The sequence below is a fragment of the Veillonella parvula genome (genome assembly GCF_001553335.1).
GTDB lineage: Bacteria > Bacillota > Negativicutes > Veillonellales > Veillonellaceae > Veillonella > Veillonella parvula_S.
Genome location: NZ_KQ960810.1, coordinates 1 through 90,868 on the forward strand (window position 1 = coordinate 1; position 90,868 = coordinate 90,868).

Annotated in this window: 81 protein-coding genes; 78 read left to right on the top strand and 3 right to left on the bottom strand. The window is 38.9% G+C overall.

The annotated features are described in order from the left end of the window. Window positions 1-263: 263 nt before the first annotated feature. The 7 genes from HMPREF1865_RS08550 (at window position 264) to HMPREF1865_RS08580 (ending at window position 9,991) form a co-directional block, all read left to right on the top strand. Window positions 264-1,124: a polysaccharide deacetylase family protein gene (locus HMPREF1865_RS08550; protein ID WP_060919835.1), complete on the top strand. Its 861-nt coding sequence runs from the start codon at window positions 264-266 to the stop codon at window positions 1,122-1,124. A gap of 8 nt (window positions 1,125-1,132) precedes the next feature. Beyond that, window positions 1,133-1,627, top strand: coding sequence for a MogA/MoaB family molybdenum cofactor biosynthesis protein (locus HMPREF1865_RS08555; RefSeq protein WP_060919836.1), 495 nt, complete (start codon window positions 1,133-1,135; stop codon window positions 1,625-1,627). Between the two features lie 219 nt (window positions 1,628-1,846). Further along, window positions 1,847-2,278, top strand: coding sequence for an RrF2 family transcriptional regulator (locus HMPREF1865_RS08560; RefSeq protein ID WP_004695360.1), 432 nt, complete (start codon window positions 1,847-1,849; stop codon window positions 2,276-2,278). 84 nt (window positions 2,279-2,362) lie between these two features. Beyond that, window positions 2,363-3,751: a cytochrome ubiquinol oxidase subunit I gene (locus HMPREF1865_RS08565; RefSeq protein ID WP_060919837.1), complete on the top strand. Its 1,389-nt coding sequence runs from the start codon at window positions 2,363-2,365 to the stop codon at window positions 3,749-3,751. Continuing rightward, on the top strand, window positions 3,742-4,761 hold the full coding sequence (gene cydB, locus HMPREF1865_RS08570) for a cytochrome d ubiquinol oxidase subunit II (RefSeq protein ID WP_004695365.1): 1,020 nt from the start codon (window positions 3,742-3,744) through the stop codon (window positions 4,759-4,761). The genes HMPREF1865_RS08565 and cydB overlap by 10 nt, the downstream gene beginning before the upstream one ends. Before the next feature lie 200 nt (window positions 4,762-4,961). Beyond that, on the top strand, window positions 4,962-8,549 hold the full coding sequence (gene cydD, locus HMPREF1865_RS08575; RefSeq protein WP_060919838.1) for a thiol reductant ABC exporter subunit CydD: 3,588 nt from the start codon (window positions 4,962-4,964) through the stop codon (window positions 8,547-8,549). A gap of 272 nt (window positions 8,550-8,821) precedes the next feature. After that, window positions 8,822-9,991, top strand: a complete 1,170-nt coding sequence (locus HMPREF1865_RS08580) for a hypothetical protein (protein ID WP_004695368.1) — start codon at window positions 8,822-8,824, stop codon at window positions 9,989-9,991. Window positions 9,992-10,120: 129 nt separating this feature from the next. Here the strand turns inward: HMPREF1865_RS08580 and HMPREF1865_RS08585 are convergent, their stop codons facing one another. Beyond that, on the bottom strand, window positions 10,121-10,705 hold the full coding sequence (locus tag HMPREF1865_RS08585) for a DUF805 domain-containing protein (protein WP_004695370.1): 585 nt from the start codon (window positions 10,703-10,705) through the stop codon (window positions 10,121-10,123). Window positions 10,706-10,726: 21 nt separating this feature from the next. Further along, window positions 10,727-11,560: a pyridoxamine kinase gene (locus HMPREF1865_RS08590; protein WP_060919839.1), complete on the bottom strand. Its 834-nt coding sequence runs from the start codon at window positions 11,558-11,560 to the stop codon at window positions 10,727-10,729. 135 nt (window positions 11,561-11,695) lie between these two features. On the opposite strand from HMPREF1865_RS08590, the gene HMPREF1865_RS08595 reads away from it, so the two are divergent. The 21 genes from HMPREF1865_RS08595 to ftsH all read left to right on the top strand — a co-directional run bounded on the left by HMPREF1865_RS08595 (window position 11,696) and on the right by ftsH (window position 31,590). Beyond that, window positions 11,696-12,628, top strand: a complete 933-nt coding sequence (locus tag HMPREF1865_RS08595) for an ABC transporter permease (protein WP_004695374.1) — start codon at window positions 11,696-11,698, stop codon at window positions 12,626-12,628. Next, window positions 12,621-13,520, top strand: a complete 900-nt coding sequence (locus tag HMPREF1865_RS08600; protein WP_060919840.1) for an ABC transporter permease — start codon at window positions 12,621-12,623, stop codon at window positions 13,518-13,520. The genes HMPREF1865_RS08595 and HMPREF1865_RS08600 overlap by 8 nt, the downstream gene beginning before the upstream one ends. After that, window positions 13,520-14,500, top strand: coding sequence for an ABC transporter ATP-binding protein (locus HMPREF1865_RS08605; protein WP_060919841.1), 981 nt, complete (start codon window positions 13,520-13,522; stop codon window positions 14,498-14,500). Before HMPREF1865_RS08600 ends, HMPREF1865_RS08605 begins: the two co-directional genes overlap by 1 nt. Next, window positions 14,500-15,447, top strand: coding sequence for an ABC transporter ATP-binding protein (locus tag HMPREF1865_RS08610; protein WP_004695381.1), 948 nt, complete (start codon window positions 14,500-14,502; stop codon window positions 15,445-15,447). Before HMPREF1865_RS08605 ends, HMPREF1865_RS08610 begins: the two co-directional genes overlap by 1 nt. A 12-nt stretch (window positions 15,448-15,459) precedes the next feature. Continuing rightward, entirely contained in the window at window positions 15,460-16,278 is an 819-nt protein-coding gene (locus tag HMPREF1865_RS08615; protein WP_004695383.1) for a serine hydrolase, read from the top strand. After that, a complete protein-coding gene (locus tag HMPREF1865_RS08620) occupies window positions 16,275-17,876 on the top strand; it encodes a peptide ABC transporter substrate-binding protein (RefSeq protein WP_004695386.1) in 1,602 nt (533 codons plus the stop codon). Before HMPREF1865_RS08615 ends, HMPREF1865_RS08620 begins: the two co-directional genes overlap by 4 nt. Before the next feature lie 121 nt (window positions 17,877-17,997). Continuing rightward, the gene (locus HMPREF1865_RS08625) at window positions 17,998-18,936 is read left to right on the top strand and encodes a S66 peptidase family protein (RefSeq protein ID WP_060919842.1); all 939 of its coding nucleotides are present in this window, start codon (window positions 17,998-18,000) and stop codon (window positions 18,934-18,936) included. Between the two features lie 126 nt (window positions 18,937-19,062). After that, on the top strand, window positions 19,063-20,202 hold the full coding sequence (locus HMPREF1865_RS08630) for an amidohydrolase (protein ID WP_060919843.1): 1,140 nt from the start codon (window positions 19,063-19,065) through the stop codon (window positions 20,200-20,202). Window positions 20,203-20,312: 110 nt separating this feature from the next. Further along, a complete protein-coding gene (locus tag HMPREF1865_RS08635) occupies window positions 20,313-21,869 on the top strand; it encodes an ABC-F family ATP-binding cassette domain-containing protein (RefSeq protein ID WP_060919844.1) in 1,557 nt (518 codons plus the stop codon). An 8-nt stretch (window positions 21,870-21,877) separates the two neighbouring features. Beyond that, the gene (folE, locus tag HMPREF1865_RS08640) at window positions 21,878-22,447 is read left to right on the top strand and encodes a GTP cyclohydrolase I (protein WP_060919845.1); all 570 of its coding nucleotides are present in this window, start codon (window positions 21,878-21,880) and stop codon (window positions 22,445-22,447) included. Next, the gene (gene folP, locus HMPREF1865_RS08645) at window positions 22,440-23,273 is read left to right on the top strand and encodes a dihydropteroate synthase (protein ID WP_060919846.1); all 834 of its coding nucleotides are present in this window, start codon (window positions 22,440-22,442) and stop codon (window positions 23,271-23,273) included. Before folE ends, folP begins: the two co-directional genes overlap by 8 nt. Next, window positions 23,273-23,635, top strand: coding sequence for a dihydroneopterin aldolase (gene folB / locus HMPREF1865_RS08650; protein WP_004695400.1), 363 nt, complete (start codon window positions 23,273-23,275; stop codon window positions 23,633-23,635). The genes folP and folB overlap by 1 nt, the downstream gene beginning before the upstream one ends. Beyond that, on the top strand, window positions 23,635-24,105 hold the full coding sequence (folK, locus tag HMPREF1865_RS08655) for a 2-amino-4-hydroxy-6-hydroxymethyldihydropteridine diphosphokinase (RefSeq protein WP_060919847.1): 471 nt from the start codon (window positions 23,635-23,637) through the stop codon (window positions 24,103-24,105). Before folB ends, folK begins: the two co-directional genes overlap by 1 nt. 101 nt (window positions 24,106-24,206) lie before the next feature. Then, on the top strand, window positions 24,207-25,022 hold the full coding sequence (locus tag HMPREF1865_RS08660; RefSeq protein WP_060919848.1) for a hypothetical protein: 816 nt from the start codon (window positions 24,207-24,209) through the stop codon (window positions 25,020-25,022). 94 nt (window positions 25,023-25,116) lie between these two features. Next, window positions 25,117-26,064 carry an L-lactate dehydrogenase gene (locus HMPREF1865_RS08665; protein WP_060919849.1) on the top strand — a complete coding sequence of 316 codons (948 nt, stop codon included), beginning with the start codon at window positions 25,117-25,119 and terminating at the stop codon, window positions 26,062-26,064. A 177-nt stretch (window positions 26,065-26,241) separates the two neighbouring features. Next, entirely contained in the window at window positions 26,242-26,574 is a 333-nt protein-coding gene (locus tag HMPREF1865_RS08670) for an FtsB family cell division protein (protein WP_004698500.1), read from the top strand. Between the two features lie 67 nt (window positions 26,575-26,641). Continuing rightward, on the top strand, window positions 26,642-27,043 hold the full coding sequence (locus HMPREF1865_RS08675; RefSeq protein WP_004695410.1) for a S1 RNA-binding domain-containing protein: 402 nt from the start codon (window positions 26,642-26,644) through the stop codon (window positions 27,041-27,043). A gap of 97 nt (window positions 27,044-27,140) precedes the next feature. Beyond that, window positions 27,141-28,037: a Ppx/GppA phosphatase family protein gene (locus tag HMPREF1865_RS08680; protein WP_060919850.1), complete on the top strand. Its 897-nt coding sequence runs from the start codon at window positions 27,141-27,143 to the stop codon at window positions 28,035-28,037. Further along, window positions 28,006-29,004, top strand: coding sequence for a tRNA lysidine(34) synthetase TilS (tilS, locus tag HMPREF1865_RS08685; protein WP_004695413.1), 999 nt, complete (start codon window positions 28,006-28,008; stop codon window positions 29,002-29,004). Before HMPREF1865_RS08680 ends, tilS begins: the two co-directional genes overlap by 32 nt. A 23-nt stretch (window positions 29,005-29,027) precedes the next feature. Further along, window positions 29,028-29,573 (top strand): hypoxanthine phosphoribosyltransferase, encoded by a 546-nt coding sequence (gene hpt, locus HMPREF1865_RS08690; protein WP_004695416.1) that lies wholly within the window; start codon window positions 29,028-29,030, stop codon window positions 29,571-29,573. An 88-nt stretch (window positions 29,574-29,661) separates the two neighbouring features. Beyond that, window positions 29,662-31,590, top strand: coding sequence for an ATP-dependent zinc metalloprotease FtsH (gene ftsH, locus HMPREF1865_RS08695; RefSeq protein ID WP_021147861.1), 1,929 nt, complete (start codon window positions 29,662-29,664; stop codon window positions 31,588-31,590). Window positions 31,591-31,643: 53 nt separating this feature from the next. Here ftsH and HMPREF1865_RS08700 read toward each other — a convergent pair whose 3' ends face one another. Then, window positions 31,644-32,987: a threonine/serine exporter family protein gene (locus tag HMPREF1865_RS08700; protein WP_004695419.1), complete on the bottom strand. Its 1,344-nt coding sequence runs from the start codon at window positions 32,985-32,987 to the stop codon at window positions 31,644-31,646. Between the two features lie 171 nt (window positions 32,988-33,158). On the opposite strand from HMPREF1865_RS08700, the gene HMPREF1865_RS08705 reads away from it, so the two are divergent. The 50 genes from HMPREF1865_RS08705 (at window position 33,159) to HMPREF1865_RS08950 (ending at window position 90,759) form a co-directional block, all read left to right on the top strand. After that, a complete protein-coding gene (locus HMPREF1865_RS08705; protein ID WP_060919851.1) occupies window positions 33,159-34,133 on the top strand; it encodes a biotin--[acetyl-CoA-carboxylase] ligase in 975 nt (324 codons plus the stop codon). 9 nt (window positions 34,134-34,142) lie between these two features. Continuing rightward, window positions 34,143-34,910 carry a type III pantothenate kinase gene (locus HMPREF1865_RS08710; RefSeq protein WP_060919852.1) on the top strand — a complete coding sequence of 256 codons (768 nt, stop codon included), beginning with the start codon at window positions 34,143-34,145 and terminating at the stop codon, window positions 34,908-34,910. A 94-nt stretch (window positions 34,911-35,004) separates the two neighbouring features. After that, window positions 35,005-35,991, top strand: a complete 987-nt coding sequence (gene dusB / locus HMPREF1865_RS08715; protein WP_060919853.1) for a tRNA dihydrouridine synthase DusB — start codon at window positions 35,005-35,007, stop codon at window positions 35,989-35,991. 123 nt (window positions 35,992-36,114) lie between these two features. Further along, window positions 36,115-36,588 (top strand): transcription elongation factor GreA, encoded by a 474-nt coding sequence (gene greA, locus HMPREF1865_RS08720; protein WP_004695428.1) that lies wholly within the window; start codon window positions 36,115-36,117, stop codon window positions 36,586-36,588. A gap of 29 nt (window positions 36,589-36,617) precedes the next feature. Further along, on the top strand, window positions 36,618-38,135 hold the full coding sequence (gene lysS / locus HMPREF1865_RS08725; protein ID WP_008715811.1) for a lysine--tRNA ligase: 1,518 nt from the start codon (window positions 36,618-36,620) through the stop codon (window positions 38,133-38,135). A gap of 590 nt (window positions 38,136-38,725) precedes the next feature. After that, window positions 38,726-40,069: an NCS2 family permease gene (locus HMPREF1865_RS08730; RefSeq protein ID WP_060919854.1), complete on the top strand. Its 1,344-nt coding sequence runs from the start codon at window positions 38,726-38,728 to the stop codon at window positions 40,067-40,069. 101 nt (window positions 40,070-40,170) lie between these two features. Beyond that, entirely contained in the window at window positions 40,171-41,451 is a 1,281-nt protein-coding gene (guaD, locus tag HMPREF1865_RS08735; RefSeq protein WP_060919855.1) for a guanine deaminase, read from the top strand. A gap of 242 nt (window positions 41,452-41,693) precedes the next feature. Then, a complete protein-coding gene (locus HMPREF1865_RS08740) occupies window positions 41,694-42,647 on the top strand; it encodes a cation diffusion facilitator family transporter (protein ID WP_060919856.1) in 954 nt (317 codons plus the stop codon). Between the two features lie 125 nt (window positions 42,648-42,772). Beyond that, window positions 42,773-44,053, top strand: a complete 1,281-nt coding sequence (gene serS / locus HMPREF1865_RS08745; protein WP_060919857.1) for a serine--tRNA ligase — start codon at window positions 42,773-42,775, stop codon at window positions 44,051-44,053. Window positions 44,054-44,066: 13 nt separating this feature from the next. Next, entirely contained in the window at window positions 44,067-44,711 is a 645-nt protein-coding gene (gene fsa / locus HMPREF1865_RS08750) for a fructose-6-phosphate aldolase (RefSeq protein ID WP_060919858.1), read from the top strand. 59 nt (window positions 44,712-44,770) lie between these two features. Then, the gene (gene glpX / locus HMPREF1865_RS08755; RefSeq protein WP_004695442.1) at window positions 44,771-45,733 is read left to right on the top strand and encodes a class II fructose-bisphosphatase; all 963 of its coding nucleotides are present in this window, start codon (window positions 44,771-44,773) and stop codon (window positions 45,731-45,733) included. 201 nt (window positions 45,734-45,934) lie between these two features. Then, window positions 45,935-47,200, top strand: coding sequence for a UDP-N-acetylglucosamine 1-carboxyvinyltransferase (gene murA / locus HMPREF1865_RS08760; RefSeq protein ID WP_060919859.1), 1,266 nt, complete (start codon window positions 45,935-45,937; stop codon window positions 47,198-47,200). Further along, window positions 47,181-48,566 carry a rod shape-determining protein gene (mreB, locus tag HMPREF1865_RS08765; RefSeq protein ID WP_060919860.1) on the top strand — a complete coding sequence of 462 codons (1,386 nt, stop codon included), beginning with the start codon at window positions 47,181-47,183 and terminating at the stop codon, window positions 48,564-48,566. Before murA ends, mreB begins: the two co-directional genes overlap by 20 nt. Window positions 48,567-48,807: 241 nt before the next feature. Continuing rightward, window positions 48,808-50,148, top strand: a complete 1,341-nt coding sequence (locus tag HMPREF1865_RS08770; protein WP_060919861.1) for a phosphodiester glycosidase family protein — start codon at window positions 48,808-48,810, stop codon at window positions 50,146-50,148. Between the two features lie 88 nt (window positions 50,149-50,236). Further along, window positions 50,237-50,521 carry a biotin/lipoyl-containing protein gene (locus HMPREF1865_RS08775; RefSeq protein ID WP_004695449.1) on the top strand — a complete coding sequence of 95 codons (285 nt, stop codon included), beginning with the start codon at window positions 50,237-50,239 and terminating at the stop codon, window positions 50,519-50,521. Between the two features lie 12 nt (window positions 50,522-50,533). Further along, a complete protein-coding gene (locus tag HMPREF1865_RS08780) occupies window positions 50,534-52,516 on the top strand; it encodes a SpoIVB peptidase S55 domain-containing protein (protein WP_004695451.1) in 1,983 nt (660 codons plus the stop codon). Window positions 52,517-52,546: 30 nt separating this feature from the next. Then, a complete protein-coding gene (locus HMPREF1865_RS08785) occupies window positions 52,547-53,308 on the top strand; it encodes an MlaE family ABC transporter permease (RefSeq protein WP_004695453.1) in 762 nt (253 codons plus the stop codon). Between the two features lie 21 nt (window positions 53,309-53,329). Next, window positions 53,330-54,088, top strand: a complete 759-nt coding sequence (locus HMPREF1865_RS08790) for an ABC transporter ATP-binding protein (RefSeq protein ID WP_004695454.1) — start codon at window positions 53,330-53,332, stop codon at window positions 54,086-54,088. Then, window positions 54,088-55,347 carry an MlaD family protein gene (locus tag HMPREF1865_RS08795; protein WP_024061015.1) on the top strand — a complete coding sequence of 420 codons (1,260 nt, stop codon included), beginning with the start codon at window positions 54,088-54,090 and terminating at the stop codon, window positions 55,345-55,347. The genes HMPREF1865_RS08790 and HMPREF1865_RS08795 overlap by 1 nt, the downstream gene beginning before the upstream one ends. A 42-nt stretch (window positions 55,348-55,389) precedes the next feature. Further along, the gene (locus HMPREF1865_RS08800) at window positions 55,390-56,850 is read left to right on the top strand and encodes a TolC family protein (protein ID WP_060919862.1); all 1,461 of its coding nucleotides are present in this window, start codon (window positions 55,390-55,392) and stop codon (window positions 56,848-56,850) included. Window positions 56,851-57,029: 179 nt separating this feature from the next. After that, the gene (locus HMPREF1865_RS08805) at window positions 57,030-61,319 is read left to right on the top strand and encodes a translocation/assembly module TamB domain-containing protein (RefSeq protein ID WP_060919863.1); all 4,290 of its coding nucleotides are present in this window, start codon (window positions 57,030-57,032) and stop codon (window positions 61,317-61,319) included. A 176-nt stretch (window positions 61,320-61,495) separates the two neighbouring features. Continuing rightward, a complete protein-coding gene (locus tag HMPREF1865_RS08810; RefSeq protein WP_060919864.1) occupies window positions 61,496-63,664 on the top strand; it encodes a BamA/OMP85 family outer membrane protein in 2,169 nt (722 codons plus the stop codon). 106 nt (window positions 63,665-63,770) lie between these two features. Continuing rightward, window positions 63,771-64,259: an OmpH/Skp family outer membrane protein gene (locus HMPREF1865_RS08815; protein WP_004695463.1), complete on the top strand. Its 489-nt coding sequence runs from the start codon at window positions 63,771-63,773 to the stop codon at window positions 64,257-64,259. A gap of 29 nt (window positions 64,260-64,288) precedes the next feature. Next, entirely contained in the window at window positions 64,289-65,260 is a 972-nt protein-coding gene (locus tag HMPREF1865_RS08820) for a coiled-coil domain-containing protein (RefSeq protein WP_021147878.1), read from the top strand. A gap of 11 nt (window positions 65,261-65,271) precedes the next feature. Beyond that, window positions 65,272-65,799, top strand: coding sequence for an OmpH/Skp family outer membrane protein (locus HMPREF1865_RS08825; protein WP_004695467.1), 528 nt, complete (start codon window positions 65,272-65,274; stop codon window positions 65,797-65,799). Between the two features lie 31 nt (window positions 65,800-65,830). Further along, a complete protein-coding gene (lpxD, locus tag HMPREF1865_RS08830; RefSeq protein ID WP_060919865.1) occupies window positions 65,831-66,862 on the top strand; it encodes a UDP-3-O-(3-hydroxymyristoyl)glucosamine N-acyltransferase in 1,032 nt (343 codons plus the stop codon). A gap of 6 nt (window positions 66,863-66,868) precedes the next feature. Beyond that, entirely contained in the window at window positions 66,869-67,771 is a 903-nt protein-coding gene (locus tag HMPREF1865_RS08835; RefSeq protein WP_060919866.1) for a lysophospholipid acyltransferase family protein, read from the top strand. A gap of 263 nt (window positions 67,772-68,034) precedes the next feature. Beyond that, the gene (lpxC, locus tag HMPREF1865_RS08840) at window positions 68,035-68,874 is read left to right on the top strand and encodes a UDP-3-O-acyl-N-acetylglucosamine deacetylase (RefSeq protein WP_060919867.1); all 840 of its coding nucleotides are present in this window, start codon (window positions 68,035-68,037) and stop codon (window positions 68,872-68,874) included. Continuing rightward, entirely contained in the window at window positions 68,871-69,296 is a 426-nt protein-coding gene (fabZ, locus tag HMPREF1865_RS08845) for a 3-hydroxyacyl-ACP dehydratase FabZ (protein WP_004695477.1), read from the top strand. The genes lpxC and fabZ overlap by 4 nt, the downstream gene beginning before the upstream one ends. A 20-nt stretch (window positions 69,297-69,316) precedes the next feature. Further along, window positions 69,317-70,129 carry an acyl-ACP--UDP-N-acetylglucosamine O-acyltransferase gene (gene lpxA / locus HMPREF1865_RS08850; protein ID WP_081094615.1) on the top strand — a complete coding sequence of 271 codons (813 nt, stop codon included), beginning with the start codon at window positions 69,317-69,319 and terminating at the stop codon, window positions 70,127-70,129. A 321-nt stretch (window positions 70,130-70,450) separates the two neighbouring features. Beyond that, entirely contained in the window at window positions 70,451-71,287 is an 837-nt protein-coding gene (locus HMPREF1865_RS08855) for an LpxI family protein (RefSeq protein ID WP_060919868.1), read from the top strand. Next, window positions 71,287-72,429: a lipid-A-disaccharide synthase gene (gene lpxB / locus HMPREF1865_RS08860; RefSeq protein ID WP_060919869.1), complete on the top strand. Its 1,143-nt coding sequence runs from the start codon at window positions 71,287-71,289 to the stop codon at window positions 72,427-72,429. Before HMPREF1865_RS08855 ends, lpxB begins: the two co-directional genes overlap by 1 nt. After that, complete coding sequence (locus HMPREF1865_RS08865; protein ID WP_060919870.1) at window positions 72,422-74,152, top strand: ABC transporter ATP-binding protein; 1,731 nt, start codon at window positions 72,422-72,424, stop codon at window positions 74,150-74,152. Before lpxB ends, HMPREF1865_RS08865 begins: the two co-directional genes overlap by 8 nt. Before the next feature lie 2 nt (window positions 74,153-74,154). Beyond that, the gene (locus tag HMPREF1865_RS08870) at window positions 74,155-75,459 is read left to right on the top strand and encodes a 3-deoxy-D-manno-octulosonic acid transferase (protein WP_060919871.1); all 1,305 of its coding nucleotides are present in this window, start codon (window positions 74,155-74,157) and stop codon (window positions 75,457-75,459) included. 54 nt (window positions 75,460-75,513) lie between these two features. Beyond that, complete coding sequence (gene lpxK / locus HMPREF1865_RS08875) at window positions 75,514-76,626, top strand: tetraacyldisaccharide 4'-kinase (protein WP_060919872.1); 1,113 nt, start codon at window positions 75,514-75,516, stop codon at window positions 76,624-76,626. Between the two features lie 44 nt (window positions 76,627-76,670). Further along, complete coding sequence (gene kdsB, locus HMPREF1865_RS08880; protein ID WP_060919873.1) at window positions 76,671-77,402, top strand: 3-deoxy-manno-octulosonate cytidylyltransferase; 732 nt, start codon at window positions 76,671-76,673, stop codon at window positions 77,400-77,402. Then, entirely contained in the window at window positions 77,403-78,221 is an 819-nt protein-coding gene (gene kdsA, locus HMPREF1865_RS08885; RefSeq protein ID WP_004695496.1) for a 3-deoxy-8-phosphooctulonate synthase, read from the top strand. A gap of 11 nt (window positions 78,222-78,232) precedes the next feature. Further along, on the top strand, window positions 78,233-79,204 hold the full coding sequence (locus HMPREF1865_RS08890) for a KpsF/GutQ family sugar-phosphate isomerase (protein ID WP_004695498.1): 972 nt from the start codon (window positions 78,233-78,235) through the stop codon (window positions 79,202-79,204). Beyond that, the gene (locus tag HMPREF1865_RS08895; RefSeq protein WP_060919874.1) at window positions 79,204-79,725 is read left to right on the top strand and encodes a KdsC family phosphatase; all 522 of its coding nucleotides are present in this window, start codon (window positions 79,204-79,206) and stop codon (window positions 79,723-79,725) included. The genes HMPREF1865_RS08890 and HMPREF1865_RS08895 overlap by 1 nt, the downstream gene beginning before the upstream one ends. 14 nt (window positions 79,726-79,739) lie before the next feature. After that, window positions 79,740-80,672, top strand: coding sequence for a lysophospholipid acyltransferase family protein (locus tag HMPREF1865_RS08900; RefSeq protein WP_004695502.1), 933 nt, complete (start codon window positions 79,740-79,742; stop codon window positions 80,670-80,672). Beyond that, entirely contained in the window at window positions 80,659-81,195 is a 537-nt protein-coding gene (gene lptC / locus HMPREF1865_RS08905) for an LPS export ABC transporter periplasmic protein LptC (protein ID WP_021147890.1), read from the top strand. The genes HMPREF1865_RS08900 and lptC overlap by 14 nt, the downstream gene beginning before the upstream one ends. Before the next feature lie 12 nt (window positions 81,196-81,207). Continuing rightward, the gene (locus HMPREF1865_RS08910) at window positions 81,208-81,930 is read left to right on the top strand and encodes an LptA/OstA family protein (RefSeq protein ID WP_004695505.1); all 723 of its coding nucleotides are present in this window, start codon (window positions 81,208-81,210) and stop codon (window positions 81,928-81,930) included. Between the two features lie 9 nt (window positions 81,931-81,939). Continuing rightward, window positions 81,940-82,659, top strand: a complete 720-nt coding sequence (lptB, locus tag HMPREF1865_RS08915) for an LPS export ABC transporter ATP-binding protein (protein ID WP_004695507.1) — start codon at window positions 81,940-81,942, stop codon at window positions 82,657-82,659. Between the two features lie 8 nt (window positions 82,660-82,667). Continuing rightward, complete coding sequence (locus HMPREF1865_RS08920) at window positions 82,668-83,759, top strand: LptF/LptG family permease (RefSeq protein WP_060919875.1); 1,092 nt, start codon at window positions 82,668-82,670, stop codon at window positions 83,757-83,759. A gap of 33 nt (window positions 83,760-83,792) precedes the next feature. Continuing rightward, window positions 83,793-85,007 (top strand): DUF3084 domain-containing protein, encoded by a 1,215-nt coding sequence (locus tag HMPREF1865_RS08925; RefSeq protein ID WP_060919876.1) that lies wholly within the window; start codon window positions 83,793-83,795, stop codon window positions 85,005-85,007. Window positions 85,008-85,124: 117 nt separating this feature from the next. Then, window positions 85,125-85,652 (top strand): RuvC family protein, encoded by a 528-nt coding sequence (locus HMPREF1865_RS08930; RefSeq protein WP_060919877.1) that lies wholly within the window; start codon window positions 85,125-85,127, stop codon window positions 85,650-85,652. Then, window positions 85,642-86,511 (top strand): YitT family protein, encoded by an 870-nt coding sequence (locus tag HMPREF1865_RS08935; RefSeq protein ID WP_060919878.1) that lies wholly within the window; start codon window positions 85,642-85,644, stop codon window positions 86,509-86,511. Before HMPREF1865_RS08930 ends, HMPREF1865_RS08935 begins: the two co-directional genes overlap by 11 nt. Window positions 86,512-86,520: 9 nt before the next feature. Further along, window positions 86,521-87,105, top strand: coding sequence for a signal peptidase I (gene lepB, locus HMPREF1865_RS08940; protein WP_004695516.1), 585 nt, complete (start codon window positions 86,521-86,523; stop codon window positions 87,103-87,105). Window positions 87,106-87,683: 578 nt separating this feature from the next. Continuing rightward, window positions 87,684-88,946, top strand: coding sequence for an S-layer homology domain-containing protein (locus HMPREF1865_RS08945; RefSeq protein ID WP_004695518.1), 1,263 nt, complete (start codon window positions 87,684-87,686; stop codon window positions 88,944-88,946). 607 nt (window positions 88,947-89,553) lie between these two features. Further along, the gene (locus tag HMPREF1865_RS08950; RefSeq protein WP_060919879.1) at window positions 89,554-90,759 is read left to right on the top strand and encodes a putative porin; all 1,206 of its coding nucleotides are present in this window, start codon (window positions 89,554-89,556) and stop codon (window positions 90,757-90,759) included. Window positions 90,760-90,868: the final 109 nt, after the last annotated feature.

Here is a 90,868-nt window from a genome sequence, read left to right on the forward strand (position 1 = left end):
ACTTGGCTGGAGACGGCCTGGGAGGATAGGAAGCTGCTGATTAAGCAAAGGCACACCTAAGGGTGTGTCTTTTTTTGTATAGCTTCCTATCCTCCCAGGGTACCTGGTGAGCAGGGCAAGTTAAAGGTAATAAGAATAAAGCGACGACAGATTCACTGCATCAATTGTTTTTATATTGATCTTATGAGGGATTTTCTTGATAATAGCCACTTATATGTGGTATTCTCATTATGTATGTAAGTCGATGGGAGTGATTATTTTATATGTATAAATATGGCAAGAGCTGTATTAAAAAGTTGTTATATTGTATTGCAATATGTATTGCAATTTTAGCGGTTTCTATTGGGGCTATGTGGGGTCTGTCTTCAAATTATAAGTTATATGGTGTACCGGTACTTAATTATCATCAAATAAATGATGAGAAACACTCTGCTTTAACATTGCATGTGGATCAGTTTAAGGAGCAGATGGAATACCTCCATAATCATGGATATCATACAATAACATTGGATCAATTGTATGAGTATTTGCAAAATGGTACGGAGTTACCAGAGAAGCCTATAGTAATAACATTTGACGATGGTTATGTAGATAATTATGAACATGCATTGCCTATATTAAAAGCATATAATATGAAAGCTACTTTGTTCATGATTAGTGACGCAGCCAATACGCCTGGTTTTGTAAATACAGCACAAATGCGTCAAATGGAGACGGCAGGATTTGATATTCAAGGGCATACAAATCATCATAAGATACTAACTCATATGGATCCTACAGAATTGCCTGATGCCATTCTCGGTGGTAAAACATCTATGGAAAATATTTTAGGAGAACCTATCAATTATTTGGCGTATCCTGGTGGTTTTAATGATATGCTCGTTCAATATGTTACTAAACAGTCTGGGTATAAAATGGCTTTCACAGTTCAACCAGGAACAGTAAAGCCAGGGGATAATTTATATGCTCTAAATCGACTAGCTGTATTCCAAGGAGATACACCGTATTTATCTTTCTGGTTGCGCCTACATTGTGCACCGCTTATTAAGTATACATGGGCATTGCGTGATACATTACGCGATAATGGATGGCCGATATTGGCGTCTATTGTGCCTTTATTTTAGGAGGAACTATGTCTTACGAAGTTGTAGCAAGACCATTACGTGTTGCAGTATTAACTGTATCTGATACTCGTACATTAGAAACTGATAAAGGAGGCAACAAGGTTCAAGAATTTTTGGAAGCAGCAAATCATATTGTAGCAGATCGAAAAATTGTAATTGATGATTGTGAGGCTATAATAAATGCTATGACTCCATGGTGTAATGATGAGTCTATTGATGTCATTATATCTACTGGGGGAACTGGTATTGCTATGAGAGATGTTACCATCGAGGCGGTAAATAGCTTATATGAAAAGCATATTCCAGGTTTTGGTGAAATCTTTAGATATTTATCCTATACGGAGGATATTGGAACAAAAGCAATGGCATCTCGTGCAGAAGCTGGTGTTAAGAATAACACTTTGATGTTTTCTATTCCTGGCTCTGTTGGGGCCGTCACCTTAGCGATGAGCAAACTCATCATTCCTGAAATGGGCCATTTGGTGCGAGAAATTACAAAATAATATATATGGAGACTGTTCTTTTGAGAGCAGTCTTTTTATATATGATGACAATCAATATTTGATGGATATAAAAGTAGGTAATTGATCCATAAAATATGAGCATGAGAAGTAAGTGAATTAATTTATTCTGTTTAAAACAATACCATTGCAGTATTGTTTTATTTCATTTATACTAGATTTAGTAATACGTTTGTCCGAGTGCATGAGAAAGGAGACTTTATGAAGTTAAATCAGGCCACGGATTATGCATTTCGCATGGTCTTGCATATGGCGCTACTACCTTCGGGCTCGAAGATAACTGGTGCTGTATTGGCTGAGCAAGAGTTGATTCCAGAACGCTTTTTGCTCAAGATTATGCGTAGTCTCATTGCAGCAGGAATTATGAAATCTTTCCGAGGTGTAGATGGCGGGTTTGCCCTGAATCGAAGCCCTCAAGAGATTTCGTTGCTTGATGTAATTAGAGCAGTAGAAGGGGATGCGTATTTACAACGTTGTTTATATGATGTAGGTTCTTGCTCTAAGTCTTGTAAGGGACATTGCGCTATAAATGAAGCAATGGGCGTGATTCAGCATCAATTGATTAATCAGTTGGAAGCGGTTAATTTTAAGACCCTTGCCCAAAGAGAACAGTTGATTGGTGCTGAGGCTTGAGCTTTTTTACAGTCGCAATGATGCAAGGTTTTTTGTAAAAGCTCGTCAAGTGATGTTAGTATTTTATTCTAAGGAGGAAAACACATGTTTGAAGCTGTAGATTTAGCCCGATTGCAATTCGCGCTAACATCTATCTATCACTGGTTATTTGTGCCGTTCACACTAGGCATGACAGTGATTGTTGCTGCTTTAGAGTGGACCTATGTGTCAACTGGTAAAGAAGTATACAAAAAAATGGCTAAGTTCTGGGGCAAATTGTTCCTAATTAACTTTGCCATGGGTGTGGTGACTGGTATTGTTCAGGAATTCCATTTCGGTATGAACTGGGCAGAATATTCTCGTTTTATGGGTGACATTTTTGGTGCCCCATTGGCCCTTGAAGCATTAATGGCATTTTTCTTGGAATCTACATTCATGGGCGTTTGGATTTTCGGTTGGGACCGCTTACACAAATGTGTTCACGCCCTTGTAGCTACATTTGTAGCGTTAGGTACTAACTTATCTGCGTTCTGGATTCTCGTAGCAAACTCCTTTATGCAACATCCTGTAGGCTTTGTATTACGCAATGGCCGTGCAGAGATGGAAAATTTCCTGACCATCGTTCAAAATGGCTATGTACCTGGACAATTTTTCCATATCGTATTGAATGGTTTATTAACAGCTGGTGTAATTATTATGGCAATCAGTGCATGGCACTTATTGCGTAATAATGCGACAGAGTTCTACCGCCGCTCCGCTAAATGGGGCATGGTTATCGCCCTTGTATTTGGTACTTTAGGTGCATTAGCTGGTCATCATCAAGGTCAATACATCACAAAAGTACAACCTATGAAAATGGCTGCTATGGAAGCGTTGTGGGAAACACAAGATCCAGCGCCATTCTCTTTGGTAGCTAATATTGATACTAAAGCACAAAAGAATACAGGTGCTCTTGAAATTCCTGGTGGTTTATCCTTCTTGACTCAAAACTCCTTTACGTCTGGTAAGGTAGAAGGTATCAAAGACCTTCAAGCAAAATCGGAGGCTCAATATGGCCCTGGCAACTATATTCCAGATGTTCCAGCAATCTTCTGGACATTCCGTGTCATGATAGCATCCGGTTCTCTTATGTTACTTGTTGCCTTTGTAGGTCTTATCCTAAATGCAAAAGACAAGCTTGTTGAAAATCGTACATTCTTAAAAATTATGTTCTGGATGTTGCCATTGCCATTCATCGCTCACTCCACTGGTTGGTTTGTAGCGGAAGCAGGTCGTCAACCATGGCTTGTATATGGTTTGCAATTGACTGCAGATGGTGCGTCTAAATCCGTAACGGCTCCAGAAATTATGACTACAATCATCGGCTTTACACTTGTGTATATCGTGGCTGCTATCGCGGCTATCTACCTTGCTGTAGAACACATTAAAAAAGGTCCAGATGGAAATCCATCTCATGATGTAGTTGAAAAAGAGGAGGCAAGATTATGGAATTAATTTTTAATAACCTTGAAGTGGTATGGTTTATCTTAATTACTGTACTATTCGCTGGCTTCTTCTTATTAGAAGGTTTTGACTATGGTACTGGTATTTTGTTACCATTCATTGGTAAAACTGACGTTGAACGTCGACAAATGATCAATGCCTTAGGTCCTGTGTGGGATGGTAATGAAGTTTGGATGATTACTGCCGGAGGGGCATTATTCGCATCCTTCCCTCACGTGTATGCTACATTATTTAGTGGATTCTACTTGGCTCTATTCTTGATGCTTGCAGCTCTTATTATTCGTGGTGTATCCTTTGAATTCCGTTCTAAGAGCCCTAATTTGTTATGGCGTAAAACATTCGACTACTGCATCTTCTTTGGTTCCTTGATTCCTGCACTATTGTGGGGTGTTACAGTAGGTAACTTGATTCAAGGTACTCCAATTGATGCAAGTATGACATATGTTGGTACTTTTTCTGATTTATTAAGTCCATACACCATACTTTGTGGTATTGCGTTCATTTTGGTATTTACATACCATGGTGGTTTATTTACTTCTATTAAAACAGCTGGTGCTGTTTCTGAGCGCGCTCGTGCGGCATCCTTGGTAGTAGGTGTTCCTACAGCTATCGGTGCATTGGCATTGGTAGGTGCAACTTACGTGTATACAGATTTGTTTAATTCTGTATTAGCTATAGTTTGCTTTGCATTAGCTATCGTGTCCTTCCTCATTTCTTGGGGTGCAGCACGCACTCGAAATACAAAATGGGGTTTCTTATTCAGTTGTTTATCTGTTATTTCTGTAACAGCTGCATACTTTGCGGGTTTGTTCCCTCGCATCATGGTTTCTTCTTTGAATCCTGAGTGGAGCTTGACTATTACTAATGCAGCTAACTCTACTTATACGTTGACTTTGATGACTTGTGTAGCCTTCGTATTTGTGCCAATTATTTTGGTTTACCAATCTTGGGTATATTGGACATTCCGTCATCGTGTAACAGAAAAAGATTTACACTATTAATAGCATAGCTTTACAACTTATGTAAGTTGTAAAAATTAGGTCTTAATGTGAGGCGTGCCGTAGCGGCACGTCTCTTTTTTATGGTAAGATGAATATAATATTGATAAATTTAGATTCACTTGGACTCTTGTGGGCTTAGTAATAGGGATTTAAATTTGTTTGAGTTTATATATTTAAATAGATTTACCGTAGAGGATAGTATGATACAGCGTACCGCATTTAAAGCGCTGCTAGAACATAAAGGACAGCTTGTGCTACTCGGCTTAACCTGTTTAGTAGAAAGTCTGTCCATTGTTGGGCAAGCCTGGTTCTTTGGAACCTTAATAAATAATCTTATATTTTTGGAGCATACACTAGCTGACGAAACGAACACCATTATTTATTTGTTTATTGCTATTATTGTGAGATTGGTGGCTCATTACGTTCAAGAGGCGGTAGCAAATCATTTGGGAAGTGCTGTAAAAGCATCCTTTAGAGAACGCTCTTTGGCGCATATGTTTAAGCTCGGTGTACAGCATAAGGAACGTCATGGCGATGTCATCCATATGCTTACCGATGGTTTAGAACAAGTAGATGCTTACATAGCACGTTACATTCCGCAGATTTTATATGCTATTATGATTCCTCTTATTATGGGGATTGCCATTGTAAATACATTGCCAATAATTGGTATTATTTTGATTGTTACGGTGCCTTTAATTCCATTTTTTATGATCTTGATTGGGAAGCAAGCTGATCGATTAAATAAGGAACAATGGGAACGTATGAGCTTCCTATCGGGGCATTTTTTAGATGTACTACAAGGGATTACTACGCTAAAGCTCTTTGGCCGTGCAAAGGATCAAATTAAGGTTATTGATCGATTATCTCAAGAGTTTAAAGATTCCACTTTACGCGTGTTGCGCGTAGCCTTTTTATCTGCATTAGTACTTGAATTAGTGAGTACAATTAGTACTGCTCTGATTGCGGTATATTTAGGTCTAACCTTATTAGATGGTGAAGTCACATTCTTTTCAGCCTTCTTTATTTTGTTGTTAGCGCCGGAGTTCTATACTCCATTTAGACAATTGGGGGCAGCTTTCCACACAGGGATGGCAGGGAAAACATCTATTCTGAAGTATGAAGAATTCATGCAGCGTCCACCTTCTTTACCAGTAGGTGGTGAGTCTAAACTTGATAAGCCTATACAGGAAATTGCAATTAAAGATTTAACTTTCACCTATAAAAATAGTGAGAATGGGGTACACCACATTACGCTGCAGGCTGAACGTAATGCACCTATTATGCTCGTTGGTGAAAGCGGAGCTGGTAAATCTACTATGGCCCATATTGTTGGAGGGTTTTTACAGGCTCCGAAAGGAACAGTTACTATCGATGGCATTGATATATGTGATTTAGATATCAACTGGTGGCGTCAGCAAATTATCTATGTATCTCAACATCCACATATTATGAAAGGGTCCTTGCGAGAGGTCTTATCCTTTGGTATGGATGTAAGTGATGCAGAGATTCTTGATGCGTGCAAAGAAGTTCAGCTATTAGATGTTATTAATCGAGAACAAGATGGGCTTGATGCGGTTATTGGTGAAGGTGGGTTAGGTCTTAGTGGCGGCGAGCGGCAACGTATTGCTTTAGCTCGTGCATTCCTCCGGAAGGGTCAGGTATTGATTCTTGATGAAGTGACAGCACATCTAGATGTAAAAACAGAAGCCATTATAAGTACGGCTATTCAGCGTTTGATGGAAAATAAGATTGTCATCATTATTGGGCATCGATTACAAACTATGCATTGGGCATCTAAACTATATGTCTTGAAAAATGGATCAATTATTCAAGAAGGTTCTTATCATGACCTACTTCAAGAAGCGGGTTATTTTAAAGACCTTGTTACATCTGGCTTAGGGCAATTATCAGCAACTCTTGAAGAACCATTGTATATTGGAAAACAATTTGATTCAGAGAATACATTGGTCGTAGATAAACCTATCAATGGCACAGAGCATTTTGTTAAATCTGTTAAATATACTGAGACTTTTAAAGATAATGCAAAAGGTTCTAATATGAGCTTACAAGGTTGGAAGTTGTTGTTTTCTGTATTGAGTCCCGCTAAGTGGTCATTAGTATTGGCCTTGCTATTTACATTCTTAACAGTGTTTATGAATGTGGGGCTTTTGACAGTATCCTCTTGGCTATTGGCATCTGCCGCACTGCAACCAGGACTTACTTATTTAAGTCTTGCAATCGTAGGAGTTCGATTCTTCGGTGTTAGTCGTGCTGTATGTCGTTATTTTGAGCGCTATACATCTCATCGCATGGCATTCCAAGGACTCTATGGCTTGCGCTTGTGGTTTTATGCTCATTTGGAACCATTGGCACCTGCTATACTCAAACGGTTTGGGGCAGGTGATATGTTGGGACGCATCATGGGGGATATAGAGGTATTACAATTCTTCTACTTGCGCACTTTGATTCCACCCGTAGCAGCCGTTGCCTTGACTATATTGATTGCATATGGAGTTTCTACAATTGACAATAGTTTGATTATACCTATTCTTTTGTCGGCCTTCGTATTAGGTGTAATAGTACCTTTGGTTGTTTATTTGTATAATAAAGAATCTTTACGTAGGATTGGGCCTCAACAAGGCGATTATAAAGCGCTTTTAAGTGATACTATGGATAGTCTGGAAGATGTGATTAGTTATGGCAACGAAGACATGGTATATAAGCGTATTCAGCATATGATGCGCAATGTAGATGCTCAAAAAGGTACTATTGAGCGGGGCATGAATATGGGTAATACACTATTCATAGGCGGCGTTCAGTTAACTGTAGTTATTGTAGCTATTATGACCTCTAATGCGTTAACAGGTGCTTGGGCTAGTGTTATGGTAGCGGTGGCTGCCATTGGTACACAGGCTTGGTTTGAAGCGTTACAACCTATGATTGCTGCTGTTCATCATGGTGCAGAAAGTAAAGTTGCCACAAGTCGTCTCATGGCTCTCAGTAATGAACCGATATCTATTGTAGAACCTATATCACCAAAATCATTTAACCCTAATGATGATATTATTTTTACAGATGTATCCTTTGGGTATGATGAATATCGCCATATTTATGAGAATCTCAGACTACATATTCAGCAAGGGAAATCCATTGCTATCGTTGGTGCTAGTGGGTCTGGCAAGACGACATTATTTAATATGCTTGAGAGGTTATATGATTATGGTGGATCCATTCGTATAGGCTCGGTGGAGTTGAAAGATATTTCAATTGATACTTGGCGTAATGCATTGGGGACTATAACTCAAGATACGTATATTTTTAATGCTTCCTTTAAGGATAATATACGCCTTGCAAGACCTGAAGCTTCTATGGCGGATTTAGATCAAGCCATTAACCGTGCATCATTGCGATCGGTAGTTGAAAAATTACCAGAAGGTATGAATACGATTGTAGGGAGTGGAGGGCAAGGTTTGAGTGGTGGTGAACGTCAAAGAGTTGCATTAGCTAGATTGTTCTTGCGCAATCCTAAAATCGTTTTATTAGATGAACCTTTAGAAGGCTTGGATCAAGTAACAAGAAAAGCTTTACATCGTGACTTGATGCATTATGTAGAGGGTAGGACATGTCTATATATTACGCATCAATTGGAAGGTTTAGAACAAATGGACCGGATTTTATTTATGGATAAAGGGCAAATTGTTGAAGATGGAACGTATGAAGAGCTAATGGCGCTTAAAGGTCGTTTCTATGAATACTGTTATTTATCCATGGCAAGTATTCAATAAAACTAAATATCATTTAAAGTATCTATTATTAATGCTTAATTATAGATTTGGACAATGTTTAATATTACGTTGCAATTTAAGATCTATTATGAATATTAAATTATAATATGACTAATGTTTAACTACATTAATAAGGCCCCTTTTACTATGCAAAAAGGGGCTTTAATTATATTTATATTTAATAGTATATGTAGTATACTTTTATCGATAAATCATGCAATATATGGTATAATTTTTGTGTTAAGAGCTATTATTTCACCCTTGGAGGGGTTATGACTAAAATCTTCACCAAATTACGAGCTTTGGTGGATGAAGCATTATCTGATCGAGATGCGGTGGTGGATAAGGCGCCCGTATTAGAAAAAGCACCTTTAGAACAAGATTTGTTTGACCATCGCTTATTATATATAGAAGAAGATATGGTTAATCGCATGTTGCGTGCCGCTCTTCGTAATCATTGGTTCTTTTATGCTGTAACATTTGAATTTGAACCAAACAATCAAATATTCCTATCCATTATTACAAAATGGGGGAATGTGATTAATGTGGAATTCACCTTAGAGGATTTATGGTTCGATGATTATTCATCATCCTTTGCCATTCGTTTAGATACAAATAATATAGATACAGGTGGGTTTATTTTGAACTCTATTTTACACTTGTTGGGTAACTGGTGTCTAAGTCTCTTCGGTATTTTCTTTAACCCTATTGCATTAGGTGAAAAAGGATCTACTGTACGCTTTGAGAAGAAGGGTATAATTCAGTTTGACTTATTACCTAATACACAAGTGAAGAAATTCATACCCATGCCTGAGCGCCATATTGGTAGTAATGGACCCGTTCTCTTGGGTAACCCGCGTACCAGTCAATCTGTGTTACAGTTGGATTACTATGCATTCCATGATCCTGTAGATACTTTTACAGTACCTGATGTGCCAACTCGTACTAGCTGGCTTCGTTCTATCGATATTGCAGCAGTCCTTTTATTGCCAATAGGTGTATGGATTACATTTATTATCTTGCATCACTACTTACCAACAGAAACATTGGAATTTTCATTCTCTACATACTTTTTAATTTCCTTAGGGATTTTTATCATTTCCTTCTTAGTTATGAATATTCCTCGGTATTTGTACATGTATTTTGATTCTCGCAAACAGTGGCAAAGTGCATTTGTACATAACAATATTAAAATTCAAATGCGTAAACTACACCGACGCATCTTCATGCAACAAGCTACATTGACAGCTGATTGTGATGAGTATACTGCTAATGAAAGCCAAGAGCGAATTAAACACCTTTTGTTGCAAATTCGAGATAAACGATTCCTTGCAAATCGACTTAAAATTGCAGATGATGATAGAGCGCGTAAACAAAAGGTTAAGTTTATTATTGCATATATAGGTTGTACTTTGATTGAGTTGATGTTGTTAATGAACTAATGTTGTAAAAACAGAAGACATAATAAAAACGTATCTCTTTGATATGTACTCTCTTTACTGGTTGTCCAGTAAAGAAGGTATATATTACTTATAGAGATACGTTTTTTATTGTAGGGTGTTAATTTTTAATTATCGCTTTTTGCGTCGCTTACGAACTGTTTTTCGACCTTCTTGTTTTTTGTTAGATATAGGAGTCTGTATTGGTTCATAAACTGTCCGATTTACAGTCATAAATGGAGGGTTGCCATATTGATTAGGCTCAGGTTGTCCTGGCAATACCCAGAATAGGAAGCCGATGAGCCATATAAAAAGCTCTAGCATGTAATTGAATGGAGATACGGCAGAGTAGGTATTGATGAAAATCATGATTACCGACCAGAGGATTCCTGCCCATGCATTGAAGCCGATGTCGTGAATACGACGGCCAAATAAGACACAAGATAAAGGAAAGAGGGTTGCCAATAAGAGCCAAATAATGACCCTAGTCAACCAATATGCTGGTAGTGATACAACAAAATCTAAGAATATGTTATCGATGTAGTGGACAATATGAAATAAAATCATTAAAGCGATGAAGCATATGATAAATTGTAGTCGATTTAACCGTCCCGTTAAGTTAAAAATCGATAAACCCATGCGACGTCCTTGGAATGCAATGAGCAAACCGATGGTACATATGAGCAGTGTTCGTAATACAACATAAAGTAAATCCATAAGTTCCCCTTTATTTATAGCTTATAGTTGAGTTAATTCTGGCAAAACTAACTCAAATGCGACTCCATGTTTTAGTGATTGTACTGTATCTAATGTTGCTTGAATCGCTTTGGTAGTAAAATTCATTGCCAGTTCTGCCGCATCATAAGGAGAATATCCCCTCATTACCGCACCAGATAATACAGCAGTAAAAATATCTCCTGTACCTGTAGCTTTTACAGGAACCAGAGGTATAGAGTATGTTTTTAAAAAGTCTGTAGGTCCATCATAGACCGCAATAACAGCATGTGTTTTCGATGGGACGCTGGTCATGATAACCATTTCAGGGCCCATGTGATGTAATTGTTTACATCGCTCACGTAATTCATCTTCGCTAATAGGATTTGTTGAGAATGGAATATCTAATAAGAAGCATGCCTCAGTATAGTTTGGCTTTACGATGTGGGCCTTAGATACAAGTTGGCGCATAGCTACAACCATATCAGGAGTATAAATGGAATAGAGGCGACCATCATCGGCCATTGCGGGATCGACGATAACCATCTGACCATTAGAGGCAAATCGATCGATTGCTTCTTCAACGAGGTGAATTTGTTCTGGTGATGCCAAGAATCCACTTACGATAGCGTGAAAGTCAATTTCGTTTTTATCCCAGCAGTCCATAAAATCTCTCATATGAGCAGATAAATCAACGAATTCATAGTGTGGATACTCTAAGTGATTGCTTAGTACCGCTGTCGCCAAAGGAACCGCCTGACAGCGCATGGCACTGATGATAGGAATCATAACAGTAAGGGCACAGCGTCCGATAGAGCTCATGTCTTGAATTGTTAAAACTCTAGGTACTGCTACCATAGACACCTCCAAATAATCATATATTTTATTGTACGTTATGTGAGCCTTTCTGTAAATGTAATGATGTTAATCATGAAATTAACTTCATAATGTAGTATAATAAAACGAATAAACTTTTTATGGAGGAAAGTGACAATGACGAGGTATGTATTTCGACGCCTAGGTGGCGCAATCATAATCTTATGGGTCATCATTACCGTAACATTTGCATTAATGCATGCGATACCTGGTGGGCCTTTTACAACAGAAAAGAAATTACCGCCTCAGGTGAAAGCAAGTATCGAGGCTAAATATCATCTCGATGATCCTGTATGGAAACAGTATGGAGATTATTTAGGTGGCGTCATTACAGGTGACTTGGGCCCATCATTTAAATATGAAGGCCGTAGTGTAAACGATATAATTGGTGATGCATTCCCAATTTCCGCACAGCTTGGCTTATTATCTTTAATGGTAGCTATAGTTGGTGGTATTACAGCTGGTGCGATTAGTGCCATGAGACCTAATAGCATTGTAGATTATGCGGTAACTGTATTATCTACAATAGGGATTTCGGTACCAACATTTATTATCGGTGCTGTTCTTGTGTACATAGTAGGCTTTGAATTGGGATGGTTCCCGGTAGCCTTATGGCGTGGCCCATCTTACATGGTGTTACCTGTGTTGACATTAGCAGCGCAACCGATGGCATTTATTGCTCGCTTAACGCGCAGTGGTTTACTTGACGTGTATCAACAAGAATACATTCGTACAGCTCGCGCAAAAGGTCTAGGTTCTTGGACCATTTTGACACGTCATGCCCTTGGCAATGCAATTTTGCCAGTTATTACGTACTTAGGTCCATTGGCAGCTAGTTTGTTAACAGGCAGCTTTATCGTAGAAACAATTTTTGCGATTCCTGGTCTAGGTCAGTATTTTGTAACATCTATTTATAACCGAGACTATACGGTTATTCTTGGTATTACGATTTTCTATAGTGCGCTTGTAGTATTTCTTAATATTTTGGTGGACATGATTTATCCATTAATCGATCCACGAGTTACAACGGAGGAGGGGACAGATGAATAAGGAAGACTTTTTACCTATTGAACGAGCCCCTCAAGAAGAGATTACTAGCTTTATAAAACGTCCTAGTAAATGGGAACGATTTAAGGTAAATCGTTTAGCTGTAGTTGGTGCAACCATCATTATTGTGATGATGGTGCTTGCTATTCTAGGTCCACTTATTTCACCTTATACCTATGCGGACCAATCCTTAATTGATGCGAACCAAAGTCCAAGCTTTAGCCATTGGTTTGGTACGGATACATTGGGCCGTGATATCTATACGCGTGTTATGTATGGCGCTCGTATTTCTTTAACCATTGGTTTTGTAGCAGCTTTTATTAATCTTGTGATTGGCGTTGCCTATGGCGGCATTGCGGGTTATATAGGTGGCAAGGTAGACCGTATCATGATGGGGATCGTAGATGTTTTGTATGGTATTCCACTTTTACTATACGTAATCTTATTGATGGTTGTACTTGGACCTGGGCTAACCTCTATATTTGTAGCGTTGGGGATTGCGTATTGGCTTAATATGGCCCGTATCGTACGCAGTCAAATTTTGAAAGTTAAAAACGAAGAATACATCATTGCAGCAGAAGCTATGGGTATTCCTAAGCATCGAATTTTATTGCGTCATATTTTACCAAACTGTGTAGGACCGATCATTATTACTTTAACATTGGCCATTCCTGAGGCTATTTTTACAGAGGCATTTCTTAGTTTTATCGGCTTAGGTGTAAATGCACCTATGGCGAGCTGGGGCGTACTAGCTTCTGAAGGTATTAGTAGCATGCGCTCTTATCCGTTCCAATTGATTTTCCCAGCTGTTGCTATTAGTATTACCATGCTTGGTTTCGCATTTTTTGGCGACGGTTTACGTAATGTATTAGATCCTAAGGAAGGAGATAGATAATGAATAATGCTATTGTTGATGTACGTAATGTATCTATTACCATCAATACCTTCCAAGGTCCGTTGCGAGTTATTCGCAATCAAGATATTTCTTTATACCCTGGTGAGATTTTAGGTATAGTCGGGGAATCTGGGTGTGGTAAATCCGTTTTAGTTAACTCTTTAATGGGCTTATTGCCATATGGTAAAACTAAAATTAAAGCGGATACATTCATGATTGATGGGCATGATTGTTTAGAATTTACTGAAGATGATTGGAATGAACTTCGTGGTACGACGGTTGCCATGGTGTTCCAAGATCCTATGACCTCCTTGAATCCTATCATGACCATTGGAGAGCAAATGTATGAGGTTATCCATCGTACAAATGCGTATGGTGAAGATTACGATGAAAGGGCCATTGCCATCGATTTATTGAAGAAGATGGGGCTGTCTACACCAGAACGACGGTTATCTCAATATCCTCATGAGTTGAGTGGCGGTATGCGCCAACGCGTATGTATTGCTATGGCAGTGGCCGGTCGTCCTAAGATTTTGATTTGTGATGAGCCTACAACAGCTCTTGATATTACTACTGAGGCACAAATTTTGCGCCTTATGCAAACATTAGCCGTGGAGGCTGGCATAGGGATTATCTTTATCTCTCATAACCTACGTGTTATTGCTCAAATTTGTGATCGGGTTATGGTTATGTACGCAGGTAAATGTGTTGAGTCTGCTACAGTAGATGGTATTTTTAGCGAGCCTCGTCACCCATATACTTTGGGGCTGTTACTTGCATTGCCTCAAGGTAAATGGCACGGCGAATTGAAGGCCGTTGAAGGTCAACCACCTGATCTATTTGATTTACCTCGTGGATGCGCATTTAATCCTCGTTGTAAATGGGCTATGCGAATCTGCGGTAGTCGGGTTCCGATGGTTACAAATGTTGGTGAAAGTCACCAGTTTACATGTTGGTTAGCTAAGTTGGAGGGACTTTAATGAGTTACGTATGGGAGACTGACAATCTCGTTAAAGAGTTCACCCTGTCAGGCGGCTTATTTAAGCCAAAACAAACGGTACACGCCGTACAAGGCGTGAGTCTATATCAATCACCAGGGGAAACCCTAGGTATCGTAGGTGAATCTGGATGTGGTAAATCTACATTTGGTTACACTTTGATGGGTTTATATCAAGCTACATCTGGTTCTATTTATATGAATGGTCGACATATCAACCCTTATGTGGATAGAGAGTCTGTTCACCCGGTGATGCAAATGGTATTTCAAAATCCTTATGCATCCCTTAATCCGCGGCTTACGGTTAATGCGATTTTAGAGGAGCCTTTAGAACTGGATCCAAAGTATACACCTCGAGATCGCGTGATTCGTGTAAAAGAGGTGCTTGACCAAGTTGGCTTAAATATGTCATTTGGTGAGCGTTATGCTCATGAACTATCTGGTGGGCAACGTCAACGTATCGGCATTGCACGGGCTCTTATTATGGAGCCTCAATGTATCATCTGTGATGAGCCGATTTCTGCGTTAGATGTATCTATCCAAGTGCAAATTATGACATTACTAGAACGGTTACAAGAACAACATGGTATTTCGTACCTCTTTATTTCTCATGATTTAAATATGGTGCGCTACATTAGTCATCGCATGGTTGTTATGTATTTAGGTGCCGTCATGGAAGAAGGTCCTGCATTGGACTTATATGAATTCCCTCAGCATCCGTATACCCGTGCATTGACGGCCTTAAATGGTCCAGTTATGCCACATGCACCAATTGGGGCACCGCTTAAAGGGGATCCACCAAATCCATTAGACCCACCAAAAGGGTGTCTGTTTAGTGGTCGATGTCCAGAAGCGGAAGGTCGTTGTTTTACAGAACGTCCGCCACTTCGAGATTGGGCAGATCGCCGCATCGCATGCTGGCACATATAATGGGAGAATAGTATGGAAAAACTAATTGTTGGCAAGTCCTTGGAACATCAACTAGATACAGTCATTAAAGAATTGGCACCAGCAGGGAATATATCTTATGCGGTGCTACAATTCGATGATGAAGAGGAACCAACACTCATCGCAGCTAGAGGTGAAAATACTGTACATTCTAGTGCGAGTTTAATTAAGGTACTTATCATGGAATATGTCTTTCATTTAGCTCGTACGGAGCAATTGGACATTAATGATACAGTTCCTTTATCTAGAACTCCACGCGTTGAAGGTGGCGGCGCACTACAAGAGTTAGTTGGTAAACATAGTTTTACATATCTTGAGTTATGCCGTCTTATGATGGTTCTTAGTGATAATATCGCAACAAATCTACTCATCACAGTGCTCGGCATGGAAAATATCAATGCTCGTGCAGAAAAGCTTGGTGTGGATGAGATGGAGCTTAATCGCATGATGATGGACTTTAACGCCCTAGCTGAAGGTCGTGATAATCACATTACAGCTATGTCGTTAGCTCGTTTGTATAAACACATTTTTGAATGTCGTGATAGAGATGCTTATGGCAGAGAAATGTGGAATATCTTAGGTCGCCAACAATTCCGTGATATCTTACCATTTTACTGGGGAGAAGGCATACGCTTTCACCATAAAACAGGATCCCTTGATCGTGTAGAACATGATGGGGGTGTAATAGAAACATTTAGGGGTCATTTTTGTTTTATCCTTTTAATGAGCGATATCGATAATGACCGAGGTAAAGAGTTAGGCGCTCAAGTTGGGCGCATCATGAAAGAATTTGTAGAGGAAGCATTGCCATGATGGATAAACGAAACTTGTTAAAACTCATGGTCCTCGCTCTAGGGGTGAGCGTACTCTTATTCGTATTTGGGTACCCTCGTGGTGTTCAACCAATCGATGAACACACAATCCGCTATGTTATTGAGCAGGAACCATCCACATTGGATCCCGCAAAGTCTACTACCTCTCCGGAGGCTACGGTTCAACTTCAATTATTCGATGGTCTAGTTCGTTTGAATGATGAAAGTGAACCTGAAGCAGCACTTGCTAAAAATTGGGACATCTCCGATGATGGTCGTGAGTATACCTTCCATTTACGACCTAATTTAAAATGGTCCAATGGAGAGCCTTTGACGGCTTATGACTTTGAATACGCTTGGAAGCGCGTATTAGACCCTGAAGTCCATGCGGATAATGCATATATGTTATATGTATTGGAAAATGGTGAAGCTTTTAATACGGGTAAAGCTGCAGCTGAAGATGTTGGGGTTAAAGCTATTGATGAGGATACATTGGTAGTTACCTTAGAAAATCCAACGGCTTATTTCTTGAAATTATTAGCGTCTCATAGCTATTATCCAGTGAGTAAAAAAGCAGTAGAAGCTCACGAAAACTGGGCGGCTAATGCGGAAACAATAGTATCTAATGGTCCATATCGTTTACTTTCTTGGAAGCATAATGGGGAAATGGATTTCATTAAGAATCCAAACTATTGGGATGCAGAATCTGTGAAGACAGAGAAAATGAATTGGCCTATTAGTGAGTCTCAAAGTACACGCCTTACCTTAGTTGAAGGTGGCGAAGCTGATATGACGGTTGAGCCTCCTGTAGCGGATCAAAAACGTCTAGAAGAAGCCGGCCTATTACATATTGGACCTATGCTTGGTAACTATTATTACGTATTCAATGTTAAAGCAGAACCTTTCACAGATCCAGATGTGCGTAAAGCCTTTTCTATGGTTATCAACCGTGCTAATATTGTTAATAATATTGTTAGAGGCGGTAAAGAACCAGCTTATGCATTCGTACCATATGGTATGCTTGAAAGTAATGGTCGTGAAGACTTCCGTGAAGCTGGTAGCTATCTCGTATACGAAGATGTAGAGCAAGCCAAGGAAATCCTGAAAAAGGCTGGCTATGGTAAGAATCGTCCATTGCCGCAAATTACGATTTTGTATAATACAAGTGAATTACATAAAGCTATTGCAGAAGCGATTCAAGATGCATGGATAAATGCATTTGGCGCAGATGTACGCTTACAAAATCAAGAGACAAAGGTATTCTTGGCAGACCGTGAAGCTGGCAAGTACCAAGTAGCTCGCGCTTCTTGGGTTGCCGATTATAGCGATCCACAAAACTTTTTAGAGGTATTCTCTGCTGAAGATAACGATGGTCAGTATCATAGTGATGAGTATAATGAGTTGATTGCACGTATTCGTACAACTCCAAATGGGGCGGCTCGTGATGCGTTGATGCATGAAGCAGAAAAGATGATTTTTGATGAATCTCTTGTTATGCCGTTGTACTTTACAACACAACCATATGTGACAAATGGAACAATTCAAAATTATTTCTGGACCACATTGGGACTTGTTGACTTTAAAAAAGCATACAAATAAGATACACTTAAGACGTACACCTTGTGTACGTCTTTTGTTGTATGGGAATATTAATATATTAGTCTTTTGTTGCATGGGATTATTAATATATTATAAGTTAACAGGTATTTTCTGAGGATATATGGACTGGATTGAACCAAAACGTTTGGCACCGGGGATGACCATAGGTATTATGGCACCTGCTAGTGCTAGCGATGAAGATTTACATAGAATAGAACAAATTTGTAAGGCTAAAGGCTATAAGGTGCTTGTAGGAGAAAGTGCAAGGAGAAAGGGGCTATATGGAGGCACACCTGAGGAGCAAGCCGTAGAATTTCAATACATGATGACTGCGGCTCCTTGTGATACGGTTCTTGCCTTGCGCGGTGGTTATGGCACGATGCGCTATTTAGATTTATTAGATTATAAAGCGATTCGTAAGTATCGGAAGGCTTTTGTTGGATATAGTGATTGTACAGCACTTCATATGGCTATTAATCGATATAGCCGCCTCATTACTTATCATGGACCTATGGGGGTAGATTTTAAATTAGACCGTAAGTCAGATATTGATACGCTATTTAATGCTTTAGAAGGCAAATTAAAAGTTATAGAACCCTTGCCAGAGCCTCCCCGAGGTGCGATTGGCACAGAACTCGGTGAGGGTATTTTACGAGGTGGTAATATGACGATGTTATCCATGTTATCGGGAACGCCTTATTTTTTAGAGAATGAATCATGGGAAGATACCTTACTATTTATTGAAGATGTCGGGGAGGCTCCTTATAAGCTGGATCGCATGTTACAACAATTTCGACTCAGCGGTTTGTTGAGCGGTATTAAAGGCTTAGTCATTGGTACCTTTACAGATTGTGAAGGAGATGAAGATGAGCGTGATTACGATTTAGGTTATGAAGCATTGCGCTATATGGAGGAAAATAGAAATCCAAAATTACCAGATCCTTTTGTATGCTATGTGCCAACGGGACATGGGTCGCCACATCAAACATTACCGCTAGGAGCGACGATTAGCTTTAGATATATTTCTAATACCATCATCGTTCATCCTTATACGAAATAGTTAAGAGCTTTTGGATGAACGATTTTACTTAATAGACAAATAGATATTAGATAAAAATAGTAGTTACCGTGATATTAGGTAATAAAATAATAGGTAATAAGATATTAGATAATAACAAGGGGAGTTATGACACTACAAGAACGAGAGGCTTGCGCCTGTGCCATCATAGATAGTATGGCACGGGAATTGCGTGCAGTTTCCATATATTTACATGATAATCCTGAATTGGGCTTGAATGAGCATAAAGCAGTACAGGTAATTCACCAATTCTTAGAAACACATAATTTTATATCTCATGTAAGTCTAACTAATCGGCCAGAGTTACAAACAGCGTTACGGGGCGACTATAACGGTACTGCACGGCATAAAATAGCCTTCTTAGGTGAATATGATGCGCTACCGGAACTAGGCCACGGCTGTGGTCATAACCTTATTGCTATGATGAGTTTAGGTGCTGCTGTTGCTTTTAGTCAAAGTGCACCACAGGATTGGGGTACAACATTCTTTGGGTGCCCTGCAGAGGAAACTATCGGTGGTAAGGTATATATGGCAGAAGCCGGTCTTTTTAAAGGCTATGAGGCAGCACTTATCATTCATCCAGGTGGAGAAAATGAGGTAGGAGGTACATCCTTGGCGACACATCCTCTAGAGGTTACGTTCCATGGACGTTCTTGTCATATTGCATCTTTAACAGATTCAGGAATCAATGCCCTAGATTGTGCGGTAGACTTATATCAAAGGGTAAAAGATTTAAAAAAGACCTTTCCTAAAGGTGCTATTGTAGGTGCCATCTTTACAGAGGCAGGTACGGCACCAAATGTGGTTACACCAAAGGCTACGATTCGTATGACTGTTCGTGGTAGTACAGTGGATGATTTAGAAGGTATTATTTTGCCGGCTATTAAAGAGGCAGCCCAAGCAATCGGTTCATCCTATGGAGCTCAAGTTGAGATGCATCACTATGAGCCACTCTTTAAGGATATGCGTCAAGATAAACAGTTATTAAATCTCTTTAAAGATGTGATGACTGAATTTGGTGAAAGCCCACGTATATTGCCTGATGATGAGGCGGATGGTAGCACTGATGTAGGTAATGTGTCTTACGAAGTACCAACAGCACAGCCTACCTTGCAGATTGGATTAGGTTTAGAAGCGCATACGCCAGAATTTACTTGTGCTGCTGGATCTGACTATGGGTTAGACCAAGCGATTAAGGGTGCTAAGATTATGGCTGTTGTAGCCTTGCGTTATGCGATGTGTAAGTAAGTTCAATTTTTGACATATAGAGGTCAAAAAGGTACAATAGATATAATATTTAAGTAAGTATGAAATAAGCCGTCTTCAACAAGACGGCTTTTATTCCGGTGGAGATAGATATGAGTGTTTTAACCGTTTCAAATGTAACTCATGGTTTTGGAGCGCGACAAATTTTAGATGATGCATCATTCCGTTTGCTAAAAGGTGAACATGTAGGCCTCATTGGTGCAAATGGTGAAGGTAAATCTACGTTTCTTAATATCATTACAGGTAAATTGCCACCTGATGAGGGGAAAATTGAATGGTCCAATCAGGTAACTGTCGGGTATTTGGATCAACATGCTGTTCTTGAAAAAGGTATGACCATCCGTGATGTATTACAACGTGCTTTTGATGATTTGTTCGTCATGGAGCAAAACATTAACGATGCGTATAATCGTATGGGTGATGTATCCGAAGATGAAATGAATAAGCTACTTGAACAGGTAGGGGAATGGCAAGAAATTCTTGAGCAACGTGGGTTCTATGAAATTGATGCGGTTATTGAGCGTACCGCTGCCGGATTGGGACTTATGGATATCGGCTTAGATAGAGATGTAACAGAGCTCAGCGGTGGTCAACGTACCAAGGTTTTGCTCACAAAACTATTACTAGAGAAACCGACTATTTTGCTCTTAGACGAACCGACAAACTATCTTGATGTGGAGCATATTCAGTGGTTGCAAAACTATTTGCAAAATTATGAAAATGCCTTTATCTTGATTTCTCATGATATGGAGTTTTTAAACTCCGTAGTCAATGTTATTTACCATATTGAACAAGCGGTGCTTACGCGTTATACTGGTGATTATCATCAGTTCCAAGCTGCTTACGAGGTGAAAAAAGCGCAAGCAGCTAAGGCGTATGAACGTCAACAGCAAGAGATTGAGCGTATGGAAGACTTTATTCAGCGCAATAAAGCGCGCGTTGCAACACGTGGTATGGCAAATTCTCGAGCAAAGCGCTTAGAAAAGATGGAAATTCTAGAAAAGCCAAAAGAGTATATCAAGCCCACTTTTGGCTTTAAAGAAGGACGTACGCCAAGTCGCTTTATCGTAGAGGCTTTCGGACTGCAATTAGGTTATGATGAACCATTAACAAGACCAGTAGACTTTCAAATTGAAAGAAACAAAAAAATTGCTATTCGCGGTGTCAATGGTTTAGGTAAAACAACGTTGTTGAAGACTATTTTAGGTCTATTAAAGCCTGTTAGTGGTGAGTTGGTAAAAGGTGAATTCTTACAAGTTGGCTATTTTGCCCAAGAGGATACGCCATCTAATTCCGAAACAGCGTTAGATTATATTTGGAATGAATATCCGGCGATGACAAATGCAGAGGTGCGTGCAGCATTAGCTCGTTGTGGCCTTACAAATGAACATATTACGTCTCAAATGCGCGTACTTTCAGGTGGTGAGAATGCGAAGGTTCGCCTATGTAAGCTCATGCAGAATAAGTACAATGTGTTGGTCCTAGACGAACCGACCAACCATTTAGACATATATGCAAAAGAAGAGTTGAGCCGTGCACTACGTGATTTTAAAGGTACAATTGTATTGGTAAGTCATGAGCCTGAATTCTATCAAGATTGGGTTACGGATATTTGGAATATTGAAGATTGGACGACAAAGATTGTTTAGGAGGACCGATGAATCAACGTGCAAATGACGGGATAAAGCAATTCTTAGAGGCTTTATCTGTTGATACAGAGGCACCAGAGTTAGAAAAGACACCAAGTCGTGTAACAGAATTATATAGTGAATTATTTAGTGGCGTAGGAGTCGAAACAAAATCGGTATGGGGTGAAACGTTTAGTACCGATTACAAAGGTCTTATAGCGGTTACAGGGATTCCCTTTTACTCTATGTGTGAGCATCACTTATTGCCATTCTTTGGGACTGTAGATATTGTGTATCAACCTAAGGATGGCTGTGTGGCCGGGCTCAGTAAGTTTCAAGATGTTGTTAATATACTCAGTCGCAGACCGCAATTACAAGAGCGGTTAGCATCTGAATTAGCAGATGCGATAATGAATGATTTATCTGCTCATGGCGTTTTTGTACGCATTACATCGACTCAGTTGTGTATGCTTATTAAAGGAACTATGCAGCAAGATTCAAAGGTAATTACATTAGAAAGCCGAGGCGTATTAGCTGAAACAGGTACAGTAAGGGATGAAGCGTTGGCAATGTTAGGCGGAGGACAGGTAAATGTTTAAACGTAGAAATTATACATGGAATGATGGCAAAAGCTTATCTTTGTGTGATCGTACCCTTATCATGGGTATATTGAATGGTACACCTGACTCCTTCTCTGATGGGGGGCAATTTAATACACCAGAAACAGCTACTGCTCATGTGAAACAAATGATTGAAGATGGTGCAGATATTATCGATTTAGGCGTTGAGTCTACACGACCAGGTTCTACACCTTTGACTACGGACGAAGAAATAGAACGTCTTTCTTTATTGATAGAACCTGTGTTAAAGGTCTCTACCGTTCCTGTATCTATCGATACATATCATGCAAAAACCGCAGAATATGCTTTCTCAAAAGGGGCTCATATTCTAAATGATGTATGGGGCTTACATTATGACCCTGACATGGCTGCGGTGGTGGCTAAATATAAGGTACCTGTTATCATCATGCATAATAGTAATGATACAAATTATGGTGATATCATTGAAGATATGAAAGCTTTCTTCTTCTGTGCTATTGATAAAGCGTTGAAAGAGGGTGTAACGCCACAACAAATCTGGCTTGACCCAGGTATTGGCTTTGGTAAAACTGAAGAACAAAATATTGAAGTTATGCAACGCTTGGGTGAGTTAACCGCTTATGAATACCCTGTTTTGCTTGCTCCAAGCCGCAAGCGTTTCATCGGATCTATGTTAGGCGGATTGCCTCCAGAAGATCGCGATGAAGGTACGGTAGCTGCTTGTATTACAGGCGTATTCCAAGGCGTCGATATGGTGCGTGTTCACAATGTAAAGATGCATAAACGCGCCTTAGCTGTAGCAGACGGCTTGTTACGAGGTGAATAATGGATAGAATCGTTTTAAAAAATATGGCATTCTACGGATATCACGGAAATTTGGCATCTGAGCAAGAACAAGGACAACGATTTTTTGTAGATGTAGAAATAATAACTGATCTTACAAAGGCGGGTCAAAGTGATCAATTAGAGGATTCCATCAATTATGTAGAGGTATATGAAACTGTAGAATCAATTATGACTGGTGAAAAGCATAATCTGTTAGAACGATTAGGGGCGCTTATCGCCGATTCCTTGTACCAATATTATCAAGGCATCGTAGGTCTATCTGTAACGGTGCGTAAACCATCTGTACCGATTTCAGGTATTTTAGATTATGTTGAGGTTATCACCACAAGAGGACAAATTTGATGTATACCTATTACATTAGTGTAGGCTCGAATATGGGGGATAAGAGAGGCTACATCAGTTCTGCTTTTCAAGCCTTACTACATCATGAGGCAATTTCCAGGCTAGTCACTTCTCCTCTGATTGAAACTGAGCCGTGGGGATATACGGAACAAGATACCTTTGTCAATGGCGTATGGTCTTGTGAAAGCACTCTAGATCCACATCAAATGCTCAGCCTTATTCAGCAATTAGAGAAGAAGGCTGGACGAAAACGATTGATTCATTGGGGCCCTCGCACATTAGATTTGGATATTATTTTAGTGTACGATATAGAGGGGAAGATGATTTCTTTGTGTGATGAGAGTCTTGTGATCCCGCATCCTCATTTTTGGAATCGTAATTTTGTACTAGAACCGCTATCTCAGCTATTACCAACATTCACATATAAAGGGACTAAGATTGTTGACCGATTAGCTCAATTGGGTGCATAAGCTAGAATCGTATATAATCTAATGTTAGATACACTGTAAACACGATACATATTGTACGCATGCTTTTACGTTTTATGATTGGAAAGTCATGGAGAGCGTAGATGAATATAAAACGTATTGGATTATTTGTACTGGCACTTATTATAATGGGGATATCTTACTGGCTTGCTGTAGGAGCAAATTATGATAGTAAAACAGTACGTATTGATCCAGAAGCGCATACACTGGTTAATTCTAGTGATGCCATTATTTCAAAACGAATATTAGCTATGAAGACTAGTGGATCACAAGTGTATTTCTTAGGTTATGAAGGACTAGGAATTTATAATTTATCTGATAATGCACTTCGTTTAATGCCAATAACCTTTAGGGGGCAACATATAGAGCCAACTAAATCGGATGATTACCAACGAGGTTTACGGAATATAACAAAGCTAAAATCTTTATCCGATTTCAGTGCTGAAGAGCAAAAAGAATTTAAAGGCTTGTTGGAGTCTACTGATGGAGGAGCCCATTATTATGGTGACTTTTACCATTCTGGTTATGAGTCGTCCCTCATTGATTTGAAGGACCAGTATTTTATTACGAATACAGTACGTGCATTAAAACGTGTTAATCATACATTATATGTGTATGATGGATCAGGTTTTATTATTATAGATTTAGATAATCGTCGTATTCAAGGGTTCTTTAATAACCGTATTAGTGGTGAAGGCTCTAAGGGTGTACCTGATAGCTTACGTGGACACTATGGTTCTGACTTTACTATGATATATGCATTATCTAAATTGGATCCTTCAGATTTGGATATTTTATGGTCCATGCGTAAGCAATATTTAGAAAAATCTCCTCAAGCGATAGAAGGAAAAGATTTGTTCCCACTCAATTTGGATGAGATGAATTTAAATGAGTTATGATTCTATTAAGATAAATCATATACAGATATACGTGATTTAAATAATTGGCATTTGAGGATATGCTATCGTTTTATGCTAAGATATGGAGGCTCTTATGAAGTTACGTAAGGTAGGTATTATTGGCACTGGCCATGTTGGCTCTCATGTGGCATTTTCTTTAGCCTTGCAAGGTGAGGTTGATGAATTATATTTGATGGATATTGACGAGAAAAAAGCTCAGGCGCAAGCTATGGATATTAATGATGCCGTTAGCTATATTCCACATCAAGTAACTGCTACATCAGGTCCTATTGAAGAATGTGGAGATTGTGATATCCTCGTTTTTAGTGCGGGGCCTTTGCCGAATTTGTATCAGGATCGCCTTGAGAGTCTTGGTGAAACAGTGGCTGTACTAAAAGACGTTATTCCACGTATTAAGAAGTCTTCTTTTCAAGGTTTCATCATTTCAATTTCTAATCCTGCTGATGTGGTAGCTACCTATTTATGTAAACATCTTGAGTGGAATCCTAAGCGTATCATTTCAACGGGAACAGCGCTAGACTCAGCTAGATTACAAAAAGAATTAGCTCATATCTTTACTATTAGTAATCGCTCTATTATGGCCTACTGTTTAGGTGAACATGGAGGTAGTGCCATGGTGCCGTGGTCCCATGTCTGTGTACAAGGTAAACCACTTTTAGAATTATATCGAGAGCTACCTCATAGGTTTCCTAAACTTGACCATACAAAAGTACTAGATGATGTTAAAATTGGTGGCTATCATGTACTAGCTGGTAAAGGCTCTACGGAGTTTGGTATTGCGAGTGCTACCACAGAATTGATTCGCGCCGTATTCCATGATGAAAAGAAGGTATTGCCTTGCTCCTGTTATTTAAATGGACAATATGGAGAAGAAGGAATATTTGCATCTACTCCTGCTGTTATTGGTAAAGATGGCATCGAAGATGTTTTTGAACTGCAACTAACTAATGAAGAGCTAGCCTTATTTAAAGCTTCTTGTGCTGTTATTCGTGAACATGTTGCAAAGGCTGAGGCTATGTAAGTGGATGTTTACTTTTGTATATAGAAAGTTTACATTGCATATGGAATTTTAAATTTATACGGATTTATGTTACCGTTCTTAATGAGAAATATCTGTAATTTTCTTTAGTCCCAAGCTCTGTTATGTGGTATAATCTAAAAATGACAGTATACAGATGATGAATATTTGGGGGATATTATGACTCAGGACACTATGGATGTACAACGCCCAAAAAGGCCACGCAAACGGGTTCGTCCTAATCGCAAAGCACAGGATCAGCGTATTATCCTCATGTGGATCAAGCGAATTGGCATAGGGATTATGGTGCTGTTACTGTTAGGGCAGGCTTATCGCTTGGTGGCTGTATATCAAGAAAAACAACATATAGAGCAACAATTGCAAGAGTTACAGCAGCGAAATGAAGAGTTAGAACAGGAAAAGGCTAGGTTACAAGATCCAAAGACCATAGAAGGGGTTGCTCGTGAGGAGTTAGGATTGGTAAAACCTGGTGAAGTACCATATGTAAAATAGATTTTATTCTTTTATTTTTTTCGCATTAGTTTGTAGTTTAAGGTTTCCGCATTAATTAGGAGGTTGCATGGCAATCGAAGTTGGTAACATTATTGATGGTACCGTATCAGGTATTACAAAATTCGGCGTATTTGTTGATTTAGGAGAAAAGCAAACAGGGTTAGTTCATATTTCTGAAGTAGCTCATGGATATATTGAAGATATTAATACCCTTTTAAAGGTTGAGGATCCAGTAAAGGTTAAGGTTTTATCTATTGATGGTAATAAAATAGGTCTTTCCATTCGTCAAACACAACCTAAAGAGGGGATGGACGAAGAAAAACGTCCTCATCGTGTTCAATCGAAACAAAGCATAGAGTCTTTCGAAGCGAAGATGAAATCATTCTTGCGCGATAGCAATGAACGATTACACGATTTAAAACGCAATACCGAAGGAAAACGCGGAGGCCGAGGTGGTCGTCGAGATTAATAGTGAGAGATGGCATCTAGCCATCTCTTTACTTATGTATAGAGTATTAACGCTATAATAGTATTAGAAAAATGCTATTTATATGTAAGGAGCAATTATGAAGTTAGCAATTATAGATATTGGCTCTAATTCGGTGCGTTTATTATTGGCTACCTATGAGAATAACGAGTGGCGTTATGAGCCTAAGCAGTTGTGGACTACCCGTTTAGGTCAACGAAATACAGATGGTACCTTGCGAGATGAATCCATGGAAGCATCCTATCAAGCCTTTACGGATATACAAAAAATAGGAAATGAATACGGTGCTGACTATTGCTTTGGTTTTGCGACGAGTGCTGTTCGTGAAGCAGCCAATGGACTTGCATTTATGGAACGTATTAATGAATACTGTCCTATGGAGTGGCGAATTTTATCTGGTGCTGAGGAGGCTATTTATGGTTTTAATGGTGCGTTAGGAGATCAATTAAAGGATGGACGTCATTATACGACCATCGATATTGGTGGAGGTAGTACAGAACTTGCATTAGGTAACAAGGACGGAGTGTACTGGAGTCGTTCTTATCCTGTGGGAGCGGTACGCCTTCAATCTATATCTGACGAAGGGCCTCAACGAGTGTGGGAGGAAACTCGTTTTCTTTGGGACCCGATGAGGATTGAAGGTGAATTTGGTGAATTTATCGGTATTGGAGGAACCCTAACAACCTTGGCTGCTATTGATTTAGGTTTAGACCATTATGATGGCACAAAGGTACAAGGTCATAAATTGAGCCGTGAAACAGTGGAAGGCATTATTATGAAATTGCGGTATATGAGTCGTGATGAGAGACTACAAGTAAAAGGTTTACCCGCTGGGCGTGCCGACATTATTGTTGCTGGGGCAGAGATTTTAACGTCCTTTATGGATTCCTATGAGGTCCCTCATGTATTTGTGAGCGACCAAGATGGTATGGAGGCGATGGCCCGTGAATGTGAAAGCACTCATTCGAACCGTTAATCACACTTTAAAATTACATGATATATTTCCTGAGAATTGTCGTATCTTGGTAGCTTGTTCTGGTGGTCCTGATTCGATGGCTTTATTGCATTTATTGCAAGATATTGCTACACATCGCCATACAGTATATGAGCTTGGAGTTGCTATCGTAGATCATTGTATTCGTCTTGAAAGTAAGGATGAGGTCCTATGGTTACGAAATCAAGCGGACGTGCTAGGACTGCCATTTTATACGGCTGTCTTTGACGTGCCTAAATTGAGTCAAGCTCAAAAGCTATCAGAGGAAACTATAGGCCGCCAAGTTCGGTATCAATGGCTAACCGGTATAGCACAGTCTGAGGGGTATGACTATATTGCAGTAGCTCATCATAAAGATGACCAAGCAGAATCAATTTTAGCACATCTTATTAGAGGGACTGGACTTAATGGTTTGACAGGCATGGCCGTTGTTAGTAATGATTATATTGTTCCAGTAGTAAGACCTCTGTTAGATGTCACAAAAGAAGAATTACTTCTATATTTAAAAGAGAAAGATATTTCTTACTGTATAGATAGTACAAATGAGGATGTGCGATATCAAAGAAATAGAATTCGTCATCGCATTATACCTGAGTTAAAAGCCATTAATCCTATCGTTATCGATGCTATAGTAAGGCTAGGGGCTTCTGTACGCGAAGACATTTCTCTTATTTCTAATTTAACGGATATGGCGTTTGATGAGTTAGTAACTATCTCTGATGAGGGCGCGTTTATATCTCGTAGGGGGTTACGTAAGAAGCCGTTGGCTATCCAACGTCGATTGTGGCAAAGACTGGTGAGCATCTTTGATCCTGAAATCAAGCTTACCACTGCTCATCAAGAGCAATTACTCGACATTGTTAACACTGGGGAAAAGAAAACTTTCAATATAAAAAGTATAAAAGTAAGTGCTCAATGTGATACAATAAAAGTATATTGCAAACATTAATATGAATTGCGGAGGTCATATAGATGCATCAAGATGCAAAAGATATTTTATATACAGAGGAACAATTAAAGGCACGTGTGGCTGAATTAGGTCATCAAATCAGTGCTGACTATAAAGGGGAATCCGTAGTTCTCGTAGGTGTATTGAAAGGTGCTATCGTTTTCTTTACAGATTTAGCTCGTTCTATCGATGAGAATGTGGATGTAAGCTTCGATTTTATTTCTTGTTCTAGCTATGGCAGTGGTACAACTAGTACAGGGGTAGTACGAATTTTAAAAGATTTGGATCGCTCTGTAGAAGGAAAGCATGTACTCGTTGTAGAAGATATTGTAGATACGGGTACAACATTACATTACTTGTTAGAAAATTTACATGCTCGTGGAGCTAAAAGCGTACGTCTTGCAGCGTTATTGAATAAGCCTGAACGCCGTAAAATGGATGTAGAAGTAGACTATGTAGGCTTTGTCATTCCTGACTACTTTGTTATCGGCTATGGTTTAGACTATGCAGAAAAATATCGGCACTTACCTTATATAGGTATTTTAAAGGAAGAAATGTATCAAGATTAAAAATATGATATAATATATGAGTGCATCTCTCAACGAGATGTACTCAATTCGTTTATACCACTAAACTATTATTGAAAGGGGTAATATTTTGGGTCGATTTACTAAAAATATCGTCCTTTATTTACTTATCATTGCCGCTTTCGTTATCGCCATTGACGCTTTCTCTGGTCAAAGTGCGAATAAATCTGAACTCAGTTATACAGGATTTATTCAACAAGTACAACAGAAAAAGGTTGAGTCCGTAACGATTACCAATGATCATGGTATTAAAGGTAAACTAAAAAATGGAACAGAATTCAATTCTTATGCGCCAACTGATGAAACATTAATCAAAACTTTACAAGATAATGGTGTAGAAATTACTGCAGCTCCACCTGAGCAACCTGCTTGGTGGATGAGCTTGTTAGGTTCTGCTATTCCGATTATCATCTTGGTAGTATTATTCTTCTTCATCATGCAACAAACGCAAGGTGGCGGTGGCCGAGTGATGAACTTTGGTAAAAGCCGTGCTAAATTGATGGGTGAAGGCAATGTAAAGGTTAGCTTCAAAGATGTAGCTGGCGCTGAAGAAGCAAAACAAGAATTAGAAGAAGTAGTAGAGTTCTTAAAGGATCCAGGCAAATTTACAACTATCGGTGCTAAAATTCCGAAAGGTGTATTATTGGCAGGACCTCCAGGTACAGGCAAAACATTACTTGCTAAAGCTGTTGCTGGTGAAGCAGGGGTACCATTCTTTACGATTTCTGGTTCTGACTTTGTAGAGATGTTCGTTGGTGTTGGTGCTTCTCGTGTGCGTGATCTTTTCACACAAGCGAAAAAGAACGCCCCATGTATCATCTTTATAGACGAAATTGATGCGGTTGGTCGCCAACGTGGTGCCGGCCTTGGTGGTGGTCACGATGAACGTGAACAAACATTAAACCAATTGCTCGTTGAAATGGATGGCTTTGGTGCCAACGAAGGTATTATTACTATCGCTGCAACAAACCGCCCAGATATTCTAGATCCTGCACTTTTACGTCCAGGTCGTTTTGACCGTCAAGTTATTGTAGGTCGTCCAGACCTACGCGGTCGTGAAGCAATCTTGAAAGTTCATGCTCGTAATAAGCCTTTAGCTGATGACGTAGATTTGAAAACGATTGCTAAGAAAACTCCAGGCTTTACTGGTGCTGACTTGAATAACTTGTTAAACGAAGCAGCTCTTTTAGCAGCTCGTTTGAACAAAAAAGTAATTACTATGGCTGAAGTTGAAGAAGCCAGTGAAAAAGTTAGTATGGGACCTGAACGTCGCAGTCATATTGTGAGCGATAAGGACCGTAAATTGACAGCATACCATGAATCTGGTCATGCTATCGTAGCACATCTATTGCCTCATGCAGATCCTGTTCATAAGGTAACAATCATTCCTCGTGGTGCAGCTGGTGGTTACACAATGATGCTTCCTACTGAGGAACAAAACTACAAAACAAAATCTCAGTTGTTAGCAGATATTCGAGTCGCTCTTGGGGGTCGAATTGCAGAAGCCTTGATTTTAGATGAAATCAGTACAGGTGCTTCAGGTGATTTGCAAAGCGTAACTAATACTGCTCGCGCTATGGTAACGCGTTGGGGGATGAGCGATGAGCTTGGTCCTATTGTGTTTGGTGAACAACAAGAACAAATATTCTTGGGGAAAAACCTAGGCCATGAGCGCAACTATAGTGAAGAAATTGCTGCGAAAATCGACTCTGAAATTCATCGTATCGTAGAAGAAGCTTATAAAGATGTAACAAAACTTCTTAGCGATAATGAAAAATTCTTACATGACATGGCTAATGCTTTGTTAGAAGAAGAAACAATCGATGCGAAAGCGGTAGATAATCTTTACAAATATGGTACAACAAAAGAACCTGAAGCTGAGGAGCCTAAAGTAGCTTCTGAAGTAGAAGGTAGCGTAGTACCAGAGAGTGTTGATGCTAAAGAAATAACTAGTACTGTAGCAGATCCTAGTGAAGCATCATCTAATGAAATTAAATAATGGATTTTGTCCAAATGAAAAAGAGCTAGCCTTTTTAGAAGGCTAGCTCTTTTTTACTGTCCATCGTTTATATGACGTGTGGCAAGAAGTTCTGTCATGCGTTGTTCTTTTAGTTTTTGCAAATATTTTTGTGCCAAAACATTTGGTATAGCTACACCGATTGCTATAGCTATAGTTGTAAATGTGCCAGTTACACCATTTTGTATCATAAGGATTAGACTAGCATCATTTAATGCATTGATGTGTAACATGTCGAAGAGAAATCGGTAGTACAGTATACCGGGCATTAATGCGATGGCAGACGGCACGATAATGATAGTGCTAGATGTTTTTAACCAAGTAGAAACTTTTACAAAAATAATACTCATAATGGCAGCACCAATAAAGGTAGCACCTGGTGTAGAAAATCCTAATTCTACGGATAGTATATTGCGAATACATACACATAGTACGCCACCAATACCAATGGATACTAATAGTCTGACAGGAGCATTAAAAAGTACCGCAAAAGCAGCTGCAGCTGTAAAAGAACCGATAACTTGCTCAATGGAAATAACATGAGGTTTAATATCAACAAAATTAAATGCTGGTGCAGGACTAAAGTAGAGTGCCATGGCCATACCTAAAGTCATGCTACCCACGATGAGTAGTGTTCTAATAGCGCGTGTCATACCCGATAAAATATGATTATTAATGATATCGATGACACAATTGATCAATGGTACCCCAGGAATCATGAACAAGGTACAGCAAACGAGTACATATAGTAAGGATTCATTATTTACATGACTATAAAAAGCGTAAGCCGATATCATGGCACCAAATCCGCCTAATGCGATTCCTACATATTCATTAAGCCCTAATCTGCCTGATAGGGTGCGCGTAAAATAACCAATACTAGAACATATGATAGTAACGATGAATGCGATGATATCGCCACTGTAAAGGTATGCAAGACCTGCCGAACCTAGTGCACAAGCTAGTCCTTTTATCCAGTTTGGATACGTCGGTATAGTTGTATCCAGTTTGGCAATTAGTCGTTCATAGGTCGTTAGTGAGTAATGTCGCTCAAAGGCGCGCCATGTGAGCTTTGATACGGCATTGATCATAGCCATATTCGGAATGTGAACTGGTGTTTTTCTAAATACAGTTATGGATCGTTCTTTGTGTAATAGATTAACCATAATAGTGGTATATGAAATATGGATATTTAAGTAATCATGAGGAATTCCCATAAATGTTGCGGCTTTTAGCATTTCCTCAATGATTCGATTTGTATTTGCCCCACATTCCATTAGTAACTTCCCTATGTTGAGGAGTACATCCAGTTTTCGATGGATATGGATAAAAGGGTTTTCTAATACTTGATTTTTTTCTTCTAATGTAAACTGTTTCATATATCTCTCCGGAGGATAATAGATAGCATTATTGTTATCTATTCTTTTATGTATACCTTTATACTATATATATTATACCATTAATTATTTTAAATAATCCTTGCATTTTACAAGGTACACTTGTACAATCGAATTGTAAACCTAGGTTGACAAAGAAAGGGGCTCTAAACTATGCGTGATGAAGTGCTAGAATTCTTGCGACAAAACCAAGGTAGTTTCGTATCGGGACAAGATATGTCCGAAGCATGCCATGTTTCGCGCACCGCTATTTGGAAACATATCAAGGCGTTACGTCAAAAAGGCTACAAAATTGAATCTTATACCAAGAGAGGGTATCGATTATTGGAAGAACCTGATTTGTTGAGCCCCTTGGCAATGAAACAAATCTTAAAAACAGATGTATTTGGTAAACGATATGTCTATATGGATACCACAGAGTCTACAAATCTAGAAGCTCGTCGTTTAGCTCAACAAGGTGCTGAAGAAGGTACGGTTGTGGTTACTGAGGAACAAGCTGCTGGCCGTGGGCGTTTATCTCGTGGTTGGTATTCTCCATTTGGAAAGGGCTTGTGGTTTAGTTTGATTTTACGTCCTGATTTTCCACCTGCAGAGGCTCCAAAGTGTACTTTGATGGCTGCAGTAGCTTTAACAAAGGCCTTTCATAAGATGGGGCTCACTGATGCGGGGATTAAATGGCCTAATGATATTCTTGTGAATGGTCGTAAGCTGGTGGGTATTTTGACAGAAATGTCTGGCTCTATGGAAGAAATTTCTCATATTGTAATGGGCATTGGGGTCAACGTAAAAACAAAACAAGAAGAATTACCAGAAGAGTTAAAATTAATTGCTACATCCCTTGCGATGGAAGATATTGATATTGAGCGCACAGAAGCATTTAGACTTATATTGGAAGAATTAGAACATCAATATTATGAAGTGCTCGATAGCGGCTTTGACGAAACCCTTAATGAATGGCGTCAATTATCTGTTACTCTTGGTGAAGAAATTGAAGTGCGTGCTCCTGGTAATACCTATGAAGGGGTAGCTACAGATATTGATGAAGATGGTAATTTATTAGTAAGAATCCCAGATGGGACAATTAAACGTATTGTGGCAGGGGACGTATCAATTCGTCCACGTAAATAGGAGGCATTAATGTTATTAGTAATTGATGTGGGGAACACCAATATTGTTCTCGGTGTATACGACAAGACAGAACTTGTGGGTCACTGGCGTATTTCCACAGATCGGGTCCGTACCACCGATGAATATGGCATGCTGATGATGAACCTATTCTTCCACGATCGTAAGGTTGATGTAAAAGATATTAATGCTATTATTATTTCCTCGGTTGTACCACCATTAATGCCTACATTAGAGCGCGTGTGTTTGCGCTACTTTAATGTAAACCCTATTATTGTAGGGCCAGGCACTAAAACTGGCATTGCTATTAAGTATGATAACCCTCGTGAAGTAGGGGCTGACCGTATTGTAAATGCCGTAGCAGCACATGAACTTTATAAGGGCGATCTAATTATTATCGATTTTGGTACGGCTACTACTTATTGTGCGGTACAAGGTAATGGCGATTATATGGGCGGGGTTATTACTCCAGGGGTAACAATTTCTGCAGAAGCTCTATTCCAACGGGCGGCTAAATTACCTCGTATCGATGTGAGAGATCCGGGGCAAGTCATTTGCCGAAATACGGTGTCTTCTATGCAATCTGGTATGTTCTATGGTTATGTAGGTCAAGTAGAGGGCCTCGTATCTCGTATGAAAGCGGAAATGGGAGATCACGTAACTGTAGTGGCTACAGGTGGTTTAGCACAACTTATTAGCAGTGCTACAGACTGTATTGACCATGTAGAACCTATGCTTACATTAGAAGGTTTACGCCTTATTTACGAAAGAAATAAATAGTGCTACTATAATATAGTTACGTATATGTAACAAAGTAGTGTACATTCGGGTACAGCTTATGCTGTACCTTTTTTATTAGAGGATATAGAATTATATGAATAATAAACAGTGGCAAATAGGGACTGTTAAAATTGACGGACAAGCCATATTAGCGCCTATGGCAGGGGTTAGCGATATTGCCTACCGACTGCTGGCCAAGGAACATGGTGCTGCCTTGGTGTGTACCGAAATGGTCAGTGCTATGGGCATTAAATATAAGAATGAGCGCACTCATGAATTATTGCGCATTGAAGAGGCAGAACGTCCTGTATCCATGCAAATTTTTGGCTCTAATCCAGAAGCAATCGCTTTGGGGGCTAAGGTTGTGGCCGATGCGGGTGCCGATATTGTAGATATAAACATGGGCTGTCCTGTAAAAAAGGTAGTTACCTCTGGCGATGGTTCGGCACTTATGAAAAATCCTGATCTAGCGGCGCGTGTTGCAGAAGCTGCTGTTGAGGCTGTTGATGTACCTGTTACTGTAAAAATGCGTATCGGTTGGGATAGTGACTCTATTAATGTCGTGGATTTTGCAAAACGCATTGAGTCTACAGGTGTGGCTGCTATTGCCGTACATGGGCGTACAAAGGAGCAAATGTATAGTGGACATGCGGACTGGTCTTATATTAAGGCTGTGAAAGAAGCGGTATCTGTACCTGTACTTGGCAATGGTGATATTGTGGAGCCTGAAGATGCTAAGCAAATGCTTGATGAAACAGGCTGTGACGCTGTAATGATAGGTCGTGGGGCACAAGGGAACCCTTGGATCTTTGATCACATTCACCACTATCTAGCTACTGGTGAAGTGTTATCTGCACCGACCGATATAGAGCGTCTAGATATGTTATTAAAGCATTTTGACCTGTTATGCCAATACAAGGGTGAAGGTATGGCTGTTAAGGAGATACGAACTCATGCGGGTTGGTATATGAAGGGATTACCAGAATCTGCATATTGGCGCAATCGAGTGAATACAATTCATACTGTAACGAGCTTTCACAATGAGCTAGAAACGTATCGCAAAATATTATCCGAAGGTTAGTCAGATTGACAAATGAATAGTATTTTTATATAATGGTTGAGATAATTTAGAAACAAAGGATAAGGTGTCATCTTACTATGACACTTTTTCTTATTATTTATATGTAGAAAGAGTGGGGTACCCATGGCAGACGTAAAAGAAACATTACTCACCGCCGAAGGTTTAAAGAAGTTAGAAGAAGAATTAGCGTACTATAAATCTGTACGTCGTATTGAAGTATCTGAACGTATTAAAACTGCTATTGAATATGGCGATATCAGTGAAAACTCTGAATATGATGATGCAAAAAATGAACAAGCTTTTATTGAAGGTCATATTGTAGAGTTAGAGAATAAGATTAACACTGCGAAAATCATCGATGAATCTGTAAAAGGTGACGTTGTATCTGTAGGTAGTAAAGTTACTGTACTTGACACTATGTACAACGATGAATTGGAATATGTTATCGTTGGTTCCTCTGAAGCGGATCCATTTAACAATCGTATCTCTAATGAATCTCCTGTAGGTAAAGCTATTTTGGGTAAACGTAAGGGCGATGAAGTAGAGGTTTCCACACCAGATGGTCCTGTAACATTCAAAGTGTTAGCAATCCAATAATTTACAATTACCGACAAAGAGGCGATAACATGAGTGAAGAAATTAAAAATATACAAGAAGAGCTGAATGAGCAAATGCAAATTCGCCGCGATAAATTAGCCGAATATGAAGCTGATGGTATTTACCCATTTGGCCAACGTTTTGTCGTAAAAGATTACGCAAAAGATATTAAAGAAGACTTCTTCTTGAAATATGATGGCCAGCCTGTAGTTATTGCAGGTCGTTTGATGACAATCCGTTCCCATGGTAAAACGGCATTTGCGAATATTCGTGATAAATCTGGTGATATTCAAGTATACTTCCGTAAAGATGTATTGGGCGAAGATGCTTATAAATACGTTAAAATGCTTGATATCGGTGATATCATCGGCGTAGAAGGTCACGTATTTAAAACGCATACCGGTGAAGTTACCATTAAAGTTAACAAATTAACATTGTTATCTAAGTCTTTACGTCCATTACCAGAAAAATGGCATGGATTAAAGGATACAGAACTTCGTTACCGTCAACGCTATGTTGATTTGATTGTAAATCCTGAAGTGCGTGATACATTTGTAAAACGCTCTCAAATCGTTGCTAAGATTCGCGAATACATGATGCGTGATGGCTTCATGGAAGTGGAAACACCGATGATGCATGCTATCCCTGGTGGAGCTGCTGCACGTCCATTTATCACTCACCATAATGCGCTTGATATCGATATTTACATGCGTATTGCACCAGAATTGTATCTCAAACGTTTAATCGTTGGTGGTATGGACCGCGTGTTCGAAATGAACCGTTGCTTCCGTAACGAAGGTATCGATAATCGTCATAATCCAGAATTTACTACTATCGAATCGTACCAAGCCTATGGAGATGTAGAGGATGCGATTCGCTTAACAGAAAATCTTGTGTCCTACTGTGCTCAAGAAGTACTTGGTACACAAGAAATTACATACCAAGGTACAGAAATTAATTTGACTCCTCCTTGGAATCGTATCACAATGGCTGAAGGTGTAAAAAAATACACTGGTGAGGATTTTGATGCAGTCACAACTATAGAAGAAGCTCGTGCTATTGCTGATCGCTTAAATGTAGAATACACAGAAAATGATGGTATTGGTAAAATCTTAAATCTTTGCTTTGAAGATTATGTAGAAGAAAACTTGATTCAGCCAACTATCGTATATGGTCATCCTAAAGAGATTTCTCCACTTGCTAAAGCAAGTCGTGAAAATCCATTGGCTACAGAACGTTTTGAAGCTTTTATCTATGGTCGTGAATTGGCAAATGGCTTCTCCGAGTTAAATGATCCAATCGACCAAAAACAACGTTTCTTGGATCAATTGAAAGAACGTGAAGCGGGTGACGATGAAGCTCATCGTATGGATGAGGATTTCGTTACTGCTCTTGAGTACGGCTTGCCTCCAACAGCTGGTCTTGGTGTTGGTATCGACCGTCTTGTTATGTTCTTAACAGACTCTGCATCTATTCGAGATGTATTATTGTTCCCATTGATGAAACCAGAAGCTCCTAAGCATTTTGAAGCTGAAGAAGCAGAATAATAATCGACACTATTAAGGCTCCCTATTCTTTGAGTAGGGAGCTTTTTATATATTTATGAAATAGTTAGTATCATATAAATATCATTTTAAACCTGTTACTACGATACTGCCTTTAAATATGTATTGAAACATGAATGCTATATGTAATTTTATACGATAGATTAATGGAGTGGTTAATATATTGAGCTCCTGTACCAGTTTATAAGTATATAACAAAATTAACGATATAAGGTCTATAGAAAATAATTTCTAGGATAATAAAATAGTTTATGATTATTCATCAATTGTTATTAACAGTGTATAAAAATAATTTTATACTAAGTGTGAGATGTGGTATTTACATAATATATATGATATAAATTCATGCATATAAAGTTTTTCTTATTTATCTTTGCTTTATCGAATCTGAATGTGATGATATAGATTAACTGTATAGAACTACTACATACCTTGTATAACCTTGACGGGATGGGTCAAGTCTCTCTAGCGTGAACCGAGATTTACGGCTACAAGAGCTTATTTATGATGCTCTTGTAGCCGTTTTTTATTTAACTAAATTTATATTTCTAAAAGTTTAGGAGGTAAGTGCGATGAGTTCAATGGATTATGAAAGAGGTAATCAAGCCAATGGTTGTCTTGATCGGTTTTTCAAGTTAACCAAACATGGAACATCAGTAAAGACTGAGATTTTTGCGGGTATTACAATGTTTATTGCATCAGTATACATTCTGGCAGTAATACCCAATCTATTATCTGTATCAGGAATGCCTCATGGTAGTGCTGTAGCGGCTGTAATTTTAACAACTGCCTTTGCGACAATGCTAATAGGTTTTGTCGCTAATGTTCCGGTTATCGTAGCACCTGGACTTGGCCTAAGTGCATTTTTCTCGTATACCATTTGTGGTGCTATGGGCCTTAGTTGGCAAACTGCATTAGGTGCCGTTTTTATTTCCGGTACAGTTTTTGTTATTTTAACAGTTACTAAAGTTCTTAATAAAATAGTAGATGGTATTCCACAAGTGCTGAAAACCTCTATTGGCGTAGGTATTGGTTTATTCGTTGCCTTTATTGGCTTTAAAAATGCTCATATAATTATTTCTGATAATGCTACATTTGTAACCCTTGGGAACATGAAAGATCCTGCAGTACTATTAACATTGTTAGGCTTGTTTATTACAAGTATTTTATTAGCTAAGCAGATTAAGGGTGGATTGTTAATTGGTATGGCCTTCACTACGATTTTGGCTATGGTGTTAGGTTTGACTAAGGTTCCTATATCTAGTTCGGATATCTTTAACTTGGTACCACCATTTCCAGTAGACACATTTGGTCAACTTGATGTAATGAGTGCTATTGGGTATGGCTTTTTCTCCATTATCTTCTCCATTACTATTGTGGATATGTTCGATAATATCGGTACATTGATTGGTGTAACGAGAAAAGCAAACTTAGTAAATGAAGAAGGGAAATTTGAAGGTTTGAATCGTGCCTTGCTATGTACGTCTATTGGTGCCGCAGCAGGTGCCGTTGTAGGTACCTCTACAGTTACTTCTTATATTGAAAGTGCGGCAGCCGTTGCTGATGGTGGTCGCACAGGTCTTACGGCAGTAGTAACTGGCCTTTTATACTTGGTATCTTTATTCTTTGCACCATTGTTCTTATTGGTACCGGTACAAGCGACTGCACCTGTACTGATTACTATTGGCGTATTTATGATGAGTGAGGTAACGCATATTGATTTTACTGATTTCACGGAAGCATTGCCTGCGTTCTTAACAATTCTTCTTATGCCATTAACATTTAGTATTGCTCAAGGTTTATCCTTTGGTTTTATTTCTTATACATTAATTAAATTGGCCACAGGTCGTCATCATGAAATTCATCCTATTATGTACATCATGACCGTGGCGTTCATCATTCACTTTGCTATTTAAATAGCATATACTATGAATCATATAGCATAGTCTATTAAACGAAAATCTAGCGTAGTATATGGGCGCAGTACTTTAGGGCTCTAATCACGCGAGGAGGTTATATGAATTCAACGATTATTTTAAAAGGAAATATATTATATACACCGAATCCATCAGCACTTGTATCTATTCAACAGGGTTATGTTATTGCTGTAGATGGGGTGATTGTTCATTGTGGTGAAAGTATTCCTACAGTTTATACAGAGTATGATGTTGTTGATTACGGTGATAATCTCATTATTCCTGGTTTTGTGGATACTCATGCGCATGCACCACAATATTGTAATCGTGGACTTGGTATGGATAAGGAACTGTTACCATGGCTTGAAACTTATACATTTCCTGAAGAGGCAAAATTTATTGATCCTGACTATGCTCGTCTAGTATATGGTGCTTTTGTTCACGATTTATGGCGCAATGGTACGACGAGAAGTATTTTGTTTGGCACAATCCATAAAGACAGTACATTGGTGTTGATGGAGCTTTTACAAAAAGCAGGATTGTCAGCTTATGTGGGCAAGGTAAACATGGACCGTAATAGTCCGGAATTTTTGATTGAAGAAACGAATCAATCATTAGCTGATACTAAAGTATGGTTAGATGCATCAGCTCAATTTGGACCTTTAGTTAAACCTATTATTACACCGCGCTTTGTACCATCTTGTACGAGTGAACTCATGACAGGACTTGCTAAATTAGCGAAAGAATACGATGTTCCTGTTCAATCTCATTTGTCGGAAAATCACGGCGAAATTGATTGGGTCGCATCATTACATCCTGAGTCGTCAAACTATACAGATGTGTACTATGAACATCATTTGATGGGTACCGTGCCAACTGTAATGGCCCATTGCATTCATTTGAGTGACGTAGAAATGGATCGCATGGCTGAAACGCAGACCATGGTATCTCATTGTCCATATTCGAATGTAAATCTTTCTAGCGGAATTGCACCGATTCGTAAGCTGATTGAGCGGAATATACCAATTGGTTTAGGCTCCGATATTTCTGGTGGACATATTGTATCGATGGCAAAGGTCCTTACTGAAGCTATTGGTTTATCGAAAATGAAATGGGCTGAAGTAGACCCAAACTATGCACCGCTCACCCTAAGTGAAGCCTTCTATATGGCTACCAAGGGTGGTGGACAATTTTTTGGCCACGTTGGAAGCTTTGAAAAAGGCTATGAATTAGATGCCCTTATTATCGATGATACGTCCCTATTCGACCCAAATGAACGTTCTTTGGAAGAGCGTTTAGAGCGCTGGCTATATGTAGGGGATGATCGCCATATTATTGAACGCTATGTGGCTGGTCGCGTAGTTCCGAGTCCAAAAGGGTAAAGTTTATATCTTACAGAAAAAAATACTGATATATTTAAAGCAGCTAGTTTGTATACCCTTTAAACTAGCTGCTTTTTGGTGCCTCTTTCAGAAACTGACCGAGGTGTTAGATAAACTTTTGATTATGGTTTATGGTAGGTTTTATAGGCTTCCTGTTTATATTATTGAACAGGGCGATTTTGCTCATCAATTCACTTGGTGTATAATAAAAAAATGTACAAATTAAGAAAGTGGGGGTCTTAATGGATATATTAGGAGCAAGACGCTCTATTGAACAAAAGCTACTAATGCAATCTGTTGCTTTGATGGCGCTAGTTGCGGTGAGCGGTACTGTAATGGGGATTGTGACAGGATCTAGTGCAGTGTTGTTAGATGGGGTATTTTCTTTCGTTGATGTTGTTATTAAGATTATGATGCTTATGACAGCTAAGTTAGTTGCTAGAGAAACGAGTAAGCGATTCCAATTCGGTTTTTGGCAATTTGAACCTCTGGTGCTCGCCGTGGAGGGCTTTTTTATTCTTCTCATAGTAATTTATGCCTTATCTAGTGGGATTACAGATCTTTTATCTGGTGGACGTCACGTAGACTTCGGACCAGCTATTTTCTATGCTATATTCTTTACTGTTGCAGATACTGCTTACTATCTTTATGTAGGTCGTATTAATAAAAGTTTACAGTCTAACTTGATTAAATTTGATAATGTAAGCTGGTATGTCGATGCTTTGTTAGAAGCGGCTATCTTGATTAGTTTCGTTGTAGCTACTATGCTAGAAGGTACTGAATATGCTAGATGGGCTACTTATATTGACCCTATTGTATTAATTATTTTAGCGGTACAGATGATACCCTCTGCATTTCGTATCATTGTGCCATCCATGAAACAAATATTGGGATGGGCACCGACTTCATTGCATAATGAAGTGCAAGAAATTATGGATCGCTTTATGGAAAAGTATAATTTTAAAGATTATGTGACGAGCGTGCAAGTATACGGCAATACTCGAATCATTGAAATTGATATTTTAGTTCCTAAAAGTTTTCCATATCAAACCATTGCTGAAATTGATGCTATTCGCAATGAAATTGACCAAGAAATCGGCGGTAACCCAACGGAAAAATGGGTGACCATTTCTTTTACAGGCACGCGTAAATGGATGGCAAAAGATTATTTGCTAGATGAAGAAGAGGATGAATAATATAAAATATTGATGAGAAGTCTAGTATATAGCACATAATTTAATGATAAATACACCAATATATGGTATACTTAAACGTATTGAATATATTGTGCGTAACATAGTTGGAAAATGAGGTTTATAGTATGTTAGATTTAAAATTTGTCCGTGAAAATATTGATTTAGTGCAACAAAATTTAGATAATCGTCATACAAAAGGCGATCTGAAAACCTTTGTATCCGCTTATGATGAACGTCGTCAATTGATCGGCCAAGTAGAAGAATTAAAAGCGCTTCGCAATTCTGTAACAGAAGAAATTAGCAAATTAAAACGCAACAAAGAAAATGCTGATGAAAAAATCAAAGAAATGAAAAAAGTAGGCGATGAGATTACTGAGCTTGATAACCGTATTCGCGAAGTGGAAACAAAATTGCGCGATGCGGCATTGATGTTGCCAAATATGTGTGATGCATCTGTTCCTGTAGGTGCCGATGAAGATGAAAATGTGGAGCAACGCAAATGGGGCGAACCACGTCAATTTAATTTTGATGTACAGGCTCATTGGGATTTAGGTGAAAGCCTCGATATCCTTGATTTCAACCGTGCAGGCAAAATGAGTGGAGCTCGATTTACTGTGTATAAGGGGTTAGGGGCTCGTTTGGAACGTGCTCTTATCAACTTCATGGTGGATCTTCATGTAGATAAACATGGCTATACTGAAATGATGACTCCATATATGGTAACGCGTGAAACTTTAACGGGCACTGGGCAATTGCCTAAATTTGCTGAAGATATGTACCATGTAGAGGGAACGGAATATTTCTTGATTCCAACTGCTGAGGTTACATTGACTAATTATCACGGTGGCGAAATTTTGAGCGAAGAGGAATTGCCTAAATACTATACTGCATTCACCGCATGTTTCCGTGCTGAAGCGGGTTCCGCGGGGCGTGATACTCGTGGCCTTATTCGACAACATCAATTTAACAAAGTTGAAATGGTTAAATTAGCTAAACCAGAAGATTCTTTCAAAGAATTAGAAACATTAACAGATAATGCAGAAGAAGTATTGCGCTTATTAGAATTACCGTTCCGTGTTATCACTCTGTGCACAGGTGATATGGGCTTTGGTTCTGCTAAAACCTATGATGTAGAGGTGTGGATGCCTGCACAAGGCAAGTATAGAGAAATTTCCTCTTGCTCCAATATGACTGATTTCCAAGCTCGTCGTGCTAATATTAAATTCCGTCGTGGACCTAAGGGTAAACCGGAATTCGTTCATACATTAAATGGATCTGGCCTTGCAGTAGGGCGTACAGTAGCTGCTATCTTGGAAAACTATCAACAAGCCGATGGGTCCGTTATAATTCCAAAAGTTCTCGTGCCATACATGGGTAGCGTTGAAGTGATTTCACCTGCTAAATAAGAGGGGGCATTTTATGAGATTCTTTATTGATACAGCAGAATTTGATGAGATTAAAGAGGCCTATGACTTTGGTTTTATTGATGGCGTAACTACAAACCCATCGCTTATCGTGAAAGCTAAACGCGATTTGAAACAAGTTATTTCTGAAATTGCAAACCTTGTTGATGGACCTGTTAGCGCAGAGGTTATTTCCTCTGATGCTGAAGGCATGGTGGCGGAAGCACATGACCTTGTGAAATTAGGCTCTAATGTGGTTATTAAAGTTCCTATGACTCCAGAAGGCCTTAAAGCCGTTGCTGTTTTGAGCAAAGAAGGCATTAAAACGAATGTGACTTTGATTTTTTCTGCAAACCAAGCGTTATTAGCTGCTCGTGCAGGTGCAAGTTATGTGAGTCCATTTGTGGGTCGTATTGATGATATCAGCATGGATGGTCTTACATTGATTCAAGATATTGCAGATATTTTCGCTATTCATGAAATTGAAACTGAAATTATTGCTGCAAGTGTGAGAACTCCGCTGCATATTATTCAATGTGCTAAAGCAGGTGCTCATATTGCAACTGTTCCATTTAAAGTACTCATGCAAGCTATGAAACATCCGTTGACTGATGCAGGACTTGCAAAATTTATGGAAGATTGGAAACAAGCTAATCAATAAGTTAGAGACTCTAGGTAAGAGTCATATCAATACATAGAGGACTTATAAGGAGGCCCATTATGGATCGTACATTATCTTTGGAATTTGCTCGTGTCGTTGAAGCCGCAGCTTTGCGTAGCGGTCGTTTGCTTGGCCGTGGGCAAAAGGATGCAGCCGATGGTCTTGCTGTAGATGCTATGCGTCAAGCGTTTGATTCTGTTCGCATTTCTGGTACTGTGGTTATCGGAGAAGGCGAAATTGATGAAGCTCCTATGCTTTATATCGGAGAACACGTAGGTGCTGGCGGACCAGAAGTAGATATCGCTGTTGATCCTATTGAAGGGACAAACTTGATTGCTAAAGGTCAAAATGGTGCTATTGCAGTTATGGCGATTGCAGAAAAAGGTGGCTTGTTACATGCACCGGATATGTACATGGAGAAACTTTGTGTTGGTCCTCGAGGTGCAGGTGCTATCGATATTACGAAATCTTTGACCGAAAATATCAAAAATGTAGCGGCTAAAATGGAACGTAATGTAGATGAAATCACGTTGGTTATGCTTGATCGTGAGCGTCATCAAGGCTTGATGAAAGAGGCTCGTGAAGTAGGGGCTCGTATTATGCTCATTTCTGATGGTGATGTTAATCCAGCTATGGAATGTTGTATCGAAGGTTCTGGGGTGCACATGGTTGTAGGTACTGGTGGTGCACCTGAAGGTGTATTAGCGGCTGCAGCCTTAAAATGTGTAGGCGGCGATATGCAAGCTCGCTTAAAACCAGAAACGGAAGAAGAAATTCGTCGTTGCCATGAAATGGGCATTGCCGATGTAAACCAAGTGCTCACATTAAATGATTTAGTTCGTACTGATGATGTTATCTTTGCGGCTACTGCCATTACACGTGGTAACTTATTAAATCCAATTCAATATTTCCCAGGTGGTGCGCGTACACATACTATTGTGATGCGGTCTAAAACTGGTACGGTTCGTTTCCTTGATACAGTGCATATGGATCATAAACTTAAAACATTAAAAGCTAAATAAGAATAAAGCCCTGAAATATACTCAAAAATTGGACATAAATTTTTGAGATATATTCAGGGCTTTTTTTTCTTTGTATTTTCTCTCATTCTCTTGATGAGATATATCGAAAAATAGTATAATAACATTTAGTATATGACGTTATAAATACAAGGTCTTGTAGCTTATACAAGATGAACGATATAAAGTGTAGGAGGAATTCTGTTGGAAAAGTTAATCATTCAAGGTGGCAATCGATTGGAAGGATGTGTACGTGTTAGTAGTGCTAAAAATGCAGTACTCCCTATTATTGCCGGTACTTTGCTAGCATCAACGCCTAGTAAATTGCTTGAAATTCCAAATTTAGAAGATGTAGGCACGATTTGCCAAGTTATCGAGTCTTTGGGGGTTAAAATCACTCGTAATAATGCAGATGGTGAAATTGTTTTCGATGCTTCTACATTGACTGCTACGGAAGCTCCTTATGAACTTGTGCGTAAAATGCGTGCATCCTTCCTTGTCATGGGTCCACTTTTGGCTCGTAAAGGGGAGGCTAAAATCTCAATGCCTGGTGGATGTGCTATCGGTGCACGTCCCATTGATCTTCATTTAAAAGCATTTGAAGCATTAGGTGCAAAAATTGAAATTACTGAAGATTATGTATATGCTCATGCTCCGGAAGGACTTAAAGGGACTCAAATTTATTTGGATTTCCCAAGTGTGGGGGCTACAGAGAATGTAATTATGGCTGCTTCTATGGCGGAAGGTAAAACCGTTATCGAAAATGCTGCAGAAGAGCCTGAAATTGTTGATTTAGCTACATTCTTAAATGCTATGGGTGCTAATATTCGCGGAGCTGGTACAAATGTGATTCGTATTGAAGGTGTACCTCAATTACACGGTGCTATTCATACAGTTATTCCTGATCGCATTGAAGCTGGTACATATTTAATCGCTGCTGCTATGGCAGGTGGTGATGTATTCGTAGAAAATGCATTGCCAGAACATCTAAAACCAGTAGTGGCTAAATTAAAGGAAGCTGGTGTAACAGTAGAGGAAGAAATCGACGGCATTCGCGTTATCAGTAGTGGTAAAGGCATTAAAGCTGTCGATATTAAAACCTTGCCATACCCTGGATTCCCAACAGATATGCAAGCTCAATTCATGGCTCTTACCACGATTGCGGAAGGCACTAGTACAGTAACAGAAACTGTATTTGAAAATCGTTTTATGCATGTTGCTGAACTTCGTAAAATGGGGGCGCATATTGACATCGATAATCGTCAAGCTATTGTCGAAGGTATGCCAAGCTTACACGGGGCTATAGTGAATGCTACTGACCTGCGTGCTGGAGCGGCGCTGGTATGCGCTGCATTGACTGCGGAAGGTAGAACAGAAGTCGGTCGTTTACATCATATTGACCGAGGTTATGATGATTTTGTAGGTAAATTGCAAAGGTTAGGTGCTGATATTGTTCGGGTTGACGAATAAGAGTACACAGCCAAAACAAAATAAAAAGAAAAGAAGCCGGCGCTCTAAAGGGCCGGCTTTATACAACGAGCAACAGAACTTAGGTGCTACAAAGGTTGAGAATTCGAAAGCGAGTACTACACGTAAACCATTGAGAAGGACAAAACGTAAGTCTACTAAGCTTTCAAATGGCGTGGCAAAGCAAGCTAATCATTTGGCCTCCAATATGCGCGAGACCATGATTAAAGTTACAAAAATGCGCCGTGCTGAACGACGTAGTCGTGAGACTGTAGCGATTGCTAAAACAACGCCAGCCATGACATTAAAACGTTTAGTTCGACCTGAGCAAGTTGGAGATTTTATGAGTCGTTTGAATCGATCCTTAAACTTCGATTTGGGAATTGATTTAGGGACTGCAAATATCCTCATTTTTGCGAAGGGTAAAGGCTTGGTATTAGATGAACCTGCGTATATTGCACGGGATGATAAAACCGGTGATATTCTTGCTTTAGGTGAGGCTGCACGTTCTATGGTAGGCCGTACTCCAAAAGGGATTTCCGTCATCCGTCCAGTTCAAGCGGGCGTTATTGCAGATTATGATATGACAGAATTCATGTTGAAGTACTTTATTCGCTCCGTTGTACCTGCTTCTAGATTGATGAAGACGCGTATTATCGTATGCGTGCCATCAGGCATTACACCTGTAGAGAAACGCGCCATTTTAGAGGCCTTACTCAGAACCGGTGCAAAAAAGACAGTCCTTATTGAAGAGCCATTGGCTGCTGCTATGGGGACTGGTCTCAATGATGCTAAGCACGTAGGGGCGATGGTTGTCGATGTTGGCGGTGGCACTACGGATATTGCCGTTCTTTGTGATACGGGTGTGGTTGTAAGTGAATCACTTCGTATCGGTGGAGATTCTTTTAACGAATCTATTATCCGTTATATCCGCCGTAAGAAGCGCCTCGTTATTGGTCCGCTAACGGCAGAGAAAATTAAAATTTCTGTAGGGACTGTGGATCGTCGTGCAAAGGAGCGTACGATTGAGGTACGAGGACGAGATGCAAGTTCTGGATTACCAAAGATGGTTGCGGTGAATTCTTTAGAGATTCAACGTGCTCTAGAAGCACAAGTGATGAATGTTTTGGAAGGCGTTAAGTCCATTCTAGAGAAAACTCCACCAGAACTTGTGGCCGCTATCAATGATCATGGTATCATTCTTACTGGTGGTGGCGCGCTCATCGATGGATTAGACCGTGTTATTACACGTTCTATTGGAATCGCGGCATACCTTGTAGAATCTCCAAGATATGCAGTAATTAAAGGTGTTGCAAAGGCTTTAGATGAAATGTCACAGCTTCGTGATACATTAGATGAGTTACAATAATATAGTTACAATAATATAGTTACAATAATATACCATGATGATGTAAGCTTAAATTGACGAGGTTATGGTCTACAGTTATTCTATTTTATGTATGGAGTATCTTTAGACTGTAACCTCGTTTTTCGTTTATTTTTTGAATTTTTCATCTTTATGCTGTATACTATAGTAAAAGTATATTGCGTAAAATTGATGTAATGATATAAGGCCATTATTATGGTTTGTAGCTATAGAGGAATTAAAGATGAAACGATATCTGTATATGACTTTTGCTGTTTTAGGTCTACTGGGTAGTACCGTTCCTCATGCTGAGGCCGGTAATTTAACAGGGGTGCGCGTATCTAATCATGAAGGTACAAGCCGAATTGTTTTAGATGTATCTGAAATGCCTGTATCTTGGACTCAATCCTATAATGAAGAAACACATGCTCTTACATTGAACTTAGGGGGTACTACAAATGGTTTAACTGGCCCCATATCACAAAATGATAAAAAAACGGGAGTTCTTAAAGGCATTGGCTTACAACCGGTTAATGGGGCCTTACGAGTAACATTAACAGCGAATAAGGATGTACAACATCATGAGTTTGCATTAGAAAAGCCTTCGCGTATAGTAGTGGATTTATTTTCTGGCTATGCACAACAGACTACAAAAGATGTAAATAAATCTGTAACGTATAGCAAAATTAATAACACCGTAGCTGAAGGGAAAATTCAAGCCTTTGCATTGACCGTAGATAATGATTCACCTATGGTGGTGGCGCATGTTCCAGAAGGTAAACCATTATCTTCTGTCACTCAAGCTCATACAGCTATCATTGGAGCAAAGGTAAAAGGAGGCAGTTTTGAACGACCTTACTCAGTGGCGAGTGATGGAGCCATTGATTTAGAGCGTATTTCTAATTGTGGTACGTTACGATATACGCCTAATAGAGGATACTTTATAGAAGAGAAAAAACCTTTGCTTCAAGCTAAAACAAAGAATGAGAGTTTTGTAATCACCTCCGTTGATACGGTTCGTAAAGAGAATGCATTGACCCTTTATACGTCAACTTATGGTCCTTCTACAAAGACCAATGAATATGGTTATGAAGTGACTGTAGCTAATGGCAAGGTTATTAGTAAACAAAAGGGAAATTCTAAAATTGGGGAAAACCAATACGTATTGTCTGGTCATGGCGAATCTGGAAGTGCTTTACGTAAATTAAAAGTTGGAACACCTATTACGATTCAAAATAGAGAAGAACTTGCTCAAGTTAGTACTATCGGTGGAGCTAGTTTAGAAGTGGGCACTATGGTGATGAAAGGCGGTCGCTATGTAGGTGCTGATGAATCTAATAACAAAGGTCGTAGCTTCATTGGAACCACAAAGGAACATGATTTAGTTGTGCTAACAGTTGATAAATCCGAACTTCAATCTGTAGGTGTGACTCAAAAAGAAGGAGCTCAGTTATTGTCTAAATTAGGTGTTGTTGATGGCGCTGAATTATCAAATCAAGGTAGCATTGATATAGTCATCAATGATAATTATGTACACAAATCTTCTGCACCTATGAGTTATGAGGATATAGTAATCATAAAATAGATTCGTTGCATACAATTCTGTTTGAAATATTACTAATAATTTAGTATACTATAAATACATAACTAATTTTGTAAAAGGAGGGATCGTTATGAAAAGAGTAGTGTTAGCTTTAGCTGCATTAGGCATTTTAAGTGTTAGCTCTGTAATGGCGGCCCCTGTATCATACCAAAGTGTATTAACAGGTAAAGTTGCTTCTACAGTTTCTGTTGGTACTTCTGTAACAGAAGGCCAAACATTGGTGACTGTAGAGACATTGGCTGGTCCTATGGCTGCTGCTAAATCTACTGTAACTGGTACTGTAACGGCGGTTAATGTTACAGTGGGTTCAGACGTTTCTCGTGATCAAATCGTTGTCACTGTAGAAAGTAAATAAAGGAGAGAAGGAATGAAGTTTTCTCATTCTTGGCGTCGGTATAGAAAAGCGATACTGGCGCTTTTCTTCTGTACTTCACTTACAACTGCACAGGCTATTGATTTTATGCCTGTCAATGATGTAACAACAGGTATGGAAGGTATTGCAAAAACTGTAATCGTAGGGGATACTATTTCCACCTTTGATGTAAAGGTACTGGGTGTCATGAAGGATAAGGGACCATCTGGTCATCTTATTTTAGCCAAGTTTTCCGGACCCGTTATGGATCAAACTGGTGGCATTGCGCATGGTATGAGTGGTAGCCCTGTATATATAAATGGTAAACTCGTTGGGGCTGTTGCTTATGGCTGGGGGTTTGCGGATGGTACGATAGGTATGATTACTCCTATTGAGGATATGGTCAAACTATGGAATATACCATATGAGAAAAACTTATCTAAACCTTGGGATGATACACAATTGATTCCTTTAGGTACTCCACTTATGGCGTATGGCTTCGATGCGGCATCAATGGAATACTTTAAATCGAAGTTACCACAATATAAATATGAAACATATGACACCGCAAGTGCTAGTGGTGATGAAATTGCAAAACCTTTAGAAGCTGGTGGCTCGGTAGCGGCTTTGCTAGTTGATGGTGACCTTAAATTGGGCGCTATTGGTACTGTTACTCATGTAGATGGTGAAAAGGTTGTTGCCTTTGGTCATCCATTCTTAAAACATGGCTCTTCTAACTATTTTATGCACAATGCAAGTATCTTTACCGTTGTAAAAAGCTATAATGCTGCCTTTAAGCTTGGCTCTATGGGTAAAGAGATTGGTTCTGTTACTGAAGATAGAGGTGCCGGTATTGCAGGTGTATCAGGCGTGATTTCGCCAGGTATTCCATTGCGATTCCATTTAAAGGATATTGATATGGGCCGTGATAGAACTAGTTCCGTCAAGGTTATTGAAGATGGTGAAATGACACCAACTTTAGCAGCTACAGCCTTATACAATATGTTGAATAAAACATTGGATCGCAGTGGCTCTGGTACGGCTACAATTTCTTATACTATTACGCCAAAAGGGAAAGAACATAAGCCATTAACGCGGACAAATATGTTCTACAGCTCTGATTCCATTAGTGAAAAAGCAGTTGATGAATTTTATAATGTCATTGATGTTCTTATGAACAATCGATTCATCAACTATGAAATTTCGGATATTTCGGTTGAAACAAACGTAACGCAAGATAAGAAAACAGCAAAGCTTATCGATGCTTCTGCTTCGTCTACTGTAGTTTCTCCTGGGGATACTATCGTAGTAGATGTAACATTAGAGCCGTTCCGCGGTGAAAAGGTTATTAAACAAATTTTCTTTAAGGTACCTGAAGATCAAGCTATTGGTAAGTATACCTTAGAGGTGCGTGGCGGTGGCGAGATTCCATTGCCATACGTATTGGAAAAACAGAAATATAATTTAACAGATGAAATTTTACGCCGTTTGAAAGTTCATAAAGATTTTGATGAGCTTTATGATGAAATTCAAAAGACAGATACAAATAATCAAATCGTTGTAGAATTTTTGGAAGATGGCATCAGTTTAGTTGATGAAGATGGCTCTCAATCTGTTAAAAAGGCTAAGCTTAAAGATGTGGAATCAAAACCTATGCCAGGGGATGTAAAGAAAAAAACAGGTCAAGAAGATTTGAGTTCTAGTAAGGATGATGAAAAGAAACCTGAAAAGACTGCTGTTGATACTGAGTACATTGTGCAAGGTGATGGTCAATTTACGATTCATGTAATGAAGCCTGCTGATCGGGATAAAGAATTAGCAAAACGTGTCAAAGAAGCGAAACATCAGATTAAGATGGAACGCAAGTTAGAATTGGAAGATCAATCTAAAAAAGATAAAACGGATAAAGCTGAGTCTAAAAAGGATTCTAAAAAAGAGTCGAAAGAGACTAATAAAAAAGATGAGGCTAATGCTGGTGGAACAAATACAGCTGAATAAGTTGAAACTGTAAGGGAAAGGGATAGACTGTTGAGTTGGCTAGAATCGATAGGTCGAGTCGTCATAAACGGCTTATCGCAGATGGGTAGTGCTACATTATTAGTGTGGCAAACAATAAAACAATTAAAAATGATTAATCTGTGGCATGTATTTCAACAGATGGCTCACTTAGGGGTAGACTCCTTGCCTATTATTAGCTTAACTCTACTCTTTGCTGGTGCCGTTATGACCTTACAGATTACAGATGTACTCATTACCTATGGTGCTCAAAGTACAGTAGGTGGCCTTATGGCTGTAGCTATGGGCCGTGAATTGGGCCCTATCTTAGTTGGTGTAGTATTAGCCGGCCGTGTTGGCGCAGCTATCACGGCTGAAATTGGTACAATGAAGGTAACAGAACAAATTGATGCCCTACGTGTTATGGCTGTTGATCCTGTTGGTTACCTCGTGGTACCGCGTGTAGTAGCGTGTATGATTATGGTGCCAATTTTGGCATTTTATGGTGTTGTTATCGGTATTGCCGGTGGTTACTTTGTAGCCACTGTTATCAAGGGTTTGGCGCCTAGTACATATTTAGACTCTATTCAAATGTTTTCTACCATTTCAGACTTCACCTTAGGACTTATAAAGTCTAGTGTGTTTGGTGCTGTCATTGCATTGGTAGGTGCTTATAAGGGCATGGAAACTAAAATGGGCGCAGAAGCTGTTGGTTTTTCCACTACTAGTTCTGTAGTAACTAGTATTATTCTAGTATTTGTATTAAATTACTTTTTATCTACATTGTTATTTTAGTGGATATTTTTAGAGGGATTTATGATTGAACTACGCAATGTTGTAGTTGCCTACGAGTCACGTGTGATTTTAGACTCTGTTAATCTCACTATTAATGATGGGGAGACGTTAGTTATATTAGGCGGCAGTGGTAGTGGTAAAAGTACATTACTTCGCTTATTAATAGGTTTACAACGTCCTACATCAGGGCAGATTATCGTAGATGGCACAGATATAACTACATTATCTGAAGATGAATTTAATACGGTACGAAGAAAAATGGGGATGGTATTCCAATATTCAGCTTTGTTTGATTCTATGTCGGTAGGTGAGAACGTAGCTTTTGGTTTGCGTCAACATACGAAGTTAAAGGATGACGAAATCAAACGCATTGTGGCAGAAAGACTCGATTGGGTTGGTTTAAAGGGATATGAGTCCTATATGCCTAATGAGTTATCTGGTGGTATGAAAAAGCGGGTTAGCTTAGCTCGTGCTATAGCACTAGATCCGAGCTTAATTCTTTATGATGAACCTTCATCAGGGTTAGATCCTATTACATCAGGTACGATTAGTATGCTAATTAAGGGAATGCAGAATCGGCTTGGTTGTACTTCTATCGTGGTAACACATGATATGCAGTCAGCATTCTATGTTGCTGACCGCATAGCTTTACTCGATCAGGGGCATTTTGTAGAAATTTCTGATACAATAGAATTTAAGAATTCTACAAATAAGAAGGTACAACAATTTATTCATGGTGAAGCAGAGCCGATTAACGAATCTGCGATGGGAGATATATAATGAAGTGGACGACGGAGGCCAAGGTAGGGGCTTTTACAATAATAGGTATAGTTCTATTCATTGCAGGCATACTATTTGTAGGCCGTATCGATATATGGGCTAAACCGCAAATGACAATTACAGGTGATTTCACTCAAGTAAATGGCCTAAAAAATGGGAATCAGGTTAAATTTTCCGGCGTGGCTATCGGGACTGTTTCTGATATTGAAATTACACCGCGTGGCGTTGTGGTTAAGATGAAACTTGATGAAAAAACGCAGATTCCAAGTGACTCGATCTTTTCCTTGGGGTCAGATGGTTTTTTAGGTGATAAATTTATTCAAATTTCACCAGGACAGTCTAAAGTATATTTACAAGATGGTGACTCCGTTAAAGGTGAAGGCGTTGATGCTGTGGATAAGGCCATGCAGAGTGCACAAAAATTAATGGATGGTACTGAGAAGATGCTACAGTCTATTAATAGTATTATTGGTGATCCTGCAACTCAAAGTGCACTTAAATATTCTTTGCAATCTACAGCTGTGATGGCTGATAATGCGGTAGCTATTACACAAAATATGGCGGATGTAACGGCTCAGCTAAATCAAGCAGCACAACAGTTTAATGCTGATGGTAATGCAGGCAATGATATGCGTGCTATTTTAACTAATTTAAAACAAACTACTGATCGTGTAGATAATATGGCTCGTACCATGGAATCAACTGTAACAGATCCTAAAGCACAAGAAAATATTAAGGAGACTTTACATAATACGGCACAGATTTCAGCTCGCATCAATAAATTGATGGGCGGAAAGGCGTACCAAACGGATGTAAATGGAAATAGTGTAGAGGTTGGTATGACTGAAAAAAAGTCATCTACCAAGATTGAACCATCTGTAGATTTGTTGTATAACACAACGGATAATGAATTCCGTGTCAATGGTAGAGTACGTGCCTTTAACAATAAAGGAATGGCTGAAATTGGCCTTTCTAATATGGGTGATGATACTACTTTTGATCTGAATGCAGGTCGATTTATTAGTTCTAAATGGTTAGTGCGTGGTGGTATTTTTGAAAGTGAATTGGGTCTTGGGGTGGATTATAACCTCCGTGGTCCTGTGTCCTTATCAGCCGCGCTATATGACCTTAATCATCGTAAATATCGTATTCGTAGTGATATACGTTTGCATAAAGATACCTATGGCGTTATTCAAATGACCAGACCGTTCAGTTCTACGAATGGAGGTACCTATTTCGGTATTAAACAAGTATTCTAATGACTAACACATTTACTCTATATGAGTATGGAGGTACATATTATGAATAAAAAGGTTCTTTCCTTAGGTGTAATGCTTTCTTTAGTTACTACTGGTGCATTCGCCGCTGATGTAGTAACTACATCCGTTAACAACGGAGACCAATTAAGCAAATATCAAAAAGAAGCTATTCAATTAACACAAAAGCAATTAGCAGAAAAATCTGTTTTAGACAGTAAAACCTATGAACGTACATTAGCTTTAAACGAAGCCCGTACGGTTGATTTAGCATTAGCTAATAATCGTACAGCTAAGCAAACTAAATGGGGTTATGAAGCTGCTAAATCTGCAGTAAGCCAAGTAGCAGCTAGTAAGAATCCAAGTGTTAGTTATGGTTGGAGTGCTCAAAAAACGGGCGGTGACACAGGTAGTGGCAAATCTGGTAGTCATAACTTCTCCATTAGTGCGCCTGTATTCAATCCACAACTCGATGCAAGCATTGATTCTGCACGTTATACTCGTGAAGGTACTGGTGCTAGCTATGAAGAGGCTTTACAACAAGCAAAATATGATGCTCTTAACGGTTATTATACATTGATTATGAGCCGTAATATGGTAGATGTAGCACAACAAGCTGTTAAAGATTATCAAGGTCATGTAACCAATGTAGAGGCACAGTATAATGTTGGTTTAGTGGCGAGCTCCGATGTATTGGCCGCTAAAACAAATCTTGATGATTCTCAAACATCTCTTGTAAAAGCGCAAAATGCTGCAAATTTAGCAGAGGCGAACTTAAATCAAGTTATTGCATACCCTGCACAAACAGCTATTACTACAGTAGAGCATGATTTACAATATAAACCATATAATGTAACCTTGGAGCAAGCGAAAGCATATGCTATGCTTCATCGTTCCGCTCTTGTTAAATCAGCTCTTGATGTAAAATCTGCGGAAGAAGCTGTAAAATCTGCTAAGGCGGGTTATTTGCCTACGGTTGCTGTAAAAGCTGGTCGTGGCTATGGTGATCCAGATGGTTACTTTGGTACAAGCACAAAGTCCTGGAGTGTTGGTGCTAGTGCTACTTGGAACTTATGGGATGGTGGTGCAACACAAAATGCTATTAAAAAAGCAAATGCACAACTTGAACAAGCAAAAGAAGCTAACTTGGCAACTGTTGATGCTGTATTGTTAGCCGTACAAAAAGCATACTTGAATTTACGAGCTGCTGAACAAACAATCCAAAGTACACAAACTGCAGTCGCACAAGGTCAAGAAAGTTTCCGTATTGCTACGCTTCGTTACCGTGCAGGTGTTGGTACGAACCTTGATGTACTTGATGCAGAAACTAAGTTGACAACAGCTCGTAATAACTATGTAGAAGCTCTTTACAATTACAATATTAGCATTGCGGCTCTTGAACAATTAACAGGCGTTCCATTGTCTACACCTGTAGGTCAAGGTGCTGAAGTTATCGCTAATAGTGGTGCTGTTGAACAATTGTCAAAACTAGGCGGCAATCAATAATATGATCTTTAAAAAGACGACTTCGGTCGTCTTTTTTTCTTGTAATGGACATTATAGACAATGAGTGTTCTTGATAGGTTTTATAAAATTCACTCTGAAAATACTATAGTTATTACTGTGTCTGTGGTAAGATTAGTATATATATTTATATTATTCATAATGTGTATGGGAGTATCATTATGACCCGTAAAAAGTGGTTCCTTATCGGTGCAGCGATTTTAGGTTTGTCTGGTATTGTTGGTGCCAGCATCAATCCTATGGCTCAAACTTACATTGCACCTATGGTTAAAGAACAAGTAAATAATGTCATAAACGGATCTATAGACTATGATTCTCTCCGAATTAATTGGAATGGTGATGTTGTTCTAACAGATGTGATTATTAAAGATAGAGATGGACATTTAGTTGGAACTGCTCAAGAGGTAGCTGTAGGAGTTAAATTATCTTCTTTACCGAAGATCATTGGTGGCAACACATCAGGGGCTACGACTATTTCTAGTGTAATCGTCGAGGCGCCAGATTTTCATATATGGCAACTAGCTGATGGGTCGTGGAGTATAACTAAATTAGTAAAACCATCCGATCCAAATAAGTCGGGTACTTTTGATGGCTCTGTGACTATTAATGATGGTCGCGTAGCGCTACGTACTAAAGATGGAATAAAGAGGAATGTAGAAAATCTTGATGGGACCATGGCGCTTGATATGAGTGGCATCTCTAAAGGTGCCTTTACTGCTGATGTAGATGGTTCCGCAATTACCTTGAATGGCAAAATTGATATGAACAATGTATCTAATTTTGATCTCTTTGTACAAGCTGATGAAATTGATACTGCTGGTATTATGAGTTTTGTTCCACTTCGTAAGGATCTATCTGTAACGAGTGGTAAGTTACAAGATTTACATTTAAATCTTAAAAGTGAAGATGGCAAATACATTATGAGTGGTAATGTAGGCTTTAAAGGTTTAACAGGCACTTATAAACGGGGTAATACAATTTATAATATTACCGATGGCACGGGTCGCATTATGCTTAATAATGATCAAATCGTTATTAGTCGTAGTTCTTGGAGGGTAAATGATCAAGTAACAAAGATCAATGGCTTAGTTACACTAGGCAAAGATGAAGAGTATTTAAATCTTAATGTTGTGGCCGATAAAGTAGATTTAGAGGCGATAACAGACGTCGGTGTTTCTGGTATTGTAGGTGGGCGTGCACATATTGGTGGTACGACAGTAGCTCCTCGTGTAGATGCAACGATTGCTAGTGATGGTATTTCTTATAATGGTTACTATATTGATCGTTTACAAGGTGATATTGTATATGATAACGGTTTAGTTCGTACGGATGATGTGCGCCTATCAGTAGGCGAAGGTAGTGCAAAGGTTAAGGGCCAATATGTGGTTGATACAGGGGATTTTGATACTACTATAAAGATTCAAAATTTACCTTTAGGCACTTTCACAAAAGATATGACCTCACCGGTTACAGGTAATATCGATGGTGAGATGCGTATCTTAGGAAAAAATAATCAAGTTACAGATGTTGTAGGCGCTGTTGAAGGTCGCCAAATAGGCATTCGCGGTGTTGTAGTTGATACTGCAAAAGCTAACTTTACGCATGCTGATAATAGTACAAATATGACTGTTGTAGGCACTATAGGAGATGGGGCACTAAGCGGATATGGCTATATCCAAAATGGTAATATAGATGCCACTATTTCCGGTAATGCATTGCCATTGACCGCACTAAGTCCTATTATTGGTCAAGATGTTGATGGCACCTTGAATACCTCTTTTGCGATACAAGGTACATTGGATAATCCAAATGTAATGGGCACTGTATGGGGTCAAGAGGTACATTATAAAGGGGCTCGATTCAATAATATCCATGGAGATATTAAGCTAGATAACCATATTCTCACTATCACCAATGGACATATTGGTGATGGCGATGGGGGCTATGATGTTAATGGTTGGTATAATCTTAATACAGATGTGTTAGATCTAAATGCCAAGGCTCGGGCTGCTCGTATTGAAAATGTGATTCGTACTGTTACAGATGTTCCTATTACAGGTTGGTTTGAAACAGACAATCATATTACAGGGACGGCTGCAAATCCGATTATAGAAGGTCGTGCTCATTTGTGGGATGGTTCTGCTTATGGCAAACTCGTGACCAATGCGTTTGCAAAATATAACTATCAGAATGATACATTAGAGCTTTATAGATTTGATATTGAAGGTTATGGTGCAACTATCACAGGTGGCGGTACAGTATCTAAAGAAGTAATTAATATTGATTTTGAAGGCAAAAAAATTGATATGGGCAGATTGCTCATTAATACGGATTACAAAGTTAATGGTTTGCTATCTGGTCGAGGACAAATTACTGGATCTGTAGATAACCCTCAATTCAATGGTTATATTTCATCCGATGCCTTATCAGTTAATGGGGAATTATTGAACGATATTCATGGTCGTGTTTATGCAGATAAATCGGTTGTAAATGTGCAAGATTTCACCTTTGCTGAAGCCGATGGTGGTCGCTATACTGCTAAAGGTGGTATGAAGTTTGATGACAGTAGACAACTATTTGGTGTATTAGATGTTACTAATGGTAGCGTAAAGAATTTGCTAACCTTGCTAGACCGGTCCAATGAACATATTGATGGCAAATTAAATGGTTCTGTTGAAATCGGAGGTACACGCGACAATCCAAGCGTTAATGTAACAGGCAAGATTAATGATGTAAGTATTGATGAAAAGATTGTTGGTGATGCAACTATCGATGCAAGTCTTGCTAACCGTAAATTCAAAGTTACAACTTTGAATTTACCTGTTGGTGAAGGTCTCATTGCAATAGGCGGCACGATGGATCTTGATGGTCAAGCGGACTTACAGGTTGCATTAAAGGATGTTGATATAGTACCGTTCTTGCCACTTATGGGTAAGGATATTCAAGCTACTGGTTGGGTAACTGGCGTTGTAAATATCACTGGGGAAACTAAGAATCCTAAAGTAGAATTATCCGGTGCTGTAGAGTCGGGGTCCTTTAATGGTGTTGGTATTGATGAAGGTTTTGTATTGGCTACAATGCAAGATCAAGTTATTCAGATTCAACGAATTCAAGGTGCCAAAAGTGGGTATAAGCTAAGTGTCTATGGTAAGATTCCATTAGCGGCAATCTTTACGTCTGGGTATATTCCAGCAAATGATAGCAAATCTATGGATGTAACTATTGATTTTAACGAAGCAGATATGGCTGTTATTCCTCTTCTTACAACTAGTGTTAAGGAGGCAACAGGTCCGTTAAAAGGCACGGTTCACATTACAGGCACTATTGATCAGCCTGAAGCATATGGTACTGTATCGGTACGTAATGGTACGATGAAATTGGCAAGTGTAGAAAATCAAATTACTGGTATTGATGGTGACTTAATTTTCTCTGGTCAACAAGGTGATTTCCAATCCCGTATTAATATGGGCAAAGGCTCAGCTGGTTTGGCTGCTAAAGTAAATTGGTCTGGACATACTCTTACTAATTACAAGGCGGCAGTTCAGCTAGAAGATTTAGAGGTTCGCAGTGAATATGTAAGAGGACCGTTGAATGGTGAACTTTATATTGCTGACCGAGATGGATTGCCGACCCTTATTGGTACTTTAAATCTTGAAAAGATTCAATTCAAAATTCCTCTTTCCTTACAATCTAGTGAAAGTACCAAAGATATGGGGGTGGATGTTACTGTTCATGCGGGTAAAGGTGTACGTTTATATGATCGCACCTTATACAACATGTTTATCAGTGGCGATGTTCATTTTGGTGGATCCTTACAAAATCCAACTGCTAGTGGTCAATTCGATGTTAGAAATGGCACGTTTAAGTATTTGAGCCATGTATTTAATATTACAAAAGGGAATGCCCATTTCGTAGGTGGCTCTTATTTACCAAACTTACAATTAGAGGCTGAAACAAATGTAAGTAATTACACTATTATGCTTGGCGTAAAAGGGACAGTGGATCATATGGACTTATCATTGGCCTCTAATCCTACATTGTCTAGAAAGCAAATCATTTCCATGTTGACCTTCGGCCGCGGTGCAGATTCAAATAGTAGTACTTTGACAAATGAAGATGTGAATGCTGTGGCTACAGCAGGGCTTCAAATGTTTGCTTTTGGCTATGTACAAGATGCATTACAAAATACACTTGGGTTAGACCGCATCAATATTACAACAGGGTCAATTGATCCCGATGAGCCAACCAATAGGGATACGGCAAGTAATTATAATATTGAAATCGGTAAATATGTATTACCGAGAGTCATGTTGACTTATTCTCAAGGTATTAATAACAAACAAAATAAATATGGTATAGAATATTCTGTTAAACGAAACCTTAAGTTCACGGGATGGCATACATCAAAAGGGAACAATTATATAGGTGGTCGTTGGACACGTAGCTTTTAAGAGTATGACTAGAATGTGTAAACCCCTTAGGTATGCACATTCTAGTCATATTAATTTCATAAAATTTGTTTAATATAGTACTCATTCCAAGCAATTTATGCTATAATGATAAAGATTTATTAGTCTTTATAAATAAGATGTAAACTCTTTATGGGGATGAGTTCTAGGAGGAATTTATGTTTAAACCAAAAGCTTATAAAAGTATGCTTGCAGCGTCCGTGTTGACCGCTGTCATGGGGACAGGCAGTGTATTTGCTGCTGAGGTACAAGCTGGCTATACTCCAGATTTAAATAGCACAACGACGACTAATGCTGCTACAACAAATGATGCAGCTACTACACAAGCTGTTTATAATGCTGATGCAACTACTACAACTATACAAGATGAAACTGATGCAGCTATCTTAGCTGCTCGTGGTGATACGACTATATCTAGTGACGGCACTGTAGTAAAAGGTTCTGATGGAACTGTTACAGTCAATAATGCTGCTTTAAAAACTGATGATAAACAAGTAAAAATGGTATCTAAAACTACTGGTGGTACTGATCTTGATAAGGCTGCTGAAAATGGCCAAACTCAAGCTGTTACAACAGTAGAAGCACAATATGTCACATCTGCTAGTGCAGAATCTGTTAATCCTTACGTAGGTAAATTGATTACCGGTTTATCTATATCTGGCGTTACAGCTGAACAGCAAGCAAATTTGTTGCCAATTTTAACTGAAAAAGTTGGCGATGCCGTATCTGTTGATGGCGTATTTAAAGATGTAACTAATCTTGGTAATACTGGTTACTTCTCCGAAGTAAATCCTGTATTCACTTCCGTGCCTGAAGGCGTAAAACTGGACTTTGCCGTAACAGTAAATCCAGTTACTACTGGCGTTTCTTTTGAAGGTAATACTGTATATTCCTCCGAAGTATTGACTAAGTTCATGGACATTCAACCAGGTCAAGTTCTTAACTCTGTATCCGTAGGGCAAAAAGTTCAAGGTATTAATGCTGCATATGCTCGCGATGGCTATATGTTAGCACACGTTGATGGTGTTCGTGTAGATGACCAAGGCGTACTTCATATACACATTGTTGAAGGTATCGTAGAAGATATCATTCCAGCAGGTAACAAGAAAACTCGCAATAAAGTTATTACTCGTGAATTTGTTCAAAAGAAAGGAAAACCTTTTAATAAATTCTTGGCACGTCGTTCTGTAGAACGCGTATATAACTTAGGTTTCTTTGATGACGTAAACGTTCGTATGTTGCCAGGTGAACAAGATCCAAATAATGTAATTATTGAAATCGATGTATTGGAACATAAGACTGGTACCATCACATTAGGTGCTGGTTACTCTAAATCTGATGGGTTGATGGGTATTGTTGAATTCGGTGAAGATAACTTCCGTGGTACTGGCGATAAATTTAAAGTTCACTGGGAAATCGGTGGTAAGAAAAAATATAAGAACTACCAAATCTCCTACTTGAAACCTTGGATCGATAGCAAAGGTACATCCCTTGGCTTCTCCTTCTTCAACCGCGAAGATGAATACACAGATTACAATGAAGATGGTAATGAAGTAGCAGAATACAATAAGAAATCTCGTGGTTTCAATATTTCCTTCGGTCGTCAAACTGGGGAATATACTCGTGATTACTTGACATTAGAATCCCGTAAAGATTCTTATAAATGGGATGATGATGATAGCTCTGGTTTCCGTTATGATAAAAATGCGGGTAAAGGTACAAACTGGGATAATGGTTCCTATAACTTCGCATCTGACAACTATGTAAAAAATAACTTCGGTCGCATTAACTCTGTAACATGGCAAAAAGTATACGATTCTCGCGATAATATCTATGAACCAACTCGTGGTCGTCGTATTTCCTACACTACACAATGGGCTGGTCATGGTTTGGGCGGTGACTTCGACTTCTACAAATTCACAGCTGAAACTCGTATGTACAAGAAATTGGGTGCTAAAAATGTATTGGCATTCCGTGCACGTGCTGGTTTCATCCAAGGTGATGCTCCTTATAGCCAATTGTTCACATTGGGCGGAGCTGATTCCTTACGTGGTTATGAAGATGATCAATTCCGTGGTAAGAAGATGTACAATGCTACATTGGAATTCCGTTTCCCAATTGTTAAGAAAGTTAGCGGTGTGTTATTCGGTGATATTGGTGATGCATGGGATGCACCAAATGTTACATGGTATAACAGCAAAAAATCCTTTAACTATGGCGTTGGTGCTGGTGTTCGTATTACAACTCCAATTGGTCCTGTTAAACTTGACTATGGCGTGGGTAAACACAAAAATAAATTCCACTTCAGCTTCGGTACACAATTCTAATATAGTAAATGTATATGGTGAAGGCCTCTTTTTAAAGAGGCTTTCACCAATATCTCTATATGGCATCCTTTGATGCAGTGATTTAAAGAAATGAGGGCACTCTATTATGATGCGAATGATGAACAACAAGGCGAATGTAAAGATTTTTTCCATCGTCATTGCTGCAATTTTTATTGTTGGTATTGGTGCGTTAGCTTATACGCAAATGGCTTCGCCTAGTAGTAATAGTGGGACTAGTACTATTGGGGTTATCGATACATCTCGTATGTTGTCTCAAGATAATCCAATTTATATCTCTGCAGCTCAAGAGTATATGAGCTATCAAAGCCAATTACAACAAGAAACGCAAGCTAAAATTGATGCAGCACAAGATGATGCTACTAAACAAAAAATCGCTGAAGAAGCGCGTCAAAACCTAGCTAAAAAAGATCAAGAAATTGCTAAATCCGTTCAAGATAAAGCTATGGAGGCTGCAAAAGCGGTTGGTGATGCTAAGGGTCTTAGCGTTGTTATGACTAAAGATACTGTACTATATGGCGGTGTTGACATTACAGATCAAGTATTGAAAAAACTAGCTACTGATGCAAAAAAATAAACTGTAGTTCTATGTAAGGGAGAACGACAATGAACGGGAAACAACGATATATAGGACTAGTCATATTTCTCGTTGCTGCAATAAGTGCTATGGTTTGGGCCTATGGTTTTGTAACAAATCGCCAACAGGGTCCTGATGGCATGTCAATAGGTGTTGTACGCATTGATGATGTACTAGAGTTTAATCCATCCTATGCGGATTATAAACAAGCCAAGAATGAACTGGAACTTTTACAACGTCAATATGAACTTGAACAACAAGCCTTAAATGCCAAGTCAGAGACACAAGATGAACAGTTGAAAACACTTGCACTGGATTCAACCTTGTCAGATGCTCTTACGGTAGAATTGCAAACTCGTATTGCAACAAAAGAAAATGAACTAAATCAGCAATTAAATTCGAAGCGCAATGAATTGACTCAAAAGTATTTAGCTGAGTTAAAGGTTAGTACTAATGAATATGATCTGGAAATCGTAAACCTTCAATTAGACTTATATGCCTATGATGCACGTGTATATATAGATGATGCACAAAGGGCGGCGGCTATGGCTGAAAAGGCTAAAAAAGAAGAAAGATTAAAAGAATTATTAGCTAAGAGAAAACCGTCGGATTTCGATGTGGATTCAATTAAAGCAAAGGTACAGGCTGAGCTTGCTCCAATGCAACAAAAAGGGCAGGAAGAGCTCAATCAATACGCTGCATCCCTACAGAAGGAATTAGCTGAGAAACGTGACTCCATGGTGCAACAACAAGCACAAGCCATCATTGCTAATAATAATCTGCCTGTGGCGCAAGATTGGAATGATACATGGGCAAAAAAACTTTCAGATAAAGAAGCTGAAGTGAGTGCACTTCATGAGGCTATTTTAGAAGATGTTCGTATGCGTGTAACAATTATTGCTGAGGAACAACATTTAGATTTAGTCATCATCGATGATGGTGGTAATATTAAAGGGCTTGATATTACTGATGCAGTGAAGGCGTCTTATCGAGTTCAATAAGGAGTTATATTATGAATAAACGTATTAAATCTTTAGTATTAAGTGCAGCTTTAGTAGCTTCTATGGCTATCTTAGGTGGTTGTGGTTCTAACAATGTTGGCTATGTGGATAGCGTGAAAGTAGCAAATAGTACTGAAAAAGGTATTGAAATTACTAAAGAGATTAACGCTAAAAAAGCGGAATTAGATGCTAAAATTGCTGCTGCTGATGAAGCATCTAAACAAAATGTATTTAACCAAGCGAATCAAGAATTAAATGCCTTTGCAAATGCAAAAGCACAAGAATACCGTCAATATCAAGAACAAAAAATCAATGAACTTGTGAAAGAAAAAAAACTTGATGTTATTATTGAAAAAGGCGCTGTTGTTGGTGGTGGCTCTGATGTAACCGATGATTTGATCACAAAAATGGGTAAAGCTTCTGACGATCAAATCAAAGAAGTTGAAAATGCGGCTAAAGCCCAAGAGCAACAAGATGCTCAGCAAAATGCACAGCAAGCAGATCAAGCTACAACAAGTACAACTGAAGCTGCACAATAATTGAGGATTACCACAGGGGGAGGAGTTTGCCTTGGAAAAAAATTTACAGGAACTCGCAAATTTAGTAGGCGGTCAACTTATAGGGGATGAGTCTATTGTCATTACTGAGACACGTAGCTTTGAACAAGCGGTAAAACAATCCATAACTTTTGCAATTGGTGAATATGTTGAACATATTGCGTTATGCCAAGCGGGTGCTGTTATCGTTGAATCAGAAGTAAAAAATGCACCGATGGCGCAAATCGTAGTTGATAATGCAAAATCTGCATTTGCCCAAGTGCTAGAAGTATTCCATCCACCTGTTGTAGTTCCCCGTGAAGTGCATAGTACTGCTATTATTGGCAAGAATGTTACACTTGGTAAAAATGTAGCTATTGGTGCCTATTGTGTTATTAATGATAATGCTGTTATCGGTGATAATGTAACGATTCGACCTTATGTATATATTGGTCATAATGTACGAATTGGGGAAGATTCTGACATCTATGCGGGTGCCATCGTACATGAGAACTGTATTTTGGGTAAACGCGTTGTATTGCGCGCTAAAGCAGTTATCGGTGGTGAAGGTTTTGGCTTTGCCACAGAAAATGGTATTCATACGCATATTCCTCAAGTAGGCAATGTTATTCTTGAAGATGATGTAGAAATTGGTTCTTGCACTACTGTCGATAATGCTACAATGGGATCTACTTTGGTACGTCGTGGTACCAAAATTGACAATCTTGTTCACCTTGGCCACAATGTTGAGATTGGAGAAGATTGTTTCTTGATCGCACAGGTTGGGATTGCAGGTAGTACAAAATGTGGTAACCATGTAATCTTTGCAGGACAAACAGGCTGTACAGGTCATATTACAATTGGAGATAATGTACAATTTGCAGGTAAAACAGGAATTACTGGCAATGTGCCTTCTAATTCTGTTATGGCTGGGTATCCAATGAGACCTCATAAAGAGTGGCTAAAATTGGCTGCTTATGAGAATCGTTTGCCAGAAATGGTGAAAACTGTAAAACAATTACAAAAAGAAATTGACGCTTTGAAAGCACAGCTTAAGGAGAGCTAATAATCCATGTATAGGTTTATGAAAATCTTTAGTGCCTTTATTTGCTTATTACCTAAAGGTTTGCAATATGCTATTGGTACATTGCTTGGTGAAATTGCGTGGTTAGTGGTGCCACCTAAACGCAAGCGCCTAGCGATAGGCCAAATTCTATTCTGTAATATTACAGATGATCCCAAAGAAGCTCGACGTATTGCGAAAGCTAGTACTACACGCTTTGGCCGTATGATTATTGATGTATTGCGCTATCCTGAAATTAAAGATGGCGCATACAAAGATATGGTGGAGTTTATTAATCGAGAGTACTTAGATGATGCCTTAGAAAATGGTCGAGGTGCAATTTTAGCTGCTGTTCATAGTGGTAACTGGGAACTTTTAGGTGGCGTTCTTGCTTCTGAAGGATATCCATTGATTTCTGTGGCTATGAAACAGAATGGTGATGCCGATAAGTTTATCAATGAATATCGTCAGATTATGCATCAACATGTAACCTATAAAACGGGTGTTCGTGAAATGATTAATGAACTAAAAAAAGGTGCATTTTTAGGCCTTATTATGGATCAGGACCCTGGTGATGATGGCGTTCTTGTACCATTCTTTGGCTATGAAACATTGACGGCTGCGGGGCCAGCTGTACTGGCTCGTATGCAAGATGTGCCCATTATTTTTGTAACCATACATTATAGTCCGTTTTCTGAGAAATATGAGATTGAAGCACATCCACCAATTTATGTGGAGCGTACAGATGATAAAAAGCGTGATATAGCGGTAACAACAACTCGTCTAAATGAGTTTATTGAAGATTATATTCGACGATATCCTGAAGATTGGTTCTGGCTTCATAACCGTTGGAAGTGGACTCGTCGTTTTTATGGCGAACAAATAGATACACCACCTGATGTTTTTCAATAGTTAATAATTTTAAAGAGATTTTGTTTATGCGATTGTGGAATCTTCAAGATGAAACTGATTCCTACTAGCATGGATGAAATCTCTTTTTATTTTATAACTTATAACTTAGTGTTTAAAAATAATCTATTAAAATTTTAAAGACTAAGAATAGTCTTTCCAATTAGCGTAATATATGGTAAATTTCTTGTAACGCCTATGCAAATAGGGTATAATACATATTGGTGTATAGTAAACGTGAATTCGGATTATGAAAGGACATTCTTATGAGTAAGCCACAACAAACAATAAAAAAGGCTGTTTCATATCAAGGGATTGGCCTTCATAGCGGTGAACCAGTACATATGGTTTTTAAGCCTGCACCTGAAGATACAGGAATTGTGTTTGTCCGCACGGACATTGAAGGGCATCCTTCTGTGCGAGCACACATTGATAATGTGACGAACACTATGCGCGCTACCACGCTGGAAAATTGTGAAGCAAAGGTATTTACTGTTGAACATGTGATGGCAGCGTTCAGTGCTATGAATATTGATAACTGTTATATTGAAATGGATTCTCCAGAACCTCCTGTAGGTGATGGTAGTAGTGCTATTTTTGTCAATCTTATTGAAGAGGCTGGCATTGAAGAACAAATAGCATCGCGTCATATATACAAAGTGACTCGATCTCATGCTGTTTATGATGGGGATCGTTTTATTGTGATTTTGCCATATGATGGCTATCGCATGACTTTTACATCAATTAACAGCCATCCGTTGCTTGGTACGCAACAATGTGATTTTGAAGTATCGCCTGAGTATTTCAAAGCACACATTGGATCGGCTAGGACTATCGGATTTATGAAGGAATTGGAACAATTACAGGCCATGGGGCTTGCAAAAGGCGGTAGCCTAGATAATGCATTAGTCTATGATGATGAGAAATGTCTATCTATACCACGCTTTGAGGATGAATTAGTTCGCCATAAAGCATTAGATGTTATAGGGGATTTATTCTTGTTAGGACCGATTGAAGGCCATGTAATTGCTTTGAAATCGAGTCATGAATTAAATTCAAGATTGGCTCGCAGTATAATGGAAGAAATAAGGGAGACACAGCCATGATTCTTAATCACGAAGATATTTTAGAAATTTTACCTCATCGTTACCCAATGCTTTTGGTTGATCGCATTGTTGAGTTAGAACCTATGAAACGTGCTGTGGGTATTAAAAATGCTACATTCAACGAATTGTTCTTCCAAGGTCACTTTCCAGGGAACCCAGTTATGCCAGGTGTATTATTGACTGAAGCTATTGCTCAAGTCGGTGGTATTGCATTATTGTACCCTGAGGAAAATCGTGGTCTTACTCCTATGTTTACAGGTATTGATAAAGTGCGTTTCCGCCATCCTGTAAAACCTGGCGATCAAGTTCGCATGGAGGTAGATATTGTTAAAATTAAAGGTAAAATGGGCAAGGTTGAAGGCCGTGCCTATGTTGGCGACAAATTGTGCGCTAGCGGTGAATACATGTTTGCCCTTGTATAATAGAATGAGGAGTGATTGTAGTGATAGTTGTAGGCATGGAAAATGCGGAATCCAACATCCATAGTACAGCCATAGTCCATCCAAATGCTAAATTGGGCAAAGATGTAATCGTAGGTCCTGGCGTTGTTATCGGCGAACATGTCGAGATTGGCGATGGCACACAAATCGGTGCACATGTTGTAATTGGTGGTTGGACAACCATTGGTAAGCGTTGTGAAATTTATCCTAACGCATCTATTGGGTTGGAACCGCAAGATTTAAAATTTAAAGGCGAAAAAAGCTATTGTAATATTGGCGATGAAACGGTTATTCGTGAATTCGTAACTATTAGCCGCGCTACTGGTGAAGGTGAAGAAACACGTGTAGGCAATAATTGTTTACTTCAAGCCTGTACACATGTGGCTCATAACTGTATCGTTGGTAATAATGTAATAATGAGTAATTGTGCTGGTCTTGCAGGGCACGCTATCGTTGAAGATCGCGTTGTTATTGGTGGCCTTGCAGGTATTCATCAATTTGTTAAAATCGGTCGTAATGCAATGGTTGGTGGGATGGCTAAGGTGGTACAAGATATCCCACCTTACGTAATTGCTGATGGTCAACCGGCACGTGTTATCGGTCTAAACTCTGTAGGCCTATCTCGTGCAGGGATTTCCGAAGATGTACGACGTGATTTGAAACAGGCATTCCGTATTATTTATCGTTCTGGATTCAGCTTATCTAAGGCGATTGAAGAAATGGAATTACAACTGGATTCTTCCGTAGAAATTGAAAATTTATTACGCTTCCTACGCAATGCGGATAGGGGAATTATGCGTACTCGTCGCGACTAATTATCAAGACCTCGTACAATGTACGAGGTCTTTTTGTGTGCATTATTACTAGTTGAGTTTTATATCAATGATAATTTACATTATATTTATAGAAAAGTTTTGATAGATATAATCGTAGATTTTTTAGTGCTTAAAAGGAATAAGGGAATTATAATAAAATGATGAAGAAAAAGGCATAAACCATGGCTTTTTAATGGTAAAAAGTAGCTATTTATAGTACAATATATTGTATATGATTATGTCTATTTTTAGGCCTTTTCATAGGGAACTTGAAATTACTAATTGATATATAGGCCGTGAGGCCATCTAGGAGGTATAGTCTTGGCAAAGGTAGGATTAATTGCGGGCATAGGTGTTTTGCCTGTAGAATTCATGCGTGCCGCTCATGTATTGGGCCACGAGGTGGTTGTTATCGGTGTGGTACCTGATATAGACCCGGCTCTAAAGGCTGAGGCTGATGCTTTCTACGATATTGGTGTTGCTAAACTAGGTAAAATCTTCAAAGCCTTGAAAAAAGAAGAGGTTGAAGAGTTAACCATGCTTGGGAAAGTTACTAAAGAGATTCTTTTTAAAGGTCTTACGTTTCCTGATTTAAAAACATTAGGCGTTTTAAAGCGTCTTAAAAATCGTAAAGATGATACGATTATGCTTGCTATCGTTGATGAAATAGAACGAGAAGGCTTTAAAGTATTAGATCAAACCGTATACTTAAAACCATTTATGCCAAAGGTTGGAGTGCTTTCAAAAGCACAACCTACAGATGAGCAATGGGCTGATATTTGTTTTGGTTTTGAACTAGCTAAACAAATGGGTGCCCTTGATATAGGTCAAACTGTTGTTGTTAAGCATAAGGCGGCCATGGCTATTGAAGCTATTGAAGGTACTGATAAGTGTATTTTACGAGGTGGCGAGCTCGGCCGTGGGGATGCGGTTGTCGTTAAAACCGAAAAACCAAATCAAGATGTACGCTTTGATGTGCCGGCAGTAGGCATAAAAACGCTCATGTCTATGATTGATAGTGGTTGTAAGGTACTAGCTGTAGAAGCGGAAAAGACTATTTTCGTACAACAACAAGACGTGCTTGATATGGCAGATCGTCATGGTATTGTTATCTGTGCTGTTGACCAAGAATTTGTAAATTCCAGAAAGGATGCATAATGAAAGTCATGTTTTCCGCCGGTGAAGCTTCCGGCGATACTCATGCGGCAAGTGTAGCCAATGCATTGAGAGAAATAGATCCTTCTGTAGAAATGTTTGGTATGGGTGGCACCCTGATGGAGCGTGCTGGTGTTCGTATCGTGTATGATATTAAGAATCTTGGTGTCATTGGTATTGTAGAGATTGTGAAATCATTGCCAAAATTCTTTAAGTTGCGCACGTATTTGAAACGCGTCATGATGAAGGAGAAACCGGATATTCTCGTTTGTGTAGATTACCCAGGTTTTAATATGAAATTAGCTGCGGTGGCTCATGAACTGGGGATTCCTGTTTTGTATTATATTGCTCCAACGATTTGGGCATGGCATAGTAGTCGCGGTAATACAATCCGTAAGTATGTAACTAAGGTAGCATCTATCTTTCCATTTGAAGCTGAAGCATATCGCAAGTATAAATGTAATGTAGATTTTGTAGGGCATCCTTTACTCGACATCGTACATCCTACGATGACTAAGGATGCGGCCGAAGCATACTTTGGGGCTCGCAAAGAGGCTAAAAAGGTATTGCTCATGCCAGGCAGTCGTAAACAAGAGGTTTTATCCTTACTTGATACGATGTTGAAAAGTGGTGAGCAATTGATGGCGAAGCATGAAGATATTCAATTCTTCTTGCCTCGAGCACATACAATTGATCGAAGTGAGCTAGAAGAGTTTATCGATGCTCATAAGGTGCCTGTTACGATTACGGAAGACCATACATATGACTTGATGCAGATTTGTGATGTGTGCCTTGCTGCATCAGGAACGGCTACATTAGAAACGGCGATGATGGAATTGCCAACGGTATTATTGTATCGTGTATCTCCAATTACGTATGGTATTGGTAAGATGGTTGTGAATGTAACACATGTGGGCTTGCCTAATATTGTAGCGGGTAAAGAAGTCATTCCCGAATTATTACAAGATGCTGTCACTCCAGACGCAATTGTGTCTTTGGTAGAACCATTGCTCAGAGATGTAGACAAAAATGAAGCTATGCGCAGTGAATTGCGCGAAGTACGTCATAAATTAGGTGAGCCGGGTGCAGTAAAACGGGTAGCACATCTTGTATATAATCTCGGTAAGGAGAAATGTAATGAATAGTTATTCTAGGCTCTTATACTTTGTAAAGCCTTATTATAAGCGAATGCTTTTTGCAGTGTTCTGCATGATTGTCGCTGCTGCTGCCTATTTGGTAGTACCTTGGCTAATTAAGAATGTAGTAGACCAAGTATTAGATGAAAAGAATATGTTTATGTTGAACCTTATTGTAGGTGCTATTATACTCATTTTCCTAATTCGTGGCTTTGCTACCTATGGTCAAACTTATAACATGTCCTACATCGGACAGCGCGTGATTATCGATGTACGTGAGGCTATTTTTAATCATCTACAAAAATTAAGCTTATCCTATTTCGATCGTCGTAAGACGGGCGTTATCATGAGTAATCTTACAAATGACGTAGCTGCATTGCAAACGGCCGTGGTAGATAATTTGATTTCTTTTATCACTGAATCTGTAACACTTATCGGTTCCTTGGTGTCCATGCTTCTCATTGACTGGAAATTGACGTTAGTTACTTTTATTACGGTTCCCGTAGTTTTAGTGATTATCAATGTTTTTGGTAAGAAGCTTCGCGTGGCGGGGCATGATGTCCAAGGGCGTGTAGCTGATATTACGGCACTTTTACAAGAGGTAATTAGTGCAGTTCGCGTTGTAAAATCCTTTGCTCGTGAAGATTTTGAGCGTAAGCGCTTTGAAGACGAAAATAATCGCAATTTTAAAGCAGTTATCAAAGCTACTAAATTGACTAGCTTGTTAAGCCCAATGGTTGAGTTTTCTGCGGCAATCGCTGTAGCGGTCATCCTTTGGTACGGTGGTTACTCCGTAGTAACAGGTGCTATTACTGCAGGCTCTTTGATTGCTTTCTTGATTTATGCTATTAACTTGTCAAATCCCGTAAAACGTTTGAGTCAAGTATATGGTAATATTCAAAAGGCGTTGGCTGCTGCCGATCGTGTATTTGAAATTTTAGATACTAAAACAGATGTTGTGGAGAAACCTGATGCTATTACATTGCCTGCTATTACCGGCAATGTGGAGTTTAATGATGTTTCTTTTTCCTATGATGGAGAAAAGATTGCCTTAGAAAATTTTACTTTGTCAGTTAAGGCTGGTGAAAGTGTGGCCCTTGTTGGACCATCTGGTGCAGGTAAGACAACTCTCGCTAACTTACTACCTCGTTTCTATGATGTAACCGGTGGTTCTATTACAATTGATGGTTACGATATAAAAAATGTTACTTTTAAATCCTTGCGTGAACAAATTGGTCTTGTACCACAGGAAACCGTATTATTCAATGCTACAATTAAAGAGAATATCTTGTATGGTCGTTTAGATGCTACTGATGAAGACGTGTATGAAGCGGCTAAAGCGGCTAATGTACTTGAGTTCGTTGAGAAGATGCCTGATGGTCTCGATACAATTGTAGGCGAACGAGGTAGTTCATTATCTGGTGGACAACGTCAACGCGTTGCCATCGCACGTGCTATTTTAAAAGACCCTCGTATTTTAATTCTAGATGAAGCTACATCTGCTTTAGATACGGAGAGTGAAAAACTTGTGCAAGAGGCGTTAGATCGCCTTATGAAAGGGCGTACGGCATTTGTTATTGCCCATCGATTGAGCACTGTTCAAAATGCTCATCAAATTGTTGTACTCAATCAAGGCCGCTTGGTAGAGCAGGGGACTCACCAAGAGCTATTAGCTATTGACGGCGGATTGTACAACCATCTTTATTCCGTTCAATTCTCCAATAAAGGATAACCATGTACTGGATATATAACGTATTGCTCATATTCTATTGGATTGGCTTGATTCCGGTTATTTTATACCGACTTGCCTTTGAAGATGGATTTTATGAGCGTATCAAACAGAGTGCAGGCTATATGCCAGCTTCACTATTAAAAAAAATTGAAGGGCGTCGTGCTATTTGGATTCACGCCGCTTCTGTAGGGGAAATTGTGGCTACCAGTCCATTGGTAAAAGAAGTCAAAAAGGAGTTTCCTGAAGCTGTTGTGGTCGTGTCTGTAGTTACTGCTACTGGTCATGCTATGGCTCATCGTATCATTCCTGAAGCAGAAGGAATTATTTTCTTTCCCCTTGATTTACCATATTTAACTCGTAAAATTTTACATATTATTAAGCCGATTACTATTTTACTTGTAGAAACTGAAATCTGGCCAAACTTCTTGCGTATCGCCGAATCGGAAAATATTCCAGTTATGATGGTTAATGGACGCATTTCAGATCGCAGTATGAAACGTTATAAGTATATCAGTGCTTTTACACGTGAAATGTTACGTTCTATTGAGCGTTTTTGCATGCAGTCCAAATTTGATGCGGCGTATATTGAAAGTTTAGGTGCTCATACACCTGATATTACTGTAACAGGTAATATGAAATACGATCAAACATATGCCACCGTATCATATGAAGAAAAACAAGCTCTTCTCGATGAATTTGGCTTTGGGAATAATCATCCTATCATTATTGCAGGTAGTACTCACAAAGGTGAAGAAGAGGCTATTTTTGAAACTTTCAAGCAAGTATTGAAAGAGTATCCACAAGCTCGTTTATTGATTGCACCTCGTGAGATTTATCGCGGTCATGATGTGCAAAATATTGCAAAGCGTTATGAATTGAGTGCTATTTGTCGTAGCGATATGAAGGAGCCTGTTCACGAAGGCATTCCCGTTGTTGTTTTAGATACTATTGGTGAACTTGGACGACTGTATAGCTTAGGCGATATTATCTTTGTTGGTGGTTCCCTTGTTAAAACTGGAGGCCATAATATTTTGGAACCAGCTGCACATGGTAAGCCAATTTTGGTTGGGCCTCATATGTTTAACTTTAAAGAAATTTTCGCCTTATTAAACTCTCGAAATGCTTGTGAGCAAGTGAAGAATGGAAAAGAGTTAACCGCTATGGTCTTGCGGTTATGTAATGATAGAGACTTGGCTAAAAAGATGGGGCAAAACTGCCTGGATATCATTAAAGAAAATCGTGGTGCTACGCGACGTAATACACAAGAGTTGCGTTTGCTATTTGAGAAACATCAAATTATTCCGTAGTAAGACTAAATTTGTAGATTAGTTTACTGTATTACATAATAGGAGGCGTCACCTATGAGTGGGGAAGCATTATTCAAATCCATCGTTAGTGGTGAAGATCAATCCGTATTAGGTGATATAGCTCGCTCCAGTTTAGGCCTTTTGAGTAAAGGTTATGAGAAAGCTGTATCAATACGCAATGCTCGATTTGATGAGGGTAAAGGCGTTACGAAAGTTACAGTGCCTGTAATCAGCGTTGGCAACATTACGGCTGGTGGTACTGGAAAAACACCGATGGTGCGATTTATTTGTGATGTGCTTACTCAGAAGGGCCTTCATCCTACTGTTCTTAGTCGTGGGTACCGTGCAGAAGATAATAACAAAAATATTATTATTTCTAAAGACGGAACAATGCTTGTAGAGCCATCTATCAGTGGTGATGAGGCTTGGTTACTGGCTAAGGTTTTACAAAAATCCAATGTAATTATTGGACGTGAACGTTCCAAATCCGCAGAAATCGCTATTAATGAGCTAGGTGCCGATTGTCTTATTATGGATGATGGATTTCAACATCGTGCACTAGCAAGAGATATTGATATTGTACTAATTGATGCATCCAATCCGTTTGGCTATGAACATGTGTTGCCACGGGGACTATTACGTGAACCCCTTAGTGGTTTACAGCGCGCGGATATTATCGTTCTTACTAAGGTTGATCAAGTAGCACCAGGTATTGTATCCGGCATTCGAAAGCGATTAACTCAGATGATTCCCAATATACCTGTCTATGAAACAACCCATAAACCGCAATTTATGTACACCTTAGATGAGTGGTCTAATGGTTCTGTTGGGGCTTCTGTAGATGCTTACAAGGAACAACGCATTATGGCTGTAAGTGGAATTGGAAACCCTCAATCCTTTACACAAACGTTAACTGATGTAGGGTATAACGTTGTTCATACCTTGCCATTTGAAGATCATCATGACTTTTCAAATGATGATGTAGTTGAGATTTGGAAACAAGCATTTGCTCATCAAGCTGATGCTATTTGCATTACAGAAAAGGATGCAGTTAAGTTAAGTCAGTTGCATGCAATTGAAGATTTGAAAATACCGATTCTGGTGCTATCTATAGGGATTGAATTTATTTCTGAAAAACAAGAATTCATAGAAAATTTAGAGATTTAGTGTATAATAATAAGATACACGAATAACAGAAATGGGGTTTTATCGTGAAGTTTGGATGTGTTATTCCTGCGCGTTATGGTTCTACAAGATTACCGGGCAAACCATTAGCTGATATTGCAGGTAAACCTATGATTGAACGGGTTTATGCAAGGGTATCACAAGCTACAAAGACAATATGTACAATTGTAGCCACTGATGATAACCGCGTATATTCTGCAGTACAACAGTTTGGGGGAACTGTTATGATGACAGATCCTAATCACCCTACAGGAACGGATCGATTAGCAGAGGTTGCTAGTCATTATACAGACTTAGATGTTGTTATCAATGTCCAAGGTGATGAACCGATGATTGATCCAAATCTTATTGATGACTTGGCACGTTTATTTGAGGAAGATTCAAACTTGCAGATGGCCACAGTAGCTACACCTTTATTAGAGGAAGAGTACGAGGAGCCATCAGCGGTAAAGGTTATTTTAAATAATCGTAATGATGCGATGTATTTTTCTAGATCTTTAATCCCATATCCTCGCCATGACTTTGTACGTCCGCCACTAAAACATATTGGCATCTATGCATATCGTAGAGAGTTCTTATTGAATTACGCTAAGATGGAACCAACTCCGGCGGAGCAAACAGAATCTCTAGAACAATTACGTGCTCTGGAAAATGGTTATAACATTCGTGTTATTCTAACAGATAAACGATTTATCGGTGTTGATACACCTGAAGACTTAGCTCGTGTTAATGCAATTTACGAGCAAGAGGAGAAATAAATGAAAACAGTTCAAATTAAAGATATTACAGTGGGTGGTGGCAAAGGTTTATTTGTCCTTGCAGGTCCATGTGTTATTGAGGACTATGACCGCACATTAGCTATCGGTAAACGAGCAAAAGAGATATGTGAACGTTTAGGTGTTCCTTATATCTTTAAAGCTTCCTTTGATAAAGCTAATCGCTCTAGCTTTAACTCCTTCCGTGGACCAGGTCTTGAGGAAGGGTTAAAAATGCTTGCTTCTATTAAGAAGGAACTCAATGTGCCCGTTGTCAGTGACATTCACTCTATTGAGCAAATTGAACCTGCAGCTGAAGTATTAGATATTCTACAAATTCCAGCTTTTTTATGCCGTCAAACTGATCTTGTTTACGGCGCTGCTAAAACTGGTAAATGCGTAAATGTTAAAAAAGGTCAATTCATGGCTCCTAAGGACATGGAAAATGTTCTTAATAAAATGAAAGAAACAGGTAATGAAAATCTTATGCTTACCGAACGTGGTTTTAGCTTTGGTTATAATAATCTCGTAGTTGACATGAGATCGTTCCCAATTATGCGTTCTTTCGACTATCCGGTAATCTTTGATGCTACTCATAGCGTTCAATTACCAGGTGGTGCAGGGACTAAATCTAGTGGTAACCGTGAATTTGTACCAAATTTGGCACGTGCGGCTGTGGCTAGTGGTGTAGATGGGCTATTCTTTGAAGTGCATGATAATCCTGAGGAAGCATTGTCTGATGGTCCTAATATGTTGTATTTAGATCAATTCGAAGATGTGCTTCGTGATTTAGTAGCTATTGATAAAATCGTAAAAGGTTAGGGGCGGTATTTGTGACTATTTTAGAACAAGCTGCACAGGTGCTTCATGAGGAAGCTCGTGCTATTGAAGAATTAAGTTCTCGTTTGGATCACAATTTTGTAAATGCTGTAAATATGATTTTGGCTTGTAAGGGCCGTGTAGTATGTACAGGAATGGGAAAATCTGGTCATATTGGTCGTAAAATTGCGGCTACCTTGGCTAGTACAGGGACACCGGCACTTTTTATGCATCCTGGTGAAGGCGTGCATGGTGATCTTGGTATGATTACTGAAGATGATGTAGTGTTAGCCTTTTCTAATAGTGGTGAAACAGGAGAAATTATAAGTATTTTGCCGTCTCTGCGCCGCATAGGGGCTAAATTAATCTGTGTTGTAGGGAAACCAGAGTCTACATTAGCAAAAAATTCTGATATTGTATTGTTGGCAGAGGTAGAACGAGAAGCTTGCCCATTAGGTTTAGCACCTACTACAAGTACTACTGTTGCCCTAGCACTAGGTGATGCGTTAGCAGTATGTTTATTGGAACGCCATCATTTTACTCCAGAAAACTTTGCTGTATTCCATCCAGGTGGTTCCTTAGGTCGCAAATTATTGTTGACTGTAGAAAATATCATGCACGGTGGCGAGGATAATCCAACAGTATTTAAAGGGGCTACCGTTCGTGATGCACTCTTTGTAATGACAGAAAAAGGGTTAGGTGCTACAAATGTTATTGATGAAGAAGGCCATTTGTTAGGTCTAGTGACTGATGGTGATGTTCGACGTGGACTTGATTCTGGCAGCAATTTTTTAGAATGGCCCGTAGAGGATATGATGACGTCTATGCCGCGTACGATTACCAAGGATAAATTGGCCGCAGAAGCGCTTCATTTAATGGAGAAAAATCAACCTCGCCCTATCACCGTATTACCAGTGGTTGATACTAATAATGTATGTCTTGGCATTGTTCACATTACCGATTTATTGCGTAGAGGCATTGTATAATGAATATTCAATGGATTGTTCTCGATGTTGATGGAGTTTTATCAGATGGCACTCTAATTTATACATCGACTGGAGAAGAGCTCAAATCCTTTTCTGTAAAAGATGGTTTAGGCTTGACTGCGGCTCGTAAATCAGGGATAAAGTTAGCAATTATTACGGCTCGCGTATCTCCGATGGTAGAGCGTCGTGCAAAGGAATTGCACTTTGATGAACTTCTTATGGGGCATGCTAATAAAACTGAAGCATTAAGAGCTCTTTGTAAAAAACATCAAATCGACTTAGATTCGGTTGCTTACATGGGTGATGATCTTAATGATTTAGGAGCTCTTCAACTCGTAGGTTTACCGATGGCACCAAACAATGCGGTATTAGAGGTTAAATCATTAGCTAAATTTATTTCTAACGCAAATGGTGGTCATGGTGCCGTTAGAGAGGCTGTAGAATATATCTTGAAGAATCAAGGTTTATGGGATTCTGTTGTTGCAGATTATGCGCGAGAGGCCCATGCTCATGGACAATAAAGGAGGTGGGCAGAATGAATAACGAATGGCAATACCATTTAGTTAAAGGCATTAGTTGGCTTGTTTGTCGACTACCATACAAGCTCATTTTGCTCATAGGCGCTTGTTTAGGTCCTGTATATGGGCTAATAGCGAAGAAGCAAAAGCTTAGAGGCATAAATAATATTAAAATTGGCATGAACATGAATGATCAAGAGGCGGAACAATTAATTAATAAGTTGTTCAAGAATCTCGGTCGCAGTGTTATGGAAGTATTGTACATGCCAAACCTGACGAAATCCTTTATCAATAAACATATAGAGATGCGTGGTGTTGAACATTTAGAAAAGGCCATTGCTGAAGATAAGGGGGTTATCGTTCTTACAGGTCATGTAGGCAACTGGGAATGGATGGGGGCTGCTATGGCGGCTCATGGATACCCTTCCACTACAATTGTTAAGAAACAACCTAATGCTCAATTCACACGCCTTATGAATGAATATCGTGAGATGGTGGGGCTTGACGTATTTGCTAGTGGTGGTAACGAAATCGTTTCTGCTGCTAAGGCTTTAAAAAAGAAAAAACTTCTTGGATTCTTAGCGGACCAAGATGGATATATAAATGGTTTACCAGTTCCGTTTTTGGGACAAGATTCATCAGCTGTTATGGGACCAGCCACATTTGCAAAGAAATTTGGCTCCCCTGTAGTACCTATTTTTGCATCTCGTAAGCCTGAAGGAGGACATATCGTTCATATCTTGCCGGCATTACATTATGAGGAAACTGGTGATGAAGATGTTGATATGTATCGTCTAACTGAAGCCTGTGTACGTGTTACAGAAGACTTTATTCGTGAACATCCAGATGAGTGGCTTTGGTTCCAGCATCGTTGGATGACTAAGATGGATCAAATTATTGATTACGATAAGAAGATAGCTATACGGGAGAGAGCACATGAAAAACAATAAAAAGTTAATTGCCATTGTGGTCGCTATAGTATTAGCTCTAATCGGTCTTATTGTATTTATTATGAAAGACTCTAATGAGGCTACTTCCACTCAAAATCAAAGTGGACAACTCGTTAATTTCCAAGGTGCGGACTTGCAAGAGGAAAAGGATGGCAAGCTAGTATGGGCATTATCGGCTGAGAAGATTGAATATGACCCGCGTACAAAAGCTATCGTTCTGACCAATTTGAAAGGTCTGTTCTATCAAGATGATGTGACTACTACGATTACAGCTCCTCATGCTGTACTGACGGGGGATCGAAACTCTCTTGATATTGATCAAGGCGTTACTGCTACTAATACGGAGGGTGCAGAATTTAAAACTGAGGCCCTTCATTTTGATAACAAAACGAAAACATTGACATCTAAAACGGCTTTCACTTATAACAGCAAGGATGTAACCCTTACAGGTGACAAACTTGAGGGCAATATGTCCTTAAAAATTATTAAAGCCATTGGACATGCGAAATTAACAAAGAAGTAATTGAGAGGAAATATGATGAATAAGAAAAAACAGATTGGTATGGCTATATTAGCTGTACTCATGACCGCATCTGTTACAGTTTGGGCAGCAAATGATCCGTTGACTATCAGTGCTGATACATTGTCTTATGATGGCAATTCAGGTCGTGCAGATGCAACAGGTAATGTTGTTATTACCCAAGCGGATAAAACTATGACTGGTGCCAAGGGTTGGTACAATACAAAAACTCAAGAAGCAAATCTTGATGGTGGTGTATCTATGATTGGTTCTGATATGGCCATGTCTGCTCAAACGGTTCACAGTTACAATAATAATAAATTCACTGCTAATGGTAGCGTTCATTTACAACGTGCTGATCGCCAAATCTTTGGTGACAGTGTTGAGTATAGTACTGACTCTGAATACGGTCTTGTAACAGGTAATGCCCGTTTGATTGCTGAAGGGACAACTTTGACAGGTGATAAGGTAGAAGGCTGGATGAAGGAAGTTCGTGCTGTAGCGCAAGGTAATGTTACTTTCTCTAATCCTGAACGAAACGTATCTGGTTCTGCTGACCGAGCTACATATACGCAAACACCAAACCAAAATGATGGGGTTGTACTCTTATCTGGTTCTGCGCATGCCGTTCAAAATGGTAATGTACTGAATGCACCGGAACTGAAAATTCGTTTAGCTGATGATTCTGCTGAAACATTAGGTGGACGTAGCACACTTGTCATTGTTCCGAATAAATAAGGATAATATATGTATATTGAAACCAAAAATTTAGTTAAAACCTTTAGCGGACGCAATGTAGTAGATGGGGTGAGTCTACGCGTTGATAAAGGCCAAGTTGTAGGTCTATTGGGCCCTAATGGGGCCGGTAAAACTACGTCATTTTATATGATTGTAGGTATTGAAAGACCGAGCTCGGGCATCATTACCGTTGATGGCAAGGATATTACAAATATTCCTATGTATAAACGGGCTGCTGAAGGGATTGGATACCTACCACAAGAGGCATCAATCTTTCGTTCCATGTCTGTAGAAGATAACATTCGTGCCATGCTACAGATTACGGCAAAAAAGCCTGATGAGATTGAAGCTATCGTGGAATCATTGATTGAAGAATTTCATATTGGACATGTCCGTGACCGTATGGGGATGCAATTATCTGGTGGTGAACGACGTCGTGTAGAAATTGCACGTTGTCTCGCCTTAGAACCTAATTTCATCCTTCTTGATGAACCTTTTGCAGGTGTCGATCCAATTGCAGTTGCTGACATTCAACAAATTATCTTACATGTTAAGAACCGAGGTATTGGTATCTTGATTACAGACCATAATGTTCGTGAAACATTGGGGATTGTAGATAAGGCTTATATTTTGAGTAGTGGTAAAATCCTCCTAGAGGGTACCCCTGATGAAATTGCGAATGATCCAATCGCTCGTGAACATTATTTAGGGGATAACTTTAAATTATAGGAGGGGCTATGAGATTATTAGATAAATATATTTTAAAAGCCTTTGTAGGCCCATTCCTATTTGGGGTTTTTGCTTTTACTAGTATTTTTATTGGTACAGGCACATTGTTTAGGATTGCTCAATATATTACTGAATATGGAGCGCCATTGTTGCTTGTCATGCAAGCATTTGTCTTGGCTTTACCAAGTATTGTTATCTTAACATTCCCAATGTCGGTTTTATTGGCTTCTCTTATGACCTTTAGTCGTTTGAGTAGCACTAGTGAAATCGTTGTTATGCGTGCTGGTGGACTAAGCTTTTTACGCTTGGCCATGCCCGTATATATTATTGCACTCATCATTTCCATTGGGGCTGTAGCATTTAATGAATTTGTTGTGCCTCGTACAAATCATATGTATCAAACGATTGTGCGCGAACAAATCATGAAAAATGCATCACCTCAAACACAAAATCATATCGTGTTAAAAACGATGAATGGTGATGAGCTAGGCACATTGATGTATGCTAAGAGCTATGATGCTGAAACCAAACAGTTGTCCATGATTACGGTTCAACAATTTGGGGAGGGTGGCAAGTTACAACAAGTTGAAAATGCAGATACGGCTATTTGGAATGGTCAATATTGGGTGATGCAGAATGGTATCATTTACGATTTATCAGCTGGTAATGGTGTTGAACGTACCATGAAATTTAAGGAGCAATCCTTGCCGATTAAGTCTGCCCCAAAAGATATTCAACAAGATCAACGTAAACCTGAGGAATTGACGATTAAGGAGTTACGTCACCAAATCAGAGCTTATAAGGCTGCTTATACTAATGCTAATAAACTTGAAATGGAAATGTACCAACGCTTCACAATTCCGTTGGCAAGTTTTGTATTTGCTCTCGTAGGTGCACCTTTAGGCCTTCAAAAGCAACGCTCTAGCTCATCTATCGGCTTTGGTATTAGTATTCTCATCATCTTTATTTATTATGGGGTGATGACCTTTGCTGGTGCTTTAGGGAAAGGTGGTGCATTGCCAACTGTATTGGCTGCATTAATACCGGATACATTAGGTATTATTGCAGGGTTGTATTTGAATTGGCGTGTATCTAAATAACAGATTGTATTTTTAGGAGAAAGGAGGGACATGATGTTAGTAGGTGTTAAAATCTTAATAATTATCGCTCTTATGGGTGGTCTCATTGCTTATATGGGGGATAAGCTAGGCACTAAAATTGGTAAACGTCGTATGTCCCTCTTTGGATTACGACCTAAGCACACATCTATTATAGTTACTATTGTGACAGGCCTTTTGGTTGCAGCAGCTACGGTTGGAGTATTAACCTTTACGTCTCAAAGTGTAAGAACCGCATTGTTCGGTATGGATCAGTTGCGAGCTGATATGAAGCAGCTGAATAATGAGGTCGCTGCAAAGACGCAAGAACTGATTCGTGGACAGGCTTTGTTAGAACAGAATAAACAAGAGCTTGAAGAGCGGATGGCTGAGATTGAACAAATTCGCCGTGAAGTAGAGGCTACAAAAGCTGAATTGGCGAGTGCACAAGCTGCTAAAGATGCAACAGAAGCCGAACTGGCATCTTTACAAGCCTCTTATGCAGAGGTATCTCAAAAGGTAGCTGAGCTTGAAGCAACACGTGCTAAGATGGAAGCCCATATTAAGAATCTACAAAATACACAAGAACAATTGCAAAATGGCATCATTCATTTACGGGAAGGAACCATTCTTTTCCAAGTAGATCAGCTATTAGCACAAGCTGTTGTACGACATGGTCTAAGTGAAGAAGATAGTAATAATGCTATTAAACATATTATCGATGATACAAATAAACTTGTTTTGCGCCGATTAGGCATAGAGGATGATGGTCAATCCGTTGTGTATGTAGATCGACAAAATGTTGAGGTAGCTACTCAAAAACTAATCAATTCCAAGACACCTATGGTGGTTCAAGTTGTGGCAGCAGGAAATATTATTTCAGGTGAACCTGCAGTTGCCGTTATTCAAGTATATCCACAACAATTTATCTATAAAAATGGAGAGGTAATTCACTCTACAGTAATTGATGGAGGCACTAATGCTCAATCTTCTATGCTTCAATTCTTGAAACAAGTTAATGAGCGTGCTAAGGCAAAGGGGATTATTCCTGATTCCTTATCAGGTGATATTGGAACGATACCTGGTGATGATTTGTTTACAGCCATTAAGAGAATAAGCACTATGCGTGGTAAGGTTCATGTGGAAGCTTATAGTGATGGCGATACATATTCATCTGGTCCTGTTCATCTCAAGTTGCGTATTACTCAAATGCCAGACTTTAATGATAAGGCAAAAATACAAACTAATTAATATGATGAAGGTATGTTGGTTTCATACATTACAAAAGAAGGTCTTATGTAATTTTTAACATAAGACCTTCTTTTTATGTTAAAATATAACTACTGTACTTATAAAGGGGATAATCAAATGACTGAAAATACATATATTTTAGCAGTAGATCCAGGAAATGAGAAAACTGGTATAGCTATAGTCTCACCTTCCGGTGAGATGATATGCCGTAAAATTATTTCTTCAAATACCTTCAATGAAGATATTGAGCGTGTTTTAACTGAATATTATGGTATCGTTCATATCGTTTGTGGAAATGGTACAAATCATAAACATTTGTATCCTTCTCTTCAACAAATTGGACGCAATCACAAGATTACAACTAGTTTAATCGATGAATCTCACAGTACAGAGGAAGCCCGTAAATTATATTGGCAATATAATCCTCCTATAGGGTGGCGTAAGATTATTCCTACATCTATGCAATTTCCACCAGAACCTGTAGATGATTTGACGGCTCTCGTTATTGGCTTACGCTATACGAAGCAATTAGCTCAGAACGAAGCGGCAATCAAAGAAGAAACTATGAGTTCAAGTGAGTTAGAAGAAAAAAGATTACATGCTATGGAGCAGTTATACGGAAAAGGAGATAATCATGACGAATGAAACTTCAACGCGTAACTGGTCAAACCTTATTATGCGTTGTGTAATGATGATTTTAGGGGCCTTCATCTATACGGTGGGCTTAGATTTATTTTTAGTATCCAACAGTATCATCGATGGTGGTGTAGTTGGTATTTCATTGATGGCTGCGGAACTATCTGGTATATCTTTTAGTATTTTCGTAGTACTTATCAATTTACCATTCTTGTATTTAGGCTATAGAGCAATCGGTAAAGGCTTTACCTTATCTACATTGTTCTCTATTGTCTGGATGGCTATATTTTCTAACTTTGCTCATGATTTTACACCGATTACGACAGATCCATTCTTAGGATCTATCTTTGGTGGTATAATCTTAGGTATTGGGGTAGGTCTTATTATTCGTAATGGTGGCTCATTAGATGGCTCTGAAATTGTAGCTATTATTTTTGATAAACGGTCCACCTTTTCTGTAGGCGAAATTGTAATGGCCATGAATTTAGTTATTCTTGGAGCAGCGGGCTTTGTATATAGTTGGAATAGTGCCATGTATTCCTTAATCGCTTATTTTATTGCTTATAAGATGATTGATGTGACCATAACTGGCCTTGAAGAATCTAAAGGGGTTATGATTATTACCGATGCAGATAATTCCAAGATTATTGCCGATGCATTAAATGCTAATCTTAATCGTGGTGTTACTATTATGTACGGAGAAGGCGGGTATTTAAAACAACCGAAACATGTATTGTATTCTGTGGTAACGCGGCTAGAAATTACAAGATTAAAGGATACCGTTTATGAAGTAGATCCTACAGCATTTATTACAATCCAAGACGTACATGATGTCTTTGGTGGGAGATTTACGAAAGGTGGTCATTAAGAGGAAACTATGAGTAATAAGTTAGGTAATACAATAGTAAAAGAGATATTAGATTGGATTTATGCTATTGCATTGGCATTAATCATTGCTATGGTAATTCATATTTTCTTGATTCAACCTACTAGAGTATCTGGGGAATCAATGGATGATACATTACACAATGGACAATATTTGATTGTTACCAAATGGCATCATATAATGAATGATATGCCCGAATATGGACAAATTGTTATTATTGATAGTCGTGTTAATCGTGTTCGTACATGGGTGGATGATGTAAAAGAACCATTGATGAACTATGCATCTGTTTTCAATAAATCAGCTCAAACAAATGATGTATGGGTAAAACGTGTAATAGGTAGACCTGGTGATGTACTAGAGTTTAAGGATGGGTATGTATGGCGTAACGGAGAGAAATTACAAGAGCCATATACAAAAGATACAAAAATGAATTATACTCGTTCTACACCTGTAACAGTTCCTGAAGGTCATGTATTTGTGATGGGGGATAATCGCAATCATTCTAGTGATAGTCGGTTTATCGGCCCAGTTCCTGTTGACCATATTTTAGGATTTGTTTCTTACGCAATTTAAAAATCGTGAAAGCCTATCTATGATGTATTTTATCGTAGATAGGCTTTTTTATAAGTTAAGAAGGATTAAGTTACGTTGTATCTTATGAAATGTATACTAAATAAAATTTACCGAGACGGCTAGGTTGAATCTAAATATATCACTTAGTAATCTTATAGAAAATAAACAATTCAAACATATAAATTGGTTATAATTATTAAATGATTTATATTTAATAAGTAATAATTATTAATTTTATGGATGTAGATAATAAAATTATCTATTTTTTTAGTCTATAAAATGAAATTTTGTAAAATTAAATTTTTAAAAATACAGTAAAAATCTATGTTTTGAGGATAATTTTTATTCATGAAAGAAATTTCATAAGATTTAGTTGTGTAAAATGCTTTACAAAGTTTTGGGGTGGTGGTATATTCACATCAACAGAAAGGCTACGCTACAAAGAAGTGGAGCTAAGATAGATAATTTAGTTGAGGAAACATGGACACTCCTAATACATCTTTCATAGTGATACTACTTATGTAGTGAACGTCTTCTGCAAATATAAATTCTTATTTATAAGAAAGAAGGAATTCATTATGAAAAAACAATTCGCAACAATGTTAGCAGCAACAGCAGTGTTAGGTGTAACAACAGCATTTGCTGCAAATCCATTCTCCGATGTAACTCCAGACAGCTGGGCATACCAAGCAGTATCCCAATTGGCACAAGCTGGTATCGTTAATGGTTATCCAGATGGCACTTTCAAAGGTCAAAACAACATCACTCGTTATGAAATGGCTCAAATGGTAGCTAAAGCTATGGCGAACCAAGACCGTGCTAACGCTGAACAACAAGCTATGATTAACCGCTTGGCAGATGAGTTCTCTAACGAGTTGAACAACCTCGGCGTTCGAGTATCTCGCTTGGAAGACCGTGTAGGTAATGTAAAGGTAACTGGCGATGCTCGTATTCGTTACCAAGGTTCTGAAGATAAAGGTGTTTACAAAGCTAATAGTAAATCCTTAACTGACGGCCGTGCACGTGTACAATTCAATGCTAATGTAAATGATAAAACACAAGCAGTTGTTCGTGTAAAAGGTAATTACGAATTTGGTGACTCTACTAAAGGTTCTCAAGCAACAATCGATCGTGCTTACGTAGATCACAAATTTGGTAGCAACGTATCTGCTAAAGCTGGTCGTTTCCAACAAACAATTGGTGGCGGTTTGATGTACGATGATACATTTGACGGTGCACAATTGAATGTAGGTAATGATAAAGTTCAAGTACAAGGTGCGTATGGTTACATGATTGATGGTGCTGCTGATGGCAACTCCAAATCTGATAACCCATCTGTATCCTATGTAGGCTTAAAAGGTAAAGTTGGTAAAGAATCCTCCGTTGGTGGTTTCTACTCCAGATTATCTAGCGGTAACTTGAACCACAATGGTGTAACAGTTAATTCCGATAAACAAGATGTTTACGGTTTCAATGCGGACTTCCGTAAAAATAAATTGTGGGCTGGCGGTGAATGGTTGAAAGCTTCCAACGTAGATAATTCTCAAGCTTGGACAGCAGGTCTTGGCTATGGTAACTACGACATCGCTAAAAAAGGTACATGGGATGTGAAAGGTCAATACTTCAACCAAAAAGCTAATGCACCAATCGTAAGTTCCACTTGGGATCAAGCATATGATTTAACAAATACATCTAATGGTTACAAAGGTTACATGGCTAGCGTAGACTACGCAGTACAAGATAATGTAGGTTTATCCGCAGGTTATGGTTTCAACTCTAAAGACCAAAGCGGTAATGATCTTTCCGATTTCTACCGTGCAGAATTAAATTACAAATTCTAATTCCCTCACAAACAAAAAAAAGACTTCTTCGGAAGTCTTTTTTTGTTGCATAAAATCTTATATATTATCTTTTGTATATAATAGTATATATAGTAAAATTAATACATATATAAGATTCCTTAATACATCGAATGTTTTAGTAATTATTTAGTTCTAATACACCATATATTGTATGATGTATTTATAAACTCATTATGTATAGAATATTTTATTATTTATTAATTAGCATATCATTTATAAGTGTAATTTAATAATAGATATGATAATTATTCTTACTTAATGAGAAAGTAGATAATTTTTAATTTTTTAATGAAAAAAATTATATCCTATAAAACTAGATAAAATCTGACTTAGCAGGCATTTTAAGTTATAAAAACAATATAATGAGAACCTAATTGAGAAAAAAGGGTTTACACGAAAAAGTGGTTGTGCTAATATCACCCTACGAGAAGTAGCAAACGCATGAAACGAAGAACTTCGATATAGAATGTGGCGAGGAAACGTGGACACTCCCAAAGATTCTTGATCTGAAGAACTGAGTAGAATGTGAATGTTATGACTTGTAACATTTTATTTTCTATTTTTTTCAGAAAGAAGGAATTCAACTATGAAAAAACAATTCGCAGCAATCTTTGCAGCAACAGCAGTTTTGGGTGTAACTACTGCATTCGCAGCTAACCCATTCTCCGATGTAACTCCAGATTCTTGGGCATACCAAGCAGTTTCCCAATTGGCAAACGCTGGTATTGTTAACGGTTACCCAGATGGCACTTTCAAAGGCCAAAACAACATCACTCGTTACGAAATGGCTCAAATGGTAGCTAAAGCTATGGCTAACCAAGACCGCGCTAACGCTGAACAACAAGCTATGATCAACCGTTTGGCTGATGAATTCTCCAACGAATTGAACAACTTGGGCGTTCGTGTTGCTCGTTTGGAAGACCGCGTTGGTAACGTAAAAGTTACTGGTGATGCTCGTCTTCGTTACCGTGACACTGAAAATGGTAAATCCAAATTCGATGCTCGTGCACGTGTACAATTCAATGCAAAAGTTAACGATCGTACAGACGCTGTAGTTCGTTTGACTTCTGGTAACTTCGAATTGGGTAACTCCACTACTGGTGGTAATGCAGACGCTCAAATCGACCGCGCATATGTTAACCACAAATTTGGCGAACGCGTATCCTTGAAAGCTGGTCGTTTCGGCCAAGCTGTTGGTGGCGGTTTAGCATTTGATGGTACTTTCGACGGTGCTCAATTGAACGTTGGTAACGACAAAATCAAAGCACAAGCAGCTTATGGTTACATGGTATCCGGCGAAGCAGCTGGCAAGACTAAAGTACAAAACGTAACTAATACTTACCTTGGCTTAACTGGTAAAGTAGGTAAACACACTATGGTTGGTGGTTTCTACGATCGCGTAAACCAATCCACTGGTTATAAAAACGTATACGGCTTCAACGCTGACGCTAACTTCGACAAAGTTTGGGTAGGTGGCGAATGGTTGAAAGCTTCCAACGTTGACGAATCCACTGCATGGACTGCAGGCGTTGGTTATGGTAACTACGACATCAAAAAACAAGGTACTTGGGACGTAAAAGGCCAATACTTCAATGCAAAAGAAAATGCTCCTATCGTAGATACAACTTATAATCACATCTACACTACAGGTGCTAAAGGTTGGATGGCTTCCGTTGACTACGCTTTACAAAACAACGTAGGTTTGTCCGCTAACTACGGCTTCAACTGGAAAGATCAAGACGGTGATAAATTAGACAACTTCTACCGTGCTGACCTTAACTACAAATTCTAATTTGATAGTTACAAATATAAAAGGGACTCCTTCGGGAGTCTCTTTTTTGTATTTTATGAGAATATATGCTAAAAATAGGCTTATAGGACAGAATGTGTTGTTTTTAATG

Coding starts and splice junctions, on each gene's coding strand:
- HMPREF1865_RS08550 (WP_060919835.1), top strand. CDS start 264: ATGTATAAATATGGCAAGAGCTGTATTAAAAAGTTGTTATATTGTATT.
- HMPREF1865_RS08555 (WP_060919836.1), top strand. CDS start 1,133: ATGTCTTACGAAGTTGTAGCAAGACCATTACGTGTTGCAGTATTAACT.
- HMPREF1865_RS08560 (WP_004695360.1), top strand. CDS start 1,847: ATGAAGTTAAATCAGGCCACGGATTATGCATTTCGCATGGTCTTGCAT.
- HMPREF1865_RS08565 (WP_060919837.1), top strand. CDS start 2,363: ATGTTTGAAGCTGTAGATTTAGCCCGATTGCAATTCGCGCTAACATCT.
- cydB (WP_004695365.1), top strand. CDS start 3,742: ATGGAATTAATTTTTAATAACCTTGAAGTGGTATGGTTTATCTTAATT.
- cydD (WP_060919838.1), top strand. CDS start 4,962: ATGATACAGCGTACCGCATTTAAAGCGCTGCTAGAACATAAAGGACAG.
- HMPREF1865_RS08580 (WP_004695368.1), top strand. CDS start 8,822: ATGACTAAAATCTTCACCAAATTACGAGCTTTGGTGGATGAAGCATTA.
- HMPREF1865_RS08585 (WP_004695370.1), bottom strand. CDS start 10,705: ATGGATTTACTTTATGTTGTATTACGAACACTGCTCATATGTACCATC.
- HMPREF1865_RS08590 (WP_060919839.1), bottom strand. CDS start 11,560: ATGGTAGCAGTACCTAGAGTTTTAACAATTCAAGACATGAGCTCTATC.
- HMPREF1865_RS08595 (WP_004695374.1), top strand. CDS start 11,696: ATGACGAGGTATGTATTTCGACGCCTAGGTGGCGCAATCATAATCTTA.
- HMPREF1865_RS08600 (WP_060919840.1), top strand. CDS start 12,621: ATGAATAAGGAAGACTTTTTACCTATTGAACGAGCCCCTCAAGAAGAG.
- HMPREF1865_RS08605 (WP_060919841.1), top strand. CDS start 13,520: ATGAATAATGCTATTGTTGATGTACGTAATGTATCTATTACCATCAAT.
- HMPREF1865_RS08610 (WP_004695381.1), top strand. CDS start 14,500: ATGAGTTACGTATGGGAGACTGACAATCTCGTTAAAGAGTTCACCCTG.
- HMPREF1865_RS08615 (WP_004695383.1), top strand. CDS start 15,460: ATGGAAAAACTAATTGTTGGCAAGTCCTTGGAACATCAACTAGATACA.
- HMPREF1865_RS08620 (WP_004695386.1), top strand. CDS start 16,275: ATGATGGATAAACGAAACTTGTTAAAACTCATGGTCCTCGCTCTAGGG.
- HMPREF1865_RS08625 (WP_060919842.1), top strand. CDS start 17,998: ATGGACTGGATTGAACCAAAACGTTTGGCACCGGGGATGACCATAGGT.
- HMPREF1865_RS08630 (WP_060919843.1), top strand. CDS start 19,063: ATGACACTACAAGAACGAGAGGCTTGCGCCTGTGCCATCATAGATAGT.
- HMPREF1865_RS08635 (WP_060919844.1), top strand. CDS start 20,313: ATGAGTGTTTTAACCGTTTCAAATGTAACTCATGGTTTTGGAGCGCGA.
- folE (WP_060919845.1), top strand. CDS start 21,878: ATGAATCAACGTGCAAATGACGGGATAAAGCAATTCTTAGAGGCTTTA.
- folP (WP_060919846.1), top strand. CDS start 22,440: ATGTTTAAACGTAGAAATTATACATGGAATGATGGCAAAAGCTTATCT.
- folB (WP_004695400.1), top strand. CDS start 23,273: ATGGATAGAATCGTTTTAAAAAATATGGCATTCTACGGATATCACGGA.
- folK (WP_060919847.1), top strand. CDS start 23,635: ATGTATACCTATTACATTAGTGTAGGCTCGAATATGGGGGATAAGAGA.
- HMPREF1865_RS08660 (WP_060919848.1), top strand. CDS start 24,207: ATGAATATAAAACGTATTGGATTATTTGTACTGGCACTTATTATAATG.
- HMPREF1865_RS08665 (WP_060919849.1), top strand. CDS start 25,117: ATGAAGTTACGTAAGGTAGGTATTATTGGCACTGGCCATGTTGGCTCT.
- HMPREF1865_RS08670 (WP_004698500.1), top strand. CDS start 26,242: ATGACTCAGGACACTATGGATGTACAACGCCCAAAAAGGCCACGCAAA.
- HMPREF1865_RS08675 (WP_004695410.1), top strand. CDS start 26,642: ATGGCAATCGAAGTTGGTAACATTATTGATGGTACCGTATCAGGTATT.
- HMPREF1865_RS08680 (WP_060919850.1), top strand. CDS start 27,141: ATGAAGTTAGCAATTATAGATATTGGCTCTAATTCGGTGCGTTTATTA.
- hpt (WP_004695416.1), top strand. CDS start 29,028: ATGCATCAAGATGCAAAAGATATTTTATATACAGAGGAACAATTAAAG.
- HMPREF1865_RS08700 (WP_004695419.1), bottom strand. CDS start 32,987: ATGAAACAGTTTACATTAGAAGAAAAAAATCAAGTATTAGAAAACCCT.
- HMPREF1865_RS08705 (WP_060919851.1), top strand. CDS start 33,159: ATGCGTGATGAAGTGCTAGAATTCTTGCGACAAAACCAAGGTAGTTTC.
- HMPREF1865_RS08710 (WP_060919852.1), top strand. CDS start 34,143: ATGTTATTAGTAATTGATGTGGGGAACACCAATATTGTTCTCGGTGTA.
- dusB (WP_060919853.1), top strand. CDS start 35,005: ATGAATAATAAACAGTGGCAAATAGGGACTGTTAAAATTGACGGACAA.
- greA (WP_004695428.1), top strand. CDS start 36,115: ATGGCAGACGTAAAAGAAACATTACTCACCGCCGAAGGTTTAAAGAAG.
- lysS (WP_008715811.1), top strand. CDS start 36,618: ATGAGTGAAGAAATTAAAAATATACAAGAAGAGCTGAATGAGCAAATG.
- HMPREF1865_RS08730 (WP_060919854.1), top strand. CDS start 38,726: ATGAGTTCAATGGATTATGAAAGAGGTAATCAAGCCAATGGTTGTCTT.
- guaD (WP_060919855.1), top strand. CDS start 40,171: ATGAATTCAACGATTATTTTAAAAGGAAATATATTATATACACCGAAT.
- HMPREF1865_RS08740 (WP_060919856.1), top strand. CDS start 41,694: ATGGATATATTAGGAGCAAGACGCTCTATTGAACAAAAGCTACTAATG.
- serS (WP_060919857.1), top strand. CDS start 42,773: ATGTTAGATTTAAAATTTGTCCGTGAAAATATTGATTTAGTGCAACAA.
- fsa (WP_060919858.1), top strand. CDS start 44,067: ATGAGATTCTTTATTGATACAGCAGAATTTGATGAGATTAAAGAGGCC.
- glpX (WP_004695442.1), top strand. CDS start 44,771: ATGGATCGTACATTATCTTTGGAATTTGCTCGTGTCGTTGAAGCCGCA.
- HMPREF1865_RS08770 (WP_060919861.1), top strand. CDS start 48,808: ATGAAACGATATCTGTATATGACTTTTGCTGTTTTAGGTCTACTGGGT.
- HMPREF1865_RS08775 (WP_004695449.1), top strand. CDS start 50,237: ATGAAAAGAGTAGTGTTAGCTTTAGCTGCATTAGGCATTTTAAGTGTT.
- HMPREF1865_RS08780 (WP_004695451.1), top strand. CDS start 50,534: ATGAAGTTTTCTCATTCTTGGCGTCGGTATAGAAAAGCGATACTGGCG.
- HMPREF1865_RS08790 (WP_004695454.1), top strand. CDS start 53,330: ATGATTGAACTACGCAATGTTGTAGTTGCCTACGAGTCACGTGTGATT.
- HMPREF1865_RS08795 (WP_024061015.1), top strand. CDS start 54,088: ATGAAGTGGACGACGGAGGCCAAGGTAGGGGCTTTTACAATAATAGGT.
- HMPREF1865_RS08800 (WP_060919862.1), top strand. CDS start 55,390: ATGAATAAAAAGGTTCTTTCCTTAGGTGTAATGCTTTCTTTAGTTACT.
- HMPREF1865_RS08805 (WP_060919863.1), top strand. CDS start 57,030: ATGACCCGTAAAAAGTGGTTCCTTATCGGTGCAGCGATTTTAGGTTTG.
- HMPREF1865_RS08810 (WP_060919864.1), top strand. CDS start 61,496: ATGTTTAAACCAAAAGCTTATAAAAGTATGCTTGCAGCGTCCGTGTTG.
- HMPREF1865_RS08815 (WP_004695463.1), top strand. CDS start 63,771: ATGATGCGAATGATGAACAACAAGGCGAATGTAAAGATTTTTTCCATC.
- HMPREF1865_RS08820 (WP_021147878.1), top strand. CDS start 64,289: ATGAACGGGAAACAACGATATATAGGACTAGTCATATTTCTCGTTGCT.
- HMPREF1865_RS08825 (WP_004695467.1), top strand. CDS start 65,272: ATGAATAAACGTATTAAATCTTTAGTATTAAGTGCAGCTTTAGTAGCT.
- HMPREF1865_RS08835 (WP_060919866.1), top strand. CDS start 66,869: ATGTATAGGTTTATGAAAATCTTTAGTGCCTTTATTTGCTTATTACCT.
- lpxC (WP_060919867.1), top strand. CDS start 68,035: ATGAGTAAGCCACAACAAACAATAAAAAAGGCTGTTTCATATCAAGGG.
- fabZ (WP_004695477.1), top strand. CDS start 68,871: ATGATTCTTAATCACGAAGATATTTTAGAAATTTTACCTCATCGTTAC.
- lpxB (WP_060919869.1), top strand. CDS start 71,287: ATGAAAGTCATGTTTTCCGCCGGTGAAGCTTCCGGCGATACTCATGCG.
- HMPREF1865_RS08865 (WP_060919870.1), top strand. CDS start 72,422: ATGAATAGTTATTCTAGGCTCTTATACTTTGTAAAGCCTTATTATAAG.
- HMPREF1865_RS08870 (WP_060919871.1), top strand. CDS start 74,155: ATGTACTGGATATATAACGTATTGCTCATATTCTATTGGATTGGCTTG.
- lpxK (WP_060919872.1), top strand. CDS start 75,514: ATGAGTGGGGAAGCATTATTCAAATCCATCGTTAGTGGTGAAGATCAA.
- kdsA (WP_004695496.1), top strand. CDS start 77,403: ATGAAAACAGTTCAAATTAAAGATATTACAGTGGGTGGTGGCAAAGGT.
- HMPREF1865_RS08895 (WP_060919874.1), top strand. CDS start 79,204: ATGAATATTCAATGGATTGTTCTCGATGTTGATGGAGTTTTATCAGAT.
- HMPREF1865_RS08900 (WP_004695502.1), top strand. CDS start 79,740: ATGAATAACGAATGGCAATACCATTTAGTTAAAGGCATTAGTTGGCTT.
- lptC (WP_021147890.1), top strand. CDS start 80,659: ATGAAAAACAATAAAAAGTTAATTGCCATTGTGGTCGCTATAGTATTA.
- HMPREF1865_RS08910 (WP_004695505.1), top strand. CDS start 81,208: ATGATGAATAAGAAAAAACAGATTGGTATGGCTATATTAGCTGTACTC.
- lptB (WP_004695507.1), top strand. CDS start 81,940: ATGTATATTGAAACCAAAAATTTAGTTAAAACCTTTAGCGGACGCAAT.
- HMPREF1865_RS08920 (WP_060919875.1), top strand. CDS start 82,668: ATGAGATTATTAGATAAATATATTTTAAAAGCCTTTGTAGGCCCATTC.
- HMPREF1865_RS08925 (WP_060919876.1), top strand. CDS start 83,793: ATGTTAGTAGGTGTTAAAATCTTAATAATTATCGCTCTTATGGGTGGT.
- HMPREF1865_RS08930 (WP_060919877.1), top strand. CDS start 85,125: ATGACTGAAAATACATATATTTTAGCAGTAGATCCAGGAAATGAGAAA.
- HMPREF1865_RS08935 (WP_060919878.1), top strand. CDS start 85,642: ATGACGAATGAAACTTCAACGCGTAACTGGTCAAACCTTATTATGCGT.
- lepB (WP_004695516.1), top strand. CDS start 86,521: ATGAGTAATAAGTTAGGTAATACAATAGTAAAAGAGATATTAGATTGG.
- HMPREF1865_RS08945 (WP_004695518.1), top strand. CDS start 87,684: ATGAAAAAACAATTCGCAACAATGTTAGCAGCAACAGCAGTGTTAGGT.
- HMPREF1865_RS08950 (WP_060919879.1), top strand. CDS start 89,554: ATGAAAAAACAATTCGCAGCAATCTTTGCAGCAACAGCAGTTTTGGGT.